Consider the following 111,535-nt stretch of genomic DNA (forward strand, 5'->3'; position numbering starts at 1 on the left):
TTTCAGAAGTTCGGCAGGGACAAAGGCTTCGACATCCCGACCCGAACCGATTATGTGACGGCGCTGAAGCCGCTGCTCGACTGCGTCGGGCTGGAGCGCGACCTCACCGTCATCCTCTTCACCCTCGACGAGACCAGCTATGCGCGCGAGCTGGCGCCGCTCGCCGGCGTCTACCCGGCATTGAAGCTCGGGCCGGCTTGGTGGTTCCACGACAGCCCCGAAGGCATACGCAGGTTCCGTGAGATGACCTCCGAAACCGCCGGTTTCTACAACACCGTCGGTTTCAACGACGACACCCGCGCCTTTCCATCCATACCGGCTCGCCATGATGTGGCGCGCCGGGTCGATTGCGCTTTTCTGGCGCGTCTCGTCACCGAGCATCGGCTCGGCGAAGACGAGGCGCACGAGCTGGCGCAGGAACTTGCCTATACGCTCGCGAAAAAGGCGTACCGGCTCTAACGGCGCTTGCCGCCATCGTTTCAAAAACGGGAGGAAACCAATGCTGCATTTTTCTAGACTGGCGGGAGCTACGCTAGTAGCCGCCGCACTGCTGGCCGGATCGGCAAGCGCCCAGACGGTCCTGCGCTCGTCCGACACCCACCCGGATGGCTATCCGACGGTCGAGGCGGTCAAATATTTCGGCGAGCTGGTGAAGGAGCGCACCGCCGGCCGTTATGTGGTCGAGATCTATCCTTCCGCGCAACTTGGCGAGGAAAAGGACACGATCGAGCAGGTGCGCACCGGCGTGATCGATCTCAACCGTGTTTCGATGGCGCCGTTCAACGGGCTCATCCCCGAGACCACCGTGCCCTCGCTGCCCTACATCTTCCATTCGGAAGAGCATATGCACAAAGTCATGGACGGGGCGATCGGCGACCAGATCGCGGCGGCGTTCGATCAGGTCGGGCTGGTGCTGCTCGCCTTTTATGACGGCGGTGCGCGCTCCTTCTACAATTCGAAGAAGCCGATCAACACTGTAGCCGATATGGCCGGCATGAAGTTCCGCGTCATCCAGTCCGACATCTTCGTCGACATGGTGGCGGCACTCGGCGCCAACGCGACACCGATGCCTTATGGCGAAGTATATTCGGCGATCGAGACCGGGGTCATCGACGGCGCGGAGAATAATTTTCCGAGCTACGACACTGCCAAGCACGCGGAAGTCGCCAAGTATTATTCGCTCGACGAGCACACGATGGTGCCGGAAGCCTTCGTCATGGCGAAGTCGAGCTGGGACAAGCTGGCGCCGGAAGACCAGGCGATCTTCAAGGCGGCCGCCAAACAAAGCGTCGCCAAGCAGCGCGAGCTGTGGACCGCCAAGGTCAAGGAATCGCGCGCCAAGGTCGAGGCAGCAGGTTCGCAGATCACGACGCCGGACAAGCAGCCCTTCATCGACGCGATGGGGCCGGTCTACGAGAAGCACGTCAAGGACGACAAGCTGAAGGCCATGGTCGAAGCCATCAGGGCCGTGCAGTGATCAAGCGGCGGCGCGGACATTCCGCGCCGCCATCCTCTTGCGGAGAAAACCGGTGACTTCCAGCCCAAAACCAAGACCGCTTCTGTCCGGCGTCGCGCAAGTGATGTCGCGCGTCAGCACGGCGGCGCTGTCGATCGCCGGCATCGGGCTGGTGCTGATGACCGCCTTCGTCGCATGGCAGGTGTTCGGCCGCTATGTTCTGAACCGCTCGCCGAGCTGGACCGAGCCGGGCTCGGTGATGCTGATGAGCTGGTTCATTTTCCTCGGCGCCGCCGTCGGTGTGCGCGAGAACTACCATCTTGGCTTCGACGTCCTGCTCTACGTGCTGCCGAAAGGCGGCAAGCGTTGGCTGCGGATGATTTCGGACCTCGTCGCGCTCGCCTTCGGCATCGGCATGATCTGGTATGGCAGCCAGCTGGTCGCATTGACCTGGGGCTCTACCTTGCCGTCACTCGGCATATCGGGGGGCTGGGATTACGTCCCGCTTGTCGCGGGAGGAGCGCTCATCGTGCTCTTCACGCTGGAGCGCATCGTGCTTCGCCTCTCCGGCGCACCGATCGACGATACCCTCGATGAACTGCCGCCGGCCGAAGTCGCGGCCGAACTCGACACCGCGAACGTGAAGGTCTGACGCCATGGAACTGTGGATTCTGTTCGGCGTCTTCACCCTGCTGATGCTTATCGGCACGCCGATCGCTTTCTGCCTCGGCGTCGCAAGCCTTGCCACCGTCCTCTATATGGGTCTGCCGCCGCTCATCGTATTCCAGCGACTGAATTCCGGCATGAGCGTCTTTTCGCTGCTGGCCATTCCGTTTTTCATCTACGCCGGCGACTTGATGGTGCGCGGCGGCATCGCCAGCAAGATCGTTGCCTTCGCCGGCTCGCTCGTCGGTCATTTGCGCGGCGGCCTCGGGCAGGTCAACATCGCCACCGCCACACTGTTCGGCGGCATTTCGGGCTCCGCGGTGGCGGAGGCAGCGGCGGTAGGCGGCCTGATGATCCCGCAGATGAAGGCGCGCGGCTATGGAGCGGACTACGCCGTCAACGTCACGTCGATGGCGGCGCTGATCGCGCTGCTGCTGCCGCCGTCGCACAACATGATCATCTATTCGATCTCGGCAGGCGGAAAGATCTCCATCGCCGATCTGTTCACGGCCGGCATCATCCCAGGCCTGCTACTGGCCCTGTCACTGATGATCACCGCCTATTTCGTGGCGCGCTCCCGCGGCTACCCGACCGAGCCGTTTCCGGGCTTCACCGCCGTTGCGCATCTCTTCGCCGTCGCGGTGCCCGGCCTGCTGCTGATCGCGATCATCTTCGGCGGCGTACGATCGGGCGTGTTCACGGCTACCGAGAGTTCCTGTATCGCCGTCATCTATGCGTTGTTCGTAACCGTCTTCGTTTACCGGCAGATGACCTGGGAAGGTTTCGTTCATGCCACCTACGGCGCCGTGCGCACCACGGCCATGGTGCTGCTCATCATCGGCATGGCGGCGGCGTTCTCCTGGTTGATGGCCTTCCTGAAAGTGCCGGCAGCGCTCATCGCCTCCATGAACGCGATCTCGGACGATCCGCTGGTCGTGCTTCTCCTGCTCAACCTCCTGATGCTGTTCCTCGGCACCTTCATGGACATGGGGCCGACCATCATCATTTGCACGCCGATCTTCCTGCCCGTGGCGCAGGCCTACGGCGTCGATCCGGTGCATTTCGGCGTCATCATGATCCTCAATTTCGGCATCGGGCTGAACACGCCGCCGGTGGGCGCGGTGCAGTTCGTGGCGTGCGCAGTGGGCAAGATATCCGTCTGGGAATCGATGCGCTCGATCTGGCCGTTCTATGGCGCAGGCCTCGTGGTGCTGGCGCTCGTCACTTACATTCCGGCCATTTCGCTGTGGCTGCCGAGCGTCTTCAAATAGGAGGTGCGACATGGCCTCGGACACCGCAGCCGGCCTCCGCGTCGAACGAAGACCGAAACTTTCGGAAACCGTCGTTGCGGCGATCCGCAAGCAACTGCAGGCGGGCGAGATCCAGCCAGGGCAGAAGCTGCCGACCGAGGGCCAGTTGACCGAGACTTTCGGGGTCAGCCGCACGGTGATACGCGAAGCGCTGGCCAAACTTGCCGCGGACGGCCTGGTCGAGCCGCGCCAAGGCGCCGGGGTCTTCGTCACCGAGCATATCTCGACAGCATTCGGTGCTCTTGCGGCGGAGATGGGCAGCAAGGATTCGATCGCCCTCAACGTGCTCGAAGTCAGGTTGGCGATCGAGATCGAATCCGCCGGGCTCGCTGCCATCCGCCGCAACGCCGCGCAGGAAGCGGCGATCCAGGAAGCCTTCTTCGAATTCGAACGGCTGCTCCTCAACAGCGAGCCGACGGGACCGGCCGACCTTGCTTTCCACCGCGCAATCGCCAGCGCCACCAACAATCCGTTCTATGTCGAGATGCTCGACGTGCTCGGCCGGCGCGCCATTCCTTGCGACGTGACCTCGCCATGGTCGACCGAGATCGCCCAATCGGACGCCTACCAGCGCGGCCTGCAACGTGAGCATCTGGTGATCCTCAAGGCCATCTCGGCAGGCGATGCGGAGGCGGCCCGGGAGGCGATGCGCGCGCATCTGGGTGCCAGCCAGCAGCGCTATCGCGAGCGCCTGCACGCGCGCCAGGTTTTTTATGCCGACTCGGTCAAGGCCGCGGGAACTGAATAAGCAATTGAGGCAGCCCCATGGGACAGCAATGAATCACACTGACAATCATACGGATTTCACCTCCCGCTTCGCCATCGATCCTGTTTCTGCCGCTGCCATGGGAACGGACGAGCTGCGACACAATTTCCTGATCGAGGACTTGTTCCGGCCCGGCCGCATCGGCCTGACCTACACCCACTACGACCGCATGATCGTCGGCGGCGCCATGCCCGCCGGTACACCGCTGCCGCTGCAGGCGATCAAACCGACCGGGACCAAGAATTTTCTCGACCGCCGTGAGATGATCATCGTCAACATCGCCGGTGCCGGTATCGTGAAAGCCGGCGGTCAATCCTACGAGCTGCAGGCGCGCGACATGCTCTATCTCGGCATGGGCACGGATGAGGTATCGTTCGCTGCGACCAATCCGGCAGCGCCGGCTAAATTCTACCTGCTCAGCGCGCCGGCGCATCAGGGCCATCCCAACCGGCTGATCCGCATCGGCGATGCCAAGCGGCTCGATCTCGGCAGCCAGGCGACCTCCAACGAGCGCTCGATCTTCCAGTTCATCCATGCCGATGGGGTAAAGACCTGTCAGCTTGTCGTCGGCATGACGCAGCTTGCCTCCGGTTCGGTCTGGAACACCATGCCATGCCATGTGCATGACCGGCGGATGGAAGCCTATCTCTATTTCGATCTGCCGGAGGCGGCGCGGGTGTTTCATTTCATGGGCGAGCCGGACGAAACGCGCCATCTCGTCATGCGAAACGAGGAGGCGGTGCTGTCGCCGGGATGGTCGATCCATTCGGGCGCCGGCACCTCGAACTACGCCTTCATCTGGGCGATGGCCGGCGACAATGTCGACTATACCGACGTTGACTTGGTAATGATGGAGGAGCTCAGGTGAGCGATCTCTCTGCGTTCAGCCTTGCCGGCAAGCGCATCCTCGTTACCGGCGCCAATACCGGCATCGGCCAGGGCATCGCCGTGTCGATCGCGCGCGCCGGTGGCGCGGTGGTCGGCGTTGGCCGGTCGGCGATGGACGAGACGGCGGAGAAGATTGCGGCGGCCGGCGGCCGCTTCGAGGCAGTCCGCTGCGACCTTGGCGACGATGCCGCTGCCCAGGCGATGCTCGACCGCGTCTGGGATGATACGGGGCCGCTCGACGGCTTGGTCAACAATGCCGGCATCATCCGGCGTGCCGATGCGGTCGACTTGACCAAAGCCGACTGGGACGACGTCATCGGCGTCAATCTCAAGACGGTGTTCTTCCTCAGCCAGCGCTTTGCCAGGCGTGTCCTTGCCGAGCCGGGGCGGCGCGGCAAGATCGTCAACATCGCCTCGGTGCTGAGTTTCCAGGGCGGCATCCGCGTTGCCTCCTACACCGCCTCCAAACATGGCGTGCTCGGCATCACCCGGCTGCTTGCCTGCGAATGGGCGGCAAAGGGCATCAATGTCAACGGCATTGCGCCGGGCTATATCGAGACCAACAATACCGAGGCGCTGCGCGCCGATCCCGACCGCAGCGCGTCGATCCTGGCGCGCATTCCGGCCGGGCGCTGGGGCGCGCCGGAAGACATCGGCGACGCAGCCGTCTTCCTGCTGGCGCCGGCGTCGAACTATATGCATGGCGCGGTGATGCCGGTGGACGGCGGCTGGCTGGCGCGATGAACAACCAAAGATGAGAGTTTGGCGATGACCGGAACCAAAATCTTCTCGCATGCCGGTGAGGGCGCATGGACGCCGACGCCGGATGGCAACCGCAGGCGCGTGCTCCTGCACACGGACGAGCTGATGATGGTCGAGTTTGGTTTCGACAAGGGTGGCGTCGGCGCGCTGCACTCGCACCCGCACGTCCAGGCGAGCTACGTCGCTGAAGGGCGCTTCGAGGTCACCATCGACGGCAGGACCGAGATCCTGGGAGCCGGAAGCAGCTTCATCGTTCCTTCCAACCTTGTCCATGGCGTCAAGGCGCTGCAGGCGGGACGACTGGTCGACAGCTTTACGCCGCACCGCGCCGATTTCCTCGACTGAGCTGTGGGCCCGAAGATCGGGCAACCGGTTCTCAGAACGAAAAAACCCGCGCCTCCGGAGAGACGCGGGCGTGTTGCCTGGGCGCTTGTGGCGCCGCGGTACTCAAAACATCACCGCAGAACCTGAACCTGCCGAATGATGGTGAAGATAGGATTAACCGCTCCGAGGCGGTGCGATATTCACAGCCAAAGCGAATAGGGGCTGGAACGACGGCCTGATATCGGCCAATGAGAGAGAAGTTCGCCTCGGGCGGTGCCGCGGCAGGACCAGAGGTGTCGATAAATGTTCGAATCTGCTGTCCAGGCAATCACCTGGCAATTCGCCGGCGAATTTCGGCAGGTCGTATCCCCGAAAGTTCCCTAATGCAGATAGCGGCGAGCGTCCGGTGGAGGATTCCAAGCGGCGCGTCCTGAAGGATATATTCGGCTTCGATGATTTTCGTCTCGGCCAAGCGGCCGTGATGGAGGCGTTGCTGGCCGGGCATCATGTGCTGGCTGTCATGCCGACCGGCGCCGGCAAATCGCTCTGCTACCAGGTCCCGGCGCTGGTGCTGGGCGGGCTCACCATTGTCGTTTCGCCGCTGGTGGCCCTGATGCAGGATCAGGTCGCCGCCTTGCGGCTTGCCGGCGTGGCGGCCGATACGATCAATTCCTCGCTCGACCGCGATGCCAATGTCGCTGCATGGCGCCGTGTCGCCGCAGGCCAGACGCGCCTGCTCTATCTTGCACCGGAGCGGTTGATGACCGTGCGAATGCTCGAGGCGTTGACCAAGCTCGATGTCCGGCTGATCGCCATCGACGAGGCACATTGCATCTCGCAATGGGGACCGGCGTTCCGGCGCGAATACGAAGAATTGTCGAGACTACGTGATATCTTCCCGAAAGTGCCGATCATTGCGCTGACGGCGACGGCGGACGAGACGACGCGCACCGACATTGCCGCGCAACTGTTCGACGGGCGCGTCGATACGGTGGTGCTCGGCTTCGACCGACCGAACATCAAGCTAGGCATTGAGCCCAAGCAGGACAGCAAGCGCCAATTGCTAAACTTCGTGCAGCGCCATGCAGGCCGCAGCGGGATCGTCTATTGCCTGTCGCGCAAAAAGACCGAAGAGATGGCGGCGTTCCTCGAGCGGAACGGCGTACGCGCGCTCGCCTATCATGCCGGAATGAGCAAGGACGCGCGTGAAGCGAATCAAAACGCCTTCATGACCTTGTCCGGCGTGGTGATGGTGGCGACCATCGCCTTTGGCATGGGGATCGACAAGCCGGACGTCGCCTATGTCTTCCACACCGACCTGCCGGGCAGCTTGGAGGCCTATTATCAGGAAATCGGGCGGGCGGGCCGCGATGGGCGGGCGGCCGAGGCACATATGCTCTTCGGTCTCGGCGATATCCGCATGCGCCGGCTTTTCATCGAAGACGAGGACGCGCCGGCTGAGCACAAAAGGCGCGCGCATGGCCGACTCGATACGCTGATCGGTTATTGCGAGACGACGCAGTGCCGCCGTCAGATCCTGCTTGGCTATTTCGGCGAGAGTGCTTCGCCTTGCGGCAATTGCGACAACTGCCTCGACCAGGGGCCGCATGCGGATGGCGAAGCGGAGGCGCGGATCATCCTGGCGGCGATCGCACAGACCGGCGAGCGCTTTGGCGCCGCCCATGTCGTCGATGTTCTGCTCGGCCACGAAACCGAGAAGGTCCTGGACAGGAACCACCACAGGCTTGCCAGCTTCGGCACCGGTGTCGCGCACAAGAAAAATGTGTGGCTGTCGCTGGTGCGCCAGCTCGTCGCGGGAGGGTTTCTGACATTGGACTCAACCGGCCATGGCGGCGTCGCCATTGCCGAGAAGGGCCGTGCGCTGGCTCGGGGCGAGGCATCGTTCCGGTATCGCGTGGACGCGCGCCAGTCATCGCGAGGCAAGATACGGACCGCACAGGATACCGCAGCAGGCACGGAAGGTCTGGATTCGGTGCTGCTGGCCGCGCTCAAGGCTGTACGGCTGCGTCTTGCCCGGGAACGCCAGGTGCCGGCCTTCGTGATCTTTTCGGATCGTACACTGATCGATATGGCCGAACGCTGCCCGCGCGATCTGGACGCCTTCGCCGCGGTCAACGGCGTCGGCGCCGCCAAGCTCAAGGATTTCGGCGAGATATTCCTCGGCGCGATCGCTGCGCATCAATCTGGTGTGGCGGGCTGAAGACCCACTTCAGTGACGTAATCAGCACCTGCTTCGCCTCGCCGCCGCAATCGCAGCCTCCTGCTGCCGCAAGCGCTCGATCTTCGCACTCTGGCGGGCAGTAACAGCAGAGGCGACACGCTGCCCTCCCAACAGCCAGCCCGGAATGTTGGTGTGGACGACTTTGCCGCGAGCGATGGCTGTCGCCGACATTTCGTCGGCGACAGCGCCCATCGCCACGTTGAGCTCGACGCAACTCATCTTGTCGTATTTCGCAGCATCGAAGGATGCAGGCAAAGGCGATGCGCAACTTCCGACAAACATCAGGCTGCATATCAGAGGCGCGGCCGTGGAGATCGCCTTCATTTTCTTTTCAAGCACGTTGACGCCGGCCGAGCGAATTTCGGAGGGTTCTCGATCTCAGGCCGCGAAGCACTCCCGAGGTTCGGCGTAACTGAAGCATGTGACCTCTACAATACTATGTGCTGACCGTCCTGCTTATCCTCGAAGAATTCCGAGAGTGCCGCTGCGATCTTTTCGGGGTGCTCTTCTGGGAAAAAATGCCCGCCTTGGACAGCGCGTCCTTCCGCCCTGTCGGCCCATTTCCTCCAAATGGCCAGCGGCCCGCCTTCTTGCGCATACCAGTTCTCCAGGGCGCCTTCGCCACTCCAAAGCGCCAGTAGCGGACACTCGATGCGACGACCGTTTACCTGGTCCAGCGCGTCGTGTTCACGATCGATCGTCGCAGCGGCGCGATACTCTTCGCAGATGGCGTGAATATGCGCGGGATCGCGAAGCGCATCAACATAGGCGTCCCTGACCTCTTTGGAGACCATTTTCGCCGACGATCCCCACTGCGTTATTGCATCGTCGACGACGGCATCGGGAGCCGCGCCTATCAGACGCTCCGGCAGGGGCTCCGGCTGGGCAAGAAGGCTCCAGGGCCAGAAGCCGAGCGCCAGTTTGGCATCCGCCCGATCCCATGTTGCGGCGGTGGGGATGATGTCGAGGACGGCGATTTTGAGCACTTTGTCGGGATGGTCGAGCGCCAGGCGATAGGCAACCCGCCCGCCACGGTCATGCCCGGCAACCATGAACCGCTCAAACCCCAGCTGTTTCATGGCCTGAACCATGTCGCCGGCCATGGCGCGCTTGGCGTATGGGCTATGATCGGCAGAGGAAACCGGGCATCCGCTTTGCCCATAGCCTCGAAGGTCGGCGGCGACCACCGTGAAGTGGGGCGCCAAGGCTGCGGCGATATCCCTCCACATCAGATGCGTTTCTGGAAAACCGTGAAGAAGCAGCAGCGGCGGACCGGTGCCACCAACCCTTGCGAAAATGGTCGTATCGTCCAGTCGCAAGCTGGTGGCTCTGAAACCTGCAAACACCGTCAGCCTCCTCGGGCGCCCTTAGACAAACTCTCCAAGGGCGCTAACGGTCGCCGAGGCTTGAACCCCGACCGCAATGGCCAGGGTTCAAGCCGGCCAGTTGCTAGAATCGAAACCAGACCCACACGCGCCTGCGGAAGCACCGCCTGCGCCGATAGCCATTTCGCCAGTAAACGCGACAGACCCTTCTCCAAGCACGCCGGCGGCGCCGACGCGGCCGGTGCCACCGGCGATGATAGACTGGTTGCAACTCGGCTTGAGTTTCGTCGTCGTCGAAGGTCTCGACATCCGGCGCCTCGAGTTCATCGAGAATGCCGCTTCTGGCAGTTGGAACGCCGGCCACTGCGTTGATTGGCCGAACTGTGCTTGCAAGGGCCGCGGCCCCGGCAATGCCAAACATTCCTGTCAAAAATAGTCGCCGATCCATGGAAACCTCCCAGTCTTCAACCAGCAATAGAACAAGGCTAACGATGGGGAGATAGCGCAGTCGGTGCAAACGCCTAGTGCCGCCCGGCGATTGCGATGATCCGGTCGGCCGAAGGGTGTCGCCGCCTGCGAAGTGGGGCGGCTACCTCGATCGACAAACACCCTGGGCTTTTGAATTGATGGGGGCCGAGAAACGATGAAGATCGAATGACGTCTACGCCATAGCCACCCCGATTTCACGCCACTCGTTTGCAAGGAGGCTTGACTGCCTTCCTACTAGAAGGTAGATAGAGGCATGAGCAACTTGTCTACCACCTCTGACGACATCCTGGCTTGTGCACGTTCACTGATCGTCGCTGGCGGCTACAACGGTTTCAGTTATGCCGACATCGCTGATGTGGTCGGGATCCGTAAGGCGAGCATCCATCACCATTTCCCAAGCAAGGTCGATCTGGTCCGAACGCTGGTTGCGCGGTATCGGGAGGAAGCTGAAGCGGGGCTGGCAAATGTCGAACTTCACGAATCCGATCCGCTCGAACAGTTGCGGATCTATGCCCGGTATTGGGAAGCCTGCATTGCGGACGCCAGCGCCCCGTTTTGTATCTGCGCGCTGTTGGCAAGCGAGCTCCCCGTTCTGCCCGAGGAAGTCGGCCTCGAGGTCCGGGCGCATTTCCGCTCCCTGTCGGCTTGGCTTACATCCGTGCTGGAGCGCGGCGCGCGGCGCGGCCAATTTCAACTGATGAGTACCCCTCGTGCCGAGGCTGAAGCGTTCATGGCGACTGTCCACGGCGCGATGCTTTCGGCACGGGCCTATGGCGACCCGACGATATTCGGCGTCATAACCGGCCCGCTCCTGGAGCGGCTCGCTCCGCGTTCCCTCCAGATACGACACTAAGATCTCAACCAACCATAGCCGTAACGGCTCCGCGACCTTCGTCAAGACTCTCTACCTACTAGTCGAAAGGACATCCAATGACGGTTCACAATAGCGATCTTTCCCGTGCCAGCCAGGAACAATGGCTCAAGCTCTATTACTTCGCTCGGACGGCGTTCTCGGCTGCTTGGGTGGCGGCTGCCTTTACGGTGGGACAGAATTCCGGGGAGATCGCGGCCGTGTTACTCGTGGCTTATCCTGCATGGGATGCCCTGGCCAATTTTGTCGACGCATCGCGCAGCGGAGGATTGGGACAGAATCGCACGCAGACCATCAACGTCGTGGTCAGTATGGCGACAACGCTCGCGGTCGTTCTCGCGCTGGAGATGAGCATGAATTGGGTGCTCGGGGTGTTCGGCGTATGGGCGATCCTGTCTGGCCTGCTTCAACTCGGCACTGCAGTCCGCCGTTGGAAGAGCTATGGTGCACAGTGGGCGATGATCCTGAGCGGAGGGCAATCAGCGCTGGCAGGCACGTTTTTCATCCTGCAGGCGCGGATGCCGATGCCGCCATCCATCAGCAACGTGGCCGGCTATGCCGCAGTAGGCGCCCTCTACTTTCTGGTTTCGGCGGTGTGGCTAAGTGTGAGCCAATTGCGGCGGAAGGCTGCATAGGCCGCGATCTTAAGCCATTACCGGCGCGATGAGAGATGCAGTTATCTATGGCTCGGGTCGTACCATTCCGAAGTGGCGGAGAGGGAGGGATTCGAACCCCCGATGGGCTTGCACCCATGCCGCATTTCGAGTGCGGTGCATTCGACCACTCTGCCACCTCTCCGCGGTCATGGTCCGCCGTTGCCGGCGCGGCGCACTAGATAACGGCTGGACAGGCAGGTTACAAGGGCCAATCTGCCCCGTCGACGCAGCTTCTGTCCCTGCTTCCTTCGAGCCTCCGGCAGCCGCTGCTCGATATTTGCAAGGACTGGGCTCAACCCGTTTGCAGCTTGCCCGCGGCGCTTGCCTTGACTCAAGCCGAACCTTCGGTTAGGGACAGCGCGCAATCGGCGTGGAGGGGTCTTCCGCGCCGCTTGTTTTTTGAACCCGCAGACTGACAAAAAGACGGCCGAACCGCCTTAGGCGGTTCATCAAGGCCGACCGAACAGCGAAAGGCAAAAAATGTTCGCAGTCATCAAAACGGGCGGCAAGCAGTATCGCGTTGCCGCCAACGATCTCCTGAAGATCGAAAAACTCGAAGCCAATGTCGGCGATATCGTCGAGATCGGCCAGGTGCTCGCGCATGGCGAGGGCGAGAACGTCACGTTCGGTGCGCCATTCGTCGACGGCGCCTTGGTCACCGCCGAAGTCGTCGAACAGGGCAAGAACCGCACCGTCATCGCCTTCAAGAAGCGCCGCCGGCAGAATTCGCGCCGCAAGATCGGCCATCGCCAGCTTTTGACCACCGTCAGGATCGCCGAGATCCTGCTGGATGGCGCCAAGCCGTCGAAGAAGGCCACGGCCAAGACCGAAGCGAAGGCCGAGGTTGCAGCCAAGACCGAGGCGAAGGCTGAAGCCGCGCCGAAGGCCGAAGGCAAGGCAGAGGCTGCGCCGAAGAAGGAAGCCAAGGCTGAGACGACCGAGGCCAAGGCAACCGAAACCGCCGCTCCGCTGTTCAAGGCACCGAAGGGCGAACCCGACGATCTGACCGTGATCAAGGGCATCGGCCCGGTTGCAGCCGGCCAGCTCAACGAACAGGGTATCACGACCTTCGCACAGATCGCCAAACTGTCCGACAAGGATGTCGCCAAGATCGACGAGCACATGCCGTTCAGCGCCGACCAGATCAAAGACTGGCGCGAGCAGGCCAAGGAATTGGCGAAAAAGTAGAACGACCCGGCGCAATCGTCGCCGGATCGGACTTGAAACGGAACGCGAACGCGTTCATAAGATCGTTTAGGCGTCTCACGGCGCATCGGAGTAGTTAGATGGCACACAAGAAAGCTGGCGGATCGTCGCGCAATGGTCGCGACTCCCATTCCAAGCGGCTCGGCGTGAAGAAGTTCGGCGGCGAAGCCGTGATTCCGGGCAACATCATCATTCGTCAGCGTGGCACGACGTGGCATCCCGGCACCAATGTCGGCATTGGCACGGACCACACGCTGTTTGCGCTCGAAGCTGGCGCAGTCACCTTCAACAAAAAAGCCAATGGCCGAACCTACGTATCGGTGAACCCGATGACGAAGGCAGCGGAGTAGCCGGTTCCGCACGAGAACACCGGCACCCATCTCGGGACCGGTGTCTGGCCAAGCCAGGAAAAGGATCAGGGGAGATGGGTTTCCATCTCCCTTTTTTCTTGCCTGGAGGACTGACATGGTTGCCGAAGCGGAAGACTCAGACGACGAAAGTTACACGATAGATTGCCCGGTGCTCGCGACCGAGCGGCTGGTCATGCGTGCCCCGCGTGAAAGCGACATCGAGCAATTGGTGGCGCTCGCCGACAACCGCCGTGTCGCGGAAATGCTGGCTCGCATGCCGCAGCCCTATGGCGAGGCGGAGGCACGCGCTTTCCTGGCTATGACGGCATCGCGCCGGGCTGGAATCGCCTATGCGTTGACGCTGGCCGGCACCGAGACCTTCGTCGGCTGTGCCGGACTCAACATAACGGATCGCGGGCTGGAGCTCGGCTACTGGATCGGCGAGCCGTACTGGAAACGCGGCTACGCGACGGAGGCAGCGCACGCACTGGTCGACCTTGCCTTCCAGAGAACCAGGATCCAGGTGCTGCACGCCTCGACGCGGGTTATCAATCCGGCCTCGCGCCGTGTCATCCACAAATGCGGCTTCCAGTATGCCGGCCAGGGCATGCTGAATTCGATCGTTGCCGGCCAGGTGCCGGTCGAGCGCTATCGCCTCGATCGAAAAACCTGGACCAGTCTCAGGAACTGGGTGCATTTTTGAGGCATGTCGATATTCAGGTGATGCCAGCCTGCGAATGGCGGCTTCCTTCGCTTCCGGTGCTCACGTACTTTAAGTACGCTCCGCTCCGGTTCTCGGAAGCCACCACTCTCGGCACGGCCTGACCTGAATCTCGACACACCTCGGCGCGAAAGATTGCGGACCAACGTTGACATCACGCCATCTCGACCCAGACCGGCAAGTGATCCGAACCAGCCACTTGCCGGTCGACCCACAGGCGCCTCAGCGATTTGGCAAGCGAGGCGCTGGTGAAGATGTAGTCGATGCGCTTGTAGCGGCTGGCATCGCCTGGCCGCTTGGGGTCGACCCAGGTGACGAGATCGGCGCCGGCAGCGCCGAGGCGCACGGCGGCATCGACGGCGAGGTCGGCAGTCACCGGCATGCCGAATTCATGGTCGGGTTGGCCGGCGAGTTCGACGTGCTCCGACGATCCGGCGAGCATGTTGAAGTCGCCCATGACGACGAAGGCTTCAGGACAAGGCAGGTCCGGCAAGCCGATCTCGGCGACGCCGGAGAGCCCGCCGCCCTCGAGCGGGTAGTTTAATAGGCGTTCGCGCAGAAAGCGGATTTGGCTCAGGCGTTCAACCGGGCTGCGGTGGTCGAGATGGGTGGAATAGAAGCGGATCGGACCAAGCGGCGTTTCGATCAGCGCCTCCAGCGCGCCGCGCTGGAAGTTCATTGCTTCGAAACTGCGGCTGCGCGGCAAAAGGAGATTGCGCGACAGATGGATCGGCGTCCTCGACAGCACCATGTTGCCGAGCTGGAAGGTGGTCGTGATGGCGCGGCCGTTTTCCAAGCGCGAGCCAGCGTCGGCTTCGAAATTGCTGCCGTAAACGGCAAAATAGTCGGGCAGCGCCTCGCCGAGTTCGGCCACCATGTCGCGGCCGCCATTCTTCGGGTTGGCGCGGGAGACCTCCTGCAGCGCGATCACGTCGGCGCCGCGCACGGCATCGGCGATACGGCCGACATCGTACCGGCCGTCGAGACCGACGCCGTAGTGGATATTGTAAGTTACCAGCTTCATTGCGACATCTCGCGCTTGGAAAGCCGAAGATCGATTTTCGGCAAGGGTCAACCAAAGGCTACGCGTCCAGAGATACGCGCGACGTTACAGTAGTAAAAACGGCCCTCGCCCTTCGACCCGCCTTGGTTTAGAGCAATCCCGCAAAGCCAATAACAGAAACCATACAATCCGATGAAATTTCTCGATCAAGCCAAGGTCTACATCCGCTCCGGCGACGGCGGCGCCGGTTCGGTGTCGTTCCGGCGCGAAAAGTTTATCGAGTTCGGCGGTCCGGACGGTGGCGACGGTGGCCGCGGCGGCGATGTCTGGGTGGAGGCGGTCGACGGACTAAACACGCTGATCGACTATCGCTATCAGCAGCATTTCAAAGCCAAGACCGGGACGCACGGTATGGGCCGCAACATGACCGGCGCCAAGGGGGCCGACGTAACGCTGAAAGTGCCGGCCGGAACACAGGTCTTTGCCGAGGACAATGAGACGCTGATCTGTGATCTGACGGTCGTCGGCCAGCGCTTTCTGTTGGCTAAGGGCGGCAATGGCGGTTTCGGCAACCAGCACTTCAAGACCTCGACCAACCAGGCGCCGCGCCGCGCCAATCCCGGACTGCCAGGCGAAGAGCTCAACATCTGGCTCAGGCTGAAGCTGATCGCCGATGCCGGCCTTGTCGGGCTGCCCAACGCCGGCAAGTCGACCTTCCTGGCGGCGGTCACCGCGGCCAAGCCGAAGATCGCTGACTATCCCTTCACCACCCTGCATCCGGGCCTTGGCGTGGCCCGCATCGACGGGCGCGAATTCGTCATCGCCGACATTCCCGGCCTGATCGAAGGCGCGCATGAAGGGGTCGGCATCGGCGACCGCTTCCTAGGCCATGTCGAACGCACGCGCGTCCTTCTGCATCTTGTCTCGGCACAGGAAGAAAATCCGGCCCAGGCCTACAAGACCGTGCGCGCCGAACTCGACGCCTACGGCAACGGGCTGACCGACAAGATCGAAATCGTTGCGCTTTCCCAGGTCGACATACTCGATGCCGACGCACGCAAGAAAAAGACCGCCTCGCTGAAACGTGCCGCCGGCCGCGCGCCGATGCTGCTTTCTGCTGTCACCGGCGAAGGCGTCGAGGCGGTGTTGCGCGCGCTGATGGCTGTGGTGGCGGAGGCCCGCGAAGCTGTCGCTGCGCCGGTCGAGACGCGCTGGAACACATAGCCATGGCCGCGCAATCGCTGAAAAATTATCGGCGCATTGCCGTCAAGATCGGCTCGGCGCTGCTTGTCGACCGCACGACGGGCCTGAAGCGCGACTGGCTGGCCTCGCTTGCCGACGACATCGCCGTGCTGGCCAATGGCGGCGCCGAAATTCTCGTCGTGTCTTCCGGGGCGATTGCGCTCGGCCGCACCATCCTCGGCCTCGGCAAGCGAGCGCTGAAGCTCGAGGAGAGCCAGGCCGCTGCTGCCGTCGGCCAGATCGCCTTGGCCGGCGCCTGGTCGGATGCGCTCGGCAAGAATGGCTTGAAATCGGGCCAGATCCTGCTGACGCTCGGCGACACCGAAGAGCGCCGCCGCTACCTCAACGCGCGGGCGACGATCTCGACGCTGCTCAAGATGACGGCAGTGCCGGTCATCAATGAGAACGACACGGTGGCGACATCGGAAATCCGCTATGGCGACAACGACCGGCTGGCGGCGCGCGTCGCCACTATGATGGGCGCCGACCTTTTGGTGCTGCTTTCCGACATTGACGGGCTCTACACGGCACCGCCTGCGCGTGACCCGCAAGCTCGGTTCATTCCCGTCGTCGACCGCATCACTCCCGACATCGAGGCAATGGCGGGTGCTGCCGCTTCGGAATTGTCGCGCGGCGGCATGCGCACCAAGCTCGACGCCGGCAAGATCGCTACCGCCGCCGGCGCCGCCATGATCATCACATCGGGCACGCGGCTGTCGCCGCTGCTGGCAATCGAGCGCGGCGAGCGCGCCACCTTCTTCCGGCCGAGCGCCAATCCGGTCAAGGGTTACAAGACCTGGATCGCCGGGCAGCTCGAACCTGCAGGACGGCTGACCGTCGATGCCGGCGCCATCGGCGCGCTGCTCTCCGGCAAGTCGCTGCTGCCGGCCGGCGTCAAATTGGTCAGCGGCAATTTTGCGCGCGGCGACACGGTGGCCATCCTGTCGCCCGAGGGCCGCGAGATAGCGCGCGGGCTGGTTGCCTATGATGCCGCCGATGCCGTAAGGATCGCTGGCCTGAAGACGACCGAGATCGAAACCGTGCTCGGCTACGAGGCGCGTTCGGCGATGATCCACCGCGACGACCTCGTGGTGAGCGGCGCGGCCGACGGAGATGCAGCCCGCCATTGACGGCGCGCTACTGGTCAGGCTCATGCGGCCATTTGGGTGGGTTGCGATATCGATCCTGAAAGTCCTGGTATATCTTCAGAAGTTCGCTGCAACCTCCCAACTCCGCTTCGATGCCAGCCTTGGCACGTCGATCCACTTCGGCTTGGGGAACATCCTTGTCGTCTTCGACGACGAGATCGCGGATGAGCGCGTCAGTCGTCATTGCTTCTGCCCCTTTTTCCTCTTCCATCCTTTTTTTGAATTCCGCCTCAAGCCGAGCGCGCGGCCCACATCCATGCAACTCTTCAACAACGACGTTGATCTGGGAAAGCGGTGTCGGTGGCGCGCCGCAATAGCGCTCAGCGAGTGCGAGGGACATCATCGAGCTTACCATAAGCATGGCCTTGCCGTCGGGGCTCTCTCCAGGTTCAAATTTGTCGTCGCAGTAGTCCGCGGCACGGAGGCTTGTCGGTATGAGCATCGCGCCGAGAGCAACGAGGATAACTGTCTTCATTCTGCTTCCTCAAATTTGCGGCCATTGCCGCGAAGGCTGCCCGCGTGTAAATCCACCAGCTTCACTGGATCGGTCAAATGCTGAACAAACACCAAGGCGATGATGTAGCCAGTTTGATGACACGGATAGGCCGCAAGGCGCGCGCTGCCGCCCGACCGCTGGCCATTGCGAACACTGCTGCCAAGAATGCCGCGCTCCTCGCCATGGCCGACGCCATCATCGCCCGTGAGCAGGACATTCTCGATGCTAACGCCATCGATGTTTCGAATGGTCACGAATCCGGGCTTTCCGCCTCCTTCATGGATCGGCTGAAGCTCGATCCCGCCCGCATCCGCGCCATGGCAGACGGTATCAATGAAATCGCCGGGTTGCGCGATCCGGTCGGCAATGTCATTGCCGCTTGGGAGCGGCCGAACGGGTTGCATATCGAACGGGTGCGCACGCCGCTCGGCGTCGTCGGCGTCATCTATGAGAGCCGGCCGAACGTGACCGCCGATGCCGGCGCGCTCTGCCTCAAGGCCGGCAATCCGGTGATCCTGCGCGGCGGCTCGGATTCGGCGAATTCTTCCGCCGCGATCCATGCCTGCCTGATCGAGGGGCTGAAGACAGCCGGGCTGCCGGAGGATGCCATACAATTGGTGCCGACCACCGATCGCGCCGCCGTCGGCGAAATGCTGAAAGGGCTTTCCGGCAATCTCGAGGTCATCATTCCGCGCGGCGGCCGCAGCCTGGTCGAGCGTGTGCAGAACGAGGCACGGGTGCCGGTCTTCGCGCATCTCGAGGGCGTCTGCCATCTCTATATCGACGGATCGGCCGATCTCGACATGGCGGTCAAGATCGCGGTCAATGCCAAGATGCGGCGCACCGGGGTGTGCGGTGCTGCCGAGACGCTGCTGGTCGACCGTGCCGTCGCCGGCACGCACCTGGTGCCGATCCTCGGGGCCCTACAGGCGGCAGGCTGCGAGATCCATGCCGATGCCGAGGTGCTGAAGCTTTATGCCGATGCCCAACCCGCGACCGATGCAGACTGGGTGACCGAATATCTCGATGCCATCATTGCGGTGAAGCTGGTCGACGGCGTTGCCGGCGCGATCGAGCATATCGAGAATTTTTCATCGCATCACACCGAGGCGATCATCGCCGAGGATGCAAAGGCCGTCGAACGGTTCTTCAGCGAGATCGATTCGGCGATCCTTCTGCACAACGCCTCGACCCAGTTTGCCGATGGCGGTGAGTTCGGTATGGGCGCCGAAATCGGCATTGCCACCGGCAAGATGCATGCGCGCGGGCCGGTCGGCGTCGAGCAACTGACGTCGTTCAAATACCGCGTACGCGGGTCGGGACAGGTGAGGCCTTGACCTTTTTCGCCGCTAGGGCTTGAAGTTTGCGCCCAGCCACCCCCCTCTGTCCTGCCGGACATCTCCTCCGCAAGGGGGGTGCTTAGCACGATGCTATCCCCTTCCGAGCATCCCGTCCCTCCGCGCTACCTCAAGATGCCGCATGCCGGGAAAGGCGTGGCGGTCGGGCTGTTCGGCGGTTCGTTCAACCCGCCGCACGCCGGCCATGCGCTGGTCGCCGAGATCGCGCTCAGACGCCTTGCGCTCGATCAGCTGTGGTGGATGGTGACGCCCGGCAACCCGCTCAAGAATGCCGGTGACCTGGCACCGCTGGCCAAGCGGCTGGAGCTATCCGAAAAGATCGCCAAGAACCCGAAGATCAAGGTCACCGCCTTCGAGGCGGCCCACCGCGTCCGCTTCACCGCCGATACGCTGGCGCTGGTCAAGGCGCGTAACCCCGGCGTCGATTTCGTCTGGATCATGGGGGCCGACTCGCTTCGCGACTTCCACCGCTGGCAGCGCTGGCGCCGCATCGTCATGACGTTCCCGATCGCGGTGGTCGACCGGCCGGGCGCGACACTGTCGTTCCTGTCGTCTGTGGTCGCCAAGACGTTCGACTATGCCCGCGTAGACGAGGGCGACGCGCCGCGGCTCGCCCGCATGGACGCGCCGGCCTGGACCTTCATCCACGGCCCTCGTTCGTCGCTGTCGTCGAGCGCGATCCGCAAGGTAGCAAGGGGCTGAGCCAACACGGAAGGCAAGACCGCTGATGTCGCTTTTGCCGCTGCCTTGACCAGCTTGATGGGCGATCCTCGGTCATGACGATTCTCGAGCGCGACCAGGACAAGAACGGTCTAGGGCAGCCGGCCCCGTCGATCGCCATTGCCAGTATCCTCTTGTCGATGGCGCTGATCGCCGTCGGCAATGGCCTCATGTTCGCCTATATCCCAGTCCGGCTCGGCGCCGCGGGCTTCGATCCGACTTGGGCGGGGCTGATCGTCACCGGCCTTTCGGCTGGCGGCCTCGCCGGCTGCATCCTGACCGGGCCGCTGGTGCGGCGTGTCGGCCATGCCCGCGTGTTCATGGTGCTGTCGGCACTCATCGTGCTGTCCAACGCCGCGGTCGGCGCCGGGCCGCATCCCTTGCCGTGGATCGCTGCACGGGCGCTCTACGGCTTTGCCATTTGCGGCCTGTTCATCGTCGCGCAGAGCTGGCTGAACGATGTCGTTGCCAACGCCATCCGCGGCCGGGTCATGGCTATCTTCTACGTTGCCTATGTCGCCGGACTCGGCGTCGGCTATTCGACGCTGGCGTTGATCGATATCCGCGCGGCCGACGCGCCGCTGATCGGCATTGCCTTCACCGCACTGTCGATCCTTCCCGTCGGGCTGACGCGGCTCGCGCAGCCACCGGCGCCGCAAGCGGCGTCCGTGGCGCTCGGCCGCGCCTGGCGGATCTCGCCGGTGGGCGTTGCCGGCATGCTTGCCGTCGGCGGCCTGTCGATGACGATCTCGGGCTTTGCGCCGATCCATGCCACGGCCAAGGGCTACGGCCAGGCCGACGTCGCTTTGCTGCTTTCGGCAATGCCGGTCGGCACGCTGATCCTGCAGATCCCGCTCGGCTGGATTTCCGACCGCACTGACCGGCGCTTCGTGCTGATCGCGGCGTCGGCGCTTGCCGCCGCGGCGGGCCTGTTTGCCCTCGGTTTCGACGGCGGCGCGCTGGTGGCGCTGCTCGTCATCTACGTGGTCTGGGACGGCGCCTCGGAATCGATCTACTCTCTGGCCAGCGCCCATGCCGGCGATCGCGCCGGCAAGGACGACATGGTGGCGCTGTCGAGCTCGCTTTTGTTCGCCTGGTCGCTGTCCGGCTTCGTCGTCCCCGGCATCGTGACCGGGCTTTCCGCCGTCTATGGCACGCAGGCCTTCATCTATGTGGCAATCGTCATTGCCGCCGCGTACTGCCTGTTCGTTCTTTGGCGAGTCGTCATGGTGCGGCCCGTGCCTGCCACCGAGACCGGCAGTTTCGCGCCGATGACGGCGCAGGCGCCGTTGCCCGTCGATCTCGCCTTCGCGCCCGAAGGTCAACGCGGGCGCGAAGAAATTTGAACACCCTCCAGCTGGCTTCAAATGCTCTATTGCCGTGTGGCTGAGGCATCCGCCTGCGGCGCTTTCGGTGCCGGCGCCGGGACCGAAAGGCCCTCGGCATCGAACGCCTGCTTGACACTCTTGGTAAGGTCGATCTGGGTGGCGAAGAAGTCGGCAGCCGCCGTCCAGTAGCGCAAGGTGATGGCGACGGTGCTGTCGCCGACGGTCGCGACAAAGGCGATCGGCGCAGGCTGCCGCCTGACACGCCGGTCGGCGGCGGCAACGCCAAGCATGGTCTTTTGCGCGAAATCGATGTCGTTCCACGAGCCGATGCCGAGCGTGATGTCGCCGCGACGCACACCGTTGCGGGTGAAGTTGCGGACCGGCTGGTTCCACAGGGTCGAGTTGGGTGCAAGCACGTAGACGCCTTCGACCGTCCGCAGCGTTGTAGCGAACAGGCCGATCTCCTCGACGGTGCCGGATATGGCGCCGACCTCGACATATTCGCCGATGCGGAACGGCCGCAGCGCCAGCAGCATGATGCCGGCGGCAATGTTCTGCAGCGTGCCTTGCAGCGCCAAGCCGATGGCCAGGCCGGCGGCACCGATGGCGGCAATGATCGAAGCGGTCTGCACGCCGAACTGGCCGAGAACCATGATCACGACCAGCCCGAGGATGGCGTATCGGACGACCTGCGAGAAGAAATGGCGGAGCGTTTCGTCGAAGCCATGGATATGGCCGAGGCCGGCATAGATCGAACGCTCGGCGAGGCCGGCGACGATGTAGCCGATGACCAGCAGGATGACGGCGCCGACCGCCGAAAGCGAGTAGGAGACGATCAGCGTGCTGAGTTGCGCCAGGCCGGATTGCACGGTGAGGAGGGCGTTCTGGGGATCGATCGGCATGTCGGGATTCCGGTTCGTGGATGAGCCGATAACCGCTGCGGGGCGAGGCGGTTCCGATTTTCTCGCTCGGAAAGCCGCATATTCGGCCGCTGCCGGGCGCCTGCTTGCGAGCGGTGTCTTGAAACTGCAACCTAACTCTGCCTATCTAAGCAGTGTCACCTGATTTTGAAGGTGATTTGGTTGTTCTTGCTGCGAAAGGAAATACACTGAGAACAGCACTTCGGAAGAAGGCCGACATCGTGCCTTCGCCGGCCGGGATCAGCGTAAACGACGCCGTGTCCCGCGCCATCAAGACAGTCCTTGACAGTCTGGAAGACTCCAAGGCCGAAAACATCGTCTCAATCGACATTCAGGGAAAATCGAGCCTCGGCGACTACATGGTCGTCGCATCGGGCCGATCGCACCGTCATGTCTCGGCTGTCGCCGATCACCTCCTCAAGGCGCTCAAGGATGCCGGGCTCGGCACGGCGCGCGTCGAGGGGCTGGCTGGCGCCGACTGGGTCCTGATCGATTCGGGCGACATCATCGTCCATGTCTTCCGTCCCGAGGTCCGCGACTTCTACAATCTCGAAAAGATGTGGCAGGCGCCCGATCTCGAGGAGGAGACCCTCCACTGAGCCGTACTCGTCTTGATGCATGTCGTTGTCAGACATGCATCAGCGGCTCTTCGAGGCAGGGATGAAGATTACCGTTCATGCCGTGGGCCGAATGAAAGCCGGCCCCGAGAAGCAGTTGGCCGATCGCTATTTCGAGCGTTTTGCCAAGAGCGGTCCTGCCGTAGGCCTCGAATTCGCCGGGATCATCGAGATTGCCGAAGGCCGCGCGCAGACGGCCAATGAGCGCCGGCGCGAGGAAGGCCAGAAGCTGCAGACGCACTTGCAACCGGGCACGGCGCTGGTGCTGCTGGATGAGCGCGGCAAGAACCTTTCCTCCGAGGATTTCGCCGGCCGCATAGGCTCGCTGCGCGATGGCGGGCGCAAGGCGCTGGTGATCGCCATTGGCGGCGCCGACGGCCATGACCAGTCGCTGCGCGACCTGGCTGATCTGACGGTGTCGCTCGGTGCGTTGACCTGGCCGCATCAGCTGGTCCGCGTAATGCTGGGCGAGCAGCTTTACCGGGCGGCCACGATCCTTTCCGGCCACCCCTACCATCGTTCATGAAGTCGGCTCGGTCGGCGAATTGATGCCAGCCGCCCGGATTTTTGCCCCAATGCTCATCAAGAGTTTGGGCTCATGGGGTTTGCGGATGGCGGCCGGGGCTCGAACATGGTTGATGGTTCGTTAACGAAGCCGCGCATAGAGTTAGGCTTCAATGTCTGAAGACTGGAAATCACGAACGGGCTCCTGGCGCGTGCGCTACGGCATCGCCGTGGCGGCGATCGCGCTTTCGCTCGGCGTCGCGCGGGCTGAGAACACGCTCGACCTGGCGCCCGACCCGGACCAGAGCCGCGCCGAATACGAAAAAGTATCGAAAGAGATCACGCTGTCGTCCGAGCGGCTGGCCAAGCTCGCCGCCGACATCGCGGCGGTCAAGAAGGACCACGCCTCGATCACCGCGGCGCTGATCCAGTCGGCGATGACCGAGCAGAAGCTCGGCCAGGACATCGAGGACATTGGCGGCAAGCTGGAAGGGCTTAAGGCGCAGGAGCAGAAGATCCGCGCCTCACTGGCCGCCAGACGCGACGTTCTGGCCGAAGTGCTCGGCGCGCTGCAGCGCATGGGGCTCAACCCGCCGCCGGCGATCCTGGTCAAGCCGGAGGACGCATTGTCGTCGGTGCGCAGCGCCATCCTGCTCGGTGCCGTGGTGCCGGAACTGCGCCAGCAGACCGACATGTTGCTGGCCGACCTCAAAGAGCAGTCGCGGGTGACGGCCTCGATCGAGGCCGAGCGGGCGCGGCTGACGGCAGCGATCGGCGAGCAGGCGGCGGAAAAAAAGCGGCTCGGCATGCTGCTCGAAGCCAAGCAGAAGCTCGCCGCCGATACGCAAACCGCGCTGGCCGCCGAAAAGCAGCGGTCCGCGACGTTGGCGGCCAAGGCCGGCAGCCTGAAAGAACTGATCGCCTCGCTCGAGGCCGATAGGGCCCGCAAGGCGGCGGATGCGGCCAAGGCAGCCGAGCAAAAGACGGCCGACGCCGACAAGGGCCCGGCATCGGCTGCGGCGTCGACGGAATTGGCCTCGCTGCCGGTGCCGGAGAGCAACAGGCTCACCGCTGCCGCGCCGTTTTCCGCGCTGCAAGGGCAGATCGCGCTGCCGGTCACCGGCAGGATCAAGCGGCGCTTCGGCGCCAACGACGGTAACGGCGCGGTGATGCTCGGTGACATGGTTGCGACACAATCGGGAGCCATCGTCACAGCACCGGCGGATGGAAATGTGCTTTATGCGGGGCCTTTCCGCTCTTACGGTCAACTCTTGATCCTGAATGCGGGTGACGGCTATCATGTCGTCCTGGCGGGGATGAGCAGAATCAGCGTCGCGTCTGGCCAGTCGGTGCTCGCAGGTGAGCCGGTCGGCGCGATGGGAGAGGCCCGGGTGGCGAGCACCTCGGCATCGAAGAATGGAAATGCCACGCCGGAGCTCTATGTCGAGTTCCGCAAGGATGGAAAACCCGTCGATCCGGCCCCATGGTGGGCGGACCGTTTTTCTGGAAGGACGTGAATGATGCGGAAACTGTCGCTTCTGTTTGCCGGTGCGCTGATGGGTGCATCGGCGATGAGCCTGGTCTATGGCGCGCCCGGCTCGACGGCGAAGGCTGCGGGCTCCGAGACCTATAAGCAACTGGCGATCTTCGGCGATATCTTCGAACGGGTGCGGGCGAATTATGTGACGCCGCCCGACGACAAGTCGCTGGTTGAAAATGCCATCAACGGCATGCTGTCCTCGCTCGACCCGCACTCCTCCTACATGAACGCCGAAGAAGCGCAGGACATGCGCGTTCAAACCAAGGGCGAGTTCGGCGGCCTCGGCATCGAGGTCACCATGGAGAACGACCTGGTCAAGGTGATCACGCCGATCGACGATACTCCGGCCGCCAAGGCTGGTGTGCTCGCCGGCGACTATATCGCCAAGATCGACGGCGAGGAGGTTCGCGGCCTGACGCTCAACGACGCCGTCGAGAAGATGCGCGGGCTGGTCAACACGCCGATCAAGCTCACCATCCTGCGCCAGGGCGCCGACAAGCCGATCGAACTGACCGTCGTGCGCGACATCATCAAGGTCAAGGCGGTCAAGTTCCGGGTCGAAAACGACATCGGCTACATGAAGATCACCTCCTTTACCGAAAAGACCTATGACGACCTCGAGAATGCCATCGACACCATCAAGAAGCAGGTGCCGAACGACAAGCTCAAGGGCTACGTGCTCGACCTGCGCCTCAATCCGGGCGGTTTGCTCGACCAGGCGGTGAGCGTGTCGGATGCCTTCCTCGACCGTGGCGAGATCGTCTCGACGCGCGGCCGCGATCCGAAGGACGTCACCCGCTTCGACGCACGGGCCGGCGACGACATCGGCGGCAAGCCGCTGATCGTGCTCGTCAATGGCGGCTCGGCCAGTGCCTCGGAAATCGTCGCCGGCGCGCTGCAGGATCTGCGCCGCGCCACGGTGGTCGGCACGCAGTCCTTCGGCAAGGGTTCGGTGCAGACCATCATCCCGCTTGGCGAGAACGGGGCGCTGCGGTTGACGACGGCGCTCTATTACACGCCGTCCGGCAAGTCGATCCAGGGCAAGGGCATCACGCCCGACATCAAGGTCGACCAGCCGCTGCCGGCGGAACTGCAGGGCAGGGATCTGACGCGCGGCGAATCCGACCTCAAGGGCCATATCAAGGGCGCCGACGAAGGCACGACCGGTTCGGGTTCGGCAGCCTATGTGCCGCCGGAGCCGAAGGACGATTTGCAGCTCATCTATGCCGAGCAGCTGCTGCGCGGCCAGAAGACCGATCCGGCGTTCCCGCCGAATCCGCAAAAGGCCGTGTTGAACCAGTAAGGGCGGGCAAGCCGGGCCAAACGGGTCTGGCTGCCTGAGCGAAGCGATGCGATGCTGCCGGGGCCGCGAGGCTCCGGCAGTTTGATTCGGGGCTGCGGCCGGCATGCTGCGCGTCCAGTGAAGCAAGGGGACGCGCCGACATTTTGGATCTTGCGCCTCCGGAGAAGGTTTTACTTCGGGGATGCACGCCGGGGGTGCGGGCTTGGCTGATATCGGCAAGGACATAGAACGACCTCTCGGACAGGCGATCCGGCCGTCGCGCTCGGGCAGCGGGATCAGCGCCGGTGCGGTCGCCGCCGCGCTTGTCGTGCTGTCGGTGGTCGGCGTCTCCAGCGCGATCGCCTTGCGCGACAAGCCGTTCCGGAAGCTGCAGGAAGTAGCGGTCTCGACGCCGAAAACGCCGGCGGCGGCGGATACCGCCGCGGCGCCAGCCAAGGCGACGCCCGAAACGGCAGCGCCAAGCAACGCAAGCGGGGCCAACATAAGCGGGCCGAAGACGGGCGGTCCGCAGATCATCCATGTCCAGACCGAGGAGGGCGATGGTCCACCCGAGGCGGCCATCGTCATCCGCGACCCTTCGACGATCGGCCAGAACCTCAGGATCGCGCACATTCCCGACAAGGCACTGATCGAGGCCAGCGAGACCGGTCCGCTGCCGATCCGCGCCGCCGACGGCCGGCGCCCGTTCGATGTCTATGCACGGCCGTGGTCCGGCGCACGCGGTGCACGCGTGGCGCTCGTCATCGGCGGTCTTGCCGTGTCGCAGACCGGCACGCAGGCAGCCATCGCCAAGCTGCCGGCGGAGGTGACGCTGGCCTTCGCGCCGCAAGGCAACAGCATCGGCCGCTGGATGCAGGTGGCGCGGCAGGGCGGCCATGAGGTCATCATGCAGGTGCCGCTCGAGCCGTTCGACTATCCGAACGTCAATCCCGGCCGCAACACGCTGACCGTGGCTGCGACGCCGGACGAGAATTTGAAGAATTTACGCTGGGCGCTGTCGCGAACGACCAACTACACCGGCGTCATGAACTATATGGGCGCCCGCTTTTCGGCCGACGCGACGGCAATGGGGCCATTGATGGCCGAGCTTGGCAAGCGTGGCCTCGCCTATGTCGATGACGGTTCCTCAGCGCGCAGCCTGGCACCCGAATTGGCGCTGAAGGACGGCGTGCCGTTCGTCGGCGGCGATACGGCGATCGACGCGGTGCAGGACCGCGGCGCCATATTGAAGAAACTGGATGGGCTGGAAGCGACGGCGCGGGCGAAAGGGTTTGCCGTCGGCATCGGCTCGGCTTTCGACCTGACGGTGGATACCGTGTCTTCCTGGGTGACCGAGGCCAAGAAGCGCGGCATCGAGATCGTGCCGATTTCGGCGGTGGCCATAGATCCGGAAAAAGGCTGAGATGGCAAAGAACAAGCTCGTTGACGCCGAGACACTGCCCTACCGGCCCTGCGTAGGGGTGATGGTCCTCAATGGCGACGGCCTGGTCTGGGTCGGCCGTCGCATTGCCGAGCCGGACAGCGAATTCGCTGGAACGACGCAGCTCTGGCAGATGCCGCAGGGCGGCATCGACGATGGCGAGGAGCCGCTGCCCGCGGCGGCGCGCGAACTCTACGAAGAGACCGGCATGCGCTCGGTGTCGCTGCTGGCCGAGGCGCCGCACTGGATCAACTACGACCTGCCGGCGCATCTGGTCGGCGTCGCCTTCAAGGGACGGTATCGCGGCCAGACGCAGAAATGGTTTGCCTTCCGCTTCCACGGTGACGAAAGCGAGATCGCGATCAATCCGCCACCGGGTGGCCACAAGGCCGAGTTCGACCGGTGGGCGTGGCGGCCGATGCTGGAATTGCCGGGCCTGATCGTGCCGTTCAAGCGCAAGGTCTACGAAGACGTGGTGGCAGCGTTCCGGCATTTGGTGGCGTAGCCACTGGCCTTCCGCTAAAACAGGTCGGCATGAACGACATCTCCAGCAAATCTCTTCCGCAGGCCGTTGCTCCACGGCAGGCTGGCGCCCCGAGCGAGCCGATCAGCGAAGCGGCGGCGGGGGCAATCCTGACCATCGATCTCGGCGCCATCCGTGAGAATTACCGGCGGCTGAAGGCGCGGCTGGGCGGCGTCAGCTGTGCTGGAGTGGTCAAGGCCGACGGTTACGGGATTGGCGCGGCACCGGTGGCGGCGGCACTGATGGCTGAGGGCTGTAATACCTTCTTTGTTGCGCATTTGGCCGGCGGCATCTTGCTGCGCAAGGCGCTCGGCTCAGACCCAGCCATTTATGTGCTGAACGGCATTCCGCCGGGTGCGGAAAGGGAAGCGGTTGCAGCAGGGCTTTGCAGCGTACTCAACAGCGCCAGCCAACTCGCGGCATGGCGCGAAATGGCCGGACGGGTGGGCCGTAAGCTGCCGGCCGCCCTCCAGGTCGACAGCGGCATGTCGCGGCTCGGCATGACGCCGTCCGAGGTGAAGGCAGTCGCGCGGGATCCACAGGCCTTCGACGGTGTCGAACTGACCTTCGTGATGAGCCATCTCGCCTGCGCCGACGAACCCGAGCAACCGGCCAACGAGCGGCAGCGGCTGGAATTCGAACGGCTGCGCCGGATGCTGCCGGAAGCGTCGGCTTCGCTTGCCAATTCATCGGGCATTTTTCTCGGGCAGCGCTATCACTACGATCTCGTTCGTCCGGGTGCCGCTCTCTATGGCATCAATCCGACGCCGGCGAAGGACAATCCGATGCTGCCGGTGGTGCGATTGCAGGCCAAGGTCATCCAGATGCGGGTGCTGGAGGCCGGCGCCGGTGTCGGCTACGGCCACACTTTCCATACCAAGGCCCCGCTTGCCGCGGCGACGATTTCGCTCGGCTACGGCGATGGCTGGCATCGTCGCGCCGCTTCCGCTGCCTGGTTCGAAAATGTGCGGCTGCCCTTCGTCGGCCGGATTTCGATGGATACGATCATCCTCGACATTTCCGCACTGCCGCCCGGCAAGCTGAAGGCCGGCGACCTCGTTGAACTGATCGGGCCGTCGTCGCAGACGGTGGACCAGGTAGCCAGCCAGGCCGGCACTATCGGCTATGAGGTCTTGACCAGCCTCGGCCACCGTTTCCACCGGCGCTATGTGAATCGCTAGGACGCAAGCTTGTTGTCCTCACGCATGTCTTTTCCCTGAGCATCGGCACTTGGCTGACGCCACAGAATCCGGCAGACAGAAGGCGGCGATGATCCCGGTCTCGAATCCCGACGAGATGCCGCCGCGGAGAACCAAACGATGAAGATCTTCGTGCTGGGCGGCGGCGTGATCGGGGTCACCACCGCCTATTTTCTTGCCGAGGCCGGTCATCAGGTGACGGTGATCGATCGCCAGAAAGGCCCGGCGCTGGAAACCAGCTTTGCCAATGCCGGCGAGATCTCGCCCGGCTATGCCTCGCCCTGGGCCGGGCCCGGCGTTCCGCTGAAGGCCATCAAATGGCTTTTGATGAAGCACGGTCCACTGGTGGTGCGACCGGCCCTCGATCCGCATATGTGCATATGGCTGGTGAAGATGCTGCGCAATTGCACGGCTGAACGCTACGCGCTGAACAAGGCGCGCATGGTGCCGCTGGCCGAGTACAGCCGCGACACGCTGAAGGCGCTGCGCGAGGCGACCGGCATCGCCTATGACGAACGCGCCAAGGGCACGCTGCAGCTTTTCCGAACGCAAAAGCAGCTCGACGGCGTCGGCGGCGATGTCGAGGTGCTGAAGACCTATGGCGTCCCTTACGAGGTCCTCGATCCCGACGGGTGCATTGCGGCCGAACCCGCGCTGGCTGGCGTGCGCGAAAAATTCGTCGGTGGCCTGCGGTTGCCCGGCGACGAAACCGGCGACTGCAAGATGTTTACCGACAGGCTTGCCGAGCTTTGCGCGGCACGCGGCGTCACTTTCGAGTACCACACGGAGATACGGCGCGTCGTCAAGAAGCGCGATCGCATCACCAACATCAGCACCAGCAAGGGCTGGATGGTCGCTGATGCCTATGTGATGGCGATGGGCAGCTATTCGGCGCGGTTCATGCGCATGCTGAAGCGGCCCATCCCGGTCTACCCGGTCAAGGGCTATTCGATCACCCTGCCGATCAAGGACGCCGCCGCCGCACCGGTCTCGACCGTGATGGACGAGAGCTACAAAGTAGCGATCACCCGGCTCGGCGACCGTATCCGGGTCGGCGGTACCGCGGAGATTTCCGGCTTCGACCTGCGGCTGCACGAATCACGGCGCCGCACGCTCGAACATTCGGTCGGCGACCTGTTTCCGGGCAGCGGCGACATGCGATCGGCGACCTTCTGGTGCGGGCTGCGGCCGATGACATCGGACGGGCCGCCGCTGATCGGCCGCACCGATTTCTCCAATCTCTATCTCAATACCGGCCATGGCACACTCGGTTGGACCATGGCCTGCGGCTCGGCTAAGGTTCTAGCCGACATCATCTCCAACCGGGTGCCGGACATCGACGTCGGCGATCTCGGGCCGGGACGATACGCCAAGTAAGACCCCCGGCAGCTCAAGACAGCCGCCGGCCGATAGGCTTCACGCGAACAAACTCCTGTCCCGTTCGACGGCCTTGGTGATGAAGCTCGAGACGACCTGGACGCGGCGCAGCGGCCTGACCGATTCGTGATAGACCAGCCAGTAGGCGCGGCGGATGGGTGCGACGATATCGAGGGGCACCAACTCCGGCATCGAGCGGGCAACGAAGGTGTGCAGTATGCCGATCCCGGCGCCGGAACGCACCGCTTCGGCCTGGCCGAGCGCGGAGGAAATGGCGAAGCTGGTGCGCCAGTCGGCGCTGAATTCGGCCGCGTAGTCGAGCGAGGGACTGACGATCAGATCCGGCACGTAGCCGATCAGCGTATGCTGCCCTAGCTCGGCGGCGCTTCCGGGCAAGCCATGGGTGTCGGCGTAGGCACGCGACGCGAACAGGCCGAGCGTGTAGTCGACCAGCTTTCCCGCCACCAGGCGGCCTTCCGTCGGCCGCTCGACGGTGATGGCAATGTCGGCCTCGCGCCGTGACAAAGAGAAGGAGCGTGGTACCGGCACCAACTGGATGGTGAGTTCACGGTGCAGAGCGGTCAGCGCGCCGAGGCGCCTGGCCAGGAAGGCGACGCCAAAACCGTCCGGCGCGCCGATCCGCACGGTGCCCGAGACGTCGTCGCCTTCGCCTGAAACAGTCGAGCGCGCGGCGATCATGTCGCCCTCCATGCGTTCGGCGATCTCGAGGAAACGCTCGCCCGCCGGCGTCAGCTCACTGCCGGTGGTAAGCCGGCGAAACAGTTTTGTCCTGAGCGCATCCTCGAGGGCGGCGATGCGGCGCGAGACGGTCGCGTGATTAAGCTCCAGCCGCCTGGCGGCGCCGAGGATCTGACCGGCCCGCGCCACGGCAAGGAAGATGCGGGCATCATCCCAGTTCATCGGGATGGTCCGTTTCGATAGGGAGCGCCGCGTTCCCGCCCCCACCCCCCTCTGGCCTGCCGGCCATCTCCCCCGCAAGGGGGGAGATCGGAAGTCGGGTCGGCTTTCGCCAAATCTTCAACGTCGCAAAGAGGGCGGTAAGGCCGAAGCCGCCAATCTCCCCCCTTGTTGGGGGAGATGTCCGGCAGGACAGAGGGGGGTGTGAAGAAACTCAACTCAGCAATCCAAGCGATAGGAGTACACTCCCTATCATTTGCGCCATTTGATGCACAGACACCCACCGCACTCTATTTGCCGCACAACGGTTGCGTTTTCGCTCGCGTTGCCATCGCTCGCGCAAAGGCGGACAATGCCTCATCACGAACCAGGGAGAGAGACCATGATCGAATACGGTCATTTCATCGGCGGCAAGCGCGTCGCCGGAACCAGCGGCCGCAAGCAGGACGTCATGCAGCCGATGGACGGCACGGTGCGCGGCACGGTGGCGCTGGCTTCGCAGGCGGAATTGCGCGCGGCGGTCGAAAACGCCAAGGCGGCACAGCCCGGCTGGGCGGCGACCAACCCGCAGCGGCGCGTGCGCGTCCTGATGCGGTTCCTCGAGCTGGTCGCCAAGGAGTATGACGCGCTGGCCGAGATATTGGCGCGCGAACACGGCAAGACCATCGCCGACGCCAAGGGCGACATCCAGCGCGGCCTCGAAGTGGTCGAGGTCTGCATCGGTGCGCCGCACATGATGAAGGGCGAGTTCACCGATGGCGCCGGCCCCGGCATCGACGTCTATTCGATGCGCCAGCCGCTCGGCGTCGTCGCCGGCATCACGCCGTTCAATTTTCCGGCGATGATCCCGCTGTGGAAGATCGCGCCGGCCATCGCCTGCGGCAATGCCTTCATCCTCAAGCCGTCCGAGCGCGACCCGGGCGTGCCGATGCGCATTGCCGAACTGTTCATCGAGGCCGGCCTGCCGGCGGGCATCCTCAATGTCGTCAACGGCGACAAGGAAGTGGTCGACGCCATCCTCGACGATCCCGAAATCAAGGCCATCGGTTTCGTCGGCTCGACGCCGATAGCCCAGTACATCTACTCGCGCGGCTGCGCGGCCGGCAAGCGCGTGCAGTGCTTCGGCGGCGCCAAGAACCACATGATCATCATGCCGGATGCCGACATGGACCAGACCGTCGACGCGCTGATCGGCGCCGGCTACGGCTCGGCCGGCGAGCGCTGCATGGCGATCTCGGTGGCCGTCCCGGTCGGCAACGACACCGCCAACCGGCTGATGGAAAGACTGGTGCCGCGCGTCGAGAGCCTGAAGGTCGGTCCGTCGACGGATTCTTCCGCCGATTTCGGCCCGCTGGTCACGGCGCAGGCGCTGGAGCGGGTCAAGTCCTATGTCGACACCGGCGTCAAGGAAGGCGCCAAGCTGGTCGTCGATGGACGCGGCTTTTCCATGCAGGGTTACGAGAACGGCTACTATATGGGCGGCTGCCTGTTCGACAATGTGACCGCCGACATGCGCATCTACAAGGAAGAGATCTTCGGGCCGGTGCTGTCGGTGGTGCGCGCACCGACCTACGAGAACGCGATCAGGCTCGCCAACGAGCACGAGATGGGCAATGGTGTCGCTATCTTCACCCGCGACGGCGATGCGGCGCGCGACTTCGCCTCGCGGGTCCAGGTCGGCATGGTCGGCATCAACGTGCCGATCCCGGTGCCGATCGCCTACTATACGTTTGGCGGCTGGAAGGCGTCCTCCTTCGGCGACCTCAACCAGCACGGGCCGGACGCGTTCCGCTTCTACACCAAGACCAAGACGGTGACGTCGCGCTGGCCGTCCGGCGTGAAGGATGGCGCCGAATTCGTCATTCCGACGATGAATTAGCCGGACGGTTTTCTGTCTGCGCGTCCTCGCCTTCGGCTTCGGGCGCCGGCGTGAAGGATGGCGCCGAATTCGTCATCCCGACGATGAATTAGCCGGACGGTTTTCTGTCTGCGCGTCCTCGCCTTCGGCTTCGGGCGCTCGCGGGCCGGCGTGAAGGACGGCGCCGAGTTCGTCATTCCGACGATGAATTAGCCGGACGGTTTTCTGTCTGCGCGTCCTCGCCTTCGGCTTCGGGCGCGCGGGCCGGCGTGAAGGATGGCGCCGAATTCGTCATCCCGACGATGAACTGATCCAGATCTCGGAAAAAGAAGGCCTGGGCTCGACCCGGGCCTTTTTTTCGTCGCGGTCTTCATCGGCATGAACACTAATGTGATGGAACCAAGAAGGCAGCAATCTTCTTAGGTTGCAGTCCTGCCGCGAAGCAGACGCTGGCAGATCAACCAACGGCGCTGGTGACGGCTCCGGGGATATCGTCCGGCGCAAAGGAGGTGTCAGATGACACGTCTCATGGCGACTGCAGCTTGCGCTGCGATGGCCCTTTCCGCCGTCCCGGCAATGGCTGCCGAGCAATGTGCGGCACGCGCCGATATGGTGAAGGCGCTCGGCGAGAAGTTTCATGAAAACCCGAGTGCGGTCGGCGTCGTCAATCCGAATGTAGTGCTTGAAGTCTTCGTTTCCGACAAGGGCACATGGACCATCCTCGCCAGCGACACAAAAGGCCAAAGCTGCGTGATTTCAGTCGGCGAAGGCTGGGAGAGCGCGATGACGACAGCGGCGCTGCCAGGCACCTGATGAGGTTCCACGCTCGCGCGTAGCAGCGGCCTCGCATGGCCGCGCAGCCTGGTGGCCCATTCTTTCGGCGACAACCGTAAAACGGATCTGCAGGCGCCCGCTTGGGCGCCTGCTTGCGCTTTTCCGTTGCCGATACCATATATCGGGAACATAATGGGAACATCTAGAATCGTTCCCACCGATGGCAGACCGGAACACAGAAAGGAACGACGCGATGATGATGACGTCGGAACCGGCCTGGATCGCTCCGGCAAAGTGAGGCTGTCAAACCCCTCCTTTGCCGGAACGTGATGGCAAAGGAGGTGCCCTATGGCACACAAATCGCTGTTGGGATGGGTGAAAACCCTGGTTCTTGCTGGCGCATTGGCGGTGGGTACGAACACCGCAAGCGCGCAATATCAATACTGCGTTGAACATGGCGAGCTCGTCGCCCATTTGAGCGAGAAGTTCCAGGAAAGGCAGTTTGCTTTGGGGCTGATCGGTCATGAGGCGGTCATGGAAGTCTTTGTCGCCGAGACCGGAACCTGGAGTATCGTCGTCACCGATATCGCCGGCAGAAGCTGCATCGTCGCGGCCGGCGACAATTGGGAAAACGTGATAGCCCTGCCCGGCCAGGGCGCATGACGAAATGACAGGCTCAGCGTGTGGCAGCTGCCTCGGCATGGCCGCGCAAAAGTGCCATCAGGCGCTTGGCGTCCTTGGCCGCGGCCTCCTCGTCGCCGGCTAGGATCGAGCGGATCAGCGCGACATGATGCTCGGCGGATTCGGCCAAGCCGGTATCGGCCTTGTAGCGGAACCAGAAACGGCGGCTGTGGGTTTGCAAGGGCGCCGCCAGGCGCGCGGCGAACGGGTTGTCGGCAGCCAGCGCCAGCGCCTCGTCAAGCGCCTTGTCGGCCTGGATGAAGTAAAACACATTTTCCGAAATCACCGCCTTTTGCATGGCAAGGGCAGCGTCATGGAACAGGTCGGCGGCCTCGCGGGTGACGAAGCGAGCGGCCGAGCGGGCAAGCACCACCTCGACGCCACGGCGGGCGTCGAGGACACGCAGCCAGTCGCCGGGGTGCAGCGGGGCAATGGCAATGCCGGCGCGCGGCCGGACCTCGAGCAGCCCCTCCCAAGCCAGCCGCTGGATCGCTTCGCGAACCGGGGTGCGGCCGAGGCCGAGCCTGTCGATCAGCGCCCCCTCGGTGATGAAGCTCGCCGGCGCCAGCTCGAGAGTTACGATCATGTGCTCGAGCCTGCGGTAGGCCTTCGCAGTTGCCGGTTCGGAGCCCGGGCTGTCATATACCAATGCGCCATCTCCTGATATATTGTTGATATATCATATCAGATTCAACGTTGACAGCCGGCTTCTTAAGAAATATACGACTGATATATCAGATGGAGCGATCGACATGTGGGCCGGAGTCTTCCCCGCCGTTACGACCAAATTCACCGAGGGCGACGGCCTCGACCATGCCGAGATGGAGCGCTGCTTTGCGCTGCAGATGGAGGCCGGCTGTGACGGCATCATCGTCTGCGGGTCGCTCGGCGAAGGCCCGATGCTGTCGCATGACGAGAAGATCGCGGTGCTGAAGACCGCCCAGAAGATCGCCGGCAAAAAACCGGTGCTGTTGACGGTCAACGAGGCCGGTACACGCGAGGCGGCGGCGATCGCACGCCGCGCCGCCAAGGAAGGCGCCAACGGTTTGATGGTGGTGCCGAGCCCGATCTACCATACCAATGCCGAGGAGACGGTCGCGGCACTCAGCGCCGTCGCCGCGGCCGGCGACCTGCCGGTGATGATCTACTCCAACCGGCTTGCCTATCGCGTCGATGTCACCGTCGACCAGATGGAGGAGTTGGCCAAGGACCAGCGCTTCGTCGCCATAAAAGAGTCCTCAGACGACATCCGCCGCTCGACCGAGATCATCAACCGCCTCGGCGACCGCTACGACTTGTTCACCGGCGTCGACAATCTCGCCTTTGAGGCGCTGTCGGTCGGCGCCATCGGCTGGGTGGCGGGCTTGGTCACCGCGTTCCCGCGCGAGACCGTCGCCATCTATCAGTTGATGAGACAGGGCCGCCGCGAGGAGGCGTTGAAGATCTACCGCTGGTTCCGGCCGCTGCTCGACCTCGACGTCTCGACCTATCTGGTGCAGAACATCAAACTCGCCGAAGTCTTGGCGATCAACACCAACGACCGCGTGCGCATGCCGCGCCAGCCATTGTCGGGCGAGCGGCGCAAGGCAGTCGAAAAGGTCGTCAGGGATGCGCTGGCCGTGCGGCCGCAACTGCCGGCATTCTGATCCAGTGCCTTCGAGGGTGTTTGCAGATGTGCAGCGCGGCGCATGGCAATGAATGACAATGCTACGCTCGATGTCGCCATCATTGGTGGCGGCATTATCGGCATCTGCGCTGCCGCATTTCTGGCCGAGGCGGGGCGAAACGTCACGATCTTCGATCGGACGGGGATCTGCGAGGAGACCAGTTCCGGCAATGCCGCCGCCTTTGCCTTCTCCGACGTGCTGCCGCTCGCCCACAAGGGGATGATCAGGCAGCTGCCGAAATGGCTCGCCGACCCGCTCGGCCCGCTCAGCATCCCACCCGCCTATCTGCTGAAGCTGCTGCCCTGGCTGGTCCGCTTCTGGCGCGCCGGCCGAAGCGACCGCTATGAAGCCGGCCTTGCCGCACAGGCCGGGATGATGAAGCTCGCCGAGGCGGAATGGATGGGTTTGCTCGACCGTTCCGGCACACGGCCGATGCTGCACGAGGACGGCTCGCTCGAACTCTACGAAAGCGAAGCCGAGTTCAAGGCCTCACTGCCCGGCTGGGCGGCAAGGCAGCGCTTCGGCATCGGCTTCAGCCATGTCGAGGGGAGCGCTCTCGCCGCCTTGCAGCCCGGTCTGTCGCCGCGCTTCGTCAAGGGAACGTTCGTGCCGGGGTGGAAAACCGTCGCCGACCCCAAGCGGCTTGGAAAGGCGTTATGGGCCTATGCCGAGAGGTTGGGCGCCGGGTTCGAAAGGGCCCGGATCAAGCGTGTCGAGGCGGGACAGGACGGCGCGATCCTGACCATGGCCGACGGCACGAGGCGACGGGCGAAGCATCTCGTCATCGCTGCCGGGGCCTGGTCGCACCTGCTGGCGAGACATCTCGGCGACGGAATCCCGCTGGAGACCGAGCGTGGCTACAACACGACGCTGCCGAAGACTGCCTTCGACGTAAGGCGGCAATTGATCTTTTCCGGGCATGGCTTCGTCATCACGCCGCTCGAGACGGGCCTGCGCGTCGGTGGCGCGGTCGAACTCGGCGGGCTTGAAAGGCCGCCCAATTATGCGCGCTCGAAAGCGCTGCTCGAAAAGGCGCAGAAATTCCTGCCGGGACTGGATCCGGCCAATGGGCGCGAATGGATGGGGTTCCGGCCGTCGCTGCCGGATTCGCTGCCGGTGATCGGGCAGTCGCAAAAAACGCCGTTGGTGGTGTACGGTTTCGGTCATGGTCACCTCGGCCTGACCCAGGCCGCGGCGACCGGACGCTTGATCCGCGAGCTCGTTCTCGGGCAGAGTCCATCGCTCGATCTCGGTCCGTTCAGCCCGCAACGATTTTGAGATCGAAGACATTCAGTTGGGAGCCGGCATGGCCAAGCATTCCTTCTTCTGCATAGACGGCCACACCTGCGGCAATCCGGTGCGGCTGGTCGCCGGCGGCGGACCGCTGCTCAACGGCTCGACGATGATGGAGCGGCGGGCGCATTTCCTGGCCGAATACGACTGGATCCGCACCGGCCTGATGTTCGAGCCACGCGGCCATGACATGATGTCCGGCTCGATCCTCTATCCGCCGACGCGTGAAGATTGCGACATCGCCATCCTGTTCATCGAAACCTCGGGCTGCCTGCCGATGTGCGGCCATGGCACCATCGGCACGGTGACCTTTGCCGTCGAAAATGGATTGATCAAGCCGAAGACGCCGGGCGTGCTCAGGTTGGATACGCCGGCGGGCGTGGTCGTCGCCGAGTACAGCCAAGTCGGCGATTATGTCGAGGAGGTGCGCATCACCAATGTGCCGTCCTTCCTCTATGCCGAGGGACTGACGGTCGAATGCCCCGGGCTCGGCGAGATCAGCGTCGATGTCGCCTACGGCGGCAATTTCTACGCCATCGTCGAACCGCAAAAGAACTATCGCGACATGGCCGACCATTCGGCCGGCGAGCTGATCGCCTGGAGCCCGGTGGTGCGGCAGCGGCTCAACGAGAAATATTCCTTCGTCCACCCGGAGAATCCCGGCATCGACAAGCTGTCGCACATATTGTGGACCGGCGCGCCGACCAACCCGCAAGCCGATGCCCGCAACGCCGTCTTCTACGGCGACAAGGCAATCGACCGCTCGCCCTGCGGCACCGGCACCTCGGCGCGGATGGCGCAGCTTCACGCCAAGGGCAAGCTTGGGGTCGGCGACGACTTCGTTCATGAATCGATCATCGGGTCGCTGTTCAAGGGCAGGGTGGCGAAAGAGGTCACCGTCGCCGGCAAGCCGGCAATCATTCCGTCGATCGGCGGGTGGGCGCGGATGACTGGATTGAACACGATCTTCATCGACGACCGCGACCCGTTTGCACACGGCTTCGTCGTCAAATAGAGAAAACGCTGACGTTAGGGAAAGACAGAGAGCGCAAACGGATTGCCTTCGACGGCGCAACGATCCCGCCCATCAACTTATTTTGACGGCGATTTCTTCGACATGGGGCGCATGCTGCGATTGAATCGTCAAAGACATTGCGTTAGGCCAATGGTAGGGTCCGCGATGGTCCAGGGGGCGGACGGGAACAAAACGGGCAATCGGACGACGTGCGGCGAAAACACGCGTAATGATCGAAAAATCACGTTGCAATCCGGGCTCGACACTTTACGACTAGGGAAAATACGAAAAGGAATGCGTCTGCATGGGCGACATTCCAGGGGAGCCACGACAGCATGCAGTATTTTGTCCAGCAGCTTATCAACGGGCTGACGCTGGGATCGATCTATGGGCTGATAGCGATCGGCTATACGATGGTCTACGGCATCATCGGCATGATCAATTTCGCCCATGGCGACATTTTCATGATCGGCGCTTTCACCGCGCTCATCGTTTTCCTTATCCTCGGTGCGTTGTTCTATTCGCTGCCGATCGTCGTTGCGCTGCTGATCATGATGATCGTCGCGATGCTGCTGACCAGCCTGTATAATTGGACGATCGAGAAGGTGGCCTACCGGCCTTTGCGTGGTTCATTCCGGCTGGCGCCGCTGATCACTGCGATCGGCATGTCGATTGCGCTGTCCAATTTCGTCCAGGTGACGCAAGGGCCGCGCAACAAGCCGGTCCCGCCAATGGTGTCCACGGTCTACAACATCGAAGGCATCAGCGTCTCGCTGAAGCAGATCATCATCGTCCTGGTCACCATAGTCCTGCTCGCGGTGTTCTGGTACCTGGTCAACAAGACCTCGCTCGGCCGGGCGCAGCGCGCCTGCGAGCAGGATCGCAAGATGGCCGCACTGCTCGGCGTCGACGTCGATCGCACCATCTCGATCACCTTCATCATGGGCGCCGCCCTTGCCGCCGTCGCCGGCACGTTGTTCCTGATGTATTACGGCGTGGTGGTGTTTTCCGACGGCTTTACGCCCGGTGTGAAGGCGTTTACTGCCGCGGTGCTCGGCGGCATCGGCTCACTGCCCGGCGCCGTGCTCGGCGGGCTGATGATTGGTTTCATCGAAAGCATGTGGTCGGCTTATTTCTCGATCGACTACAAGGACGTCGCCGCCTTCTCCATCCTGGCGATCGTGCTGATCTTCCTGCCTTCCGGCATTCTCGGCCGGCCAGAAGTCGAAAAGGTCTGAGATCATGGCGGTTACCGTGTCTCCGGAAAGCACCGTCGTCGCCACCCCGGTCCAGCGCGCTTTTCGCGAAGCGCTCTATGCCGGCGCCATCTCGCTTGGCCTGTTCGTGCTGTTCATCGGCCTGAAGACCGACCAGAACATCTCCAACGAACTGATCCTGGTGCAGCGCTGGGGCTTGCTCGCCGGCGTCGTGATCGCCACCATGGCCGGACGCTTCCTTTATGTCGCCTATGGCCAGCCCTTCCTGGCGAACCAGAAGATCGTCGATGTCGCCACCGGCCTGCTGCCGGTCAGCCTGGCTTCGCGATTCTTCCGCCTTCCCGCGTTCATCGTGGCGCTCGCCGTCGCCGTTATTCTGCTCGCGCTCAGCGGCTTCCTGACCGAGGCTTTAGGGCCGGAACTTTCCGATTTTGTGCGGTTCCTGCGGGCACTTGCAATCATCTATGCGCTAGCCTGGCTGATATATCGGTTCCGGGCCTTCATTCATTCTCATTTCTCGGCATTGGGCATAACCGCACTGGCGCTCTACCCGATTATCGTGGTGTTGGTGCTGGCGCTATATGCCGGGTCCATGGCGGCCGGTTTCCAGGGTTCGCTGAAGTATGTCGACAATTTCGGCATCCAGATCCTGATCTACGTGATGCTGGCCTGGGGGTTGAATATCGTTATTGGCTTGGCCGGCCTGCTGGACCTAGGTTATGTCGCCTTCTACGCCGTCGGTGCCTATGCCTATGCGCTGCTCGGCACGCATTACGGCCTTTCCTTCTGGATCCTGCTGCCCGCCGCCGGCCTGATGGCTGCATTCTGGGGCGTGATGCTGGGCTTCCCTGTGCTGCGCCTGCGCGGTGACTATCTGGCGATCGTGACGCTCGCTTTCGGCGAGATCATAAGGCTGGTGATCATCAACTGGCGCGAAGTGACCAACGGCTCGGCCGGGATTTCCGGCATCCCGAAGGTCTCGTTCTTCGGCCTGATGTCGTTCAACGTCTCCGACCCGAACTACATCTCCAAGGTGCTCGGCATCGCGCAGTCCGGTGCCTACTACAAGATCTTCCTCTACTACCTGATCCTTGGACTCTGCCTGCTGACCGCCTTCGTCACGGTGAGGCTCAGGCGCCTGCCGGTCGGCCGCGCCTGGGAAGCGCTGCGCGAGGACGAGATCGCCTGCCGCTCGCTCGGCATCAACACCACCACCACCAAGCTCACGGCCTTTGCCACGGGCGCGATGTTCGGCGGCTTTGCCGGCTCGTTCTTCGCCGCGCGGCAAGGCTTCGTCAGCCCGGAATCCTTCGTCTTCCTGGAATCGGCGATCATCCTTGCCATCGTCGTGCTTGGCGGCATGGGCTCGCTGGTCGGCATTGCCGTCGCCGCCATGGTGATGATCGGCGGCACCGAAATCCTGCGCGAACTGGATTTCCTCAAGACCGGCCTGAGTTGGGGCAACATCAAGGTCATACCCGGGTTCGGCCCCGACTTCACGCCGGAGCTTTATCGCATGCTGTTGTTCGGCATGGCCATGGTCATCGTCATGCTGTGGAAGCCGCGTGGCTTCGTCGGCAGCCGCGAGCCGACAGCCTTCCTCAAGGTGCGCAGGGCGGTGTCCGGGTCCTTCACCAAGGAGGGACACGGCTGATGAACGCGAGCCCCTCCGTGAACGATGCCATCCTGCAGGTCGAGCATCTGTCGATGAAGTTCGGCGGTCTCATCGCCATCGGCGATTTGTCATTCCAGGCCAAACGTGGCGAGATCACCGCGCTGATCGGCCCCAACGGCGCCGGCAAGACCACCGTGTTCAATTGCATCACCGGTTTCTACAAGCCGTCGGAAGGCATGATCACGCTCAACCGGCGCGACGGCTCGACCTTCCTGCTCGAACGCCTGCCGAACCATGAGATCCCGGCGCGGGCCAAAGTGGCGCGCACCTTCCAGAACATCCGCCTGTTCTCGGGCATGACGCTGCTGGAGAACCTGCTGGTGGCCCAGCACAACAAGCTGATGAAGGCGTCCGGCTATACCGTTCTCGGCCTGTTCGGTTATAGCGGATACAGACAGGCTTCGGCGGAATCGGTTGAACTCGCCGAGCACTGGCTGGAGAAGGCCGATCTCGTCGACCGCGCCGACGATCCTGCCGGCGATCTGCCATATGGCGCGCAGCGACGGCTCGAAATTGCTCGCGCCATGTGCACCGGCCCTGAGCTTCTGTGCCTCGACGAGCCGGCCGCCGGCCTTAATCCGAAGGAATCGGCGGCGCTCAATGCGCTGCTGATGGACATCAAGGACAACACCGGCACCTCGATCCTTTTGATCGAGCACGACATGGCGGTGGTCATGCAGATTTCAGACCATGTCGTCGTCCTCGAATACGGGCGCAAGATCTCCGACGGCAACCCGCAATCGGTACGAACCGACCCGCGCGTCATTGCCGCCTATCTCGGCGTCGAAGACGAGGACGTCGAGACGGTACTGACCGAAGTCGGCGACGAGGACGTCATCGAGCAACTGGATACGGGTCCGGATGCCGCGCATGGACCGGGCACATCGTCTTCCTATCTCGCCGGACCGGTGGCCGATACCGTCGGCCATAGCGAGGGCGAACGCGTCACAGTGTCAAAGGGCGCTTCGAAGGCCGGGCAGATCGATGCAAGGTCGAGCGCTGCTGCTGCAAAGTCCGGATCGCCGGCCAAAGCCAAATCGGCCGCGAAATCTTCCACGGCAAAGCCGGGCAAGGCTCCGGCGAAGTCGAAAACTCCCGGCACCTCTAATCGGCGTGGGGGGCGGAAATAATGGCCGGCACAACGCTGCTCGATATCAAGGGCGTCCAGACCTACTACGGCAACATCAGGGCGCTGAACGGCGTCGACGTCACCGTCAAACAGGGCGAGATCGTGGCGCTGATCGGCGCCAACGGCGCCGGCAAATCGACACTGATGATGACCATCTTCGGTGCTCCGCGCGCTCGTGCCGGCACTATCACCTTCGCCGGCACCGATATCACCCAGATGCCAACCCACGAGATCGCACGCATGCGTATCGCGCAGTCGCCGGAGGGCCGGCGCATCTTTCCGCGCATGACGGTGATGGAAAACCTGCAGATGGGCGCCAGCCTCGACGGTCTCAAGCATTACGACGAGGACGTCGAAAGGGTCTTTACGCTGTTCCCGCGGCTCAAGGAACGCGTCGGCCAACGTGGCGGCACGCTTTCGGGCGGCGAGCAGCAGATGCTGTCGATCGGCCGCGCGCTGATGGCAAGGCCGAAGCTGCTCTTGCTGGATGAGCCGTCGCTAGGCCTGGCGCCGCTGATCGTCAAGCAGATATTCGACGCCATTCGCGAGCTGAACCGCACGCAGGGACTGACCGTGTTCCTGGTCGAGCAGAACGCCTTCGGCGCACTGAAGCTCGCCACGCGCGGCTATGTCATGGTCAACGGCAATGTGACGATGAGCGGCACCGGCAAGGAACTGCTCGCCAATCCGGAAGTGCGCGCCGCCTATCTCGAGGGCGGCCATCACTGAGTATCAGGAGTCTTCATCATGCAGGGCATTCTTTATGAGGAACCCTCGATTTGGCAGTTCTTTTTCGTCACCTGCCTGCTCGGCGGCTGGGCGGCCTGGATGACGGGCAAGGCGTGTGCCCAAACATGGCGCAGCTTCGCCCAGCTATTCGCCTATATGCTGGGGCTCGGCATCGGCGTAAGATTCATCCATCATGCGCTGTTCGGCGGAACGATGTTTTCGCTGCATTACTACGTGGTCGATACCATCGTGCTGATGATATTGGGCTTCATTGGCTACCAATACACGCGCACGAACCAGATGGTAACGCAGTATAATTGGCTTTACGAAAGAGCCTCTCTTTTGAGCTGGAAACCGAAAGGTTGACATTTATCATTAACGGCGTTTCAGGGATGAATCGGCGTGACAAGTGCCTGAAAATCGGCAAAGTACTCTTTCTGCGAGCAAGGGTGGGCATCGCATGAAAGCAACATCCACGCCCACTCGGTAAATGGGAGCGTTTCAATGAAAAAGTCACTTTTGTCCGCCGTCGCCCTGACCGCGCTTGTCGCGTTCAGCGGCAACGCGTGGGCTGACATCCTGATCGGCGTTGCCGGTCCGATCACCGGTCCGAACGCAGCGTTCGGTGCCCAGCTTCAGAAGGGTGCCGAACAGGCAGTCGCCGATATCAATGCGGCGGGCGGCGTTCTTGGCCAGCAGCTCAAGCTTGAAGTCGGCGACGACGTCTCCGATCCCAAGCAAGGCATCTCGGTCGCCAACAAGTTCGTCGCCGACGGCGTCAAGTACGTCGATGGCCACTTCAACTCCGGCGTCTCGATCCCGGCATCGGAAGTCTACGCCGAGAACGGTATCCTCGAGATCACGCCGGCCGCGACCAATCCGAAGTTCACCGAACGTGGCATGTGGAACACCTTCCGCACCTGCGGACGCGACGATCAGCAGGGCAAGGTCGCTGGCGACTATCTCGCGGCGAACTTCAAGGATGCCAAGATCGCTGTCATCCATGACAAGACGCCTTATGGCCAGGGCCTCGCCGACGAAACCAAGAAGGCGCTCGCAGCCAACGGCGTGACTGAGGCCATGTATGAAGGCATCAATGTCGGCGACAAGGATTTCTCGGCCCTCATCGCCAAGATGAAGGATGCGGGCGTCTCGGTCGTCTACTATGGCGGCCTGCACACCGAAGCCGGCCTGATCATACGCCAGCTCGCCGACCAGGGCCTCAAGGCAACCTTCATGTCCGGCGACGGCATCGTGTCGAACGAATTGGCCTCCATCGCCGGCGACGCCGTCGAGGGCACGCTGATGACGTTCGCTCCGGATCCGCGCAAGAATCCGAACGCCAAGGAACTCGTCGAGAAGTTCCGTGCGGCCGGCTTCGAGCCTGAGGCCTACACCCTCTACTCCTATGCAGCGATGGAAATCATCGCGGCCGCCATCACCAAGACCGGCTCAGCCGATGATGCTCAGAAGGTAGCCGAGACCATCAAGTCGGCCGGCCCCTGGAAGACTGCGATCGGCGAGATCGGCTACGACGCAAAGGGCGATATCACCCGTCCGGACTACGTCATGTACACCTGGAAGAAGGGTGACGACGGCAAGTACACCTATGTCGAGAACGAACCCGGCAAATAACCGGACGTTGCTATATGAAAAATGCCCGGCGCCTCGCGCCGGGCATTTTTCATGGGGTTTCCCAAATGCCTGGACCCGGACTGCCCCAGGCGTTGTCCGGGTCGACACGCAATGCGTCAACGCGATAGATCATACTAAATCGGTTTAATCCCCCTTTTCGATTTTGTTTGCACTGCAGCATTTTCGCGCTAATCATGTCCGGCAGTTCCCTTCCCCGCGTCCGGAGCCCTGTCCTTGGCAATCTCGAAGATCCTTGTCGCCAACCGCTCCGAAATAGCCATCCGCGTCTTCCGCGCGGCCAATGAGCTCGGCCTTAAAACCGTGGCGATCTGGGCAGAGGAGGACAAATACTCCCTGCATCGCTTCAAGGCCGACGAAAGTTACCAGGTCGGGCGCGGGCCGCATCTGGCCAGGGATATGGGGCCGATCGAAAGCTATCTTTCGATCGAGGAGGTTATCCGCGTCGCCAGGCTTTCGGGCGCCGACGCCATCCATCCGGGTTACGGGCTGCTGTCGGAGAGCCCGGAATTCGCCGAGGCCTGCGCCAAGGCCGGCATCATCTTCATCGGGCCAAAGCCCGATACGATGCGCAGGCTGGGCAACAAGGTCGCCGCGCGCAATCTCGCGATCGAAGTCGGCGTGCCGGTAATTCCCGCTACCGATCCCTTGCCGGACGACATGGCGGCGGTAAGGGAACTCGCCAGGACGATCGGCTACCCGGTGATGCTCAAGGCATCCTGGGGCGGCGGCGGCCGCGGCATGCGCGCCATCCGCTCCGAGGCCGATCTCGCCCGCGAGGTCATGGAGGGCAAGCGTGAGGCGAAGGCGGCTTTCGGCAAGGACGAGGTCTATCTCGAGAAGCTGATCGAGCGCGCCCGCCATGTCGAGGTGCAGGTGCTGGGCGACCGCCAAGGCAACGCCGTGCACCTGTTCGAGCGCGACTGTTCGATCCAGCGCCGCAACCAGAAGGTCGTCGAGCGGGCGCCGGCGCCGTATCTCGAAATGTCACAACGCGAAGAGCTTTGCGGCTACGCGCTGAGAATTGCGCGCCAAACCAGCTATATCGGCGCCGGCACGGTCGAGTTCCTGCAGGATGCCGACACCGGAAAATTCTATTTCATCGAGGTCAATCCGCGCATCCAGGTCGAGCACACCGTCACCGAACAGGTGACCGGCATCGACATCGTCAAGGCGCAGATCCATATCCTCGACGGCTTTGCCATCGGCACGGCGGAATCGGGCGTGCCGGCGCAAAAGGACATCAGGCTCAACGGTCACGCCCTGCAGTGCCGCATCACCACGGAAGATCCCGAGCATAATTTCATCCCCGATTATGGCCGCATCACCGCCTATCGCGGTGCCACCGGCTTCGGCATCCGCCTTGATGGGGGCACCGCCTATTCGGGCGCGGTGATCACCCGCTTCTACGATCCGCTGCTGGAAAAGGTGACGGCGTGGGCGCCGACGCCGGCCGAGACCATTGCCCGCATGAACCGGGCGCTGCGCGAATTCCGTATCCGCGGCGTGGCGACCAATCTCACCTTCCTCGAGGCGATCATCAATCACCGGAGCTTCGCCGACAATTCCTATACCACCAAGTTCATCGACACGACGCCGGAACTGTTCGCCAGTGTGAAGCGGCAGGACCGCGCGACCAAGCTGCTCAACTATCTTGCCGATGTTTCGGTCAATGGCCATCCCGAGACGCGCGGCCGGCCGCAGCCAAAGGCCGATGCGGCGCCGCCGGTGGTGCCATATCTCAACGGCAATGTGCCTCAAGGCAGCAAGCAGAAGTTCGACGTGCTCGGGCCGGAGAAATTCGCCGCCTGGATGCGCGAGCAAAAAGAGGTGCTGGTCACCGACACGACAATGCGCGACGGGCATCAATCCTTGCTCGCGACGCGTGTGCGCACCTATGACATCGCCGGAATTGCCGGCACCTATGCGCGTGCTCTGCCGCAGCTTTTGTCGCTCGAATGCTGGGGCGGCGCCACATTCGACGTCGCCATGCGCTTTCTCACCGAGGACCCATGGGAGCGGCTGAGCAAAGTGCGCGAGGCGGCACCCAACCTTCTTCTGCAGATGCTTCTGCGCGGCGCCAATGGCGTGGGCTATACCAACTATCCCGATAACGTCGTCCAGCATTTCGTCCGCCAGGCCGCTGCCGGCGGCATCGACCTGTTTCGCGTCTTCGACTGCCTGAACTGGGTCGAGAACATGCGCGTCGCCATGGATGCGGTCGGCGCCGAGGGCAAGCTGATCGAAGCGGCGATCTGTTATACCGGCGACATACTCGATCCGGCGCGGGCCAAATACGATCTGAAATATTATGTCGGCCTGGCCAGGGAATTGCAGTCGGCAGGCGCCCATATCATCGCCGTCAAGGATATGGCCGGGCTTTTGAAACCGGCGGCGGCCCGCGTGCTGTTCAAGGCGCTGCGCGAGGCGACGGACCTGCCGATCCACTTCCACACCCACGACACATCCGGCCTGTCGGCGGCAACCGTGCTGGCGGCGGTGGAGAGCGGCGTCGACGCCATCGACGCGGCGATGGATTCGCTATCGGGCAACACCTCGCAGCCGTGCCTGGGTTCGATCGTCGAGGCGCTGAAAGGCACCGAGCGCGACCCGGGCCTCGACCCGCAATGGATCAGGAACATCTCGTTCTACTGGGAGGCGGTGCGCAACCAGTACGCCGCCTTTGAAAGCGACCTGAAGGGGCCGGCATCGGAGGTCTATCTGCATGAAATGCCGGGCGGGCAGTTCACCAACCTCAAGGAACAGGCGCGCTCGCTCGGGCTGGAGACACGCTGGCACGAAGTGGCGCAGACCTATCACGACGTCAATCTGATGTTCGGCGACATCGTCAAGGTGACGCCGTCGTCCAAGGTCGTCGGCGACATGGCGCTGATGATGGTCAGCCAGGACCTGACCGTCGCCGACGTCGAGAATCCGGCGAGGGACATCGCCTTCCCGGATTCGGTGGTGTCGATGTTGCGCGGCGATCTCGGCCAGTCGCCGGGCGGCTGGCCAAAGCCATTGCAGAAGAAGGTGCTGAAGGGCGAAAAGCCGATCACGGCGCGGCCGGGTTCGCTGCTCAAACCGGCGGACCTCAAGGCCAGTCGCACGGAGGTCGAGCAAAAACTCGAGCGGAAGCTTAGTGAATTCGAGTTCGCGTCGTGGCTGATGTATCCGAAGGTGCTTTCCGATTTTGCCGCCGCGCAGGAGACCTACGGGCCGGTCAGCGTGCTGCCGACCCCGACCTATTTCTACGGAATGAAGCCGGAAGACGAGATTTTCGTCGATATCGAAAAAGGCAAGACGCTGGTGGTGCGCTGCCTTGCCATGGGCGATGTCGACGAAAAGGGCATGGTCACCGTGTTCTTCGAGCTCAACGGGCAGCCGCGCCGGGTGAAGGTGCCGGACCGGGCGCATGGCGCCTCTGCTGCCAAGGTACGACGCAAGGCGGAGCCGGGCAATGAGGCGCATGTCGGCGCGCCGATGCCTGGCGTCGTCTCGGCGCTTGCGGTCGCTGCCGGCCAGGCGGTAAAGGCCGGTGACGTGCTGCTGTCGATCGAAGCGATGAAAATGGAAACGGCGTTGCATGCCGAACGCGACGGCACCATAGCCGAGGTGCTGGTCAAGGCCGGCGACCAGATCGATGCAAAGGATCTGCTGATCGCATTCGGGTAAGGTGTGCTGAGATTCAGGTGATGCCGGCCTGCAAACGCCGGCTTCCTGCGCTTCCGGTGCTCACGTACTCAGGTGCGCTCCGCTCCGGTTCTCGGCAGCCGTCGTTTTCGGCTCGGCCTGACCTGAATCTCAACACACCTTAAGGCGTGCCCAACCCCTTCATGCCGCATCGATAGCACCTTGACCCGCCGCGCCCGGTCGGGCATCGAACCGCTGCAATTCGCCGCTCGGGTCACCCCCGAGTCGCGGCGAGAAACGACGCGGAGAGAAGAATATGGCCGACGACATCACAGAGACCAGCCAGACTGTTGCCGCCGGCCAGCTGCGCGCCTTCATCGAACGCATCGAGCGGCTCGAGGAAGAGAAGAAGACGATTGCCGACGACATCAAGGAAGTGTTTGCAGAGGCCAAGGGCACCGGCTTCGACACCAAGGCGATGCGGTCGATCATCCGGCTGCGCAAGAAAGACCAGGCCGAGCGGCAGGAAGAGGAATCCATTCTCGACCTCTACAAGGCCGCGCTTGGAATGGTGTAGAGACTGTCTGGAAATTCTACTCCGGCGGCAATCCGATGGTGTTTTCGGCGCTTCCGATGCTCACGGACCTAAAAGTCCGCTGCGCTCCGGTTCTCGAAACCACCACCATACGACCCGCCAGAGCGAATTTTCGAAACCGTCTCGGCAACAGTCTCGGCCTGATGCTGGAGCGAGCATCGAACCATGAGCGAATTCGATTTTGGCGCCCGCCGCGCCTCTGAATTCCGCCAACGCAGCTTCTGGACGCTGTTCGCGGAACGGCATCCGGATGAAAGGGCTCTGCTGGCGAGGCGCGGACCGTGGTTCTGGCAGCGTGGGCTGCCCGATTTCGCATTGGTCATTTCCATGTATGTCGCGCCTGCGCACAATCATGTCGGCGTCTTCTTCGGCCGCAACGAGAAACTCGGTGCCACGCAAGCCTGGTCACGGTTGAAGCCGTTCCAGCCGGCCATCGAAGACAGGCTGAAGCTCAGGCCAGAACAAAGTTGCGACGGCCTCGGCATCAATTCGATGTGGCGGGTGAATTGTTTTGCCGAAGACAATTGGCCGGCGATGACCGACTGGCTGGTTACGGAAGCCTCACGTTTCGAGCGCGCGATTGCCGAAGTTCTGGGTCAGGAATAAAGCAGGATTTCCAGACGCAATCCTTAGAACCGCTCTGGTGAGCAGAGCGAGGGAGCCGGTCGATCGATGACGATTATGTCGCGAGTTGCCGCCTTCTTCCGCTCACGCTGGCTGGGCGGCGTGCCGCTCGATCGGCTGTTCTGGCGCGACATGGTCGTTGTCGGCACAGCGATCAACGTCGCGTTGTCGGTGGCGGCGCTCATTCTGCTTGGGCTGAAGCTGCCGCTTGCGCTAGTCCTGGCGGTGCATTTCGCGCCGGTGCCCTATAATATCTTCCTGACCTTTGCGGTTTGGCGAACTGCCGGAAAATCGAGTGGCGCCAAGGCCTCGCTGATGACGCTTGGCGCCACGTTGTGGCTGATCCTGGTGGTCGTGGCCTGACGATCAGGCGGCCGGCTCGAATTTGAGCGCCACGCCGTTGATGCAATAGCGCAGGCCGGTCGGCGGCGGGCCGTCCTCGAAGACATGGCCGAGATGGCTGCCGCAGCGGGCGCAATGGCACTCGGTACGGACCATGCCGTAGCTGCGGTCGACGGTGGTCTCGACCGAGCCCGGCACGGGATCGTTGAAGCTCGGCCAGCCGGTGCCGCTCTCGAATTTCAGGTTGGATTCAAACAAGGGCTGGTCGCAGCCGACGCAGGAGAAGGTGCCGGCGCGCTTCTCGTGCAGCAGGGCGCAGCTTCCCGGCCGCTCGGTGCCATCGTTGCGCATCACCGCATATTGCTCGGGCGTCAGCCGGGCGCGCCATTCGGCATCGGTGCGGGTAACGGGGTAGGTGTGGCTGTCCATTTTTTCCTCTTAGCTTATGTCGCTATTTGGGTTGCCTTCCCAACTTCGCCTGAAATAGGCATTTGTTACGGCGTTTGCTCGTATTTCCTATCCTGCTGCGACGAATTCCTCAGGCGAGGGCCGCGAGATAGCGCGCAACCGATGCTGAAAATGCCGCCTTTGCGTCTCCGATGACATTCTGGTTCCACCATGCGCCGTAGATATGGTCGAACGTGAAAGGCTCCAGCGCGGCCTTGATGCCGAGCACTTTCGTCGCGTTGAGCGGGATATAGTTCGGGTAGCTGTACATGAAGCTGACATGACGGCGCGTAGGCGTCACCTGCAGGATGTCGCCGGCCAGCATGGCATTGCCGCCGTCGCGCTTCCAGTGCAGCACCTGGCCACCGGCAAAGTGGCCGCCGCAGCGGATGAGCGTCAGCGACGGGTTTATGGCGCGCGTTTCGCCTTCCCAGCTGATGATCGCCGGATGCGGCCGCATGATCCACTGACGATCATCGGCATGCAGATAAATCGGCACGCCGCCAAACGCCTCGCTCCACTCGACCATTGCCGAATGATAATGGCAATGCGAAATGGCGATGGCGGCCAGGCCGCCCCGGCGGTTGATCTCGGCCACCGCCTCGTCGCTGACCATCGAGATGCAGTCCCACAGCACATTGCCGTGCGGCGTTTGCGCCAGCAACGCCCGCTGGCCGATGGCGAAGCGCGGCTCTATGCCGAAGGCGAGCACGCCGGCGTCGTCCCTCATCACGATCCGATGGCCGGCCGCGAGCTCTTCCGGCGTGATCCAGGCCTGGCCCTCCCAGCGCACATATTGCCGCTCGTCTTCGCAGATCGGGCAATGTTGCGGCGGCGTCGCTGTCGCCGCGAACTGGACACCGCATTGCAGGCAAAGGAAACAGGTCGACCGTCCTGTTTTGCGTGGATCCATTCAGTGCTTCCTTGAAAGTTGCTTCGTCGCGGCTTCGAGGCCGGCGAGCGTCAGCGGAAACATGCGGCCGCCAAAGATATCGCGGATCATGGCAATGGAATGGGTATAGCCCCAGTTCTTCGCGTCTTCCGGATTGAGCCAAATGGCGTTCGGCCATTGCTGCAGCAGCCTGCCGAGCCAGACCGCGCCGGCCTCCTGGTTCCAGTGCTCGACCGAGCCGCCGGGATGGGCGATCTCATAGGGACTCATCGAGGCGTCGCCGACGACGATCACCTTGTAGTCGGGGCCATATTTATAGATGAGGTCGAAGGTCGGAATCACCTCGGCATGGCGGCGGCGATTATCCTTCCACACGCCTTCGTAGAGGCAGTTGTGGAAGTAGAAATATTCGAGCTGGCGGAACTCGGCGCGGGCGGCCGAAAACAACTCCTCGACACTCCTGATATGGTCGTCCATCGAGCCGCCAACATCGAAGAACATCAGCAGCTTCACGGCATTGCGACGTTCGGGTTGTGTCTTGACGTCAAGATAACCGTGCTCGGCGGTGGCGTGGATGGTGCCAGGCAGGTCGAATTCCTCTTCGGCGCCTTCGCGCACCCAGCGGCGCAACCGCTTCAGCGCGACCTTGATGTTGCGGGTGCCGAGCTCGACGGCATCGTCGAAATTCCTGAACTCGCGCCTGTCCCAGACTTTTACCGCGCGGCGGTTGCGGCTTTCGTGCTGGCCGATGCGCACGCCTTCGGGATTGTAGCCATAGGCGCCGAAGGGCGAGGTGCCGCCGGTGCCGATCCATTTCGAACCGCCCTGATGCCGGCTCTTTTGTTCCTCCAGCCGCTTCTTCAGCGTCTCCATCAGCTTTTCGAAGCCACCCAGCGCCTCGACCAGTTTTTTCTCCTCGTCCGACAGGTGGTTTTCAGCGAGCCTCCGCAGCCATTCCTCAGGGATGTTTTCGACATCGACCGCGTTTTCGCCAGCCAGCGTCTCGACACCTTTGAAGATGTGCGAAAAGACCTGGTCGAAGCGGTCGATGTGGCGCTCGTCCTTCACCAGCGCGGCGCGGGCGAGATAGTAAAAGCCCTCGACATCATAGTCGACCAGCCCGGCTTCCAACCCCTCCAGCAGCGACAGATATTCGCGGAGCGAGACCGGAACCCGCGCTGCCTTCAGTTCGAGGAAGAAGGGGATGAACATGGTCCGACTTTATCTGTGTCCCTCGATCTTCTCCCGTGCGGCGCTGGCGATAAAGGCGGAACGCGTCAGACCACGCCGACCCGCTTCTTCGTCGATTGCCGCCAAAAGACCTGCGTCGAGCGACAGATTGGCCCGGACAGGCCGTCCGGAATCGATCAGCACAGGGATCATCACGGCGGATTCACCGGCAGCGCTATCGACTTCGCCCAGTCGGAGCAGATCTGCCACAGTGCGCGCGGCGGGCAAGGGCAAGTTCTTCGCCATTCGTGTCTCTGCCCATTCGCGAACGGCAGAAGTCGCATCGGCTATCGCCTCTTCGGGACTTGCGCCACCGCCGTGACATCCGGGAAGATCAGGCACCCGCACTCCCCAGACTTCATCTGCGCCGTCAAGAATTCCGACATAGTGCGTCATGATTCGTCCTTAAATCCATCCAACAAGCCGGGCGATCGACCGCGCAACACCCAGAGATTGTTCGCGATGCCGCGGCACGATAATCATGATCTCCGGCCTTTCCGGATGCTCGTACTTCTCGTGTTTGCCGCCGCCTACGTTCACCCAGCGGTCACGGCCTCGTGACAATCTTGCGCGTGTTGGTCTCGATCAGCGGCACTGTCGCCCCTGATCATGCGCAATATATTGCGCACAGGTGATTATTTCAATCGTTGGCTTCATCAGAGCAGATCATATTCGATAAAGCCGGTCCTGCGCGCCACGTGGTCGTAGAGCTTGCGTGCGGTGGTGTTGGTTTCGTGCGTCATCCAGTAGACGTTCTTGACGCCGATCTTGCCGGCTTCCTGCTTGACCGCTTCGATCAGGGCGGCGCCGACGCCCTTGCCGCGCACATCGGGGTCGGCGAACAGGTCCTGTAGATAACAGTTATTTATCTGCGACCAGCAGGAGCGATGGTAGAGATAGTGCGTCAGGCCGACGGCCTTGCCATCGAGGGTGGCGATAAAACCCTTTGGCTCGAACTCGCCCGCCGTGAACAGCCGCTTCCAGGTGACGGCGTAAACGTCTTCCGGCAGCTTGGTTTCGTAAAAGGTGAGATAGGCGGTCCACAGACGCCGCCAGTCGGCATGGTCGGATTGCGCAAGCGGGCGGACGGTGATCTCGGTCATTTCATTTCCTCTGAATTCGGCAACACGAAGCTGTCTTCACGCCTCGCTGGCGGCAACGGTCCAACGACGGGAAAGCGCTGTCCGGCGGCTTTCGTCGACCGCCCCTCACCCTTGCCGTCTCGCCATGAAGGCCAGGCGCTCGAACAGATGCACGTCCTGTTCGTTCTTCAAAAGCGCACCGTGCAGCTTGGGCAGCGCGTTCCTCGCGTCGGCGCGCAGGTCTTCGGGCGCGATGTCGTCGGCAACCAGCAGGCGGATCCAGTCGAGTGCCTCGGAGGTCGACGGCTTCTTCTTGAGGCCTGGCACGTCACGGATTTCATAGAATTGCGTGAGTGCGGCGCGCACCAGGTTCTGCTTGATGCCGGGATAGTGCACGTCGACAATTTTGTGCAGCGTCTCGACGTCGGGAAAGCGGATGTAGTGGAAGAAGCAGCGGCGCAGGAAGGCGTCCGGCAGCTCTTTTTCGTTGTTGGAGGTGATGATGACGATCGGCCGGACGGTGGCGCGGACGGTCTCGCCGGTCTCGTAGACAAAGAACTCCATCCTATCCAGTTCCTGCAACAGATCGTTGGGGAATTCGATATCGGCCTTGTCGATCTCGTCGATCAGAAGCACCACCTTCTTGCCGGCGGCAAAGGCGTCCCACAGCTTGCCGCGCTTGATGTAATTGCGGATGTCGTTGAAGCGCTCGTCGCCGAGCTGACTGTCGCGCAGCCGCGAGACGGCATCATATTCATAGAGGCCCTGCTGCGCCCGCGTGGTCGATTTGACGTGCCACTCGATCAGATCCAGGCCGAGCGCTGCCGCCACCTGACGGGCAAGTTCGGTCTTGCCGGTGCCGGGCTCGCCCTTGACCAGCAATGGCCGCTCAAGCGCGATCGCCGCGTTGACCGCCACCATCAGATCCTTGTCGGCAACATAGGCCGCCGTGCCTTCGAAACGCATTTTTGCTCCCGGGTCCATCGCGCGACCCTAAGGACGCGGCCTTCGCTGTGCAAGGCGCCGCTGGCGAAGCGGGGATCTACCGGCGCGGCCCTCGCCGAGGGGTTCTGCGTCGAATTACGCCTCGAAACATGTCGCCTCTCTGGCGCTTGGTCTGGCGTCAGCCTATATTGGGCATGACGGTCTGCGCTTCCCGGCAGGAGAACATTTTCCCCGGGGCCTTAATGATCCCTAGGGAGCTGTCCCTGGGAAGACCCGTGGGTTTTCTCATACGGCGCCCACCTACTTTGTAGGTTCCCGGGATCGCTCTCTCCACCGGTTGTGTGGATCGTCACCTATCGAAAAGGCCATCTGGCGGATATTGTCGTCGCGCCGCTTTGTGCGGTGCTCACGAACGACAAGTTCGCCCCGCTCCTCCAAAACGTCACTCGTAAAACTCCATCCAAATCGGACCTTTGCTACCGTCGGCGCATGACATCCCCAAAAGACCTGAAAAAAAATCTCCGCAACCAAGCCCTCGGGCGCCGCGATGCGCTCGATCCTTTCTGGCGTGTGGAGGCAGCACTCGAAATGGCCGAGACCGCGCGCGACCGGATCACGGTCGAGCTGGGCCAGATCGTCTCCGGTTTCTGGCCGATGCGCTCGGAAGTCGACGTCCGGCCGCTGATGTTTGCCCTGCGCGAGAAGGGGGCAAGGCTCTGCCTGCCGGCCATCCTCGACAAGACCACCATCGTTTTTCGCGAACTGGTGCGCGGCGCGCCGATGATCGACATGGGTTTCGGCACAGTCGGGCCGCATGAGGAAGCCGAGGTGCTCGATCCGCAGCTTATGCTGGTGCCGCTTGCCGCCTTCGATGCGCGCGGGCACCGAATCGGGTACGGCGCAGGCTATTATGATCGGGCGATCGGGCGGCTGGCCGACAAGGGCCAGAAGCCGCGGCTGATCGGCATTGCCTTCGACTGCCAGGAGGTGGCCCTGGTGCCGGACGAGCCGCATGACGTGATCATTCCCGAAATACTCACCGAGAGCGGGTTGCGCCGGTTCGCGCCGAAATTGTAGATAAGTTCCTGGACGCATGGTCTTTTCCGAAAGTCATGCAGCTTTTTGCTTCGCTGACCTTCGGTTCGGGATCGCGCTTATATGAGACTTCTCTTCCTCGGCGACATGGTCGGCAAGACAGGACGTACGGCGGTGTGGGAACAACTGCCCGGCCTGATCTCGGATTTCAAACTCGACTTCGTCATCGTCAATGGCGAGAACGCCGCCGGAGGCTTCGGCATCACCGAGGAGATTTTTCGCGAGACGATCTCGGCCGGCGCCGATGTCGTCACCACCGGCAACCATGTCTGGGACCAGCGCGATGCGCTGATTTTCGCGCCGCGCGAAGAGCGCTTCCTGCGCCCGTCCAATTTCCCTAAGGGTACGCCGGGGCGCGGCTCAGGCGTCTATATCGCCAGGAACGGCGCGCGCGTGCTGGTCGCCAACATCATGGGTCGGGTGTTCATGCATCCCGAGCTCGACGATCCGTTCCAGGCCGGCGAGCGCGAACTTGCCGCTTGTCCGCTTGGCGAGCAGGCCGATGCAATCGTCATCGATTTCCATGCCGAGGCGACCTCGGAAAAAATGTGCTTCGCTCATTTCGTCGACGGCCGTGCCAGTCTTGTTGTCGGCACCCACACGCATCAGCCGACCGGCGATCACCAGATCCTCAATGGCGGCACCGGTTATATTTCCGATGCCGGCATGTGCGGCGATTACGATTCCTCGCTCGGCATGGACAAGGAGGAGCCGCTCAACCGGTTCTTGTCCAAGGTGCCGAAGGGCCGCTTCGAGGCGTCGACGGGACCTGCGACATTGTGCGGCGTCGGCGTCGACATTTCCGACCGTAGCGGCCTGACCGAACGGATCGCGCCGTTTCGCCGCGGCCCGCGGCTCGAGGAAACGGCTCCATCCTTCTGGTCGTGACATTGATATAGACGCTTGCAATACCCAATTGCCGGCGAAACTGCTCTAGATCGTAGAGGGGACGACCTCCATGCAGCTAGTCGAATTCCTGGCGCCGCATTTCGCCTTTGTCTCCGACCCGACTGCGTGGGTCGCGCTGCTGACGCTGATCGTGCTGGAGGTCGTGCTCGGCATCGACAATCTGATCTTCATCTCGATCCTGACCAACAAATTGCCGGTAGCGCAGCGAGCCCGCGCCCGGCGGCTCGGCATCTCCGCCGCGCTGGTGATGCGGCTGATCCTGCTGGCCACCATCTCGATCATCGTCCAACTGACGACGCCTATATTCACCGCCTTCGGCCACGGGTTTTCATGGCGCGACCTGATCCTGATCGCCGGCGGCCTGTTTCTCGTCTGGAAGGCGACCAAGGAGATCCACCACACGGTCGATCTCGATGATCACCAGGACACGATGATGGGCGAGACGCTGCAGCTTTCGCTGGCCGGCGCGATTTTCCAGATATTGCTGCTCGACCTCGTCTTCTCGATCGACTCGATCATCACCGCCGTCGGCATGACCGACGAAATCGCGATCATGTACATCGCGGTGATCGTGGCGGTGAGCGTGATGATGCTGGCGGCCGGGCCGCTGGCCGATTTCATCGCCAAGAACCCCAGCATCGTCATGCTGGCGCTGGGCTTCCTGCTGATGATCGGCATGACGCTGATCGCCGACGGCATGGGTTACCATGTGCCGAAAGGCTATATCTACGCCGCCATGGGTTTTTCGGCCCTGGTCGAAGGGCTCAACATGCTGGCGCGGCGGCGGAAGAAGGCAAAGGGCGGCGGGCACTGAGGATGACCCACCGCGGCTGACCTAATGCCCCGGCACGCCTTTCGGATGGCGGTCGCCGATCAGGCCTAGCATCACGCCTTGCTCCAGCCACGCCTTGGCGCCGGCGAACACCAGCGCAAAACCGCCGGTCGAGTCGATCGCCTGCGTGACCTGCTCATCGCGGCTGCCGACAAAGCCGAAATTGCGGACCTCGACAAAGGTCGTGGCGCCCGGCATCTCGGTAAAGGTCCACACCACCGTGGTCGGCGGATCGCTCCATTGCATGACGATCTTCTTGTTTTCGACGATCTCACTGATATTGACCGTCGTCGAGACGCCATACATGCGCCATTCCCAATGGATTTCCTTGCCGCTGTCCAACCTGTCGCTGCCATGGGTGAACCAGAACTTCGTCGTGATCGCCGGATCGACGAAGGCCTCGAATACGTCGGCGACCGGCCGCCTTATCAGCATGCCGGCTTCGGCGGTCGGTGTTTCGCGGATTTCCATATCGTCCTCCTTTCCACGGTGCCGCCTGTTCACCAGGCATCGGGTTCGCGCACCAGGTGAATGATGTCGGCCGGGTTGGTGATCCAGCCGCCGCGAAAGCCTTCACCCAGTGCCTCGATGGCGTCGCAGCGCACGACACCGGCCTTGGCGAGATGCTCCGCTGCGGCCGGAAAATCATCGGTGAACAGTTCCAGCCATATCTCGGCCTGGCTCATCATCGGCGCCTCGTCGATCCACAGTCGATTGGGACCGAGTTCGAAGCCGACGGCCGGCGGTTTGGCCGTGAATGGCTTCAGGCCGATGACGTCGCGATAGAAGGCGATCGTTGCCTGGTATTGATGCGGCGGGACTTTCATCGCGATGTTGATGCCGCCGGTGATCTTCGCGGTCATTCTTACTCCATTTGCTCTCAGATGTTGTTCTCGTTGGCCGGCTCGCCCTTCATCTCGCTGCGGTAATAGCCGTCGCGCAGATTGATGCCGTATTCGACATAGGCCTTCATGCAGGCCAGCATCTGCGACCAGCCCTCGCAATTGAGGTAAGATTTCTTCAGGCCGACCGCGTCCTCGTGCCAGCCGGTTTCGGCGATGGTGACGAAGGTGCCGCCGTCGTCGAGCGGCTCGAAATTCATCTCGATGCGGGTCTTGTAGGCGGGCTCGCCGTCGGCGTCGGTCGCATCCCAGCGCAGCACGATGCGGCTGTCTTTCTCCACCTTGTCGACCTCCACGGGAACCTTGCCCCACCAGATGACGGTGGCGCCCGCCAGCAGCGGTGCGCTGGCGCCGCCGATCGTGGTGAAGTAGCCGCTGAGCTTCTTCGGATTGACGACCGCATCGAAGACTTCGGCGACGGGTTTGCCGATGCGGCCAGAAACCCTGAATCCAAGAGACATATCCACAGCTCCTTCCTTGAATGCAACGGCATTATGTTATAAAAACATAACATGTCAAGCACGGCGCAGGACGACAATGTTTTCAAGGCGCTGGCGCATCCGCGCCGGCGTGCGTTGCTGGACCGGCTGAAGGATGCGCCGCAGACCACCGGCATGCTGTGCGATGCCTTCCCAGACATGGACCGCTGCACGGTCATGCTGCATCTGAAGGTGCTGGAGGAGGCCGACCTAGTCGTGGTGCGCCGCGAGGGGCGCGAACGCTGGAACCATCTCAACGCGCTGCCGATCAAGCACATCCACGACCGCTGGATCAGTCAATATGCCACGCACGCGATCAGCATCCTCGACCGGCTGAAATCCGATCTTGAGGGATGAAAGGTTGCCGAAGCCTGCCAGTTTCGGGCCTTGAGACCCTTGCGTGTCCGACGCAATGGCGCGGCTGGACGAATTGAGCCGATTTATCTATAAGCCGGCCATTCCGACAGAGAGCGCCGTACGTCCGTCCGGACGCAGCAGGACGTTCTGAAGTTTTGAATTCGAGCATTTTGCAAGGCGCCGGGTGGTTCACCAGGCCGCAGATGCTCTAGCCGAGAAAACGACAGGGGTGCCATGGCTGGCCATTCACAGTTCAAGAACATCATGCATCGCAAGGGCCGCCAGGATGCGGTGCGATCGAAAATGTTTTCCAAGCTGGCGCGCGAAATCACCGTCGCCGCCAAGAGCGGCACGCCCGATCCATCGATGAACCCGCGCCTGCGCCTTGCGGTGCAGAACGCCAAGGCGGTGTCGATGCCGAAGGACAACATCCAGCGCGCCATCAACAAGGCGTCGATGGGCGACGCCGAGACCTACGAAGCCGTTCGCTACGAGGGTTACGGGCCAGGCGGCGTCGCGCTGATCGTCGAGGCGCTGACCGACAACCGCAACCGCTCGGCGTCAAATGTGCGCGCTGCCTTCACCAAAGCCGGCGGGGCGATGGGCGAGACCGGCTCGGTTTCGTTCATGTGGGACCGCGTCGGCGAGATCTACTATCCGGCATCGGCCGGCAGCGCCGAGAAGGTGATGGACGCAGCGATCGAGGCTGGCGCCGACGATGTCCAGTCGGACGAGGAAGGCCACACGATCTATTGCGCCTTCGAGAATCTCGGGGAAGTGTCGAAGGCGCTGGAAGGCGCACTCGGCGAGGCTGAATCGGTGAAGCCGATCTGGAAGCCGCAGACCAATATCGCGGTCGACGAGGAGCGGGCACAATCGCTGATGAAGCTGGTCGCGACGCTCGAAGACGACGACGACGTGCAGAGCGTCTACGCCAATTTCGAGGTCGACGAGGAGACCTTGGCGAAGCTCAGCGCGGCATGATCCAACACGCGCTGCCCACAATCCGCATCACCTATTGCACCCAGTGCCTGTGGCTGCTCAGGGCCGGCTGGATGGCGCAGGAGCTGCTGTCGACCTTTGGCACCGATCTGGGCGAAGTGACGCTGGTGCCCGGCACCGGCGGCATCTTCACCATTTCCTGCAATGACACGCTGGTCTGGGACCGCAAGCGGGACGGCGGTTTTCCCGACGCCGCAAAGCTCAAGCAACTGGTTCGCGACGTCATCGATCCGGATCGCGATCTGGGCCATGCCGACCGCAAGGGCGATAAGTCAAAAGACCCTGCCTGAAGGCCTTCTACACTTCCGTCCTGCATTCACCGCCATGCGAAGATGAAGCAGCCCAGCGCCACGATGGCGGTGGTGGTTCGGACATGGTTCCACATCACCCAGTCCCTGAGATAAGTGGCCCATACCGCGGCGCCGTTGGCGCTTGCCGGATCGACGGCGGCCAGGGCGTTGTTGAGCGGCACGTTGAACATCATCGTCACGATCGGGTTGCCGACGAGGTAGATCAGGGCGCCGGCGAGGAGCCAGAATGCACCCGGTTGGCTCCAGCCGATAAGAGCGCCGGCGGCAAGGACAAGACAGACCAGCCCGGTGCCGAAAAGCGCGGTCATGAATGCCGGCGTAATCACGGTAATGTTGATCGAATTCATGGCGGCGATGCCGCCTCCGGCAGGCAAGCGGGCGAGCGCCGGCATGATAAAGTTGGAGAAGGCGAAGAAAACGCCGCCGACAACGCCTGAGCCAATGGCAGCGACGAAAGTGAGGGTGGGAAGCAGTTTCATGATCATGTCAGTTGCTCCAGATGCCGGTCGAGGCGGTTTCGGTTGCGTAGGCGGAAAAGTCCTTTGGGGCGCGGCCGAGCACGCGCTCGATGCCGTCTGTCAGCGACTCGTTGCGGCCGTCGAGGACTTCGGTGAACAGTTCTTTGAGCAGCCACGCGAACTCGGCCGACAACTCATGGGTGGCGTGCCCGAGCGCGAGCCTATCCGTACCGGCAGGCCCCGCGCCGTCAACCGCTCGGCAAGGCGACGGCCGGTCTTGCCGGTGCCGCCGAGGATCAAAGTTGGCTTCGTTACAATAGGGTTCATGTCGATTTTCCTCAATTGAAATGTGAGTAATCCTCACATTTGCGAAACGTGATAAATCCTCGTATTTTGCGAGTCAAGCCAATTTGTTGATTGTTCGTCGGGAGACAGTGATGGAAGGCTCTGCCGTATCGGATTCACAGGACGGCCAGATCGCATCGCCGCGCCGGGCACCGAGCCAGCAGCGCAGCCGCGAGCGGGTCGAGCGGATGCTGGCCGCCGCCTCGGCGCTGATCGCCGAGCAAGGCAGCGACGCCATGCGCATGGGAGAGGTAGCCGAGAGGGCAGGCGTGTCGATCGGCTCGCTCTACCAGTTCTTCCCGGACAAGCGGGCGATCATCTGGGCGCTGGCCGAGCGCTACACCGCGGAAAGCCAGGCCTGCATTGCCACGGCACTGGCGGAGGTCAATGACGCCGAAGGCCTGTGCAAGGCGTTTTCGGAACTGGTGGATACCTACTACGGAATGTTCCTGGCGGAGCCGGTGATGCGCGATATCTGGTCGGGCACGCAGGCCGACAAGGCGTTGCGCGACCTCGAGCTCGCCGACAGCCGGGCCAACGCCGAATTCCTCACCGCAGTGCTGAAGCGGCTGCGGCCTGACGCCGATCCGGCGGCGCTGGACGCGACGGCGTTTCTCATCTGGCAGATGGGCGAAGCGGCCATGCGGCTGGCGATCTCGGTCGGGCGAGAAGAAGGCGACAGGCTGGTTGCCGCTTACAAGCGAATGGCGCTGCGCGAGCTGGTGGACGGGTAGGCCGCCGTGCTCGTAGGGACAGGCCGTTAGGTGGTGGCGATTCAACTGCGGAAGCGGGGCGCTGCCCCTCATCTGCTTGCCGGCACCTTCTCCCCGTTAGTGACGGGAGAGGGGAAACTCCAGCGCCGGCGACGCCACTTCCCGTTCTTCACGGGGAGAGGGTAAGGGTGAGGGGCAACACCAAACCTGAGATGATTGCCGCTGAGGCCCAATCAACAAAAAACCCGCCACGAAGGCGGGTTTCTCGATCAGCGAAACGCCAGTGCCTAGAGGCCGAAACCTTCGAAACGCTTCTTGAACTTCGACAGGCGGCCACCGCGGTCGAGCAGGGTCTGCTGGCCGCCGGTCCAGGCCGGATGAGTGGTCGGGTCGATATCGAGGTTCATCGTATCGCCTTCCTTGCCCCAGGTCGAACGGGTCATGTATTCGGTGCCGTCGGTCATGACGACCTTGATGGTGTGGTAGTCGGGATGAATGTCGGTCTTCATGGTTCTGTTCCTGGCTGCCGGATGCTGCCGACGGGCTGAAGCCTGCGTCGATGCGCCCCTTTTTAAAACTCGAAGCCGCAGCTATTGAGGAGCCACGGCTTCTAAAACGGTCGGCGAGCCTATACATCAGCCGGAATTGAATCACAAGGCCGCGGCAAGCGCATATTGATGGCGCAAACCTCAAAGGGCCAAAGGAAACGGGTCATGGCGAACATCAGCGGCGATGCAGACGAGCGCAGGCGCTCGCTGAGGCCGCTGCAGCGCCTGTTTCCCTATATCATGCATTACCGCAAAATGGTCATCGGCGCGATCGTCTCGCTGGCCGTGGCGGCGGCGACGACGCTGGCGCTGCCGCTGGCCGTGCGGCGGATGATAGATCACGGCTTTTCCGCTTCCGATTCCAGCTTCATTGCCGAATATTTCGCGATGCTGGTGGTGATGGCCGCCGTGCTGGCGGCGGCGTCTGCCAGCCGCTACTATTTCGTCATCACGCTCGGCGAGCGCGTCGTTGCCGATATCCGCCGCGATGTCTTTGCCCATGTCACCACGTTGTCTCCATCCTTCTTCGATACCGCCCAGTCGGGCGAGATCGTCTCGCGGCTCGCCGCCGACACGACGCAGGTCAAATCGGCCGTCGGTGCTACCGCCTCGGTGGCTTTGCGCAACGTCATTCTTGGCCTCGGCGCCGTGGCGATGATGGTCTTCACCAGCCCAAAACTGTCCGGCCTGGTCATCGCGGCCATTCCGCTAATCGTGCTGCCGCTGGTCGCCTTCGGCCGCTCGGTGCGGCGCAAGTCACGGCTGGCGCAGGATACACTGGCCAATGCCACCGCCTATGCCAGCGAGCAGATCGGCGCGGTGCGCACCCTGCAGGCCTTCACCAACGAGAAGCTTGTAACCGGGTATTTTTCATCCGCCGTGGAAGCAGCGTTCGAAGCGGCGCGGGCCTCGATCTTTGCCCGCTCCTTTCTCACCTTCTTCGCCATCTTCATGATCTTTTCGTCGGTCGTGGCGGTGCTGTGGTTCGGTTCGCGCGACGTGCTCGACGGGACGCTGTCGCCGGGCACGCTTGGCCAGTTCCTGCTCTATTCGGTGTTCGCCGCCGGCGCGCTCGGCGCCTTGTCGGAAGTCTGGGGCGAACTGTCCCAGGCAGCGGGCGCCGCCGAACGGCTGACCGAGATACTGGCCGAGAAACCCGCGATCCAGGCGCCCGCCGATCCGAAGCCGCTGTCGGCAAAGGCGAGAGGCGCGGTCAGCTTCGACGATGTCTCCTTCTCCTATCCGGCCCGGCCCGACCGCGCCGCCGTCCATGGCCTGAGCTTTCAGGTCAAGCCCGGTGAGACGGTGGCGATCGTCGGGCCATCCGGTGCCGGCAAGAGCACGGTGTTTTCGCTGCTTCTGCGCTTCTACGATCCGGAGGCCGGCAGGATCGTCATCGACGGGATCGATCTGCGCGAGGCCGATCCGGCCGCGATCCGCGCGCGCATCGCCATCGTGCCGCAGGACGTCACCATTTTTGCGGCGAGCGCACGCGACAATATCGGCTTTGGCCGGCCTGGCGCCAGCCAGGCCGAGATCGAGGCGGCGGCGAGGGACGCGCTTGCCGACGAGTTCATCCTGAAGCTCGAAAAAGGCTATGACAGCCAGGTCGGCGAGCGCGGCGTGACGCTGTCGGGCGGCCAGCGCCAGCGCGTGGCGATCGCCCGCGCCATTCTGCGCGATGCGCCGATCCTTCTGCTCGACGAGGCGACCTCGGCACTCGATGCCGAAAGCGAGACGCTGGTGCAGACGGCGCTGGACCGGCTGATGCAGGGCCGCACCACGATCGTCATCGCCCATCGGCTGGCAACGGTGCTGAAGGCCGATCGCATCCTGGTCATGGACGGCGGCCGCATCGTCGAGGAAGGCACGCATCAGAGCCTGGTCGCCAAGGGCGGCATCTATGCGCGGCTGGCCAAGCTGCAGTTCGATACCGGGGCGAATGCTTTCAGGGGCGCGGCCGAGTAGGTCTGCCCGCGACGGCCGGGATTCTTCAGCTACCGAAAGCTCGGCGTTTGCCGCGTCGATAGGCGATGAACAGGGGAACGCCGACAAGCAACGACAACAAAAGCATGCTGGCGACGGTCTGTCGCTGCTCCTTTGCCGGATCGCTGAGCTGCACATCGGCGGGCGGCTCTTCATAGGTAAAATCGTACTGCCAGCGAATTTGGTCTGCGACGTCATCGACGGTTTTCAGATAGTCGGCAATGGCCTTGGCTGGCACTTCACTTGCCAGCGTCTGAAAGTTCCATTCAACTTGAAATTCGGTGGGCGTGTTGGACCAGGACGCCTTGAGAGACAGATAGGGCGTCACAACGTTTTTCATCGATTCGCCGGAAAACCTCGCCTTGAGGTTGCGCACGGTCACCTTGTGGCGGCGGTAGAACTGGGAGCCGAGGGAGACGGGCCCGGTCCGGTCGACGATTGTCGGGGTTGGAAGAGAGTTGTTGCCGAGATCGGCCGCGCGGATCGGGAAATTCTTTGCCAAATCGTTGGCCGCCAGCGCCTCCGCCGGCAAGCGATAACTTTCCTTCACGCTCACTATGTTGCCGTCGCGGCGATCCACGATTTCCGGCTTGGCCATGGTTTGGATGCCCGGATATTGCTTGTTGTAGTATTTCAGGTAGGCGTCCGACACCTCGCCCAGCGACCGGCTGGCGAAATTGCCGCGCATCCAATCGGCATCGCCGTCCTCATATGTCGAGAAGACCGTCAGTACCAGAGGATCGCCCGGTTTGCGCGGAAAGTCGAATTCCTCGGCGATCTGGATCGATGGGCTGGTGAGCACAGGGCTCGGCATCTTCTCCAACCCGCCGGTGCTGGAAAGCGGCAGCGCGAAGCCGTAGTCCGGCTGTGCGAGATTGTGCGCCCTGCCGCCCTGAAGATAGTTCGTGGCGTCCAGCCAATATGTCTTTGTTCCGATCCTTGCCTTGACTATGGCATGGTCGAAATCGCGGAGCGCCGGCAGATGCTGGTCCAGGGCCCGTCCCTCGTCGAGATCGGCCAAGGCGACCTCGGCAGCAATGCCAAGCCGCACAAGCGACGAGACCAGCAGCAGGGCCTTGTCCTTGCAGTCACCGAACCCGCTCAAGATGACCGTCGCGGGATCACGCGGAACGTAGGAACCGGCACCCATCGACAGGCTTACATAGCGGATCTGGTCCTGCACCAACCGCATTGCCTCGACCATTCGGTCCTCCGGCACCGGATGCCGCAGAGCGATGTCGTCGAGCTTTGCGGCAAAAGCCGGGGGGAAAACGGTCGCTGGCTTGTAATAGGGCGCAACGGCATCGACCACACTTTGCCAATTCGCGGTAGACGCGACATCGATGGAGCCCCAGCCTGGATAGGTCACGGGCAGGTTATCCTCGACATTGACCGGTTTCGGGTTTGGAATTTCCCATAGATAAGTGGTGTCCGGCCCAGTCGGGGAGATCGAGGGCTTAAGTCGGGTTCCCCTTGTCTTGATCTGGAGCGGCTGGCCCGAAGGCCAAATGATGCTGGTGCGGAGAAGCGCTACCGGCTCTTCCCATTCGGTGGAGAAATTCTTGAAGAAAAGGTCCTTGCCGACCAGCGGTGTTACTTCGTAGGTCGACCCGTAATCGACGATGTCGCCGGCACGCACGTCATCGATGTTGACATGTGCAGTCAGCCAGCCGTCGAAGACGCCTTTCTCGGCGTCTCTTTCCCTGCGGAAGATGTCGAATTCGACGCCTTCCAGCCGGTCCAGAACGGCGCCATCGCGGATGATGTGAAGATGGTTAAGCGTGACCTTGTGCCGGGACGGATCGAACTGCAGATCGATACTCGCGCCACGATCCAGGCCGGGACGGTCGACGATCTTATAGACGGTGCGCGAGTACTCGACATAGCCGCCGGCGCGATGCTTGATCTGGTCGTCCGAGAGCAGCCATGAAACGCCATTCTTGATTTGATCCGATCGGGCGGGATCGGCAGCCGGAATTTCAAGCTGCTCTACCCAGCTTTCTGCCGGACCGTTGAAAACCATGTCGTCGGACATGGCCGGAGAACTCAGACCGACCAATAAGATGAAAATTACCAAGCAGGGCCAGAAAGACTTCATCCTATGAAAACTGTAACAGGCAGACATCTACGCTCGCCCAACTTGGAAGAACTCCTTTTTCAGAGGCTTTCCCACCAAAGTAAAGGCCAGTTTCGCGGATTTCTGCGGTCACCGCGGCAAGAGCCGGGAATAGACGGAACGGCTCACTTCCCGTACCGCTTCTTCAGGTGATCGGTAAAATGCACGGCATTGAGCTTTTCGCCGGTGGCGCGTTCGAGCAGTTCCGGCGTCGACCAGCGCGAGCCTTGCGACCAGATCCTTTTGCGGCGCCAGTCGTTGATCGCGGCGAAATCGCCCTTGGCGAGGTCTTCGTCGGCTGAAGGATGATCTCTGGTCAACGCCGCCCATTGCTGCGCCGCCATCATGGCGCCGAGCGTGTAGGAGGGGAAATAGCCGAAGGCGGCACCCGGCCAGTGAACATCCTGCATCGGACCATCAGCCGGATTGTCGGATGTCGACAGCCCGAGATAATCGCGCATCTTGGCATCCCAGGCCTCGGGCAGGTCGGCTGCTTCCAGCCGTCCCAAGACAAGCTCCTGCTCCAGCTCGTAGCGCAGGATGACGTGCAGCGGATAGGTGACCTCGTCGGCATCGACACGGATCAGGCCGCGCTCGACCCGGTGCACATGCGGCAGGATGTCGTCGATCGTCCAGCTCTCACCAAGGTGTCTTTCGACCACCGGCAGCGCCCAGCGCCAGAATTCTGGATTGCGGCCGATCTGCTTTTCGACGAACAGGCTCTGGCTTTCATGCACCGCCATGCCGCGCGCTTTGCCGAGCGGCCAGTGCGCCCACGCCTTCGGCAGGTTCTGCTCGTACAGCGCATGGCCGGTCTCGTGCAGCACGCCCATCAGCGCCGACAGGAAATCCGAGGTCTTGTAGCGCGTGGTGATGCGCACGTCGCTCGGCACGCCGCCGCAGAACGGATGGTGCGAAACCGACAGCGAGCCGTGGGTGAGGTCGAAGCCGACTGCCGCCATCATGGCGAGGCCGAGCTCGCGCTGCTTGTCCAAGGGGTAGCTGCCGGAAAGTGGCTTCAGCGGATGTTTCGCCAGCCGCTCTTCCTGCACGGCCAGTGCCTCCGGTACGAAGCCTTTCAGGAAGGCCTTCAACTCGGCAAACACAGGCGTGATGTCGGCGGTGCGATTGCCCGGGTCATATTGCTCCATCAGCGCGTCATAAGGCTCGAGCCCGAGCACCTCGGCGCGAAGTGCCGCCTCCTCGCGGACCAGCGCCACGACGCCTTCCAGCGCCGGCAGGAAGCCGGCCCAGTCGTTCTTGGCGCGCAGATCGCGCCAGAGCTGCTCGGAGCGCATGCGCGCAGTCGTCTGGCGCTCGACGAACTCGACCGGCAGGCAGGTCAGGTTGGTGTATTGCCGGCGGAATTCCCTGACCGCGGCTTGCTGCTCTTCGTTCAGCGCTTCCTGCTCGGCCGCCGCGATCCAATCGGCAATCTCCGGTGCAGTCGCCCGGGCATGGTGCATGCCGGCAAGCGCCGACATTGCCTCCGCGCGCTTCTCGCCGCCGCCGACCGCCATGTGGGTCGCTTCATCGGCGCCGAGGATGGCGAGGGCATGTTCCAGTGCTTCGAGCTTGTGGCCGAGGTCGTCGAGTTTTTGAAAGGACATTGTGGGTTCCGCTGATTTGACGGCGAGAAAAGATATCAATGCAAAACTGTTGGCAACCCCGAAAGCCGCCCGCGACCGACGCATTGAATGCCGGCCGCAACGGCCGGTTTCCAGTTCAAAGCCTTCGTCCTGGTCTGCGTCGCCGTCGCCGGCCTTTACGGCGCGGCAACGGCGGGCCGTAAAATCCTGTTCATCCGAACAGTGCCAGCAGTGCTTGCGCTGGCGTTGGGCTAGCGCATGATCCCTGAACCGAAAGCTGGAGAAGGATCATGCGCAAATCAATTGCCACAGCGCCGGGCACTGCGGCCGATTTCAGCCGCCTGGATAGATTGGGCCATAGCCGTTCGGATAATATCCGCCATCGGCGCCGTTGCCGATGAGGAAGGCACTGCCGGTATCAGCGCGCAGCTTTTGGCTGACATCGTCGAGCTGCGCCAGCAACTGCTGATATTGCGTGCGAGGCATCGTTCCATCGCGTGCGGCCCTCTCGGCGGCCCGGTCGAGTTGAGCGAGCTGCGTGCGCAAGTCACGCGCCTCGCCCGGCTCGAGCTTGTTCGCCTGGATGGCGCCCTGGATACCTGTCTCCACGCTCTGGATCTGATTGATCAAGGCCGTCTCACGTGGGCCGGCGTAAGCGCCGGCAAACGGAACGAGGAGAAGTGTGGCGAGCGTAGCAGTCCTAAAATTCCTGGGAGCGAAGAAGCGCATAGTTGCGTCTTCTTTACTGGGGAAGGCGGTGGTTGGGAAGGGGCCCTGCCTTCCGGCCGCGGGCCGTCAGCTTCCGTCGCGTCGCGATGAGCGGTTCCACCGCCGGCGGTTCTCGGCCCATGACCAAGGCTAAAAGGCCACGGCGGCAAAATGTAATTAAAAAAAGGTAATTTTTTCAGCTCTTGCCGCTGCCGCACCAGTGCACTAAATGCCGCCGACTTGAGCCGGCTCGCCCTGGCGCATGATATAAGCCAAAGGCTTGCAGATCACCGCTCGGTCAGCTTCAACTCGATACGGCGGTTCTTGTTGCGCGCCTCTTCGGTATCGGCGGGGTCGAGCGGCTGGAATTCGCCGAAGCCGGCCGCGACCAGCCGGTTGGCCGGCACGCCGTTCTCGATCAGGAACTTGACCACCGATGTCGAGCGCGCCGTCGACAATTCCCAATTGTCGCGGTAGCGGCCGGTGCCGGAGAGCGGCTTGTTGTCGGTGTGGCCATCGACGCGCAGCACCCAGTTGATCTCCGGCGGGATTTCCTTTTGCAATTCGATGATGGCATCGGCAAGCTTCTTCATCTCGACCTTGCCGGCGTCGTTGATCACTTCGGAGCCGGTCGGGAAAAGCACTTCCGACTGGAAGACGAAGCGGTCGCCGACGATACGGATGTTCTCGCGGTCGGCGAGAATTTCACGCAAGCGGCCGAAGAAATCGGACCGGTAGCGGTTCAGCTCCTGCACGCGTTGCGCCAGTGCGACGTTGAGGCGGCGGCCGAGATCGGCGATCTTGGTGTTGGATTCGCGGTCGCGCGTTTCGGACACGTCGAGCGCTTGTTCGAGCGCTGCGATCTGCTTGCGCAGCGCCGAAATCTGCTGGTTGAGGATCTCGACCTGGCTCAGCGCCTGCTGGCTGATCTGGCGCTGGCTGTCGAGTTCGCCGGAAAGGGCCGTTGCGCGCTGGTTGGCGGCATCGCCGGCACCGGCGCCTTGCGCCAGCAATTGCTCGAGCCGGTTTTTTTCGGCCTCCGATGCGGATAGCGATGCCTGCAAATTGGCAAGGGTGTCTTCCTTGTCCTGTGTCGTCGAGCGCTCGAGCGCCAGAAGCTGGGTCAACTCATTGATCTGCGAGTTGAGGCGGTTGAGCACCGTGTCCTTGCCGGAGATCTCGCGGCCGAGCAGGAACTGCGCCAAAACGAAAACCGTGAGCAGGAACATGATCGCCAACAGCAGCGTCGACAGCGCATCGACGAAGCCCGGCCAGTAATCGATGCGGCGGTCGGAGCGCCGGCCTCGCGCTAACGCCACGTCAATGCACTCCGGGCTTCTTCAAGGCGTCGGCGATCTTCTCCAGGGTGTTGCGCATCGCCTTCTGCTCGTCGGACTGGGCCTCGACCCAGTCGCGCATGATCTGCTGTTCCGAGCGCATGTTCTTGACCAGGCCGGAAATGCCGTCGGCGAGATTGGCCATGGCAGTGGCCACGCGCGGATTGGAGCCGCCGCCATTTTCCTGCAGAGTGCGCAGCTTTTCCGATAACAGCCGGATTTCCTCGGAGGGCTCGGTCCTCGCCGCGTCGGCAACGACGATGTCGGAGGACAGGTCGGTGACCGAGGACAGCCAGTTTTCGAGTTCGGTATAGAAGCGCGTCTGGGCGCGGCCGGCCTGCAGGTCGAGGAAGCCGAGCACCAGCGAGCCGGAGAGGCCAAACAGCGAGGACGAGAAGGCGGTGCCCATGCCGGCCAACGGCGCGGAAAGCCCCTGCTTCAGGGATTCGAGCACGGCGGCGGCATCGCCGGTGCCGGGATCGAGCGACTCGATGGTTTCGCGGATCGAGCCAATCGTGTTGAGCAGGCCCCAGAAGGTGCCGAGCAGGCCGAGGAACACCAGCAGTCCGACAAGGTAGCGCGACGTGTCGCGGCTTTCGTCGAGGCGGGTGGCGATCGAATCCAGCATGGTGCGCATCGAACTGGTCGAGAAGGCAATCGTCGAGGAGCGGCCGATCATCGCCTTCATCGGCGCCAGCAGCACCGGTTCGGTTGTCTCGGAACCGGCGCGGAACGAGTTGACCCAGTGCACCTCGCGGAACAGCCGGCCGACCTGAACGAAGGCCAGCAGGATGCCGACCGCAAGCACGCCGATGATCAGGCCGTTGAGACCGGGATTGGTGACGAAGGCGGTCGAGATCTGGCGCGTCAGGATGGCGGCGATAAAGGCCACGATGAACAGAAAGATCACCATGGTCAGCAGAAACACCTGCGGGCTCGACAATTTGTGCGGATCGTAGATCAGAACGTCGGAGCGCCTGCCCATGCCGAAGGATCTGAGAAGAGTCATCCGTGCCCCGTTTCCGATGCCGTCGCCGCCGATCAATTTGTGTTTGCGACTCTAAACGGAATTGTGACGAAATTGAATGGCGCTTGGCAATATTGCCACTGTCCGCGACCGGAGGTCAAAGCCGGTTGATGACCAGGCAGTCGACCATGGCGGCCAGATGCAGGCCGGCGCCGGTGACGACAAAGCCATGCCACAGCGCATTGTGGAAGCGCAGGCCCTTCCAGGCGAAGAAGATCACGCCGCAGGAGTAGACGATGCCGCCGGCAACGATGAGCGCGATCGATGTCGCCGGCAGCGTCCGCACGAGCGGCTCCACCAGAACGAGACCGCTCCAGCCGATGGCTAGATAGAAGACGATCGCCAGCCGGTCGAAACGGCCGGGAAGAAAGACCTTGATAGCGATGCCGACCGCCGCGGCGGTCCAGACCAGGACGATCATCGAAACGGCCAGCGGCGAGCCGCCGAGCTGGGCCAGGAAAGGCGTGTAGGTGGCAGCGATCAGCAGGTAGATCGCGGCATGGTCGAAGCGCCGCAATATCCATTTTGCCGGCGACGACACCGGCCAGACATTGTAGGCCAGCGAAATCGACAGCACGGTGAGCAGCGAGACCACATAGAATGCGGCGGCGACATATTCGCCGGGGCCGGTTCGATAGGCGGCCAGTGCCAGCAGCGTCGAGCCGGCAGCGATCGCCAGCACGATGCCCACGGCGTGGACAATACCGTCGGCGATGATCTCGGCGCGCGAGTAATGCCAGCGCCCCATGAAGGGAATGTCGAGCTGGGAGAATTCGCTCTCGGATTTGGGCCGGCTGTTCGTCATCGATGATCCTGCGTCGCCTTATCTGGGCGGCCGCGGGCGAGCATTTCAAGCTTTGGTTGCGGTTTTGCGACTGTGGCGCTTCAGCGCGGCGCGCCTCTATCAGCTGGCTGAGAGTGGCCTTTTTATGGTCTTCAACAACGCGCGCTGGATGAGTTCGTTGCCGGCAACCAGCGAACCGGCGTTCAGCACGTCCTGTCCCCCGGCGAAATCGGAGACGAAACCGCCCGCCTCGCGGATCAGCAAGATGCCGGCGGCGACATCCCAGGCCGACAGGCCGGTTTCCCAGAACCCGTCCATGCGGCCGGCGGCGACGTAGGCGAGATCGAGCGAGGCGGAGCCGAGACGGCGGACGCCAGAAACCTCGGCCATGACATTGCGGAGCTCGATGAGGAAATTGCCGTGCTGGCCACGCCCGAGATGCGGCATGCCGCAGCCGATCACCGCATCGACCAGCTTGGTACGGCCGGCGACGCGCAGCCGGCGGTCGTTCATGAAAGCGCCGCCACCGCGCTCGGCGGTATAGAGTTCATCCATAGCCGGATTGTAGACGACGCCGGCGACGATCTGGCCCTGGCGCTCCAGCGCGATCGAAACGGCAAAGAGCGGAATACCGTGCAGGAAATTGGTGGTGCCGTCGAGCGGGTCGACGATCCAGCGGTGCTGGCCGTCGTCGCCCTCGACCACGCCGCGTTCCTCCATCAGGAAGGCGTAGCCGGGCCGCGCCTTCGACAGTTCGGCAAAGACGATGTCTTCGGCCTTGCGGTCGGCCTGGCTGACATAGTCGCCTGGCCCCTTCATCGAGACCTGCAGGTTCTGCACTTCGCCGAAGTCACGCGAGAGCGAGCGGCCGGCCTTCATTGCGGCCTGGACCATGACATTGAGGATCGCGGAACGCGCCATTGTGTTTCTTCCTGCTGTCCGCGCTTTAGTCGGCGCGGCGCACGTAAGTGATTTCGTTGGTATCGACGATGATGCGCTCGCCCGAGCCGATGAACGGCGGCACCAGCACGCGGATGCCGTTTTCGAGTATCGCCGGCTTGTAGGACGAGGCTGCCGTCTGGCCCTTCACCACCGGGTCGGCCTCGGTGATGGTCAACGTGACATAGTCGGGCAGCGAAATGCCGATCGGCCTTTCGTCATAGAGCTGGACCGTCACCATCATGCCGTCCTGCAGGAAGGCGGCGCGATCGCCGACGAACTCCTTTTGCAGTTCGAGCTGCTCATAGCTTTCGGTGTCCATGAACACCAGCGCGTCGCCCTGCTCGTAGAGGAAAGAAAAATCCTTCAGATCGAGCCGGATCTGCTCGACCGTTTCGGCCGAACGGAAGCGCTCGTTGAGCTTGGTGCCGTTGATCAGGTTCTTGAGCTCGACCTGGTTGTAGGCGCCGCCCTTGCCGGGCTTGACGGTGTTGGTCCTGACCGCCACCCAAAGGCCGCCATCATGCTCGATGACGTTGCCGGGACGGATTTCGTTGCCATTGATCTTGGCCATGGTGAGGTGATCCGGAAATGAGATGATCGCCGCAAAGGGCAATTTGGCGCCTCCAAGACCACAAATCGCCAGCAGAGGCAAGGAGCGCCTTTCAGGTGAAGCGGGAACGAAGCTGGCCCGGCAGCGCGGCGCGGCAGCCTCAGTCCGTCCCGACGGTTGCGGTGACCGCCTCGGTCACCGCGTCGGCAACCTTTCTCAAAAGATGCAGGTGCGGCGAACGCAGGACGACAATTCGCAGCGACAGCTCGAGGCCGGGAGCGTCGACTAGGGTAATACCCTGCGGCAGCTTTTCCCGCAGCAGCCGCTTGGGCAGCAGGCCAAGGCCTTGGCCTTGACGAACCCAGTCGATCTGCAGCGCGCTGTCCTGAATCTCGGCGCCGACGATCAACCTGTGGCCGCCCTCGGCAAGGGCAGCCGCCAGCCGCCGGCGCGCGTCGCAAGGTTCAGGGCTGAGGACCCAGGGCATGGTCTTGAAGTCAACTTGCCGGCCGGTGTTTTCGGCAGCGATGATGCCGAGGGGCTCGGTTCCGACAACACCGTCGCCGGCTTTGGAATTGCTGCCGTCCAGGATGAAGGCGAGGTCGAGCTGTCCGCGCTTGTGCTGGTCGGCCAGCTCAAGACTCCAGCCGCTCTTCAGCCGCAGCGAGACCTTCGGAAACCGCGCCACGGCATCAGCAATAGCGGCGGCCACAGCTTTGTCGCAAAGTCCATGCGCGAGGCCGAGCCGCAGCAGGCCCTCCGGCTCGTCGCCCTTGGCGAATGATCTCAGCGCGTCGACCGCGGCGAGAATGTCCTTGCCGCGTGCCAGCACTTCTACTCCGGCCGGGGTCAGTCGCGACGGTTTCAGCCGGCGGTCGAGCAATTCCGTGCCGAGCATTTCCTCCAGCCGCTGGATCTGGCGGGTGACGGCCGGCTGCGTCAATGGCAGGCGTCGAGCCACCTTCTGAATCGAACCCTCCTCGGCAAAGAGGGCCAGTGTTTTCAGTTCTTCAAGCACGATACACCCGAACATGTCATAGAAGCATAATTATTCTGAACATTATGAATTTGAAATCGGATGGATGGCAAGCGATTTTCCTCCGGCAGGACCCAGCTGGAAAGGAACGACGATGAAAGCGATCGAATTGCGGAGCCCGGGCGGCCTCGAGAACCTCAAAATGGTCGAGCGGCCGATGCCTGAACCAGGGCGCCAGGAGATGATTGTGAAGGTCAAGGCCACGGCGCTGAACTACCGCGATGCCGAGATCGTCCGCGGCAGCTATCACACGAAGTTTGCATTGCCGCTGGTGCCGCTGTCGGACGGCGTCGGCGAAGTCGTTGCCATCGGCGCCGAGGTCAGCCGGTTCAAGATCGGCGACCGGGTCTGCGGCACGTTCTGGCAACGCTGGGTCGGGGGCAGTTTCGCGATGGCTGAGCCCTCCTATCAACGCGGCGGCCCAATCGACGGGCTGCTCAGCGAATTTGCCCGGCTCGACGAACAGGAGGCGGTGCTGGCGCCGGCCAATCTGAGCGACCTCGAAGCAGCGACGCTGCCATGCGCCGGCGTGACGGCATGGCAAGCGCTGTTTACGGAGGGCAGCGTCAAACCCGGCGACACCGTGCTTTGCCTCGGCACCGGCGGCGTTTCGCTATTTGCGGTGCAGTTCGCCGCCGCTGCCGGGGCGCGCGTCATCGTGACGTCGAGCAGCGACGAGAAGCTTGCGCGGGCAAAGCAACTTGGCGCGCAGGATGGCGTGAACTATCGCAGCATCCCCGACTGGGCATCGGCCGTGCTGGGATTGACCGATGGCCGCGGCGCCGACCATATCATCGAGGTTGGCGGACCGCAGAGTTTTGCACAATCCCTGAGGGCAGCGGCGCGCGGCGCCCAGATCAACGTCATCGGCTATCTCGGCGGCAGTGACGGCGCCATCAACCCGCTCGACATCTTCCGCCGGCAGGTCAGGGCGCGAGGCATACCGGTGGGCTCACGCGAATCCTTCGAGGCGATGAACCGCGCCATTGTCGTCAACCGGTTGAGACCGGTGATCGACCGGGTTGTGCCGTGGAGCCAGGCCGCCGAAGCCTTTCGGTACCTTGAACACGGCTCGCCCTTCGGCAAGGTCGTGCTCGATCATACGCAGTGAGCCCGCCTGACGAGCCCGGGTGCGATGAGTCGCGAGATCGCGATCAGGGCAGGCGGTTGGCCCGTTGCAGCGCCTGTTGTGTCTGCTCGTCGGTCAGGCCCTGCAGGAAATCGTCCATTTCTTGGTCGATGAGCCCGGCGCGGCGGGCGACAACATACCAGGCGCCGGCTAGGATCAGATCCGGATCGGTGCCGATGCCGTTCATGTAGAGCTTGGCGAGACGGTTCTGGGCGGCGACATTGCCGCCTTCTGCGGCCTGCTTCATCCAGTTGAAGCCGGATTTCAGGTCGCGGGCGCCGCCGCGCCCCTCGATCATCCAGGTGGCGAGATCGATCTGTGCGGTGTCATAGTTCTGCCGCGCGGCCTGTGCCAGCAGGCCGCGGGCGCGGACATCGTCGCGCGGCTTGCCGCCGGCGCCGTTGGCGTAGACCTGCGCCATCGCATATTGTGCGTCGGCAAGCCCGGTCGCGGCAGCGCGCTCGTAATAGGATACGGCTTTGGCAATACCGGCATCGCCGGGCTCCTGCTCGACCATCAGCTGCGCAAAATTGAACTGCGCCAGGCGGTTGCCGGCCTCGGCGGCGGCCTGCATCAGCGCATAGGCTTCCTTCTCGTCCTTTTTGACGTAGCGGCCGTCGAGCAGCATCAGCGCATACTGGAATTGCGATTCCGGCACGCCCTGCTCGGCGGCAAGCGCATACCACTTCGCCGCCCCTGCCGCGTCGACCGGCACGCCGAGGCCGCGCGACAGTATCTCGGCCACCAGCGTCTGTGCCGCCGGATCGCCGTTTTGAGCACGGGAAAGCGCAAGATTGTAGGCCGTCTTGTAGAGCCCGCGCTGAAAGGCGCCGTAGGCGGCGTCGGACGGCTTTGCGCCGAAGCGGTCGGGGTTGATGGTATCGGCCGACGGCAACGGGGCGGTGGTGGCGGGCTGCGGCAATTGTGCGGCGATCGGCTTATCGGCAGGTTCGCTGGAATCCGGCCTGGGCTGCGGCAGCGGAACGGGTTCCGCCGCTATCGCCTGCGTCACGGCCGTTGCAAGAAAGGCGCTGAAAAGAATTTTCCGCGAGAGCACGTCAGTCCTCGAAGCGCGGCGCGGTTTCGTCGAGCAGCGCGTTGGCGGCGGCAACCGCCGTCTTCGGATCGACGCCGTCGGCGAAGACGGCGCTGGACAGCGCAACGAATTCGGCGCCGGTGGCGGCGACCGCTTCCACCGAGGCAAGATCGGATCCGGCCATGACGATGCAAGGGATCTGGATCACGTCCGCCCACCATTGCCCCAGCGACAGGTTGCGCGGGTGTGGCTCCGGCTTGTTGTCGTAACCGAAGCGGCCGAAGAAGATGTAATCAGGCCTGACCTCGCCGAGTTCCAGCGCATCGTCGCGGGTCTTGGCGCCGCCGGTGCCGACCATCATCCTGGCCTGGAAATGTTCGATCGTTTCGGCGAGCTCGTCCTTGCCGACCTCGACATGAATGCCGTCGGCCTGGACGCGGCCGGCGATGCGGGTGTCGCCGGCAATGATGACGGCAATGCCGGCCGCTTGCGCCACCGGCACGATCTGCTCGGCAAAGGCCTGGAAGGCGGCCTCGTCCATACCGTTTTCCGGCAGGATAAGCGAGGCGACGTCACCGCCGGCGAAGGCCGCGGCGATGCGCTCGGCGGGCACGTTCGGCGGCGCGATCAGCACGATACGGCAGCGGTTGGGCGGCGTTGCGTCATTCATTGGTGTTCGGTCCCGGTTATCGCCTATGCCGGGCGAAGATGGTTGCATTGCGGCATAGAGCAAAGTGCGGGAGTTGAACAGGCGGCAGGGGGTCGCTTGCGAGCTCTAGGCTGGCACTTTCGATTTCCACAGCGACCAGCCGAGGTTCATGCCGGCGGCGGCGACCAGGATGGCGGCGGCGCCGACGATCTGCGCCGGCTGCAGACGATGGCCGAAAGCGACCACGTCGACGAGGATGGCGACGACGGGATAGATGAAGGACAGCGATCCCTGCAGATGCGTCGGCAGCTTCTGGATGGCGCCGTACATGAGGATGTACATCAGGCCGGTATGGACGATGCCGAGTGTCGCCAGCATGACCCAACTCCGCGCATCGGCGGGAAGGTGGGTGAGATCGGCGAAGGGTGCCAGCATGAGAACGCCGACGCAGACCTGGATCAGGGCGATCAGGTGCGGCGGCGTGCCTTTGAGCTTCTTGGTGACGATAGCCGCAACGGCCCAGAAGAAAGCCGCGGCCAGCGCCATCGCAATGCCGGTAAAGTAGTCCGTGCCATGATTGCCTGCATCGGGCGCGGCCTGCACGATCAGCAGCATGCCGGCAAAGGCGATGCCGAGCCAGGTCAGCTTGGTCACCGTCAGCCGTTCGGAGAAGAAGAGCGCGCCAAAACCGACCAGCATGAAGGGCTGCGTGTTGTAGACAGCCGTGGCGATCGAGATCGACGCGCGGGAAAACGCGCTGAACAGCAACAGCCAGTTGATAACGATGGCAGCACCGCCCAGCGCTGCGATCGTCACGATGCGAAGTGACAGCCTGCCGCGCAACAGTCCCAGCGCTGCGCAGATGATCAGCAGCGTTACCGCCCCGAAAGCACAGCGCCAGAACACCACGTCCATGATGGGCTGGCCGGAAAGGACGACGAACCAGCCGATCGTGCCGAGGATCGCCATCGCCGCCGTCATTTCGATCGTGCCGCGTACCGTGTTGTCCATGGATGCTCCCGAAACTTTGTTTGAGATTTCATAATCCCACAGCGGATCTGGTCTTTCCATGACTTGTAGCCGGTGATATGCACGACGAACCTCATTAAATTAGGTAAAAATCGGCTTTTTTCTTGGAATTGTAAAATGCTGGACGAGCTCGATAGAAAGCTCCTCGATATCCTGGTCAAGGATTCACGGACCTCGCTGAAGGAACTGGCGCTGCAGGTCGGGTTGTCGTCACCAAGCGTTTCGGAGCGGCTTCGGCGGCTAGAGGATCGCGGCGTCATCCGCGCGTTCACCATCGACATCGATCCGCAGGCGCTCGGCTACGCCTTGCAGGCGATCGTCCGCATCCGGCCATTGCCGGGCAAGCTGCACATCGTCCAGAAGCTGATCGAGGAAATCCCGGAATTCGGCGAATGCGACAAGGTGACGGGCGATGACTGCTTCGTTGCCCGGCTGTTCGTCCGCTCGATCGGTGAGCTCGACGGGATTCTCGACCGCATCGCCGACAAGGCCGAAACCAGCACCGCCATCATCAAGGCGCAGCCGATCCGGAGACGCCCGCCGCCGCTCGACATGCCAAACATGTGACGGGTTTCGGTGCCGTGGTCCACATATTTGCGGTCGCGGTCCGATCATTTCTGGTCTATTCCAGAGATCACTTTCCCTCCAGCCTCCTTTCCCTCATGTCAGGCCTGCTCGTCGATCCCTGGTTCTATGCCGCGGCCATTCCGGCCGTTATCCTCGTCGGCCTGTCGAAAGGCGGCTTCGGCGGCGCCGTCGGTTTTGTCGGCGTGCCGTTGATGGCGCTGACCATGCCGCCGGTTCAGGCTGCTGCAATTCTTCTGCCAATTCTGTGTCTGATGGACATTGTCTCGGTGTGGACATGGTGGGGCATCTTCGACCGCAAGATGCTGGCCGACATGATGCCGGGCGCCGTGATCGGCATCGCCCTCGGCTGGCTGACGGCGGCACTTGTAACCGAAGAGATGGTGCGGCTGATCGTCGGCGCGGTTGCCTTGATCTTCGTGCTGCGCTGGCTCTATTTGCAACTCCGCCACGGTGCCGGCCACGCAGCGGAGCCCAACCGCGTCGCCGCCGGCTTCTGGGGTACCGTTGCCGGGTTCACCAGCTTCGTCGCCCATGTCGGCGGCCCGCCTTTTCAGGTCTATGCGCTGCCGATCAGGCTCGATCCGAAGGTGCTGTCGGGCACCGCGGCGATCTTCTTCGCCGTCACCAATGCGCTGAAGCTCATCCCCTATTTCGCGCTCGGCCAGTTCGACACCACCAATTTGACCGCGTCGGCGGTGCTGATGCCGCTGGCGCCGCTGTCGACAATCGCCGGCGCCTGGCTGGTGCGGCGGATGCGGCCGGAGCTGTTCTATCCCTTCACCTATGCGACCGTGGCGGTCGTCGCGGTCAAGCTTCTGTGGGACGGCATCGCCGGCCTTCTGTAAGACGGCGGCCCCAGTCGGCCGCCGCCGGATTCCTTAAACCTCAGGCGGCACTCGGCAGCAGCGGCCGCGTCCTGCCAAGCGCCAGGGCAACGCCGGTTGCCAGCACGAACGCCATGCAGCCCAGAATGGTGATGTCGTGCAGCGTCGGCTTCAGCACCATGTCTGCGATGATCACCAGCATCACCGAATAGTCGAAGCGCGCGGCATTGAGGACGCGCTGGCCCTGGGCAAGCACTGCCGGCGTCACGCCATCCTTGGCGATCATGCCTGCCATGCGGTCGGCAGTCGGCTTGAAGACGAACATGCCGATGCAGAAGGTCGTCGCATAACCGGCAAGGCCGATCAGCACCCACAGATCGGAAAAGCCGACCCAGAAGCCGCACATGATGAGGCCGAAGAGCAATGTCAGCATCGACATCGGCGCGAAGAACCGGTTACCGAGCTCGCCGGTGGCGCGCATCGCCTGCAGCATGCCTTCGACTTTTCCGGCACGGTCGGCGCGTACCGCAAGCAGCATCAGCGTGAAGCCGCCGCCGACCCAGAGGATCGCCGAGACGATGTGCAGAAATTTAACGACCGAGTACCAGTCCATTGTTCGCTCCTTGAGAGATTTTCATGATTGCCGGAGCGCAAGGTTTGCTCCGCCTCGTTGCGAGGAGCGCGGCGTTTAGCGCGTCGCCTGTTTCGGAACGATGTCGCGCGCAGTGCCGCTTTGTTTCGGTATGTCGGCCACAATCTGGAGGAACCATGGCGCAAGCGCGTCGCCCCCGCTTCCAGCCAGTGGTGTGAACGCCGCCCTGGCCGGTCAGCTGTGCTGTTACGGCACAGATGCCGGGCCCTTGATCGAAAAATATGCGCTGCGTTAAGGCTTCGTTAAGCTTTACAGGCGTTTACTATGTCCATCCAGTGATCTGGATTCTTACCGAGTGGTTGGAGCCACTTTGTTTGACGCCTCCCTGTTAAACTCCTGAGAGCCGCCTTATCCGCGGCTCTTTTTTTGTTCGCAGGAATGGACGTCTAGCGGCTAAATGCGGCCGTTAACCGTTTGTTAAACATGTGCTTGCCTTCGCCGGCAGCGAAGCGCATTTTCAAGCTTCAGTCGTTTAGGCTGCCGGATGTGGCAGACCAAGAGCCGAATCGGCCGGCTTTGAGGCAAGTGCAGGGGCGTAGCAATGAACGAGCCTTCGAAGGCTGGCGCGAAAACCATCAAACTGGCGGAGCGCCGGGTTTTCTCCCAATCCTTCAAGCCGCTCTATCAGGAAGGCATGGGCCTGGTCGAGCAGGCGGCCGAGTATCTCGACGGCAAGGGCCGCGCCGAGGCCAAGAAGCTGTCAAGGCCGGCGGCGACGCTTTATGCGGCCGAATCGATGCGGCTGACCACCAGGCTGATGCAGGTCGCCTCGTGGCTGCTTTTGCAGCGGGCGGCGAATTCCGGCGAGATGACCCGCGATCAGGTGGCCTCAGAAAAATCCAAGGTGCGTCTCGACACCGCCTCGGCGCATGAGGAGGCGCCCGGCTGGGCCGAACTGCCGAACGATTTCACCGACCTCGTCAACCGCTCGCTGCGCCTGCAGGCGCTGGTGCGCCGCATGGACGAGGAGATCTATGGCAGCCTCGCCGAGGTGCCGCCGTCGAGCCGTCGCGTCAATCCGGTGTCCGACCAGATCACGCTGCTCAACACGGCTTTCGCCCGCGGCTGAGAGACCGTTTGGAAACTCTACTCCAGCGGCCATCTGGCGGCGTCTTCTCCGCTTACCTGCAGCGCCGCGCGTCCTTTTGGACACGCAAAGGACGCTGCAGCACTTTAATTGCGGATGATCCCTCGGGATCACGCGTGGGCTCACGGACCCAAAATGTCCGCTGCGCTCCGGTTCTCGAAACCACCACGATATGACTCGCCGGGCGACTTTCGAAAACGGTTTCAGAGGCTCTCTGGACATGACGAGCCCTCGTTTCTGGTTTGTTCACATTTCGCTGGCATCGCTGTTCCCCGAAGGTAGACTTGACGGATGGGGGAAGCGATTCGCATCATCGGCATCGATCCAGGGCTGAGGCGCACCGGCTGGGGCATAGTCGAAAGCCTCGGCAATTCGCTGCGCTTCGTCGCTTCCGGCACGGTGCGGTCCGACGAGAAGGCCGCCCTGGCGATGCGTCTTTGCCAATTGCATGACGGGCTCGCCGAGGTCCTGCATGCCGCGATGCCGCACGAGGCGGCGGTCGAGCAGACTTTCGTCAACAAGGACGCCGCAGCGACGCTCAAACTCGGCCAGGCACGCGGCATCGCCATGCTGGTGCCGGCGCGTGCCGGCCTTGTCGTTGCCGAATACGCGCCAAACGCCGTCAAGAAGGCGGTGATCGGAGTCGGCCATGGCGACAAAAAGCAGATCCACATGATGGTCAAGGTGCTGATGCCGAAGGCGACTTTCGACAGCGACGACGCCGCCGATGCGCTGGCCATCGCCATCTGTCACGCACACCACCGGCAGAGCGTTGCCTACAGGCTGGCGGCGCTGGCCGGATAAGTTGTTCTTGACTTGTTCTCCGGTCAGCAATAAGTAATACCGGCGAGGTATTACCATGCGCGTTACCACCAAGGGTCAAGTGACCATCCCGAAGGAGATTCGGGATCATCTGGGTATCGGCCCAGGTTCGGAGGTGGAGTTCGTTCCCACCGAGGACGGCGCTCGGGTGATTGCGGTCACCGAAAACATGTCGGAGGAGGAAGCCTCGCGCAGATTCAGCCAGATGCTCGGCCGTATGGCCGGTACGCTGGATCTGGGTGGCATGACGACGGACGAATATATGGAATGGCTGAGGGGCCCGCGTGAAGACCTCGACATTGATTGACACAAATGTCTTGGTCGACGTTTGGGGTCCTGCCGGACGGGAGAGGAAGTGGTCGGCGTCGGCAATTACCGCATGCCGGCGCGACGGTGCGCTTGTCATCAACACAATCGTCTGGTCCGAGCTCGCGCCGCTGATTGCAACGGAGCAGGCCCTTCGCCAAGCAGCCGACATGCTCAAGATCGAGCGTGAATTCCTGCCGTGGGAAGCAGCCTTCCTCGCCGGTGTCACGCACTCGCGCTATCGCCGCGCCGGCGGCATTCGCGAACGAACCTTGCCGGATTTCTTTATCGGCGCCCATGCAGTCGTCGCCGGGCATCGCCTGCTGACGCGCGATGCTGCGCGCTATCGCAGCTACTTCCCGGACCTCGACATCATCTCTCCGGAAACCCACCCGGCATGATCGGCAAGCTCAAATGATCGGCAAGCTAAAAGGCACGCTGGACGAGATCGACGAGGATTTCTGCATCGTCGACGTGCATGGCGTCGGCTACGTCGCCTATTGCTCGGCGCGTACGCTGGCGGCATTGCCGCAGCCGGGCGAGGCGGTGGTGCTGTTCATCGAGACCTACGTACGCGAGGACATGCTGCGGCTCTATGGGTTCCAGTCGGTGCTGGAGCGCGAGTGGTTCCGGCTGTTGATGAACAATGTGCAAGGCGTCGGCGCCAAGGTGGCGCTGGCCATCCTGTCGACGCTGGCGCCGGCCGATCTCGCCAATGCGATTGCGCTGCGCGATATCGCCATGGTCAGCCGCGCGCCCGGCGTCGGCAAGAAGGTCGCCGAGCGCATCGTCACCGAGTTGAAGAACAAAGCGCCGGCCTATGCGGGCACCGCCTCCGGCACCATCGGCTTGAAGCAGGAGCTCGGTGAGGGCGTTGCCTCGGCGCCGATCACCGACGCCGTCTCGGCGCTGGTCAATCTCGGCTATTCGCGCGACACCGCCGCCAATGCAGTCGCAGCGGCGCTGAAGACGGCAGGTGAGGAGGCGGACGCATCGAAGCTGATCCGCTTCGGGCTGAAGGAGCTCGCACGGTGAGACGTTGCTGGAAAGTGAAATTCCAACTACTATGTGATCGGTAAGAATTTTCTCCAGGAGTAAGAATATGGGCGCATATGCCAGTCTGACCTCCAAGGGACAGCTCACGATTCCAAAGGACGTCCGCGACGCCTTGTCGCTCAAGACGGGCGATACGATCGCCTGGACGGTCATGGATGGTTACCTGATCGGAACGCCGCGCAACCTCGGATTTGCCGACCTCGCCGGATTCTTGGGTGATCCGCCTGGCGGTCCCGCTACGCTGGAGGAAATCGACGCCGCTGTGCGGGATGCCGTCGGCCGGCATGTTGTCGGGGATAGATCAAATGACGGACAAGAGGGTCCCGCTTGACGTCGATCGGCATCGATACCAACGTTCTGCTTCGCATGGTGCTCAATGATGATCCGGAGCAGCGGGCAAAGGCGCTTGCGTTCGGCAGCGGCCTTAGTGTGGAAATGCCCGGCTTCGTGAGTTTGATCGTGCTGGTCGAATTCAGCTGGTCGTTGGCTTCGCGCTACAGGCAGCCAAAGGAACAAGTATTGGCCGCAATCCAGAGGCTGCTCAAGATCAAGACGCTGGAGTTCGAAGACTTCGATGCCATCGTCATCGCGCTCGCGCGATCGAATTCAGTGCAGGTCGACTTTGCCGACGCGTTGATTGCGGAACACAATCGAAAATTAGGTTGCTCGCACACGGTCACCTTCGATCAGCGCGCTGCCAAGGCCATTCCCGGTATGGAACTCCTCGCATGAGCCTTTCGCCACGCCTCATTGCTCCCGACAGACGCGGCGAGGACGCCGAGCAGACCTTGCGGCCGCAGACGCTCGGCGACTTCGTCGGCCAGGCGGCGGTGCGGGCCAATCTCAAAGTCTTCATCGAGGCCGCCAAGGGCCGCAGCGAAGCGCTCGACCATGTGCTGTTCGTCGGCCCGCCCGGCCTCGGCAAGACGACGCTGGCGCAGATCATGGCGCGCGAGCTCGGCGTCAATTTCCGGTCGACCTCGGGTCCGGTCATCGCCAAGGCCGGCGATCTGGCGGCGCTGCTCACCAACCTCGAAGACCGCGACGTGCTGTTCATCGACGAGATCCACCGGCTCAACCCGGCGGTCGAGGAAATCCTCTATCCGGCGATGGAGGATTTCCAGCTCGACCTGATCATCGGCGAGGGGCCAGCGGCGCGTTCGGTCAAGATCGACTTGGCCCGTTTCACGCTAGTCGCCGCCACCACCCGGCTCGGCCTGTTGACCAACCCGCTGCGCGACCGCTTCGGGATTCCGGTGCGGCTCAATTTCTACTCGGTCGAGGAACTCGAGCAGATCGTGCGGCGCGGCGCCCGCATCCTTGCCATGCCGCTCGGCGACGACGGTGCCTTGGAGATCGCCCGGCGGGCGCGCGGCACGCCGCGCATCGCCGGCCGGCTGTTGCGCCGGGTGCGCGACTTCGCCAGCGTTGCCGGCGACGGTCATGTCGACCGCAAGGTCGCCGACGAGGCGCTGACGCGGCTGGAGGTCGACGGGCTCGGCCTCGACGCGCTCGACCGCCGTTATCTGTCGATGATCGCCCGGAATTTCGGCGGCGGGCCGGTCGGCATCGAGACCATCGCTGCCGGGCTTTCCGAGCCACGCGATGCCATCGAGGACATCATCGAACCCTTTCTGATCCAGCAAGGCTTCATCATGCGTACCCCGCGCGGCCGCGTGCTGGCGGCCAATGCCTGGCGGCATCTCGGCCTCGACGCGCCGAAGGACCTGGCGCAGCAGCAGATCAGCCTGTTCCAGGAAGAGCCCTAAGTTCCGCTACTTATGGCTTTGGTGCTGGCAGTTCCCCGGCCCAGCCCTCCAGGTCTTGATCATCGCCGGTCTATGCGCAAAACAGGTGGTGCCAAAACAGATGCTCGTCGGGACCAAAGGGACAGCGCAATGGACGATCACGGTGAATCGGCATTGTCCTCCGGGCTTTCCGGCGCGCTGACGGAATTCGGCCATCGATTGATGGCGCGGGTCTATTATGCAGATACCGATTTTTCCGGCGTCGTCTACCACGCGCGCTATCTCGAATTCTTCGAGCGCGGCCGTTCCGACTATCTGCGGCTGGCCGGCGTCCACCACACCGAGCTTGCCGACGGCAAGCATGGCGAGAGAATTGTCTGGGTGGTGCGGCGCATGGAGATCGACTTCCGCGGTTCGGCCCGCATGGACGACATCCTGACTATCGATACGCGCACCGACGAGATTTCCGGCGCCCGCATCGTCATGGCGCAACAGTTGAAGCGCGGCAGCGAAGTGCTGGTCGAGGCGCGTGTCGAAGCGGCGATTGTCGGCGAGAACGGGCGGCCGCGGCGCTTTCCCAAGGACTGGATCGCGGCCTTCATGCCCAGAACGCGCAAATAAGGCTCAGAGGCGGACGATCCGGAACTCCTGATCGGGGCGAGGATCGCCGGGCGGCTCGTCCGGGCGCGGCAATGCGACGCGCTCTACGTCATAACCCATCCTTAACCATAACGGTCCATGAAGGGATTGGTTAAGATTGGGAGAATCCAAGCGCCTTCCTTTCACCAATATTTGCCCCGAAAAGGCCGCCAACGGTGCATTTGGGGTTATTCCGCAAGCCTAACGCGAACGGACCACAAGGGATGCCCATGGGCCAGCCGCCAGCCACGCCCGGAAAATCTTTAAGGACGTAACATGGAAAACATCGCTCTCGCCGAACCGGGCGCGCATTTATCGATTTGGGCCTTGTTCATGCAGGCCGGTTGGGTGGTCAAGCTGGTCATGATCGGCTTGCTCTGCGCCTCGATCTGGACCTGGGCAATCATCGTCGACAAGCTCGTCGCCTATGCCCGCATGCGGCTGGCGCTCAACCGCTTCGAGCAGGTGTTCTGGTCGGGACAGTCGCTGGAAGAGCTTTACCGCACGCTCGCCGACCGCAAGACGACCGGCATGAGCGCGATCTTCGTCGCCGCCATGCGCGAATGGAAGAAAAGCTTCGAGAAAGGCGCGAAATCGCCGCTCGGCCTGCAGACCCGCATCGACAAGGCAATGGATCTGGCGTTGACCCGCGAAATGGAAAAGCTGGAAGGGCGGCTCGGGTTTCTCGCCACCACCGGCTCCGCGGCGCCCTTCATCGGCCTGTTCGGCACCGTGATCGGCATCATGACCTCGTTCCAGGCGATCGCCGCCTCGAAGAACACCAGCCTGTCGGTGGTCGCGCCCGGCATCGCCGAAGCGCTGCTGGCGACAGCCATCGGCCTGCTCGCCGCCATCCCTGCCGTCATCGCCTACAACAAGCTGTCGTCGGACGCGAGCAAGATCGCGGTGCGCATGGAAGGGTTCGCGGATGAGTTCTCCGCCATACTCTCGCGCCAAATCGATGAAAAAGTCGCGCAGAAGGCCTGAGGAACGATAATGGGAATGTCCGTAAGCGCAGGTGGTGGAGGACGCGGCGGGCGCGGCCACCGGCGGCGCGGCCGCCATCACGCCTTGATATCGGAGATCAACGTCACGCCGATGGTCGACGTGATGCTGGTGCTGCTGATCATCTTCATGGTCGCGGCGCCGCTGCTGACGGTCGGCGTGCCAGTCGACCTGCCGGAGACGAAGGCCAAGGCGATGAACGCCGATACCCAGCCAATCACGATCACGATCGACGGCATGGGAAAGATTTTCCTGCAGGAGACCGAAATTCCGCAGGAGGAGTTGATCGCCAAGCTGCAGGCGATTTCCAAGACCGGCTACGAGGAGCGCATCTACATCCGCGGCGACAAGGCTACCAACTATGGCGCCGCGATGGAAGTGATGGGTCTCATCCAGGACGCCGGCTACAAGAATTTAGGCCTGCTTTCGCTGCCGAAACAGGATCAATAGACGCAAGATGAAGACCGGCCTCACCACATCGGTGATCTTGCATACGGTGGCAATCGCCTTCGGCCTGTTCACGCTGTCGGCGCCGGCTGCGCTTCCGTCGTCCGATGTCGAGTCGGTCGCAGTGGACATTGTGCCGATGGAGGCCGTCTCGCAGGTTTTGCAGGGCGACAAGAAAGCCGTGATGCACGAAAAGCCGGCGCCGCTGCCGACACAGCGTCCCGACATCGTAGCCGATGCCCAGAAAGTCGGAGAAAATAGCGTCGATACCGACAAGCCGCCGACACCTGAGGCCAAGCCTAAGCCGGTCGATATGACGGCGGCTCCGCCACCCGCGCCGACCCCGGTCGAGAAGCCGAAGACCGAAGACGTGCCGAAGCCGCCGGAAAAGCCGAAGCCTATTCCCGCAACGGAGGTAGCGCCGGTGCCGCAGCCGAAGGAAGAGGTCAAGCCCGAACCGGTCAAGCAGACCGATCCCAAGCCGACGCCGGCCAAGGAGCCGACGCCCACGCCGCCGCAGGACAAGACCGCCGCGATCGATCCGCAGCCCGAGGTCAAGCCGGATGCCGTCGCCGAGGCGATTGCCAAGCAACCGCCTACCGAGGAGGCGCAGCTTCCGGACTCGGCGCCGGCGCCTGAGGCCCGGCCGAAGCCGCAGCCGGCCCAGGCTGAAAGCGCGAAGGCGCCGGAGCGCAAGGACACCGACAAGCCGGTCAAGGAAGCCTCCTCCAGGCCGAAATCGGACGATAAGCAATTCAATGCGGATGAGATTTCGGCGCTGCTCGACAAACAGAAACCGTCCGGCGGCGGCGCCAAGCGCTCGACCCAGCAGGCTTCGCTCGGCGGCGAGAAGAACCAAGGCACCAAACTCTCGCAGAGCGAGCTTGATGGCCTGAAGGCCCAGATCAAACGCTGCTGGAGTGTGACACCCGGCACATTCGATGGCGACAGCCAAAAAGTCACCATCAGGATGAAGCTCACGCAAAATGGCGAGATCGACGGCGCTCCGGAAGTCGGATCCGCGGGCGATGGCTCAATGGGCTCCCGAGTCGCCTCGGAAGCAGCGCGGCGCGCAGTGCTGCGATGTGCGCCCTACAATCTGCCCGTCGCAAAATATGACGGCGAGCTGGGATGGAACGAGGTCGAGGTCAATTTCATCCCCAGCGACATGTATTGATTGCCGAGAGAACAACGAGGCTGAACGAATGAAGAAGTTGCTTACGACGCTGATACTGATCGGCACGATTGCGACCGCCATGAGCGGGCTCGCGACGCTGCCGGCAATGGCGTTGGTCCAGCTCGACTTGACTCAACCCAATATCGAGCCTCTGCCGATCGCCATCACCGACTTTCAATCGGGCGACGCATTGGGCGCGGAGATATCGGGGATCGTCATCGACGATCTGAAGCGCTCGGGCCTGTTTGCTCCGATCGACAAGAGCGCTTTCATTGAAAAAATCTCCAACCCGGATGCCACGCCCCGCTTCGAGGACTGGAAGGTAATCAACGCCCAGGCTTTGGTCACCGGCAGCGTCGGCAAGGAAGCCGACGGCCGCATCCGCGCCCAGTACCGGCTGTGGGACGCCTTTGCCGGCCAGCAGCTCTCGGGCGAACAGTTCTTCGCCAACGACGCCAATACCAGGCGCGTCGGCCATATCATCGCCGATGCGATCTACGAGCGGCTGACCGGCGAGAAGGGCTATTTCGACACGCGCGTCGTCTTCATCGACGAGTCCGGTGCCAAGAATGCGCGCAAGAAGCGGCTTGCCATCATGGACCAGGACGGCGCCAACGTCCGCTATCTCTCGAACGGCAAATCGATCGTGCTGACGCCGCGCTTCTCGCCAAACCGGCAGGAAATCACCTACATGTCCTATGAAAGCGGTCAGCCGCGGGTTTACCTTTTGCAGATCGAGACGGGGCAGCGCGAACTGGTCGGCAATTTCCCCGGCATGACGTTTGCGCCGCGCTTTTCGCCGGACGGCCAGAAGGTGATCATGAGCCTGCTGCGCGATGACGGCAATTCCAACATCTTCGCCATGGACCTGAGAAGCCGCTCGACGACCAGGCTTACCAACTCGACCGCCATCGACACCTCACCGTCCTACTCGCCTGACGGCAGCAAGGTGGTGTTCACCTCGGATCGCGGCGGCCGCGCGCAGATCTATGTGATGGGCGCCGACGGCTCGGGCCAGACCCGCATCTCGTTCGGCGACGGCGTCTATTCGACGCCGGTGTGGTCGCCGCGCGGCGATCTCATCGCCTTCACCAAGCAGACCGGCGGCGAATTCCAGATCGGCGTCATGCGCACCGACGGTTCGGGTGAGCGCATCCTGTCCACCGGCTTTCAGCAGGAAGGGCCGACCTGGGCACCCAACGGCCGGGTGCTGATGTTCTTCCGTGATTCCAATGGCGGACCAAAACTTGTTTCGGTCGATCTCACCGGCCGCAACGAACAGCCGATCCCGACGGCGAACTTCGCCTCGGATCCGGCCTGGTCGCCGCTGCTGGAATAGGCGGGAAGAGGAATTGAGGAATTGAAGAACTGACGAACTGACGAGTTGAAGAACTGAAGAGTTGAAGAACTGAAGAATGGAGAAGGCAGAGGTCACATCGAGCACGCGAGGGATTTAGAAGTCTATAAGCGTGCCTATGCGGTTTCCCTTGGGGTACACAGAGCCACGCTTGCCTTTCCGAAAATGGAGCAATACGCGCTCGCCGATCAACTACGTGGTTCCAGCAAGGCGATCTGCGCCAATTTGGCCGAAGGCTTTGCCAAACAGACCCACTCCAAGCCCGAATTCGCACGGTTCACTTCGATGGCCATAGGATCGTGCAGTGAAGTGGAGACCTGGATTTCGTATGCGTTCGACCTCGAGTACATCACACAGGCGCAACGCGACGATTGGTTGCAATCCTATGCCCGCGTCTATGGAATGCTGGTCAATCTCAGAGAGAAGCTGAGGTGATCTCTTCCTCAATTCCTCGATTCCTCAACTCCTCAATTCCCTCTTTTCATGTTTTGGCCGCATTTCCGCCTACGGTCCGCGCTCATTGTCGCCCTTGAGTAGCCCTCGGCAGAACGGTTGCGGACGGCAGCCGAAACCAAATTTTAACCGTGTTTCTTGAGCGTCGGTTAACCCAAACGTGGTTACTGGACGATCAATGAAATCACTCGAATTGCGAAGGAGAGGCGGCATGGGCCGTATCGCAGCACTTACCACAAACCCGGTCATGATCGCGCTCGTCGCGATGCTCGCGATCACCGGTTGCGCCTCGAAGAAGACGCCGAACAGCGCCGCCGATCTCGGACTCAACGGCGCCGGCGCGGCAACGCCCGGGTCGGCCCAGGACTTTACCGTCAATATCGGCGACCGCATCTTCTTCGACACCGATTCGTCATCGATCCGCGCCGACGCGCAGACGACGCTGTCGCGCCAGGCGCAGTGGCTGAACCAGTACAAGCAGTATGCCATCGTCATCGAAGGCCATGCCGACGAGCGCGGCACGCGCGAATACAATCTGGCGCTCGGCGCCCGCCGTGCTGCCGCCACCCGCGACTTCCTGGTTGCCAAAGGGGTTTCGGCACAGCGCCTGAAGACTATTTCCTACGGCAAGGAGCGTCCGGTCGCGGTTTGCGACGACATCTCCTGCTGGTCGCAGAACCGCCGCGCCGTGACCACACTGAGCGGCGCCGGCTCCTGATCGGCAAAAATGCAACACTTGGTGCGAAAGGCGGCCGCAGGGCCGCCTTTTTCGTATCTGCTCGCTCCAAACAAAATTTGGCCGAAGTCTCACGTCCTGTTAAGAGCCGAGAGCGTCTGGCCAGTCCCCAGTTGGCTGGTCTACTTCGAGTGAGAGGCGCGCAACAATGGTTTCACGGCGAGAGGCACATGCATTTCAGATCGGTCTTGAGCGGCACGCTTGCGCTGCTGCTCGTATCAAGTATCGCGGCACTTGCTGACGGTATCGGGGCAAACGGCACCGAGCAGTCATCGCAAAGCGGTTTTTCCTTCCATCTGCCGACGATCAAACTGCCCGGCATTTTCGGCGAAAGGAAAAAGCCGGATCAGGTTCAATTCGCGCAACAGGATGGCACCGGCACTCCGGCGCTGGAGGAACAGCTCCGGCAGATGAACGGCAAGATCGAGGAACTCAATTTCCAGGTCCTGCAGATGCAGGAGCAGATCCGCAAGCAGCAGGAAGACAACGAATTCCGTTTCCAGCAGTTGGAAGGCGGTCCGCAAGGCGCGCAGCAGCCGGCCGGGCAGAAGAAGTCCGAGGCCGCGCCTAGCAGCGACAGCCCCAACGGCGACGGTAACATGGCGGAGGCGCCGGCAACGCAGGCTCCGGCCGACGCGGGCAAGGCAGCAGACGGCGGCAAAAGCGTCGAGGACGTCATCATCGAATCGCCCAACGGCGATCCCGGCAAGCTGATCCCCGGCGCGCCGCCCAAGACGTTCGGCACCATCACCGTCGACAAAAACGGCAATGTCATCGAAGCCGATGGCAATGCGCAGGCGAACGCGCCGTCGCAGAATACGGCCCCAGCCAACGGCGCCAGCGCGGCTGGCAACAAGGCCGGTAAATCCGACGACACGGTGGTCGCGGCACTCCCATCGACCAACGACCCGGAGGAGCTTTACCGCAACTCTTACCAGTTCATCCTGTCGGGCGACTACAGCACCGCCGAACAGGGTTTCCGCGATCACATCGCCCGTTTTCCCCGGGACGCCAAAGCGGCGGATGCGCATTACTGGCTTGGTGAATCGCTGCTCGGCCAGCAGAAATACCGCGATGCGGCCGAGATTTTCCTCGCTGCCAGCAAGGACTATCCGAAGGCCAAGAAGGCGCCCGACATGCTGCTGAAGCTCGGCGTTTCACTGGTCGGGCTGAAACAGCGCGACGTGGCCTGTGCCACTTTCAGCGAGATCGGCAAGCGCTACCCTGATATTTCCGGCGCGCTCAAGGAGCGGGTCAAGCAGGAAAGGGCACTCGCGGCGTGCTAGTTTTTCCGTTGCGTGTCGTTGCCGCAAAACCGGGCCCACGCTTGGGCGACATGCATGACGCTCGACACCGAGCCTGACCTTTCGGATTTTTCGCGGATCGACTTTTCCAACGGCGCTGTTGCGGCCGTGTCCGGCGGCAGCGACTCGACCGCCCTTCTCCTCCTCCTCAAAGCCCATCTCGACCGTAACGCCCCGGCAACGAAATTGCTGGCGGTAACGATCGATCATCGATTGCGGCCGCAAGCGGCAGCGGAAGCGCAAGCCGTGGCCAGGCTGTGCGCGGCGCGCGGCATTGCCCATCGCGTCCTCGCCTGGTCGGGGCACAAACCATCGACCGGCCTGCCCGCCGCCGCGCGCGAAGCCCGATACCGGCTGCTCGCCGAGGCCGCCGAAGCGGCAGGCATCGGCCTGATCCTGACTGGCCACACCGCCGACGACCAGGCCGAGACCGTGCTGATGCGGCAAGCGCGGGACGAGTGGGCGCGGGACGAGTGGGCGCGTGACGAGTGGGCACGTGACGAGCGGCCAAGTGACGAGCGGCCAAGTGACGGAGGGCAAAGCGACGACGGGCAGCGCGAGGAAGGGCGGGGTCTTGCCGGCATGGCGCCGGCAACCCTCTACGACTGGCGGCACTGGATCGTGCGGCCACTGCTCGGCGTAAGGCGTGAGGCACTGCGCGAATTCCTGCGGCGTGAACAGGTTGCCTGGATCGAAGATCCGACCAATGCCGACACCGCTTTCGAGCGGCCGCGCGTCCGCGCAGCACTTGCCGAAGGCGATGGTGCGCCACGCGTGGCTGAAGCGATAGCGCTGGCCAGAAAGGTGGCGGCCGAGCGTGAGCAACTGGGACGCCGCGCGGCCATGCTGATCCGCAGCTTGGCCTCCAGGCCAGCCGCCGGCCTAGTCCGCCTCAACCGGGATTTTGCGACGGAAAGCGACAGCGGGGCGGCCATTTATGCGCTGCGCATTCTGCTGGCGGCGACCGGCGGCACAGCCTTCCTTCCCGACCAGGCCCGCAGCGAAGCCCTTTTCGGCCGGCTCCGCACCGGGCCGCTTTGTGCCACATTGTCGCGGACCGTGATCGATGCCCGGCGTACCGGTATCTTTCTGCATCGCGAATTGCGCGATCTGCCGCCCGCTGTCGAGGTTTCCGACAATGCGCTTTGGGACGGCCGCAGACGGATCACATTGGGCGACAGTTCAGGTGCATTGTTGATCGCGCCGCTGTTGGTAGCACCGCTCGGGGCGGCTCTTGCCGCAAAGCGGGCAATTGCCGGGCATGGCACGCCGGCAAGCCTTGTACGCGCGGCCCTGGCCGCCGAGCCGGCGCTATGGCGGGATGGCGAATGCCTTGGTCTGCCTGGGGAAGGCCCGGGTTTGCCCGGGGAAGGCCCGATGCCGGCTGCTGTCGCCGCATATCCGGCAGTCGCGCCCTTCGCCCGTTTCCTGCCGTCCTTCGATCTGGCGCCGGCCGATGCCGTCGCCGCCTTGCTTGGCGCGGCGCCGGTTCCAGCCTCGCCATTCGGCGGCCACAGTGCCGGCCTACCACGGGCGAAAGCTTAACCGAGACCTGCTGTTATGCTTGGCAAGGGGAGACGCTCTCCCTATGTTAGGGCCAAGTTTCCTCTCACGACGCGTGTCCGCCCAGCGGCGCCAACGGGACAATTGATGAATCCGAATTATCGCAACCTCGCGCTCTGGGCGATCATAGCGGTCCTGCTCATCGCTCTCTTCAATCTTTTCCAGACGCCGCAGACGCGTGGGGCCTCGAGCGATGTCCCCTATTCGCAGTTCCTGCAGGAAGTCGCCGCCGGACGGATCAAGTCGGTGACCATCGCCGGCGCCCGTATCTCCGGCAATTACACGGACAGCTCCAACGGTTTCCAGACCTATTCGCCTGGGGACCCGTCACTGGTTTCGCGTCTGCAGGACAAGAACGTCACCATCAATGCGCGTCCTGAATCCGACGGCTCCAATTCGCTGTTCGGCACCCTGATCTCCTGGCTGCCGATGATCCTCATCCTCGGCGTCTGGATATTCTTCATGCGCCAGATGCAGTCCGGTTCCGGCCGTGCCATGGGCTTCGGCAAGTCGAAGGCCAAGCTGTTGACCGAAGCGCATGGCCGCGTCACCTTTCAGGACGTCGCTGGCGTCGACGAAGCCAAGCAAGATCTGGAAGAGATCGTCGAGTTCCTGCGCGACCCGCAGAAATTCCAGCGGCTCGGCGGCAAGATCCCGCGCGGCGTGCTGCTCGTCGGTCCTCCCGGAACCGGCAAGACGCTGCTCGCCCGCTCGGTCGCCGGTGAAGCCAACGTGCCGTTCTTCACCATTTCGGGCTCGGACTTTGTCGAGATGTTCGTCGGCGTCGGCGCAAGCCGCGTCCGCGACATGTTCGACCAGGCCAAGAAGAATGCGCCTTGCATCATCTTCATCGACGAAATCGACGCGGTCGGCCGCCATCGCGGTGCCGGCCTCGGCGGCGGCAATGACGAACGCGAGCAGACGCTGAACCAGCTGCTGGTCGAGATGGATGGCTTCGAATCCAACGAAAGCATCATCCTGATCGCCGCCACCAACCGGCCCGACGTGCTCGATCCGGCGCTGCTCAGGCCGGGCCGCTTCGATCGCCAGGTGGTGGTGCCGAACCCCGACATCGTCGGCCGCGAGAAGATCCTGAAGGTGCATGTGCGCAACGTGCCGCTGGCGCCCAATGTCGACCTCAAGGTGATCGCGCGCGGCACGCCGGGCTTTTCCGGCGCCGACCTGATGAACCTGGTCAACGAGTCCGCCCTGATGGCGGCGCGGCGCAACAAACGCCTCGTCACCATGGCCGAATTCGAGGACGCCAAGGACAAGATCATGATGGGCGCCGAGCGCCGCTCGTCGGCGATGACGCAGGCCGAGAAGGAGCTGACCGCCTATCACGAGGCCGGCCACGCCATCCTGGCGCTCAACGTGCCGTCGGCCGATCCGTTGCACAAGGCGACCATCATTCCGCGCGGCCGGGCACTCGGCATGGTCATGCAGCTGCCGGAAGGCGACCGCTATTCGATGAGCTACAAATACATGATCTCGCGGCTCGCCATCATGATGGGCGGCCGTGTCGCCGAGGAGTTCAAGTTCGGCAAGGAGAACATCACCTCGGGCGCCTCCTCCGACATCGAGCAGGCGACCAAGCTGGCGCGCGCCATGGTGACGCGCTGGGGCTTCTCCGACAAGCTCGGCCATGTCGCCTATGGCGACAACCAGGAGGAGGTGTTCCTCGGCCATTCGGTGGCGCGCACGCAGAACATCTCGGAAGAGACGGCGCAGATCATCGACGCCGAAGTGCGCCGGCTGATCGACGAGGCCTATTCGACGGCAAGGTCAATCCTGACCAAGAAAAAGAAGGAATGGATCGCGCTGGCGCAAGGCCTGCTCGAATACGAGACGCTGTCGGGCGAGGAGATCAAGCAGCTGATCGCCGGCAATAAGCCCGCCCGCGACCTCGGCGACGACACGCCGCCGAGCCGTGGCTCGGCCGTACCAAAGTCCGGCCGCCGCAAGAAGGGCCCCGAGCCCGAAGGCGGCATGGAACCCCAGCCGTCAAGCTAGGGCCCAGGACAGATCGACTTCGAAACGCCGCGGGCTCTAACCGCGGCGTTTTCTTTTTGATGTTCGCGAAGGCGCTGAAGCTGCCGATCTCCCCAGTTGTGGGCAGGGCTATCGCAGGTGGAAAGCCGAGGCTTTCGCCCTACGATGACCCTAACCCCCAAAAAGGGGATGGGACTCGGCGCCGACCTGGGCAAATTGCCTGCCTTTCCGGCGCCAAGGGCTCAACGGCGCCGACGCCCCACCCTCCGAGGCGGGTTTTTGCTTCCGGCGGCGGACAGAGGAGCGAAGGAACGCGACCTGACAGTTGGTCCGACCTCGGAAGGCCTTCTCACTTGTTCGGCAATAACAAAAAAGCCCGCGACCTTGCGGCTCGCGGGCTCCTATCGTCGGATGATGGCGCCGGTCAGCTCTTCAGCTTGGCGTTGCAGAGGCTGTAGAAGCCGCCGCCCTTCTGGATCCACCTGAGGCCGCCCAGCGTGTTGGCGTCCTTGTTGGCGTAATAGAGGTCGAGGCAGGTGTGCATGCGGCCCTTGGCCGGGGTCTCGGTTGCATACTTCTTGGAGATCGCCGTCGGGAATTTCACGCCCTGGGGGGCGGTGATGGTCGGCGGCTGCGGATCGCCGGTATACTTGGCATCGGGAGCCGGCAGGGTGTCGTCGTCGGCTGCGCCGGCGCCGCATTGGCTCTTGCGGAAGTCGTTCCACTTCATGCCGTTCAGCGTGTTGCCGGCCTTGGCAGCCTGATATTTGGCGCTGCAATCCGCCATGCTGAGGCCTTTGCCGGTATCGGTCGCGGCGGCCGTCGCCGCCTTGGCAGGTGCCGCGGCAGTCTGTGCCGCTGCAGTTGCGCCGGCGGCGCATTCACTCTTGCGGAAGTCGTTCCATTTCATGCCGTTGAGGGTGCCGGCAGCCTTGGCGGCCTGGTATTTGGTGCTGCATTCCTTGGCCGTCAGGCCCGGCGCAGCGTCGTCGGCGGCTGCCGCAGCCTTGGTCGTGGCGGCGGGTTGTGCGGCTGCCGTCGCGTCGGCGGCGCACTGTGTCTTGCGGAAATCGTTCCACTTCATGCCGTTCAGCGTGCCGGCGGCTTTTGCCGCCTGGTACTTGGTGCTGCACTCCTTCGCCGTCAGGCCCGGGGCCGCATCGTCGCCGGCGGCTGCCTTGGTGGTGTCAGTGGCCTTGGCCGGGGCGGTGTCGGTCGTAGCGGCGGTGGCATCGGTGCCGCATTGCGCCTTGCGGAACTGGTTCCAGTTCTGCCCGCCAAGCGTTCCCGCATCCTTCGCCGCGTTATACTTGGTGCTGCACTCGGCCATGGTCAGCGCATTGGCAGGCGCCGCCAGGAACAAGGTCGCGACGGCAAGACCCGTCAAAGTGGCAAGTCGGTGGATGAGCATGCGTTTTCTCCCTGTGGCAGTTCATGATATGTCCCAGTGCAGCAATAGCGCTCAACGGCTGGTTGCGCCAGATGCTAAGTAGCGTAGAGACAAATTTAGAGGTGCATTCTTTTCTTTAAGGTGATGAATTCGTTGCCGGGACCGTCTCCCAGCCAAATTCGTCCGGGTGCATTGCACGGAGAGCGCGCATATGGCTGGTTCCCAGCGAGGCCACTGCGTCACATGACGGCCAGTCAAATCGGCGGGTGCGGAGGACCTGAGCCTACCGCTGTCTGGAGCCGCACGATGCGGACTCGGGTTCAAGGCCACACTGCCACAGACCAAAGGATCCAGATGAGGTTTGAGTTGACGTTTCTGATGCTGCTGCCGCAACAAGGGCTCGGAACTTGAAAATCAACACACTAGCGTGACGCAAAACACACAAAACAACAATTTTCTAAGGATTGGTCGTCCATAATCATACAATGTGATGACGGGGCTTGGGCCATTTTATGGCATGAGATGCTCGGAAAGAACCATCGGGAAGCTGGCGAACATGGCAGGACATTATTTCGGTACGGACGGCATTCGTGGGCGAGCCAATAAGTTTCCAATGACGGCGGAGGTCGCCATGCGGGTCGGCATGGCCGCCGGCCTCTCCTTCCAGCGCGGCAGCCACCGCCACCGCGTCGTGCTCGGCAAGGATACCAGGCTTTCCGGCTACATGATCGAGAACGCGATGGTATCGGGCCTGTGCGCCGCCGGCATGGATGTCTTCCTGCTCGGCCCTATCCCGACGCCCGCTGTTGCCATGCTGGTGCGCTCGCTGCGCGCCGATATCGGGGTGATGATTTCTGCCTCGCACAACCCCTATTACGACAACGGCATCAAGCTGTTCGGCCCCGATGGCTACAAGCTGTCCGATGAGATCGAGGAGCGTATCGAGGGGATGCTCGACAAGGATATCGAATTGGCGCTCGCTGATTCCGATGGGCTCGGCCGCGCCAAACGCGTGGACGGCGTGCATGACCGCTATATCGAATTCGCCAAGCGCACGCTGCCGCGCTCGATGTCGCTGTCGGGCCTGCGCATCGTCGTCGATTGTGCCAATGGCGCCGCCTACAAGGTGGCGCCCGACGCGCTATGGGAACTCGGCGCCGAGGTCGTTGCCATCAATGTCGAGCCGAACGGCTTCAACATTAACAAGGAATGCGGCTCGACTCATCCGGCCGGCCTGCAAAAGAAGGTGCACGAGGTGCGTGCCGATATCGGCATCGCGCTCGACGGCGATGCCGACCGCGTCGTCATCGTCGACGAGAACGGCGCGATCGTCGATGGCGACCAGATCATGGCGCTGATTGCCGAGTCCTGGCACCAGAGCGGGCGGCTGGCCGGCGGCGGTGTCGTCTCGACGGTAATGTCCAATCTCGGCCTCGAACGCTTCCTCGGCGACATGAACCTGCAGTTGCATCGCACCAAGGTCGGCGACCGCTATGTCGTCGAGCACATGCGTGCCCATGGGCTCAATATCGGCGGCGAACAGTCGGGTCACATCGTGCTGTCTGACTTTTCGACCACCGGCGACGGCCTTGTCTCGGCGCTGCAGGTGCTCGCCTGCATCAAACGGCAGAACCGGCCGGTGAGCGAACTGTCGAAGAAGTTCGAGCCGGTGCCGCAGTTGTTGAAGAATGTGCATATTTCCGGCGGCAAGCCGCTCGAGGAGGCGCCGGTCAAGGCAGCGATCGAAGATGCGCGCAATCGCCTCGGCAAGGCCGGGCGCCTGGTCATCCGGCCATCCGGCACGGAGCCGCTCATCCGCGTCATGGCGGAAGGCGACGACCCACAACTTGTCGAATCAGTCGTCAACGACATCGTCGAGGTCATTTCGGAAACGCGCAGCGCCGCCTGATCTCCCTCCCAACACCGGTTCAAAGCCCGCCTTGCTGGCGGGCTTTTTATTGAGTCGCCAATTCCGCCTGCAGCAACGGCGGCCAGATTGCTCGACTTTTAGAGATTCGTGGTTAATCAATACGGTTAAACGCCTTTTAACCTTTCCGATTCATTATCCACAACTGAGGTCAATCATATTTCGGGCGCGTTCGCCGTTCGAGGGTTCTCAGGAGTGATAAGCATGTTCAACACAGCAAGAATGGCCCTCCTGGCCGCGCTGTTTGCCGGCGCCGGGCCGGCATTCGCCGCCGATTTCGTCGAGCCGCCCGTAGTCGAAGAGGCGCCACCACCGGTTGCCTACGAGCAGCCGGCCGAATTCGGCGGCTGGTATATTCGTGGCGACATCGACTATCACTGGTCGAAGTTTCGTGGTGGCGACTACATCACCTACGGTGTAGCGCCCCAGAATCCCGGCAAGTTCGATACAGGCAAGCTGGACGGCGCCTTCTCGGCCGGCGGCGGTGTTGGTTACCAGATCGACGAGCATTTCCGCACCGATCTCACCTTGGACTGGATGAGCAAGTCCAAATTCCGTGGCTCGACCAACGGCTTCTGCGGCCCGCAGCAAACGCCTTGCACGTCCGTCGATACCTCGTCCTATTCGGCGCTGCTGCTCTTGGCCAACGCCTATGTCGACATCGGCACCTGGCATGGGATCACGCCTTATGTCGGCGCCGGCATCGGCGGTGCCTGGGTCAAGTGGGATGAACTGCACAACGTGGACAGCGACGGTTCATTTGATCATAGCGGTGGCAAGGGCTGGCGTTTTGCCTATGCTGCCATGGCGGGCGCATCCTACTGCCTGACCGACCGCGTCAAACTCGATGTCGGCTACCGCTTCAGCCACATCAATGGCGGTAAGATGTTCGACTATGCCTCCCTCCCTAATGTCGGCCCAGGCTATGACAAAGGTATCAACGTGCACGAAGTGCGTGGCGGCCTGCGCTACCAGTTCGGCAGGTCGGACTGCGCGCCGCCCCCGGAGCCCTATGTTCCGGAACCGGAGCCTGTTTACACCAAGTAGTCGCCTCGAATTCCAGGAATTCGTCGACCGCCCGGCTGATGCCGGGCGGTTTCGTTTTGGCTGCCTACAGATGCTGCGGCGCTCTGGAACACCGTCCAGCTTGAGAAGCGAAAGCGGATCAAATCAATTGCTAACGCCTTGTTATCCTTAACCCGCATTTAACCACTATGGTTAACAATGCTCTCTGAAACGGCGCGCGATTGCGAATGCGCCAAGTTCGGGAGCCGAGGACCATGACATCCAAATCGCCTGTAGCACTGGCGCTTGCAGCAATCGTCCTGATGCCGCTGACGCCGGCGCTTGGTGCCGATTACGAACCGCCGGTCTATGTCGACCAGGCGCCCGACTATGTACCGGTCGAGGTTGGCTCGGGATGGTATCTGCGCGGCGATGTCTCCTATCTGGTGCAGAAGAGCTTCAGGGATGAGGATTTCGCCTTCACGCCCGCGAGCTTCGACGAAAAGGAAGATCCCATCTTCGCCAGCATTGGCTTCGGCTACCATTTCAACGACTATCTGCGCGCCGATCTCAATGCCGGCTATCTGCCCGGCAACAAGATCGAGGTCGGCTATAACAACGGAACGACCGTGGCATCGGCGACCCTGAAGAACTATGCCTTCTCAGGCATACTCAATGGCTATGTCGACCTTGGCACCTATGTCGGAATCACGCCTTATCTCGGCGCTGGTGTCGGTATCCTCCAGAGCAAGCGCCGCCTGTCGGCGAGCTACTTCACCGCCAACGCCGACCCCACCGACGATTTCGTCCTGCGTGACAACAAGACCCAATACTCCTTCGCCTACACGCTGAATGCCGGCCTTGCCTACCAAGTGTCCAAGAATGTCTCAGTCGATGTGGGCTATCAGTATTTCTCCGCACCCGACGCCGAATATGTGACGGCCGAAAGCCTGACTTCTTATCCGATCCGCAAGGGGATCAATAATCACCAGGTCAAAGTCGGACTGCGATACGACCTCTGGTAGGCTCGATCGAAGCTGAGGCGTGAACAATGGCGGGTCTTTGGCCCGCCGTTTGCGTTGTGGCACTTTTTTTGCCAAAGGCAGCCGGTATCCCGACAGCGACAAAAACTTTCCCCTTGACGCCGAAAGCCTGAACGCATATCGCCGTCCGTGGGCCACCCCTCCCCAACGAGGGGCCACTATCTGGAAGGATAGACCACGATGCCGACGCATACTAAGCCCGGACTCCGTCCGGCAAATCCCAATTTTTCCTCAGGTCCCTGTGCAAAACGCCCCGGCTGGTCGGTCGAGGCGCTCAAAAATGCCGCGCTCGGACGCTCGCACCGTGCCAAGATCGGCAAGACCAAGCTCGAACAAGCGATCGAGCTGACCCGGGAAATCCTCCAGGTTCCGGCGGATTACCGCATCGGCATCGTGCCGGCCTCGGATACCGGCGCGGTCGAAATGGCGCTGTGGTCGCTGCTCGGCGAACGCGGCGTCGACATGGTCGCCTGGGAGAGCTTCGGTTCCGGCTGGGTCACCGATGTGGTCAAGCAGCTGAGGCTCGCCGATGTTCGCAGGTTAGAGGCGGACTACGGCGTGCTGCCGGACCTGACCAAAATCGATTTCGACCGCGACGTGGTCTTCACCTGGAACGGCACGACGTCGGGCGTGCGCGTGCCGAACGGCGATTTCATCCCGGCCACCCGCAAGGGCCTGACCATCTGCGACGCCACTTCGGCGGCCTTTGCGCAAAAGCTCGATTTTCAGAAACTCGACGTCGTCACCTTCTCCTGGCAGAAGGTCCTGGGCGGTGAAGGCGCGCACGGTATGCTGATCCTCAGCCCGCGCGCCGTCGAACGGCTGGAAAGCTACAAGCCGGCCTGGCCACTGCCGAAGATCTTCCGTCTCACCTCGGGCGGCAAGCTGATCGAAGGCATCTTCAAGGGCGAGACCATCAACACGCCGTCTATGCTGTGCGTCGAGGACTATCTCGACGCGCTGCGTTGGGCGCAGTCGATCGGTGGCCTCGACGCGCTGGTCACCAGAGCGGATGCCAACGCCGCTGTTCTCGATCGCTTTGTCCGGAAATCTTCCTGGCTCGGCCATCTTGCCGTCGACCCGGCGACGCGTTCGAACACATCGGTCTGCCTTTCATTCACCGATCCGGATGTCGCTGCACTCAACGCCGATGGACAGGCTGCGTTCGCCAAGGCAATCGTCTCGGCGCTCGACAAGGAAGGCGTCGCCTACGACATCGGCGCCTACCGCGATGCACCGCCCGGCCTGCGCATCTGGTGCGGCGCGACAGTCGAGACCTCCGATCTCGAAGCGCTGCTGCCCTGGCTCGACTGGGCCTTTGCCGCGCAAAAGGCGTCGCTGAAGGCAGCCGCCTGAGTTTTCCTGTGGCGGCTCTCGGGCCGCCATCCCCAAGCGGATCAAATCATAATTGAAGGAGGCCGCCATGGCGCCCCGCGTTCTCGTCTCAGACAAACTTTCCACCACCGCCGTGCAGATATTCAGGGATCGCGGCATCGAGGTCGACTATTTGCCGGATCTCGGCAAGGACAAGGAAAAACTGCTCGAAGTGATCGGCCAGTATGATGGGCTGGCCATCCGCTCGGCGACAAAGGTCACGGAGAAGCTGATCAACGCCGCGACCAGGCTGAAGGTCGTGGGCCGCGCCGGCATCGGCGTCGACAATGTCGACATCCCGGCGGCGAGCCGCAAGGGCATCATCGTGATGAACACGCCTTTCGGCAATTCGATCACCACCGCCGAGCATGCCGTCGCCATGATCTTCGCGCTGGCCCGCCAGATACCGGAGGCCAACGCCTCGACCCATGCCGGCAAATGGGAAAAGAACCGCTTCATGGGCGTCGAGATCACCGGCAAGACGCTCGGCATCATCGGTTGCGGCAATATCGGCTCGATCGTCGCTACGCGCGGCGTCGGCCTGAAGATGCACGTCGTCGCCTTCGACCCGTTCCTGTCGGACAGCCGCGCCGAGGAACTCGGTGTCGAAAAGGTCGAGCTCGACGAGCTGTTCGCCCGTGCCGACTTCATCACGCTGCACACACCGCTTACCGACAAGACACGCAACATCATCGACGCCGCGGCGATCGCAAAGATGAAGGCCGGCGTGCGTATCATCAACTGCGCGCGTGGCGGGCTGATCGTCGAGGCCGACCTGATCGCGGCCTTGAAGAGCGGCAAGGTGGCCGGCGCCGGCATCGACGTGTTCGAGGTCGAACCGGCGGAGAACAACGCGCTGTTCGGCATGGAGAATGTGGTGGCGACGCCGCATCTCGGTGCCTCGACGATGGAGGCGCAGGAGAACGTCGCGCTGCAGGTCGCCGAGCAGATGTCGGACTATCTGATCAAAGGCGCTGTCTCCAATGCCATCAACATGCCGTCGATCACCGCCGAGGAAGCGCCGCGGCTGAAACCTTTCGTCAAGCTCGCCGAAGTGCTCGGCGCCTTTGTCGGACAGGTCACCGAGGATCCGATCAAGGAGGTCGAGATCCTGTTCGACGGCTCGACCGCGACGATGAATACGCGGGCGCTGATCAGCGCTACTCTTGCCGGGCTGATCCGGCCGCAGGTCGCCGACGTCAACATGGTGTCGGCGCCGATCATGGTGAAGGAGCGCGGCATCATCGTCGCCGAGGTCAAGCGCGACAAGTCGGGCGTGTTCGACGGCTATATCAAGCTAACGGTCAAGACCGAGCACAGGACGCGCTCGATCGCCGGCACCTGTTTTTCGGACGGCAAGCCGCGCTTCATCCAGATCAAGGGCATCAATCTCGACGCCGAGGTCGGTCAGCACATGCTCTACACGACCAATGCCGACGCGCCCGGCATCATCGGCCTGCTCGGCACGGTGTGCGGCGAGAACGGCGTCAACATCGCCAATTTCCAGCTCGGCCGCAACCGGCCGGGCGGCGATGCCATTGCGTTGCTCTATCTCGATGCGCCGTTCCCGGAAGACGTGTTGGCGCAGGTGCGCTCGCACAAATCGATCGACTCGGCCAAGCGGCTGCATTTCGACGTCGGCGCGGCCTGAAATTCGATCGCCCCGTGTGCAGCAGCACGCGGGGCGCTTCCATGGTCGTTGACGGACCGCAGTGAACCGTCGCGGCGAGCGACTTCATTCAGCAGCGGATACCGACATCTTCCGTCCGCTGTATTCGGCGAGGCTGATGCCGCCCAGCACCAGTGCGAGAGCCAGCGCCTGATAAAGCTGGAATGTCTCACCGACAATCAGCACCGACAGCAGCGTACCGAAGATCGGCACCAGATTGATGAACAGGCCGGCCCGGTTGGCGCCGATCAGCTCGTTGCCCCTGATATAGAAGATCTGCGAGATGACCGAAGCACCGATGGCGGTATAGAACGCGACAGCCCAGCCGCGGGCGTCGGGGACGATGACCTTGCCGGCGGCAATCTCCCACAGGAAGAAAGGCAGCGATGTGATGAGTGCGGCAACCGACAGCGCCAGCATCAGGCTCTGCCAGCGGATGACCGGCTTCAGCCGCAACCCCACCGAATAGAAGGAGTAGCAAAGCACGGCAACCAGCATGATCGCGTCGCCGAAGTTGAGATCCAGCTTGAGAAGCTGGCGCAGGTCGCCATGGCTCGCCGTCACCGCGACGCCGATGATGGTCAGCACGACGCCAGCGATCTGCACCCGGTTCACCCGCAGACGAAACAGCACGAAATTGGCGATGATGATCACGATCGGTATCGCCGCCTGCTCGATCGAGACGTTGATCGCCGTCGTGTAGTTGAGTGCCGTGTAGAAGATCGCATTGAAAAAGGCGAAGCCGCAAGCGCCGAGCCCGCCAAGCAGCAACCAGTGCCGACGCACCACTGGCCAGTCCTCTTGCAGCGTTCGCCAGCCGATCGGCAGCAGGATCAGAACGGCCAGAATCCAGCGCAGGAAGACCAGCGTCATCGGTGAAATGTGGTCGACCGCCAGCTTGCCGGCCACGGAGTTGCCGCCCCACAGCAAGGTGGTGAACAGCAGGAATAGGTAGGCGGCTCGATACATCGTGACATTCCGGCCAGGCAGAGGGAATTTGACGTCGGTGTGGGACTATTGCGACCGCTAGCCCAAGTAAATGATGTCAAAGGCGAAAATTGTTGTGCCTCGGAGCGTTTTGGGTGGCAAAGAGTGGTCGCGCTCTCCGGGTCTTGACGCTATAGAGCGACGTGCGTGCGATTGGACGCTACAAGTACGCGTCGGAAGGCTCTAATCCTCGCGTCGTGCTTTTCCGAAAATCGATTCCGATTTTGGGGGGCCGATGCGATAGAGGCCTGTCGTTTCGAACTGTTTTCAAGCTGCTCGTGCGGCGTCTCAAGGGAAAAGAAATATGGCCAATGTGGTGGTCGTCGGCTCGCAATGGGGCGATGAGGGCAAAGGCAAGATCGTAGACTGGCTGTCGGAGCGCGCCGACGTTGTCGTGCGCTTCCAAGGCGGCCACAATGCCGGCCACACGCTGGTCGTCGACGGCAAGGTCTACAAGCTGTCGCTGCTGCCGTCCGGCGTGGTGCGGCAAGGCAAGCTGTCCATCATCGGCAATGGCGTCGTCTTCGATCCGCACGCTTTCGTCGCGGAGGTTGCGAAATTGAAGGGGCAGGGCGTCGAGGTGACGCCGGACCGCCTGAAAATAGCCGAAAACACCGCGCTTATCCTGTCCTTGCACCGGGAGCTGGACGGATTCCGCGAGGACGCCGCGTCCAATTCCGGAACGAAGATCGGCACGACCCGCCGCGGTATCGGTCCCGCCTACGAAGACAAGGTGGGCCGGCGCGCGGTCAGGGTGATGGATTTGGCGGATTTGGAAACGCTACCCTTGAAGGTCGACAGGCTGCTGACGCACCACAATGCGCTGCGGCGCGGGCTTGGCCATGGCGAAGTCACGCATGAGGCGATCATGAGCGAGCTGATTTCCGTCGCTGACGAGATCCTGCCCTATATGGACCGCGTCTGGAAAATCCTCGACGACAAGCGCCGCGCCGGCGAGCGCATCCTGTTCGAGGGCGCGCAAGGCACGTTGCTCGACATCGATCATGGTACCTATCCGTTCGTCACCTCGTCAAATACCGTTGCCGGCCAGGCCGCTGCCGGGTCCGGTGTCGGCCCGGGCGCCATCGGCTATGTGCTCGGCATCACCAAGGCCTATACCACGCGTGTTGGCGAAGGCCCGTTTCCGACCGAGCAGAAGAACGAGATCGGCGAGTTCCTGGGCACGCGTGGCCATGAATTCGGCGTCGTCACCGGTCGCAAGCGCCGCTGCGGCTGGTTCGATGCCGTGCTGGTCCGCCAGGCCGTCGCCGTCAACGGCATCAAGGGCATTGCGCTGACCAAGCTCGATGTGCTCGATGGGCTGGACGAGATTAAGGTCTGTACCGGCTACCGACTCGACGGCGAGGCGATAGATTACCTGCCGGCCAGCCAGGGTGCGCAGGCCCGCGTCGAACCGGTCTACGAAACGTTGGAGGGGTGGAAAGGTACCACCGCCGGCGCGCGCAGTTGGAACGATCTGCCGGCCCAGGCGGTGAAGTACGTCCGCCACATCGAAGAGCTGATCGGCGCGCCGGTCGCACTCCTTTCCACCAGCCCTGAACGGGACGACACGATACTTGTGACCGATCCGTTTCAAGACTAGTTTCTCAGCCTTTCCGGGCATTGCGGCTGATTTGCGGGGGCCGGCCCAGAAACAAATGCAGGTCGACTGAAGCATGGTAGATTTTGTTGGTGCCCTGAAAAAGACGCTAGACAAGCTTGATAAGCCGTCGGCGGAAGTGCGCGCCAAAGTTTATGACATGGCGCGTTCGACGATCGCGAAGAAAATTGCCGAACGCGATCCGCCGTTTGCGCCGTCGGATGTCGCCAGGCAGAAGCGCGCACTCGAAGACGCCATCGCAAGCGTTGAGCGAGAATATGCTAAACCGGCACCGGCATCCGATCCGCTGGCGGAACTGGAGGACATCTTCTCCTCCATCGACCGCAACAAGAACCAGCCCAGCCATGTCCGGCAGCCGGCAAAGACCGAGCCAGCAACGACCGGGCCAGCAAAGACCGGGCCGGCCCAGACTGGGCCGGCATGGCAGTCCACGCCCGCCAAGGCGGTGCCGAACTGGCAAAAGCCGCAGCCCGTCGCTCTTCCTCAGGAGCGCGCTGGTCCGCCGCCGTCCGATATGGATCTTCCGACGGCCGATGACCAAGACAGCGTTTTTCGGGGCGACGACTTTTCCAACGACGGCGGCCCCGCGGAGGACAGGTTCCAGCGACTCCATCCTGCCGAGCGCAGGCGCAGCTATGGCGGCGTGATCGCCGCCGCCATTGCCCTGCTGGTCATTGCCGGTGGCGGTTATGGCATCTGGCTGAACAAGGATGCGTTCGGCAGCATGCTCGGCCTCGACGAGACCAAAGCCGTCGCCACCGAACCGCTGGTAAAACCAGCCCCGGCCAAGCCGGTGGCCGATGCGGCCGTACCGGCCGCCGCGCCTCCGACGGAGGCCGGCGAGGGCGCGAAGTTTACGCAGCGCCTGACGCCCGAGGGCCACGAAATCGATCCCGGCCCCGCGGCCGGGCAGGCGGGCATCGGCGAAGGCGAATCCGTCGCCGCACTGACCACGCCGCCGTCGGCCGCTCAAGCGCCGACCACCCCGGCACCCGCCGCACCGGCACCGGCCGCACCCGCCGACACGCAAGCCACGGCCAATGCTCCAGCAGTCGATGGGTCCGCTGCGCCAACGCCCGCAACGCCGCCCGATGCTGCAGCTACTCCGCCAGCCCCTGCAACGGCCGCCCCACCGCCCGCGACGGCAGCGGCACCGACGGTAGTTCCGCCGCAAGCCGCGTTGGCCGTCGGCCAGAAGGCGATCTTCTACGAGGAGCGCACCAGCACCGCTCAAGGCTCGGCCGAGCCCGGCAACATCGTCTGGTCGCTGGTGCAGGAATCGCCCGGCGGCGACCTGCCGCCCGAGCCGGCGATCCGTGCCGAGGCGACCATTCCAGGCAAGGATATCCAGTTGCGCATGACGATCCGTCGCAACACCGACCAGACGCTGCCGGCCAGCCACATCATCGAGATGATCTTCCTGACGCCTAATGGCTTCGAGGGCGGCGGTGTCGACAACATCTTGCGTGTCGCCATGAAGAGCTCCGAGCAGGATGCCGGCAGCCCGCTGATCGGCATCCCGGCCAAGATCGCCGATGGCTTCTTCCTGGTTGCGCTCAACGACACCAAGGCGGATGAAGACGCCAATCTGACCTTGCTCAGAGGTCAGGACTGGATTGACGTGCCGGTCGTCTACAAGACCGGGCGGCGGGCGCTGCTCACCATGGAAAAGGGAATTCCCGGCGAGAAGGTGTTCGACGAGGCGCTGAAGGCCTGGCAGACAAAGACGGCGGGGTGAGGCCGGCTCACCAGCCCAACGCCTCCTTGGCTCAGAAGCCTTGGAACAGCATGTCGAGCGCGCTCACGATGTCTTCGTGATGCCTGGTCAGATTCAGTCGGCTCTCGCCCAGTTCCGTCGCCGCAACCGTGGCGATCAAATGGGTGGCCATGACCAATTTCCGACCATTGATCTCGAAAATGGGATGGAGCCTTCGCATTGGTGATGGCGCCATCGCAACCGGCAGCAGCGGGACGACCACCCGGGTCTTGAAATGGTCGAGCAGATCGGCCTGGACGTCGAGGAGATAGCCGCCTTCGATGCTACTCGCGAAGACGTCGTAGCGCGCCATCAGAATTGCCGATGTTCTGCCAGCGGAATACCGCGTTTTTCGACATATTCGTTCCACGCATCTATCGTCGCGCGGTTCTCAAGCTTCCACAGCCGCGTCTTTTCGGCGGCCACTGCCTCTGCGATGCCGGCTTCAGCGGCGCGCGAGACATTAACATCGAGCCCCTTGGCTTCCTTCATGAGCTTTGAGTCGATAGACAGATTTGCCGGCTGACGAACCGCATTCACAGCTATCTTGCGCATGATCACCTCCGCAGCATGCGCATAACATATGCGCACTCCTGTCTAGCCGCAATGACAAGGTGCTTGAACTCGCGAATTACCCCTCCATCTCCTCGCGCAGCATCTCGAGTTCCAGCCATTCCTCCTCGAGCGCTGCCAGTGTGACGCGCTCCTTGTCGAGCGCGGCAATCGTCTTCTGGAACGAGGCCGGGTCGCGCTCGTAATAGGCCGGATCGGCGATGTTGTTCTCCAGCCGCGAGATCGAGGCCGACACCGCCTCGATCTTCTTGGGCAAGGTTTCCAGCGCGAATTTCTGCTTGAACGACAGTTTCTTTGCCGGGCCCTTGGGAGCGACCGCGTCGCTCCTGCTTGCGGCCGTCGCCTCGCTGGTCTCTGCCTTCGGCCGCGCCTTGCGGTCGTCCAGCCTGGTGCCGCCGCGCTGCGCCAGCATGTCGGAATAGCCGCCGGCATATTCGATCCAGCGGCCATCACCATCCGGCGCGATGATGCTGGTCACGGTGCGGTCGAGGAAATCGCGATCGTGGCTGACCAGGATCACCGTGCCGGCAAAGCCGGCGACCAGTTCCTGCAGCAACTCCAGCGTCTCCATATCGAGGTCGTTGGTCGGCTCGTCGAGCACAAGCAGGTTTGCCGGCCGCGCCAAAACGCGGGCGAGAATCAGCCGTGCCCGCTCGCCGCCCGAAAGCTCGCGCACCGGCGTGCGCGCCTGTTCCGGCTTGAACAGGAAGTCTTTCATGTAAGAGACGACGTGGCGCTGTTCGCCATTGATGACGAGGTTCTCGCTGCGACCGTCGGTGAGATACTGCGCCAGTGTCTCCTGTGGATCGACGGCCTCGCGCTTCTGGTCGAGCGTGGCGATCTCCAGATTGGTGCCTAGCCGCACCGTGCCTGCGTCCGGTTTCAATTCGCCGGTCAGCATCTTCAACAGTGTCGTCTTGCCGGCGCCGTTCGGCCCGACCAGGCCAACGCGATCGCCGCGCTGGATGCGGGTCGAGAATCCCTTGACCACGGTCAGATCGCCAAAGCTCTTCTCGATGTTCTTGGCTTCAATCACCAGCTTGCCGGATTCGGCGGCGTCGCTGGCTGTCATCGTCGCCGCACCCTCGGCGCCGCGATGACCGCGAAAGCGCTGGCGCATGGTCTGCAACTCACCGAGCCGGCGCATGTTGCGCTTGCGCCGCGCTGTCACGCCATAGCGCAGCCAGTGCTCCTCGCGCACGATCTGGCGACCGAGCTTGTGCTGCTCGCGCTCCTCCTCCTCCAGCACCGTGTCGCGCCATTCCTCGAAATAGCCAAAGCCCTTGTCGAGACGGCGGGTCTGGCCGCGGTCGAGCCAGATTGTGGCGCGTGACACGCGCTCGAGAAAACGGCGGTCATGCGAGATGACGACCAGTGCCGAGGAGGTGCGGGCAAGCTCCTCCTCCAGCCATTCGATGACCGACAGGTCAAGATGG

Annotated in this window: 115 protein-coding genes, 1 tRNA gene, 1 other RNA gene and 2 pseudogenes (2 of these 119 only partly in view); 81 read left to right on the plus strand and 38 right to left on the minus strand. The window is 62.8% G+C overall.

Annotation, left to right across the window (positions count from 1 at the left end; translation table 11 throughout):
- The 9 genes from uxaC to recQ all read left to right on the plus strand — a co-directional run.
- Window positions 1–459: the 3' end of a glucuronate isomerase gene (gene uxaC, locus NKJ35_RS18085; protein ID WP_352648933.1), read on the plus strand. It extends 951 nt beyond the left edge of the window; only the last 459 of its 1,410 coding nucleotides appear in the window; the start codon falls outside the window, past its left edge; it ends in the stop codon at window positions 457–459.
- Window positions 460–499: 40 nt separating this feature from the next.
- Window positions 500–1,477 (plus strand): TRAP transporter substrate-binding protein, encoded by a 978-nt coding sequence (locus NKJ35_RS18090; RefSeq protein WP_352648934.1) that lies wholly within the window; start codon window positions 500–502, stop codon window positions 1,475–1,477.
- 103 nt (window positions 1,478–1,580) lie between these two features.
- Complete coding sequence (locus tag NKJ35_RS18095) at window positions 1,581–2,108, plus strand: TRAP transporter small permease (protein WP_352505148.1); 528 nt, start codon at window positions 1,581–1,583, stop codon at window positions 2,106–2,108.
- A 4-nt stretch (window positions 2,109–2,112) separates the two neighbouring features.
- The gene (locus NKJ35_RS18100) at window positions 2,113–3,393 is read left to right on the plus strand and encodes a TRAP transporter large permease (protein ID WP_352648936.1); all 1,281 of its coding nucleotides are present in this window, start codon (window positions 2,113–2,115) and stop codon (window positions 3,391–3,393) included.
- A 10-nt stretch (window positions 3,394–3,403) separates the two neighbouring features.
- Window positions 3,404–4,180 (plus strand): FadR/GntR family transcriptional regulator, encoded by a 777-nt coding sequence (locus NKJ35_RS18105; protein WP_254820462.1) that lies wholly within the window; start codon window positions 3,404–3,406, stop codon window positions 4,178–4,180.
- Between the two features lie 28 nt (window positions 4,181–4,208).
- Window positions 4,209–5,066, plus strand: a complete 858-nt coding sequence (gene kduI / locus NKJ35_RS18110; RefSeq protein WP_352504894.1) for a 5-dehydro-4-deoxy-D-glucuronate isomerase — start codon at window positions 4,209–4,211, stop codon at window positions 5,064–5,066.
- On the plus strand, window positions 5,063–5,830 hold the full coding sequence (gene kduD / locus NKJ35_RS18115; protein WP_352648938.1) for a 2-dehydro-3-deoxy-D-gluconate 5-dehydrogenase KduD: 768 nt from the start codon (window positions 5,063–5,065) through the stop codon (window positions 5,828–5,830). The genes kduI and kduD overlap by 4 nt, the downstream gene beginning before the upstream one ends.
- Before the next feature lie 24 nt (window positions 5,831–5,854).
- Window positions 5,855–6,193: a cupin domain-containing protein gene (locus NKJ35_RS18120; RefSeq protein WP_352479590.1), complete on the plus strand. Its 339-nt coding sequence runs from the start codon at window positions 5,855–5,857 to the stop codon at window positions 6,191–6,193.
- 385 nt (window positions 6,194–6,578) lie between these two features.
- Window positions 6,579–8,393 (plus strand): DNA helicase RecQ, encoded by a 1,815-nt coding sequence (gene recQ, locus NKJ35_RS18125; RefSeq protein WP_352648941.1) that lies wholly within the window; start codon window positions 6,579–6,581, stop codon window positions 8,391–8,393.
- A gap of 21 nt (window positions 8,394–8,414) precedes the next feature.
- On the opposite strand, the gene NKJ35_RS18130 is transcribed toward recQ, so the two are convergent.
- A complete protein-coding gene (locus NKJ35_RS18130; RefSeq protein WP_352479592.1) occupies window positions 8,415–8,669 on the minus strand; it encodes a hypothetical protein in 255 nt (84 codons plus the stop codon).
- Between the two features lie 173 nt (window positions 8,670–8,842).
- Window positions 8,843–9,760, minus strand: a complete 918-nt coding sequence (locus NKJ35_RS18135; protein ID WP_352648943.1) for an alpha/beta fold hydrolase — start codon at window positions 9,758–9,760, stop codon at window positions 8,843–8,845.
- Between the two features lie 721 nt (window positions 9,761–10,481).
- Between NKJ35_RS18135 and NKJ35_RS18140 the strand changes: the two genes are divergently transcribed.
- The gene (locus NKJ35_RS18140; RefSeq protein WP_352648945.1) at window positions 10,482–11,081 is read left to right on the plus strand and encodes a TetR/AcrR family transcriptional regulator; all 600 of its coding nucleotides are present in this window, start codon (window positions 10,482–10,484) and stop codon (window positions 11,079–11,081) included.
- Window positions 11,082–11,158: 77 nt separating this feature from the next.
- The gene (locus NKJ35_RS18145) at window positions 11,159–11,734 is read left to right on the plus strand and encodes a DUF308 domain-containing protein (protein WP_352648947.1); all 576 of its coding nucleotides are present in this window, start codon (window positions 11,159–11,161) and stop codon (window positions 11,732–11,734) included.
- 73 nt (window positions 11,735–11,807) lie between these two features.
- Here the strand turns inward: NKJ35_RS18145 and NKJ35_RS18150 are convergent.
- A tRNA-Ser gene (locus NKJ35_RS18150) sits at window positions 11,808–11,897 on the minus strand.
- A 338-nt stretch (window positions 11,898–12,235) separates the two neighbouring features.
- Here NKJ35_RS18150 and NKJ35_RS18155 point away from each other — a divergent pair.
- The 3 genes from NKJ35_RS18155 (at window position 12,236) to NKJ35_RS18165 (ending at window position 14,014) form a co-directional block, all read left to right on the plus strand.
- The gene (locus NKJ35_RS18155) at window positions 12,236–12,943 is read left to right on the plus strand and encodes a 50S ribosomal protein L21 (protein WP_352648949.1); all 708 of its coding nucleotides are present in this window, start codon (window positions 12,236–12,238) and stop codon (window positions 12,941–12,943) included.
- A gap of 98 nt (window positions 12,944–13,041) precedes the next feature.
- Window positions 13,042–13,311, plus strand: coding sequence for a 50S ribosomal protein L27 (gene rpmA, locus NKJ35_RS18160; protein WP_023678077.1), 270 nt, complete (start codon window positions 13,042–13,044; stop codon window positions 13,309–13,311).
- Between the two features lie 115 nt (window positions 13,312–13,426).
- A complete protein-coding gene (locus NKJ35_RS18165; protein ID WP_352648951.1) occupies window positions 13,427–14,014 on the plus strand; it encodes a GNAT family N-acetyltransferase in 588 nt (195 codons plus the stop codon).
- Between the two features lie 172 nt (window positions 14,015–14,186).
- Here the strand turns inward: NKJ35_RS18165 and NKJ35_RS18170 are convergent, their stop codons facing one another.
- Window positions 14,187–15,056 carry an endonuclease/exonuclease/phosphatase family protein gene (locus NKJ35_RS18170; protein WP_352648953.1) on the minus strand — a complete coding sequence of 290 codons (870 nt, stop codon included), beginning with the start codon at window positions 15,054–15,056 and terminating at the stop codon, window positions 14,187–14,189.
- Window positions 15,057–15,227: 171 nt separating this feature from the next.
- Here NKJ35_RS18170 and obgE point away from each other — a divergent pair, with 171 nt between their 5' ends.
- Both obgE and proB read left to right on the plus strand, forming a co-directional pair.
- Window positions 15,228–16,259 carry a GTPase ObgE gene (gene obgE, locus NKJ35_RS18175; protein WP_254820472.1) on the plus strand — a complete coding sequence of 344 codons (1,032 nt, stop codon included), beginning with the start codon at window positions 15,228–15,230 and terminating at the stop codon, window positions 16,257–16,259.
- A gap of 2 nt (window positions 16,260–16,261) precedes the next feature.
- The gene (proB, locus tag NKJ35_RS18180; RefSeq protein ID WP_352648956.1) at window positions 16,262–17,407 is read left to right on the plus strand and encodes a glutamate 5-kinase; all 1,146 of its coding nucleotides are present in this window, start codon (window positions 16,262–16,264) and stop codon (window positions 17,405–17,407) included.
- 7 nt (window positions 17,408–17,414) lie between these two features.
- Here the strand turns inward: proB and NKJ35_RS18185 are convergent, their stop codons facing one another.
- Window positions 17,415–17,900: a hypothetical protein gene (locus NKJ35_RS18185; RefSeq protein ID WP_352648958.1), complete on the minus strand. Its 486-nt coding sequence runs from the start codon at window positions 17,898–17,900 to the stop codon at window positions 17,415–17,417.
- A gap of 77 nt (window positions 17,901–17,977) precedes the next feature.
- Here NKJ35_RS18185 and NKJ35_RS18190 point away from each other — a divergent pair, with 77 nt between their 5' ends.
- The 3 genes from NKJ35_RS18190 (at window position 17,978) to NKJ35_RS18200 (ending at window position 21,345) form a co-directional block, all read left to right on the plus strand.
- Window positions 17,978–19,258 (plus strand): glutamate-5-semialdehyde dehydrogenase, encoded by a 1,281-nt coding sequence (locus NKJ35_RS18190; RefSeq protein WP_352648960.1) that lies wholly within the window; start codon window positions 17,978–17,980, stop codon window positions 19,256–19,258.
- Between the two features lie 135 nt (window positions 19,259–19,393).
- The gene (locus NKJ35_RS18195) at window positions 19,394–19,981 is read left to right on the plus strand and encodes a nicotinate-nucleotide adenylyltransferase (protein WP_352479636.1); all 588 of its coding nucleotides are present in this window, start codon (window positions 19,394–19,396) and stop codon (window positions 19,979–19,981) included.
- Window positions 19,982–20,055: 74 nt separating this feature from the next.
- Complete coding sequence (locus NKJ35_RS18200) at window positions 20,056–21,345, plus strand: MFS transporter (RefSeq protein ID WP_352479603.1); 1,290 nt, start codon at window positions 20,056–20,058, stop codon at window positions 21,343–21,345.
- Between the two features lie 26 nt (window positions 21,346–21,371).
- On the opposite strand, the gene NKJ35_RS18205 is transcribed toward NKJ35_RS18200, so the two are convergent.
- Window positions 21,372–22,229: a mechanosensitive ion channel family protein gene (locus NKJ35_RS18205; RefSeq protein WP_254816404.1), complete on the minus strand. Its 858-nt coding sequence runs from the start codon at window positions 22,227–22,229 to the stop codon at window positions 21,372–21,374.
- Window positions 22,230–22,468: 239 nt separating this feature from the next.
- On the opposite strand from NKJ35_RS18205, the gene rsfS reads away from it, so the two are divergent.
- From rsfS to NKJ35_RS18245, 8 genes are all read left to right on the plus strand, one after another.
- Window positions 22,469–22,846: a ribosome silencing factor gene (rsfS, locus tag NKJ35_RS18210; protein WP_352479604.1), complete on the plus strand. Its 378-nt coding sequence runs from the start codon at window positions 22,469–22,471 to the stop codon at window positions 22,844–22,846.
- A 61-nt stretch (window positions 22,847–22,907) separates the two neighbouring features.
- The gene (rlmH, locus tag NKJ35_RS18215; protein WP_352648963.1) at window positions 22,908–23,390 is read left to right on the plus strand and encodes a 23S rRNA (pseudouridine(1915)-N(3))-methyltransferase RlmH; all 483 of its coding nucleotides are present in this window, start codon (window positions 22,908–22,910) and stop codon (window positions 23,388–23,390) included.
- 151 nt (window positions 23,391–23,541) lie between these two features.
- Entirely contained in the window at window positions 23,542–24,885 is a 1,344-nt protein-coding gene (locus NKJ35_RS18220; RefSeq protein WP_352648965.1) for a murein hydrolase activator EnvC family protein, read from the plus strand.
- Window positions 24,886–26,211: a S41 family peptidase gene (locus NKJ35_RS18225; protein WP_023719673.1), complete on the plus strand. Its 1,326-nt coding sequence runs from the start codon at window positions 24,886–24,888 to the stop codon at window positions 26,209–26,211.
- 202 nt (window positions 26,212–26,413) lie between these two features.
- Complete coding sequence (locus tag NKJ35_RS18230) at window positions 26,414–27,613, plus strand: divergent polysaccharide deacetylase family protein (RefSeq protein WP_352479607.1); 1,200 nt, start codon at window positions 26,414–26,416, stop codon at window positions 27,611–27,613.
- A gap of 1 nt (window position 27,614) precedes the next feature.
- Complete coding sequence (locus NKJ35_RS18235) at window positions 27,615–28,136, plus strand: RNA pyrophosphohydrolase (protein ID WP_292658495.1); 522 nt, start codon at window positions 27,615–27,617, stop codon at window positions 28,134–28,136.
- A gap of 29 nt (window positions 28,137–28,165) precedes the next feature.
- On the plus strand, window positions 28,166–29,335 hold the full coding sequence (alr, locus tag NKJ35_RS18240; RefSeq protein WP_352648967.1) for an alanine racemase: 1,170 nt from the start codon (window positions 28,166–28,168) through the stop codon (window positions 29,333–29,335).
- Window positions 29,336–29,473: 138 nt separating this feature from the next.
- Window positions 29,474–30,730: a D-amino acid dehydrogenase gene (locus NKJ35_RS18245; protein WP_502904651.1), complete on the plus strand. Its 1,257-nt coding sequence runs from the start codon at window positions 29,474–29,476 to the stop codon at window positions 30,728–30,730.
- Window positions 30,731–30,769: 39 nt separating this feature from the next.
- On the opposite strand, the gene NKJ35_RS18250 is transcribed toward NKJ35_RS18245, so the two are convergent.
- On the minus strand, window positions 30,770–31,651 hold the full coding sequence (locus NKJ35_RS18250; RefSeq protein WP_352648969.1) for a LysR family transcriptional regulator: 882 nt from the start codon (window positions 31,649–31,651) through the stop codon (window positions 30,770–30,772).
- 379 nt (window positions 31,652–32,030) lie between these two features.
- Here NKJ35_RS18250 and NKJ35_RS18255 point away from each other — a divergent pair, with 379 nt between their 5' ends.
- From NKJ35_RS18255 to NKJ35_RS18265, 3 genes are all read left to right on the plus strand, one after another.
- Complete coding sequence (locus NKJ35_RS18255; RefSeq protein ID WP_352648971.1) at window positions 32,031–33,527, plus strand: CoA-acylating methylmalonate-semialdehyde dehydrogenase; 1,497 nt, start codon at window positions 32,031–32,033, stop codon at window positions 33,525–33,527.
- 495 nt (window positions 33,528–34,022) lie between these two features.
- Window positions 34,023–34,319: a hypothetical protein gene (locus NKJ35_RS18260; protein WP_352648973.1), complete on the plus strand. Its 297-nt coding sequence runs from the start codon at window positions 34,023–34,025 to the stop codon at window positions 34,317–34,319.
- 309 nt (window positions 34,320–34,628) lie between these two features.
- Window positions 34,629–34,943 (plus strand): hypothetical protein, encoded by a 315-nt coding sequence (locus NKJ35_RS18265; protein ID WP_352648975.1) that lies wholly within the window; start codon window positions 34,629–34,631, stop codon window positions 34,941–34,943.
- Between the two features lie 13 nt (window positions 34,944–34,956).
- On the opposite strand, the gene NKJ35_RS18270 is transcribed toward NKJ35_RS18265, so the two are convergent.
- The gene (locus NKJ35_RS18270; protein WP_502895519.1) at window positions 34,957–35,547 is read right to left on the minus strand and encodes a GntR family transcriptional regulator; all 591 of its coding nucleotides are present in this window, start codon (window positions 35,545–35,547) and stop codon (window positions 34,957–34,959) included.
- Window positions 35,548–35,713: 166 nt separating this feature from the next.
- Here NKJ35_RS18270 and NKJ35_RS18275 point away from each other — a divergent pair, with 166 nt between their 5' ends.
- From NKJ35_RS18275 to NKJ35_RS18335, 13 genes are all read left to right on the plus strand, one after another.
- The gene (locus NKJ35_RS18275; RefSeq protein WP_352648977.1) at window positions 35,714–36,607 is read left to right on the plus strand and encodes a dihydrodipicolinate synthase family protein; all 894 of its coding nucleotides are present in this window, start codon (window positions 35,714–35,716) and stop codon (window positions 36,605–36,607) included.
- A gap of 48 nt (window positions 36,608–36,655) precedes the next feature.
- Entirely contained in the window at window positions 36,656–37,906 is a 1,251-nt protein-coding gene (locus tag NKJ35_RS18280) for an NAD(P)/FAD-dependent oxidoreductase (RefSeq protein WP_352648979.1), read from the plus strand.
- Window positions 37,907–37,934: 28 nt separating this feature from the next.
- Window positions 37,935–38,936 (plus strand): 4-hydroxyproline epimerase, encoded by a 1,002-nt coding sequence (locus NKJ35_RS18285; RefSeq protein WP_352648981.1) that lies wholly within the window; start codon window positions 37,935–37,937, stop codon window positions 38,934–38,936.
- Between the two features lie 335 nt (window positions 38,937–39,271).
- Window positions 39,272–40,174, plus strand: coding sequence for a branched-chain amino acid ABC transporter permease (locus NKJ35_RS18290; protein ID WP_254816418.1), 903 nt, complete (start codon window positions 39,272–39,274; stop codon window positions 40,172–40,174).
- 4 nt (window positions 40,175–40,178) lie between these two features.
- Entirely contained in the window at window positions 40,179–41,807 is a 1,629-nt protein-coding gene (gene livM / locus NKJ35_RS18295; RefSeq protein ID WP_254816419.1) for a high-affinity branched-chain amino acid ABC transporter permease LivM, read from the plus strand.
- A complete protein-coding gene (locus tag NKJ35_RS18300) occupies window positions 41,807–42,958 on the plus strand; it encodes an ABC transporter ATP-binding protein (RefSeq protein ID WP_352504919.1) in 1,152 nt (383 codons plus the stop codon). The genes livM and NKJ35_RS18300 overlap by 1 nt, the downstream gene beginning before the upstream one ends.
- Complete coding sequence (locus tag NKJ35_RS18305) at window positions 42,958–43,686, plus strand: ABC transporter ATP-binding protein (RefSeq protein WP_254816420.1); 729 nt, start codon at window positions 42,958–42,960, stop codon at window positions 43,684–43,686. Before NKJ35_RS18300 ends, NKJ35_RS18305 begins: the two co-directional genes overlap by 1 nt.
- 18 nt (window positions 43,687–43,704) lie before the next feature.
- Window positions 43,705–44,052: a DUF6867 family protein gene (locus tag NKJ35_RS18310; protein WP_254816421.1), complete on the plus strand. Its 348-nt coding sequence runs from the start codon at window positions 43,705–43,707 to the stop codon at window positions 44,050–44,052.
- A gap of 138 nt (window positions 44,053–44,190) precedes the next feature.
- Window positions 44,191–45,321, plus strand: a complete 1,131-nt coding sequence (locus NKJ35_RS18315; protein WP_254816422.1) for a branched-chain amino acid ABC transporter substrate-binding protein — start codon at window positions 44,191–44,193, stop codon at window positions 45,319–45,321.
- Window positions 45,322–45,555: 234 nt separating this feature from the next.
- Window positions 45,556–49,014 carry a pyruvate carboxylase gene (gene pyc, locus NKJ35_RS18320; protein ID WP_352648984.1) on the plus strand — a complete coding sequence of 1,153 codons (3,459 nt, stop codon included), beginning with the start codon at window positions 45,556–45,558 and terminating at the stop codon, window positions 49,012–49,014.
- A 274-nt stretch (window positions 49,015–49,288) separates the two neighbouring features.
- The gene (locus NKJ35_RS18325) at window positions 49,289–49,549 is read left to right on the plus strand and encodes a DUF2312 domain-containing protein (RefSeq protein ID WP_023719653.1); all 261 of its coding nucleotides are present in this window, start codon (window positions 49,289–49,291) and stop codon (window positions 49,547–49,549) included.
- Window positions 49,550–49,732: 183 nt separating this feature from the next.
- Window positions 49,733–50,173 (plus strand): DUF4268 domain-containing protein, encoded by a 441-nt coding sequence (locus NKJ35_RS18330; protein ID WP_254816424.1) that lies wholly within the window; start codon window positions 49,733–49,735, stop codon window positions 50,171–50,173.
- Window positions 50,174–50,239: 66 nt separating this feature from the next.
- Window positions 50,240–50,554, plus strand: coding sequence for a hypothetical protein (locus NKJ35_RS18335; protein WP_254816425.1), 315 nt, complete (start codon window positions 50,240–50,242; stop codon window positions 50,552–50,554).
- 3 nt (window positions 50,555–50,557) lie between these two features.
- On the opposite strand, the gene msrB is transcribed toward NKJ35_RS18335, so the two are convergent.
- From msrB to NKJ35_RS18365, 6 genes are all read right to left on the minus strand, one after another.
- A complete protein-coding gene (msrB, locus tag NKJ35_RS18340; RefSeq protein ID WP_352648985.1) occupies window positions 50,558–50,962 on the minus strand; it encodes a peptide-methionine (R)-S-oxide reductase MsrB in 405 nt (134 codons plus the stop codon).
- A gap of 109 nt (window positions 50,963–51,071) precedes the next feature.
- Window positions 51,072–51,893, minus strand: coding sequence for an MBL fold metallo-hydrolase (locus NKJ35_RS18345; RefSeq protein WP_352648986.1), 822 nt, complete (start codon window positions 51,891–51,893; stop codon window positions 51,072–51,074).
- On the minus strand, window positions 51,894–53,084 hold the full coding sequence (locus tag NKJ35_RS18350; RefSeq protein WP_352648987.1) for a vWA domain-containing protein: 1,191 nt from the start codon (window positions 53,082–53,084) through the stop codon (window positions 51,894–51,896).
- Window positions 53,085–53,093: 9 nt separating this feature from the next.
- Window positions 53,094–53,498, minus strand: a complete 405-nt coding sequence (locus NKJ35_RS18355; RefSeq protein WP_254816428.1) for a type II toxin-antitoxin system HicB family antitoxin — start codon at window positions 53,496–53,498, stop codon at window positions 53,094–53,096.
- Window positions 53,499–53,758: 260 nt separating this feature from the next.
- Entirely contained in the window at window positions 53,759–54,205 is a 447-nt protein-coding gene (locus NKJ35_RS18360) for a GNAT family N-acetyltransferase (protein ID WP_254816430.1), read from the minus strand.
- 105 nt (window positions 54,206–54,310) lie between these two features.
- Entirely contained in the window at window positions 54,311–55,150 is an 840-nt protein-coding gene (locus NKJ35_RS18365) for an AAA family ATPase (protein ID WP_352648989.1), read from the minus strand.
- 175 nt (window positions 55,151–55,325) lie between these two features.
- Between NKJ35_RS18365 and ssrS the strand changes: the two genes are divergently transcribed.
- The 4 genes from ssrS to NKJ35_RS18385 all read left to right on the plus strand — a co-directional run bounded on the left by ssrS (window position 55,326) and on the right by NKJ35_RS18385 (window position 57,947).
- A non-coding RNA gene (gene ssrS, locus NKJ35_RS18370) (6S RNA) lies at window positions 55,326–55,481 on the plus strand.
- Window positions 55,482–55,618: 137 nt separating this feature from the next.
- The gene (locus NKJ35_RS18375) at window positions 55,619–56,206 is read left to right on the plus strand and encodes a 5-formyltetrahydrofolate cyclo-ligase (protein WP_352648991.1); all 588 of its coding nucleotides are present in this window, start codon (window positions 55,619–55,621) and stop codon (window positions 56,204–56,206) included.
- A gap of 81 nt (window positions 56,207–56,287) precedes the next feature.
- A complete protein-coding gene (locus tag NKJ35_RS18380; RefSeq protein ID WP_023678036.1) occupies window positions 56,288–57,112 on the plus strand; it encodes a TIGR00282 family metallophosphoesterase in 825 nt (274 codons plus the stop codon).
- 70 nt (window positions 57,113–57,182) lie between these two features.
- Complete coding sequence (locus NKJ35_RS18385) at window positions 57,183–57,947, plus strand: TerC family protein (RefSeq protein WP_254816433.1); 765 nt, start codon at window positions 57,183–57,185, stop codon at window positions 57,945–57,947.
- Between the two features lie 21 nt (window positions 57,948–57,968).
- Here NKJ35_RS18385 and NKJ35_RS18390 read toward each other — a convergent pair whose 3' ends face one another.
- The 3 genes from NKJ35_RS18390 to NKJ35_RS18400 are packed head-to-tail and all read right to left on the minus strand — an operon-like array spanning window position 57,969 to window position 59,328.
- Window positions 57,969–58,436 carry an SRPBCC family protein gene (locus NKJ35_RS18390; RefSeq protein WP_352648993.1) on the minus strand — a complete coding sequence of 156 codons (468 nt, stop codon included), beginning with the start codon at window positions 58,434–58,436 and terminating at the stop codon, window positions 57,969–57,971.
- Window positions 58,437–58,465: 29 nt separating this feature from the next.
- A complete protein-coding gene (locus tag NKJ35_RS18395; protein ID WP_352479626.1) occupies window positions 58,466–58,828 on the minus strand; it encodes a VOC family protein in 363 nt (120 codons plus the stop codon).
- A 17-nt stretch (window positions 58,829–58,845) separates the two neighbouring features.
- Window positions 58,846–59,328: an SRPBCC domain-containing protein gene (locus tag NKJ35_RS18400; protein ID WP_254816435.1), complete on the minus strand. Its 483-nt coding sequence runs from the start codon at window positions 59,326–59,328 to the stop codon at window positions 58,846–58,848.
- 51 nt (window positions 59,329–59,379) lie between these two features.
- Here NKJ35_RS18400 and NKJ35_RS18405 point away from each other — a divergent pair, with 51 nt between their 5' ends.
- The 3 genes from NKJ35_RS18405 (at window position 59,380) to NKJ35_RS18415 (ending at window position 60,995) form a co-directional block, all read left to right on the plus strand.
- Window positions 59,380–59,703, plus strand: a complete 324-nt coding sequence (locus NKJ35_RS18405; RefSeq protein ID WP_254816436.1) for an ArsR/SmtB family transcription factor — start codon at window positions 59,380–59,382, stop codon at window positions 59,701–59,703.
- A 234-nt stretch (window positions 59,704–59,937) separates the two neighbouring features.
- On the plus strand, window positions 59,938–60,687 hold the full coding sequence (locus NKJ35_RS18410) for a YebC/PmpR family DNA-binding transcriptional regulator (RefSeq protein WP_023678028.1): 750 nt from the start codon (window positions 59,938–59,940) through the stop codon (window positions 60,685–60,687).
- On the plus strand, window positions 60,684–60,995 hold the full coding sequence (locus tag NKJ35_RS18415) for an Rdx family protein (RefSeq protein WP_352648996.1): 312 nt from the start codon (window positions 60,684–60,686) through the stop codon (window positions 60,993–60,995). The genes NKJ35_RS18410 and NKJ35_RS18415 overlap by 4 nt, the downstream gene beginning before the upstream one ends.
- Before the next feature lie 26 nt (window positions 60,996–61,021).
- Here the strand turns inward: NKJ35_RS18415 and NKJ35_RS18420 are convergent, their stop codons facing one another.
- The gene (locus NKJ35_RS18420) at window positions 61,022–61,501 is read right to left on the minus strand and encodes an anthrone oxygenase family protein (RefSeq protein ID WP_352648998.1); all 480 of its coding nucleotides are present in this window, start codon (window positions 61,499–61,501) and stop codon (window positions 61,022–61,024) included.
- Window position 61,502: 1 nt separating this feature from the next.
- Window positions 61,503–61,679: pseudogene (locus tag NKJ35_RS18425) on the minus strand (NmrA family transcriptional regulator); the annotation flags it as partial.
- 232 nt (window positions 61,680–61,911) lie between these two features.
- On the opposite strand from NKJ35_RS18425, the gene NKJ35_RS18430 reads away from it, so the two are divergent.
- Entirely contained in the window at window positions 61,912–62,553 is a 642-nt protein-coding gene (locus NKJ35_RS18430) for a TetR/AcrR family transcriptional regulator (protein WP_352649000.1), read from the plus strand.
- A gap of 266 nt (window positions 62,554–62,819) precedes the next feature.
- Here the strand turns inward: NKJ35_RS18430 and rpmE are convergent, their stop codons facing one another.
- Complete coding sequence (gene rpmE, locus NKJ35_RS18435; RefSeq protein WP_006327661.1) at window positions 62,820–63,041, minus strand: 50S ribosomal protein L31; 222 nt, start codon at window positions 63,039–63,041, stop codon at window positions 62,820–62,822.
- A 204-nt stretch (window positions 63,042–63,245) separates the two neighbouring features.
- Here rpmE and NKJ35_RS18440 point away from each other — a divergent pair, with 204 nt between their 5' ends.
- A complete protein-coding gene (locus tag NKJ35_RS18440; RefSeq protein ID WP_352649002.1) occupies window positions 63,246–65,048 on the plus strand; it encodes an ABC transporter transmembrane domain-containing protein in 1,803 nt (600 codons plus the stop codon).
- Window positions 65,049–65,073: 25 nt separating this feature from the next.
- Here the strand turns inward: NKJ35_RS18440 and NKJ35_RS18445 are convergent, their stop codons facing one another.
- Window positions 65,074–67,101, minus strand: coding sequence for a DUF3857 domain-containing protein (locus NKJ35_RS18445; RefSeq protein WP_352649004.1), 2,028 nt, complete (start codon window positions 67,099–67,101; stop codon window positions 65,074–65,076).
- Between the two features lie 206 nt (window positions 67,102–67,307).
- Entirely contained in the window at window positions 67,308–68,792 is a 1,485-nt protein-coding gene (locus NKJ35_RS18450; RefSeq protein ID WP_352649006.1) for a carboxypeptidase M32, read from the minus strand.
- Window positions 68,793–68,894: 102 nt separating this feature from the next.
- Here NKJ35_RS18450 and NKJ35_RS18455 point away from each other — a divergent pair.
- Window positions 68,895–69,026: pseudogene (locus tag NKJ35_RS18455) on the plus strand (DUF1304 family protein); the annotation flags it as partial.
- A gap of 78 nt (window positions 69,027–69,104) precedes the next feature.
- Here the strand turns inward: NKJ35_RS18455 and NKJ35_RS18460 are convergent.
- From NKJ35_RS18460 to NKJ35_RS18490, 7 genes are all read right to left on the minus strand, one after another.
- Entirely contained in the window at window positions 69,105–69,401 is a 297-nt protein-coding gene (locus NKJ35_RS18460) for a hypothetical protein (RefSeq protein WP_352649008.1), read from the minus strand.
- A gap of 365 nt (window positions 69,402–69,766) precedes the next feature.
- On the minus strand, window positions 69,767–70,798 hold the full coding sequence (locus tag NKJ35_RS18465; RefSeq protein ID WP_352649010.1) for a peptidoglycan -binding protein: 1,032 nt from the start codon (window positions 70,796–70,798) through the stop codon (window positions 69,767–69,769).
- Between the two features lies 1 nt (window position 70,799).
- The gene (locus tag NKJ35_RS18470; protein WP_352649012.1) at window positions 70,800–71,825 is read right to left on the minus strand and encodes a MotA/TolQ/ExbB proton channel family protein; all 1,026 of its coding nucleotides are present in this window, start codon (window positions 71,823–71,825) and stop codon (window positions 70,800–70,802) included.
- 115 nt (window positions 71,826–71,940) lie between these two features.
- Entirely contained in the window at window positions 71,941–72,648 is a 708-nt protein-coding gene (trhA, locus tag NKJ35_RS18475) for a PAQR family membrane homeostasis protein TrhA (protein ID WP_352476086.1), read from the minus strand.
- 99 nt (window positions 72,649–72,747) lie between these two features.
- A complete protein-coding gene (locus tag NKJ35_RS18480; RefSeq protein ID WP_352649015.1) occupies window positions 72,748–73,548 on the minus strand; it encodes an inositol monophosphatase family protein in 801 nt (266 codons plus the stop codon).
- A 25-nt stretch (window positions 73,549–73,573) separates the two neighbouring features.
- Window positions 73,574–74,140: an elongation factor P gene (gene efp, locus NKJ35_RS18485; RefSeq protein WP_254816449.1), complete on the minus strand. Its 567-nt coding sequence runs from the start codon at window positions 74,138–74,140 to the stop codon at window positions 73,574–73,576.
- A gap of 139 nt (window positions 74,141–74,279) precedes the next feature.
- Window positions 74,280–75,137 carry a LysR family transcriptional regulator gene (locus NKJ35_RS18490; protein ID WP_352649018.1) on the minus strand — a complete coding sequence of 286 codons (858 nt, stop codon included), beginning with the start codon at window positions 75,135–75,137 and terminating at the stop codon, window positions 74,280–74,282.
- 112 nt (window positions 75,138–75,249) lie between these two features.
- Between NKJ35_RS18490 and NKJ35_RS18495 the strand changes: the two genes are divergently transcribed.
- The gene (locus NKJ35_RS18495; RefSeq protein WP_352649020.1) at window positions 75,250–76,266 is read left to right on the plus strand and encodes a zinc-dependent alcohol dehydrogenase family protein; all 1,017 of its coding nucleotides are present in this window, start codon (window positions 75,250–75,252) and stop codon (window positions 76,264–76,266) included.
- 43 nt (window positions 76,267–76,309) lie between these two features.
- Here NKJ35_RS18495 and NKJ35_RS18500 read toward each other — a convergent pair whose 3' ends face one another.
- The 3 genes from NKJ35_RS18500 to NKJ35_RS18510 all read right to left on the minus strand — a co-directional run bounded on the left by NKJ35_RS18500 (window position 76,310) and on the right by NKJ35_RS18510 (window position 78,980).
- Window positions 76,310–77,341: a tetratricopeptide repeat protein gene (locus NKJ35_RS18500; protein WP_023678013.1), complete on the minus strand. Its 1,032-nt coding sequence runs from the start codon at window positions 77,339–77,341 to the stop codon at window positions 76,310–76,312.
- A 1-nt stretch (window position 77,342) separates the two neighbouring features.
- Entirely contained in the window at window positions 77,343–77,990 is a 648-nt protein-coding gene (locus tag NKJ35_RS18505; RefSeq protein WP_352649022.1) for a thiamine phosphate synthase, read from the minus strand.
- Window positions 77,991–78,095: 105 nt separating this feature from the next.
- On the minus strand, window positions 78,096–78,980 hold the full coding sequence (locus NKJ35_RS18510; RefSeq protein ID WP_352649024.1) for a DMT family transporter: 885 nt from the start codon (window positions 78,978–78,980) through the stop codon (window positions 78,096–78,098).
- Between the two features lie 135 nt (window positions 78,981–79,115).
- On the opposite strand from NKJ35_RS18510, the gene NKJ35_RS18515 reads away from it, so the two are divergent.
- On the plus strand, window positions 79,116–79,565 hold the full coding sequence (locus NKJ35_RS18515) for an Lrp/AsnC family transcriptional regulator (RefSeq protein ID WP_023678010.1): 450 nt from the start codon (window positions 79,116–79,118) through the stop codon (window positions 79,563–79,565).
- A gap of 95 nt (window positions 79,566–79,660) precedes the next feature.
- Window positions 79,661–80,431, plus strand: a complete 771-nt coding sequence (locus NKJ35_RS18520; RefSeq protein WP_352450835.1) for a sulfite exporter TauE/SafE family protein — start codon at window positions 79,661–79,663, stop codon at window positions 80,429–80,431.
- Window positions 80,432–80,471: 40 nt separating this feature from the next.
- Here the strand turns inward: NKJ35_RS18520 and NKJ35_RS18525 are convergent, their stop codons facing one another.
- On the minus strand, window positions 80,472–81,023 hold the full coding sequence (locus tag NKJ35_RS18525) for a DUF2269 family protein (RefSeq protein ID WP_352649026.1): 552 nt from the start codon (window positions 81,021–81,023) through the stop codon (window positions 80,472–80,474).
- A gap of 580 nt (window positions 81,024–81,603) precedes the next feature.
- Here NKJ35_RS18525 and rcdA point away from each other — a divergent pair.
- The 18 genes from rcdA to ftsH all read left to right on the plus strand — a co-directional run bounded on the left by rcdA (window position 81,604) and on the right by ftsH (window position 96,775).
- Window positions 81,604–82,131, plus strand: coding sequence for a protease adaptor protein RcdA (gene rcdA, locus NKJ35_RS18530; protein WP_352649028.1), 528 nt, complete (start codon window positions 81,604–81,606; stop codon window positions 82,129–82,131).
- 309 nt (window positions 82,132–82,440) lie between these two features.
- Window positions 82,441–82,953 carry a crossover junction endodeoxyribonuclease RuvC gene (gene ruvC, locus NKJ35_RS18535; protein ID WP_352649030.1) on the plus strand — a complete coding sequence of 171 codons (513 nt, stop codon included), beginning with the start codon at window positions 82,441–82,443 and terminating at the stop codon, window positions 82,951–82,953.
- Window positions 82,954–83,008: 55 nt separating this feature from the next.
- Entirely contained in the window at window positions 83,009–83,278 is a 270-nt protein-coding gene (locus NKJ35_RS18540; protein ID WP_352649032.1) for an AbrB/MazE/SpoVT family DNA-binding domain-containing protein, read from the plus strand.
- A complete protein-coding gene (locus NKJ35_RS18545; RefSeq protein WP_352649034.1) occupies window positions 83,256–83,678 on the plus strand; it encodes a type II toxin-antitoxin system VapC family toxin in 423 nt (140 codons plus the stop codon). Before NKJ35_RS18540 ends, NKJ35_RS18545 begins: the two co-directional genes overlap by 23 nt.
- Window positions 83,679–83,691: 13 nt before the next feature.
- A complete protein-coding gene (gene ruvA, locus NKJ35_RS18550) occupies window positions 83,692–84,312 on the plus strand; it encodes a Holliday junction branch migration protein RuvA (RefSeq protein ID WP_254816462.1) in 621 nt (206 codons plus the stop codon).
- Between the two features lie 67 nt (window positions 84,313–84,379).
- Window positions 84,380–84,664, plus strand: a complete 285-nt coding sequence (locus NKJ35_RS18555; protein ID WP_352476100.1) for an AbrB/MazE/SpoVT family DNA-binding domain-containing protein — start codon at window positions 84,380–84,382, stop codon at window positions 84,662–84,664.
- Complete coding sequence (locus tag NKJ35_RS18560; protein WP_352649036.1) at window positions 84,661–85,065, plus strand: type II toxin-antitoxin system VapC family toxin; 405 nt, start codon at window positions 84,661–84,663, stop codon at window positions 85,063–85,065. Before NKJ35_RS18555 ends, NKJ35_RS18560 begins: the two co-directional genes overlap by 4 nt.
- On the plus strand, window positions 85,062–86,102 hold the full coding sequence (gene ruvB, locus NKJ35_RS18565; protein ID WP_023677999.1) for a Holliday junction branch migration DNA helicase RuvB: 1,041 nt from the start codon (window positions 85,062–85,064) through the stop codon (window positions 86,100–86,102). The genes NKJ35_RS18560 and ruvB overlap by 4 nt, the downstream gene beginning before the upstream one ends.
- Window positions 86,103–86,231: 129 nt before the next feature.
- Entirely contained in the window at window positions 86,232–86,702 is a 471-nt protein-coding gene (ybgC, locus tag NKJ35_RS18570; protein WP_352649038.1) for a tol-pal system-associated acyl-CoA thioesterase, read from the plus strand.
- A 294-nt stretch (window positions 86,703–86,996) separates the two neighbouring features.
- Entirely contained in the window at window positions 86,997–87,707 is a 711-nt protein-coding gene (gene tolQ, locus NKJ35_RS18575) for a protein TolQ (protein ID WP_254816465.1), read from the plus strand.
- 9 nt (window positions 87,708–87,716) lie between these two features.
- Window positions 87,717–88,175 carry a protein TolR gene (gene tolR / locus NKJ35_RS18580; protein ID WP_352649040.1) on the plus strand — a complete coding sequence of 153 codons (459 nt, stop codon included), beginning with the start codon at window positions 87,717–87,719 and terminating at the stop codon, window positions 88,173–88,175.
- A 7-nt stretch (window positions 88,176–88,182) separates the two neighbouring features.
- Window positions 88,183–89,349: a cell envelope integrity protein TolA gene (gene tolA, locus NKJ35_RS18585; protein ID WP_352649042.1), complete on the plus strand. Its 1,167-nt coding sequence runs from the start codon at window positions 88,183–88,185 to the stop codon at window positions 89,347–89,349.
- A 28-nt stretch (window positions 89,350–89,377) separates the two neighbouring features.
- A complete protein-coding gene (gene tolB / locus NKJ35_RS18590) occupies window positions 89,378–90,688 on the plus strand; it encodes a Tol-Pal system beta propeller repeat protein TolB (protein ID WP_352649044.1) in 1,311 nt (436 codons plus the stop codon).
- Between the two features lie 96 nt (window positions 90,689–90,784).
- Window positions 90,785–91,141, plus strand: a complete 357-nt coding sequence (locus tag NKJ35_RS18595) for a four helix bundle protein (RefSeq protein WP_352649075.1) — start codon at window positions 90,785–90,787, stop codon at window positions 91,139–91,141.
- Between the two features lie 229 nt (window positions 91,142–91,370).
- Window positions 91,371–91,877, plus strand: a complete 507-nt coding sequence (gene pal / locus NKJ35_RS18600) for a peptidoglycan-associated lipoprotein Pal (protein WP_352504953.1) — start codon at window positions 91,371–91,373, stop codon at window positions 91,875–91,877.
- 188 nt (window positions 91,878–92,065) lie between these two features.
- The gene (gene ybgF, locus NKJ35_RS18605; protein ID WP_352649046.1) at window positions 92,066–93,181 is read left to right on the plus strand and encodes a tol-pal system protein YbgF; all 1,116 of its coding nucleotides are present in this window, start codon (window positions 92,066–92,068) and stop codon (window positions 93,179–93,181) included.
- A gap of 54 nt (window positions 93,182–93,235) precedes the next feature.
- Window positions 93,236–94,744 (plus strand): tRNA lysidine(34) synthetase TilS, encoded by a 1,509-nt coding sequence (gene tilS, locus NKJ35_RS18610; protein ID WP_352649048.1) that lies wholly within the window; start codon window positions 93,236–93,238, stop codon window positions 94,742–94,744.
- A gap of 105 nt (window positions 94,745–94,849) precedes the next feature.
- The gene (gene ftsH, locus NKJ35_RS18615; protein WP_352476109.1) at window positions 94,850–96,775 is read left to right on the plus strand and encodes an ATP-dependent zinc metalloprotease FtsH; all 1,926 of its coding nucleotides are present in this window, start codon (window positions 94,850–94,852) and stop codon (window positions 96,773–96,775) included.
- 403 nt (window positions 96,776–97,178) lie between these two features.
- Here ftsH and NKJ35_RS18620 read toward each other — a convergent pair whose 3' ends face one another.
- The gene (locus tag NKJ35_RS18620; protein WP_352649050.1) at window positions 97,179–98,165 is read right to left on the minus strand and encodes a hypothetical protein; all 987 of its coding nucleotides are present in this window, start codon (window positions 98,163–98,165) and stop codon (window positions 97,179–97,181) included.
- A 535-nt stretch (window positions 98,166–98,700) separates the two neighbouring features.
- On the opposite strand from NKJ35_RS18620, the gene glmM reads away from it, so the two are divergent.
- The 5 genes from glmM (at window position 98,701) to serA (ending at window position 105,144) form a co-directional block, all read left to right on the plus strand.
- Window positions 98,701–100,053: a phosphoglucosamine mutase gene (gene glmM, locus NKJ35_RS18625; protein WP_254816475.1), complete on the plus strand. Its 1,353-nt coding sequence runs from the start codon at window positions 98,701–98,703 to the stop codon at window positions 100,051–100,053.
- Window positions 100,054–100,275: 222 nt separating this feature from the next.
- The gene (locus NKJ35_RS18630; RefSeq protein ID WP_352649052.1) at window positions 100,276–101,118 is read left to right on the plus strand and encodes an outer membrane protein; all 843 of its coding nucleotides are present in this window, start codon (window positions 100,276–100,278) and stop codon (window positions 101,116–101,118) included.
- Between the two features lie 233 nt (window positions 101,119–101,351).
- On the plus strand, window positions 101,352–102,101 hold the full coding sequence (locus NKJ35_RS18635) for an outer membrane protein (RefSeq protein ID WP_352649054.1): 750 nt from the start codon (window positions 101,352–101,354) through the stop codon (window positions 102,099–102,101).
- 198 nt (window positions 102,102–102,299) lie between these two features.
- On the plus strand, window positions 102,300–103,475 hold the full coding sequence (locus NKJ35_RS18640) for a phosphoserine transaminase (protein WP_352649056.1): 1,176 nt from the start codon (window positions 102,300–102,302) through the stop codon (window positions 103,473–103,475).
- A 67-nt stretch (window positions 103,476–103,542) separates the two neighbouring features.
- On the plus strand, window positions 103,543–105,144 hold the full coding sequence (gene serA, locus NKJ35_RS18645; RefSeq protein WP_352649058.1) for a phosphoglycerate dehydrogenase: 1,602 nt from the start codon (window positions 103,543–103,545) through the stop codon (window positions 105,142–105,144).
- A gap of 84 nt (window positions 105,145–105,228) precedes the next feature.
- Here serA and NKJ35_RS18650 read toward each other — a convergent pair whose 3' ends face one another.
- Complete coding sequence (locus NKJ35_RS18650) at window positions 105,229–106,131, minus strand: DMT family transporter (RefSeq protein ID WP_352649060.1); 903 nt, start codon at window positions 106,129–106,131, stop codon at window positions 105,229–105,231.
- Between the two features lie 322 nt (window positions 106,132–106,453).
- Here NKJ35_RS18650 and NKJ35_RS18655 point away from each other — a divergent pair, with 322 nt between their 5' ends.
- Both NKJ35_RS18655 and NKJ35_RS18660 read left to right on the plus strand, forming a co-directional pair.
- Window positions 106,454–107,752 (plus strand): adenylosuccinate synthase, encoded by a 1,299-nt coding sequence (locus NKJ35_RS18655; RefSeq protein WP_254816481.1) that lies wholly within the window; start codon window positions 106,454–106,456, stop codon window positions 107,750–107,752.
- Between the two features lie 73 nt (window positions 107,753–107,825).
- Window positions 107,826–109,508 (plus strand): hypothetical protein, encoded by a 1,683-nt coding sequence (locus tag NKJ35_RS18660; protein ID WP_352649062.1) that lies wholly within the window; start codon window positions 107,826–107,828, stop codon window positions 109,506–109,508.
- 31 nt (window positions 109,509–109,539) lie between these two features.
- Here the strand turns inward: NKJ35_RS18660 and NKJ35_RS18665 are convergent, their stop codons facing one another.
- The 3 genes from NKJ35_RS18665 to NKJ35_RS18675 form a co-directional block, all read right to left on the minus strand.
- Window positions 109,540–109,839, minus strand: coding sequence for a CcdB family protein (locus NKJ35_RS18665; protein ID WP_352504964.1), 300 nt, complete (start codon window positions 109,837–109,839; stop codon window positions 109,540–109,542).
- Window positions 109,839–110,081, minus strand: coding sequence for a type II toxin-antitoxin system CcdA family antitoxin (locus NKJ35_RS18670; RefSeq protein ID WP_352649077.1), 243 nt, complete (start codon window positions 110,079–110,081; stop codon window positions 109,839–109,841). Before NKJ35_RS18670 ends, NKJ35_RS18665 begins: the two co-directional genes overlap by 1 nt.
- A gap of 76 nt (window positions 110,082–110,157) precedes the next feature.
- Window positions 110,158–111,535, minus strand: partial view of an ABC-F family ATP-binding cassette domain-containing protein gene (locus tag NKJ35_RS18675; protein WP_352649064.1) — the 3' portion only. It continues 443 nt past the right edge of the window; only the last 1,378 of its 1,821 coding nucleotides appear in the window; the start codon falls outside the window, past its right edge; the stop codon is at window positions 110,158–110,160.

This window comes from Mesorhizobium sp. M0136, from assembly GCF_040322515.1.
In the GTDB taxonomy this organism is placed as follows: domain Bacteria; phylum Pseudomonadota; class Alphaproteobacteria; order Rhizobiales; family Rhizobiaceae; genus Mesorhizobium.

Bases quoted from the DNA above. Each gene is read 5' to 3' on its own strand.
- NKJ35_RS18555 (WP_352476100.1), top strand. From the start codon at position 84,380: ATGGGCGCATATGCCAGTCTGACCTCCAAGGGACAGCTCACGATTCCA.
- NKJ35_RS18520 (WP_352450835.1), top strand. From the start codon at position 79,661: ATGTCAGGCCTGCTCGTCGATCCCTGGTTCTATGCCGCGGCCATTCCG.
- NKJ35_RS18515 (WP_023678010.1), top strand. From the start codon at position 79,116: ATGCTGGACGAGCTCGATAGAAAGCTCCTCGATATCCTGGTCAAGGAT.
- NKJ35_RS18345 (WP_352648986.1), bottom strand. From the start codon at position 51,893: ATGGATCCACGCAAAACAGGACGGTCGACCTGTTTCCTTTGCCTGCAA.
- NKJ35_RS18540 (WP_352649032.1), top strand. From the start codon at position 83,009: ATGCGCGTTACCACCAAGGGTCAAGTGACCATCCCGAAGGAGATTCGG.
- NKJ35_RS18390 (WP_352648993.1), bottom strand. From the start codon at position 58,436: ATGGAAATCCGCGAAACACCGACCGCCGAAGCCGGCATGCTGATAAGG.
- NKJ35_RS18270 (WP_502895519.1), bottom strand. From the start codon at position 35,547: ATGATCGTAACTCTCGAGCTGGCGCCGGCGAGCTTCATCACCGAGGGG.
- NKJ35_RS18415 (WP_352648996.1), top strand. From the start codon at position 60,684: ATGATCCAACACGCGCTGCCCACAATCCGCATCACCTATTGCACCCAG.
- NKJ35_RS18300 (WP_352504919.1), top strand. From the start codon at position 41,807: ATGAACGCGAGCCCCTCCGTGAACGATGCCATCCTGCAGGTCGAGCAT.
- NKJ35_RS18350 (WP_352648987.1), bottom strand. From the start codon at position 53,084: ATGTTCATCCCCTTCTTCCTCGAACTGAAGGCAGCGCGGGTTCCGGTC.
- NKJ35_RS18360 (WP_254816430.1), bottom strand. From the start codon at position 54,205: ATGACCGAGATCACCGTCCGCCCGCTTGCGCAATCCGACCATGCCGAC.
- NKJ35_RS18445 (WP_352649004.1), bottom strand. From the start codon at position 67,101: ATGTCCGACGACATGGTTTTCAACGGTCCGGCAGAAAGCTGGGTAGAG.
- NKJ35_RS18205 (WP_254816404.1), bottom strand. From the start codon at position 22,229: ATGCCGATCGATCCCCAGAACGCCCTCCTCACCGTGCAATCCGGCCTG.
- NKJ35_RS18400 (WP_254816435.1), bottom strand. From the start codon at position 59,328: ATGTCTCTTGGATTCAGGGTTTCTGGCCGCATCGGCAAACCCGTCGCC.
- NKJ35_RS18420 (WP_352648998.1), bottom strand. From the start codon at position 61,501: ATGATCATGAAACTGCTTCCCACCCTCACTTTCGTCGCTGCCATTGGC.
- NKJ35_RS18480 (WP_352649015.1), bottom strand. From the start codon at position 73,548: ATGGCGCGTTCCGCGATCCTCAATGTCATGGTCCAGGCCGCAATGAAG.
- NKJ35_RS18380 (WP_023678036.1), top strand. From the start codon at position 56,288: ATGAGACTTCTCTTCCTCGGCGACATGGTCGGCAAGACAGGACGTACG.
- ruvB (WP_023677999.1), top strand. From the start codon at position 85,062: ATGAGCCTTTCGCCACGCCTCATTGCTCCCGACAGACGCGGCGAGGAC.
- NKJ35_RS18410 (WP_023678028.1), top strand. From the start codon at position 59,938: ATGGCTGGCCATTCACAGTTCAAGAACATCATGCATCGCAAGGGCCGC.
- efp (WP_254816449.1), bottom strand. From the start codon at position 74,140: ATGGCCAAGATCAATGGCAACGAAATCCGTCCCGGCAACGTCATCGAG.
- NKJ35_RS18310 (WP_254816421.1), top strand. From the start codon at position 43,705: ATGCAGGGCATTCTTTATGAGGAACCCTCGATTTGGCAGTTCTTTTTC.
- NKJ35_RS18200 (WP_352479603.1), top strand. From the start codon at position 20,056: ATGACGATTCTCGAGCGCGACCAGGACAAGAACGGTCTAGGGCAGCCG.
- NKJ35_RS18620 (WP_352649050.1), bottom strand. From the start codon at position 98,165: ATGCTCATCCACCGACTTGCCACTTTGACGGGTCTTGCCGTCGCGACC.
- NKJ35_RS18235 (WP_292658495.1), top strand. From the start codon at position 27,615: ATGGCAAAGAACAAGCTCGTTGACGCCGAGACACTGCCCTACCGGCCC.
- NKJ35_RS18170 (WP_352648953.1), bottom strand. From the start codon at position 15,056: ATGAAGCTGGTAACTTACAATATCCACTACGGCGTCGGTCTCGACGGC.
- NKJ35_RS18395 (WP_352479626.1), bottom strand. From the start codon at position 58,828: ATGACCGCGAAGATCACCGGCGGCATCAACATCGCGATGAAAGTCCCG.
- NKJ35_RS18670 (WP_352649077.1), bottom strand. From the start codon at position 110,081: ATGCGCAAGATAGCTGTGAATGCGGTTCGTCAGCCGGCAAATCTGTCT.
- ybgC (WP_352649038.1), top strand. From the start codon at position 86,232: ATGGACGATCACGGTGAATCGGCATTGTCCTCCGGGCTTTCCGGCGCG.
- NKJ35_RS18120 (WP_352479590.1), top strand. From the start codon at position 5,855: ATGACCGGAACCAAAATCTTCTCGCATGCCGGTGAGGGCGCATGGACG.
- NKJ35_RS18650 (WP_352649060.1), bottom strand. From the start codon at position 106,131: ATGTATCGAGCCGCCTACCTATTCCTGCTGTTCACCACCTTGCTGTGG.
- NKJ35_RS18245 (WP_502904651.1), top strand. From the start codon at position 29,474: ATGAAGATCTTCGTGCTGGGCGGCGGCGTGATCGGGGTCACCACCGCC.
- NKJ35_RS18165 (WP_352648951.1), top strand. From the start codon at position 13,427: ATGGTTGCCGAAGCGGAAGACTCAGACGACGAAAGTTACACGATAGAT.
- tolB (WP_352649044.1), top strand. From the start codon at position 89,378: ATGAAGAAGTTGCTTACGACGCTGATACTGATCGGCACGATTGCGACC.
- NKJ35_RS18355 (WP_254816428.1), bottom strand. From the start codon at position 53,498: ATGACGCACTATGTCGGAATTCTTGACGGCGCAGATGAAGTCTGGGGA.
- tolQ (WP_254816465.1), top strand. From the start codon at position 86,997: ATGGAAAACATCGCTCTCGCCGAACCGGGCGCGCATTTATCGATTTGG.
- NKJ35_RS18220 (WP_352648965.1), top strand. From the start codon at position 23,542: ATGTCTGAAGACTGGAAATCACGAACGGGCTCCTGGCGCGTGCGCTAC.
- kduI (WP_352504894.1), top strand. From the start codon at position 4,209: ATGAATCACACTGACAATCATACGGATTTCACCTCCCGCTTCGCCATC.
- NKJ35_RS18155 (WP_352648949.1), top strand. From the start codon at position 12,236: ATGTTCGCAGTCATCAAAACGGGCGGCAAGCAGTATCGCGTTGCCGCC.
- NKJ35_RS18655 (WP_254816481.1), top strand. From the start codon at position 106,454: ATGGCCAATGTGGTGGTCGTCGGCTCGCAATGGGGCGATGAGGGCAAA.
- NKJ35_RS18630 (WP_352649052.1), top strand. From the start codon at position 100,276: ATGTTCAACACAGCAAGAATGGCCCTCCTGGCCGCGCTGTTTGCCGGC.
- NKJ35_RS18365 (WP_352648989.1), bottom strand. From the start codon at position 55,150: ATGCGTTTCGAAGGCACGGCGGCCTATGTTGCCGACAAGGATCTGATG.
- proB (WP_352648956.1), top strand. From the start codon at position 16,262: ATGGCCGCGCAATCGCTGAAAAATTATCGGCGCATTGCCGTCAAGATC.
- trhA (WP_352476086.1), bottom strand. From the start codon at position 72,648: ATGACGAACAGCCGGCCCAAATCCGAGAGCGAATTCTCCCAGCTCGAC.
- NKJ35_RS18280 (WP_352648979.1), top strand. From the start codon at position 36,656: ATGAATGACAATGCTACGCTCGATGTCGCCATCATTGGTGGCGGCATT.
- NKJ35_RS18190 (WP_352648960.1), top strand. From the start codon at position 17,978: ATGCTGAACAAACACCAAGGCGATGATGTAGCCAGTTTGATGACACGG.
- rcdA (WP_352649028.1), top strand. From the start codon at position 81,604: ATGAACGAGCCTTCGAAGGCTGGCGCGAAAACCATCAAACTGGCGGAG.
- NKJ35_RS18665 (WP_352504964.1), bottom strand. From the start codon at position 109,839: ATGGCGCGCTACGACGTCTTCGCGAGTAGCATCGAAGGCGGCTATCTC.
- NKJ35_RS18525 (WP_352649026.1), bottom strand. From the start codon at position 81,023: ATGGACTGGTACTCGGTCGTTAAATTTCTGCACATCGTCTCGGCGATC.
- NKJ35_RS18265 (WP_352648975.1), top strand. From the start codon at position 34,629: ATGGCACACAAATCGCTGTTGGGATGGGTGAAAACCCTGGTTCTTGCT.
- ruvC (WP_352649030.1), top strand. From the start codon at position 82,441: ATGGGGGAAGCGATTCGCATCATCGGCATCGATCCAGGGCTGAGGCGC.
- NKJ35_RS18510 (WP_352649024.1), bottom strand. From the start codon at position 78,980: ATGGACAACACGGTACGCGGCACGATCGAAATGACGGCGGCGATGGCG.
- NKJ35_RS18095 (WP_352505148.1), top strand. From the start codon at position 1,581: ATGTCGCGCGTCAGCACGGCGGCGCTGTCGATCGCCGGCATCGGGCTG.
- NKJ35_RS18255 (WP_352648971.1), top strand. From the start codon at position 32,031: ATGATCGAATACGGTCATTTCATCGGCGGCAAGCGCGTCGCCGGAACC.
- rpmA (WP_023678077.1), top strand. From the start codon at position 13,042: ATGGCACACAAGAAAGCTGGCGGATCGTCGCGCAATGGTCGCGACTCC.
- NKJ35_RS18100 (WP_352648936.1), top strand. From the start codon at position 2,113: ATGGAACTGTGGATTCTGTTCGGCGTCTTCACCCTGCTGATGCTTATC.
- NKJ35_RS18660 (WP_352649062.1), top strand. From the start codon at position 107,826: ATGGTAGATTTTGTTGGTGCCCTGAAAAAGACGCTAGACAAGCTTGAT.
- NKJ35_RS18375 (WP_352648991.1), top strand. From the start codon at position 55,619: ATGACATCCCCAAAAGACCTGAAAAAAAATCTCCGCAACCAAGCCCTC.
- NKJ35_RS18105 (WP_254820462.1), top strand. From the start codon at position 3,404: ATGGCCTCGGACACCGCAGCCGGCCTCCGCGTCGAACGAAGACCGAAA.
- tolA (WP_352649042.1), top strand. From the start codon at position 88,183: ATGAAGACCGGCCTCACCACATCGGTGATCTTGCATACGGTGGCAATC.
- NKJ35_RS18090 (WP_352648934.1), top strand. From the start codon at position 500: ATGCTGCATTTTTCTAGACTGGCGGGAGCTACGCTAGTAGCCGCCGCA.
- NKJ35_RS18325 (WP_023719653.1), top strand. From the start codon at position 49,289: ATGGCCGACGACATCACAGAGACCAGCCAGACTGTTGCCGCCGGCCAG.
- NKJ35_RS18505 (WP_352649022.1), bottom strand. From the start codon at position 77,990: ATGAATGACGCAACGCCGCCCAACCGCTGCCGTATCGTGCTGATCGCG.
- NKJ35_RS18430 (WP_352649000.1), top strand. From the start codon at position 61,912: ATGGAAGGCTCTGCCGTATCGGATTCACAGGACGGCCAGATCGCATCG.
- NKJ35_RS18290 (WP_254816418.1), top strand. From the start codon at position 39,272: ATGCAGTATTTTGTCCAGCAGCTTATCAACGGGCTGACGCTGGGATCG.
- NKJ35_RS18185 (WP_352648958.1), bottom strand. From the start codon at position 17,900: ATGAAGACAGTTATCCTCGTTGCTCTCGGCGCGATGCTCATACCGACA.
- NKJ35_RS18470 (WP_352649012.1), bottom strand. From the start codon at position 71,825: ATGACTCTTCTCAGATCCTTCGGCATGGGCAGGCGCTCCGACGTTCTG.
- NKJ35_RS18495 (WP_352649020.1), top strand. From the start codon at position 75,250: ATGAAAGCGATCGAATTGCGGAGCCCGGGCGGCCTCGAGAACCTCAAA.
- ybgF (WP_352649046.1), top strand. From the start codon at position 92,066: ATGCATTTCAGATCGGTCTTGAGCGGCACGCTTGCGCTGCTGCTCGTA.
- NKJ35_RS18440 (WP_352649002.1), top strand. From the start codon at position 63,246: ATGGCGAACATCAGCGGCGATGCAGACGAGCGCAGGCGCTCGCTGAGG.
- serA (WP_352649058.1), top strand. From the start codon at position 103,543: ATGGCGCCCCGCGTTCTCGTCTCAGACAAACTTTCCACCACCGCCGTG.
- NKJ35_RS18260 (WP_352648973.1), top strand. From the start codon at position 34,023: ATGACACGTCTCATGGCGACTGCAGCTTGCGCTGCGATGGCCCTTTCC.
- rpmE (WP_006327661.1), bottom strand. From the start codon at position 63,041: ATGAAGACCGACATTCATCCCGACTACCACACCATCAAGGTCGTCATG.
- NKJ35_RS18640 (WP_352649056.1), top strand. From the start codon at position 102,300: ATGCCGACGCATACTAAGCCCGGACTCCGTCCGGCAAATCCCAATTTT.
- alr (WP_352648967.1), top strand. From the start codon at position 28,166: ATGAACGACATCTCCAGCAAATCTCTTCCGCAGGCCGTTGCTCCACGG.
- ftsH (WP_352476109.1), top strand. From the start codon at position 94,850: ATGAATCCGAATTATCGCAACCTCGCGCTCTGGGCGATCATAGCGGTC.
- NKJ35_RS18335 (WP_254816425.1), top strand. From the start codon at position 50,240: ATGACGATTATGTCGCGAGTTGCCGCCTTCTTCCGCTCACGCTGGCTG.
- rlmH (WP_352648963.1), top strand. From the start codon at position 22,908: ATGAAGATTACCGTTCATGCCGTGGGCCGAATGAAAGCCGGCCCCGAG.
- NKJ35_RS18145 (WP_352648947.1), top strand. From the start codon at position 11,159: ATGACGGTTCACAATAGCGATCTTTCCCGTGCCAGCCAGGAACAATGG.
- NKJ35_RS18450 (WP_352649006.1), bottom strand. From the start codon at position 68,792: ATGTCCTTTCAAAAACTCGACGACCTCGGCCACAAGCTCGAAGCACTG.
- tilS (WP_352649048.1), top strand. From the start codon at position 93,236: ATGACGCTCGACACCGAGCCTGACCTTTCGGATTTTTCGCGGATCGAC.
- NKJ35_RS18305 (WP_254816420.1), top strand. From the start codon at position 42,958: ATGGCCGGCACAACGCTGCTCGATATCAAGGGCGTCCAGACCTACTAC.
- ruvA (WP_254816462.1), top strand. From the start codon at position 83,692: ATGATCGGCAAGCTAAAAGGCACGCTGGACGAGATCGACGAGGATTTC.
- NKJ35_RS18195 (WP_352479636.1), top strand. From the start codon at position 19,394: ATGCCGCATGCCGGGAAAGGCGTGGCGGTCGGGCTGTTCGGCGGTTCG.
- NKJ35_RS18140 (WP_352648945.1), top strand. From the start codon at position 10,482: ATGAGCAACTTGTCTACCACCTCTGACGACATCCTGGCTTGTGCACGT.
- NKJ35_RS18405 (WP_254816436.1), top strand. From the start codon at position 59,380: ATGTCAAGCACGGCGCAGGACGACAATGTTTTCAAGGCGCTGGCGCAT.
- pal (WP_352504953.1), top strand. From the start codon at position 91,371: ATGGGCCGTATCGCAGCACTTACCACAAACCCGGTCATGATCGCGCTC.
- NKJ35_RS18225 (WP_023719673.1), top strand. From the start codon at position 24,886: ATGATGCGGAAACTGTCGCTTCTGTTTGCCGGTGCGCTGATGGGTGCA.
- NKJ35_RS18275 (WP_352648977.1), top strand. From the start codon at position 35,714: ATGTGGGCCGGAGTCTTCCCCGCCGTTACGACCAAATTCACCGAGGGC.
- livM (WP_254816419.1), top strand. From the start codon at position 40,179: ATGGCGGTTACCGTGTCTCCGGAAAGCACCGTCGTCGCCACCCCGGTC.
- NKJ35_RS18250 (WP_352648969.1), bottom strand. From the start codon at position 31,651: ATGAACTGGGATGATGCCCGCATCTTCCTTGCCGTGGCGCGGGCCGGT.
- msrB (WP_352648985.1), bottom strand. From the start codon at position 50,962: ATGGACAGCCACACCTACCCCGTTACCCGCACCGATGCCGAATGGCGC.
- tolR (WP_352649040.1), top strand. From the start codon at position 87,717: ATGGGAATGTCCGTAAGCGCAGGTGGTGGAGGACGCGGCGGGCGCGGC.
- NKJ35_RS18330 (WP_254816424.1), top strand. From the start codon at position 49,733: ATGAGCGAATTCGATTTTGGCGCCCGCCGCGCCTCTGAATTCCGCCAA.
- NKJ35_RS18315 (WP_254816422.1), top strand. From the start codon at position 44,191: ATGAAAAAGTCACTTTTGTCCGCCGTCGCCCTGACCGCGCTTGTCGCG.
- NKJ35_RS18285 (WP_352648981.1), top strand. From the start codon at position 37,935: ATGGCCAAGCATTCCTTCTTCTGCATAGACGGCCACACCTGCGGCAAT.
- glmM (WP_254816475.1), top strand. From the start codon at position 98,701: ATGGCAGGACATTATTTCGGTACGGACGGCATTCGTGGGCGAGCCAAT.
- NKJ35_RS18385 (WP_254816433.1), top strand. From the start codon at position 57,183: ATGCAGCTAGTCGAATTCCTGGCGCCGCATTTCGCCTTTGTCTCCGAC.
- obgE (WP_254820472.1), top strand. From the start codon at position 15,228: ATGAAATTTCTCGATCAAGCCAAGGTCTACATCCGCTCCGGCGACGGC.
- NKJ35_RS18635 (WP_352649054.1), top strand. From the start codon at position 101,352: ATGACATCCAAATCGCCTGTAGCACTGGCGCTTGCAGCAATCGTCCTG.